The organism is Mesorhizobium sp. M1006 (assembly GCF_040318825.1).
Taxonomy (GTDB): Bacteria; Pseudomonadota; Alphaproteobacteria; order Rhizobiales; family Rhizobiaceae; genus Mesorhizobium.
In genome coordinates this window covers 169,823-283,010 of sequence record NZ_JAMYMZ010000004.1, presented here as the reverse complement: position 1 = coordinate 283,010, position 113,188 = coordinate 169,823, and the positions used below count along the sequence as shown (strand labels likewise).

General features: G+C 63.3%; 102 protein-coding genes, 3 tRNA genes and 3 pseudogenes (1 of these 108 only partly in view). 53 read left to right on the top strand and 55 right to left on the bottom strand.

The features are described from left to right. On the top strand, window positions 1-461 hold a 461-nt coding region (locus tag NKH60_RS06010; protein WP_352871443.1), incomplete at its 5' end, for an integrase core domain-containing protein. 44 nt (window positions 462-505) lie between these two features. Here the strand turns inward: NKH60_RS06010 and NKH60_RS06005 are convergent. Then, a tRNA-Ser gene (locus NKH60_RS06005) sits at window positions 506-595 on the bottom strand. 430 nt (window positions 596-1,025) lie between these two features. Between NKH60_RS06005 and NKH60_RS06000 the strand changes: the two genes are divergently transcribed. The 3 genes from NKH60_RS06000 to NKH60_RS05990 all read left to right on the top strand — a co-directional run bounded on the left by NKH60_RS06000 (window position 1,026) and on the right by NKH60_RS05990 (window position 3,283). Continuing rightward, window positions 1,026-1,349, top strand: a complete 324-nt coding sequence (locus NKH60_RS06000) for a hypothetical protein (RefSeq protein WP_352469464.1) — start codon at window positions 1,026-1,028, stop codon at window positions 1,347-1,349. Window positions 1,350-1,415: 66 nt separating this feature from the next. After that, entirely contained in the window at window positions 1,416-2,078 is a 663-nt protein-coding gene (gene msrA, locus NKH60_RS05995; protein WP_352469465.1) for a peptide-methionine (S)-S-oxide reductase MsrA, read from the top strand. 215 nt (window positions 2,079-2,293) lie between these two features. Beyond that, window positions 2,294-3,283, top strand: coding sequence for a BMP family lipoprotein (locus NKH60_RS05990; RefSeq protein ID WP_352469466.1), 990 nt, complete (start codon window positions 2,294-2,296; stop codon window positions 3,281-3,283). Between the two features lie 84 nt (window positions 3,284-3,367). Here the strand turns inward: NKH60_RS05990 and NKH60_RS05985 are convergent, their stop codons facing one another. Further along, window positions 3,368-3,577, bottom strand: a complete 210-nt coding sequence (locus NKH60_RS05985; RefSeq protein ID WP_352469468.1) for a SlyX family protein — start codon at window positions 3,575-3,577, stop codon at window positions 3,368-3,370. A 181-nt stretch (window positions 3,578-3,758) separates the two neighbouring features. On the opposite strand from NKH60_RS05985, the gene NKH60_RS05980 reads away from it, so the two are divergent. From NKH60_RS05980 to deoA, 6 genes are read left to right on the top strand one after another with little or no spacing between them, the layout of a single operon-like run. After that, on the top strand, window positions 3,759-5,291 hold the full coding sequence (locus tag NKH60_RS05980) for an ABC transporter ATP-binding protein (protein WP_352469469.1): 1,533 nt from the start codon (window positions 3,759-3,761) through the stop codon (window positions 5,289-5,291). Further along, complete coding sequence (locus NKH60_RS05975; protein WP_352469470.1) at window positions 5,288-6,427, top strand: ABC transporter permease; 1,140 nt, start codon at window positions 5,288-5,290, stop codon at window positions 6,425-6,427. Before NKH60_RS05980 ends, NKH60_RS05975 begins: the two co-directional genes overlap by 4 nt. A gap of 1 nt (window position 6,428) precedes the next feature. After that, complete coding sequence (locus NKH60_RS05970) at window positions 6,429-7,400, top strand: ABC transporter permease (protein WP_352469471.1); 972 nt, start codon at window positions 6,429-6,431, stop codon at window positions 7,398-7,400. Between the two features lie 6 nt (window positions 7,401-7,406). Then, window positions 7,407-7,799, top strand: a complete 393-nt coding sequence (gene cdd / locus NKH60_RS05965; protein ID WP_352488680.1) for a cytidine deaminase — start codon at window positions 7,407-7,409, stop codon at window positions 7,797-7,799. Then, window positions 7,796-8,614, top strand: coding sequence for a purine-nucleoside phosphorylase (locus NKH60_RS05960; RefSeq protein WP_352448279.1), 819 nt, complete (start codon window positions 7,796-7,798; stop codon window positions 8,612-8,614). The genes cdd and NKH60_RS05960 overlap by 4 nt, the downstream gene beginning before the upstream one ends. Next, window positions 8,614-9,933 carry a thymidine phosphorylase gene (deoA, locus tag NKH60_RS05955; protein WP_352818252.1) on the top strand — a complete coding sequence of 440 codons (1,320 nt, stop codon included), beginning with the start codon at window positions 8,614-8,616 and terminating at the stop codon, window positions 9,931-9,933. The genes NKH60_RS05960 and deoA overlap by 1 nt, the downstream gene beginning before the upstream one ends. Here deoA and NKH60_RS05950 read toward each other — a convergent pair whose 3' ends face one another. From NKH60_RS05950 to NKH60_RS05940, 3 genes are all read right to left on the bottom strand, one after another. After that, window positions 9,934-10,494: a TIGR02281 family clan AA aspartic protease gene (locus NKH60_RS05950; RefSeq protein WP_352818250.1), complete on the bottom strand. Its 561-nt coding sequence runs from the start codon at window positions 10,492-10,494 to the stop codon at window positions 9,934-9,936. It abuts the gene before it with no gap. A 100-nt stretch (window positions 10,495-10,594) separates the two neighbouring features. Further along, window positions 10,595-11,224, bottom strand: coding sequence for a uracil phosphoribosyltransferase (gene upp / locus NKH60_RS05945; protein WP_023675320.1), 630 nt, complete (start codon window positions 11,222-11,224; stop codon window positions 10,595-10,597). Between the two features lie 128 nt (window positions 11,225-11,352). Further along, a complete protein-coding gene (locus NKH60_RS05940) occupies window positions 11,353-12,327 on the bottom strand; it encodes an adenosine deaminase (protein WP_352871437.1) in 975 nt (324 codons plus the stop codon). Between the two features lie 167 nt (window positions 12,328-12,494). On the opposite strand from NKH60_RS05940, the gene ubiE reads away from it, so the two are divergent. The 3 genes from ubiE (at window position 12,495) to coaBC (ending at window position 16,433) form a co-directional block, all read left to right on the top strand. Beyond that, window positions 12,495-13,271 (top strand): bifunctional demethylmenaquinone methyltransferase/2-methoxy-6-polyprenyl-1,4-benzoquinol methylase UbiE, encoded by a 777-nt coding sequence (gene ubiE, locus NKH60_RS05935; RefSeq protein WP_352818247.1) that lies wholly within the window; start codon window positions 12,495-12,497, stop codon window positions 13,269-13,271. Between the two features lie 64 nt (window positions 13,272-13,335). After that, window positions 13,336-14,910: a 2-polyprenylphenol 6-hydroxylase gene (gene ubiB / locus NKH60_RS05930; protein ID WP_352832516.1), complete on the top strand. Its 1,575-nt coding sequence runs from the start codon at window positions 13,336-13,338 to the stop codon at window positions 14,908-14,910. A 65-nt stretch (window positions 14,911-14,975) separates the two neighbouring features. Beyond that, window positions 14,976-16,433, top strand: coding sequence for a bifunctional phosphopantothenoylcysteine decarboxylase/phosphopantothenate--cysteine ligase CoaBC (coaBC, locus tag NKH60_RS05925; RefSeq protein ID WP_352832513.1), 1,458 nt, complete (start codon window positions 14,976-14,978; stop codon window positions 16,431-16,433). Here the strand turns inward: coaBC and NKH60_RS05920 are convergent. The 6 genes and pseudogenes from NKH60_RS05920 to NKH60_RS05895 form a co-directional block, all read right to left on the bottom strand. Beyond that, a pseudogene (locus tag NKH60_RS05920) lies at window positions 16,430-17,886 on the bottom strand (MFS transporter). The gene coaBC and the pseudogene NKH60_RS05920 sit on opposite strands and share 4 nt — an antisense overlap. A 410-nt stretch (window positions 17,887-18,296) precedes the next feature. Then, window positions 18,297-18,770, bottom strand: a complete 474-nt coding sequence (locus NKH60_RS05915) for a DUF992 domain-containing protein (RefSeq protein ID WP_352469481.1) — start codon at window positions 18,768-18,770, stop codon at window positions 18,297-18,299. Window positions 18,771-18,906: 136 nt separating this feature from the next. Beyond that, complete coding sequence (locus NKH60_RS05910; protein WP_352832508.1) at window positions 18,907-19,752, bottom strand: tetratricopeptide repeat protein; 846 nt, start codon at window positions 19,750-19,752, stop codon at window positions 18,907-18,909. 161 nt (window positions 19,753-19,913) lie between these two features. Further along, on the bottom strand, window positions 19,914-20,186 hold the full coding sequence (gene rpsU / locus NKH60_RS05905) for a 30S ribosomal protein S21 (RefSeq protein WP_023675331.1): 273 nt from the start codon (window positions 20,184-20,186) through the stop codon (window positions 19,914-19,916). 266 nt (window positions 20,187-20,452) lie between these two features. Further along, window positions 20,453-20,839, bottom strand: a complete 387-nt coding sequence (locus tag NKH60_RS05900; protein ID WP_352454023.1) for an SET domain-containing protein — start codon at window positions 20,837-20,839, stop codon at window positions 20,453-20,455. 129 nt (window positions 20,840-20,968) lie between these two features. After that, window positions 20,969-21,727 carry an SDR family oxidoreductase gene (locus NKH60_RS05895; protein WP_352832506.1) on the bottom strand — a complete coding sequence of 253 codons (759 nt, stop codon included), beginning with the start codon at window positions 21,725-21,727 and terminating at the stop codon, window positions 20,969-20,971. Between the two features lie 192 nt (window positions 21,728-21,919). Here NKH60_RS05895 and NKH60_RS05890 point away from each other — a divergent pair, with 192 nt between their 5' ends. Continuing rightward, window positions 21,920-22,663 (top strand): hypothetical protein, encoded by a 744-nt coding sequence (locus tag NKH60_RS05890; protein ID WP_352850073.1) that lies wholly within the window; start codon window positions 21,920-21,922, stop codon window positions 22,661-22,663. A 47-nt stretch (window positions 22,664-22,710) separates the two neighbouring features. Here the strand turns inward: NKH60_RS05890 and NKH60_RS05885 are convergent, their stop codons facing one another. Further along, window positions 22,711-23,085 carry a YrdB family protein gene (locus NKH60_RS05885; RefSeq protein ID WP_352832500.1) on the bottom strand — a complete coding sequence of 125 codons (375 nt, stop codon included), beginning with the start codon at window positions 23,083-23,085 and terminating at the stop codon, window positions 22,711-22,713. Between the two features lie 199 nt (window positions 23,086-23,284). On the opposite strand from NKH60_RS05885, the gene NKH60_RS05880 reads away from it, so the two are divergent. From NKH60_RS05880 to NKH60_RS05855, 6 genes are read left to right on the top strand one after another with little or no spacing between them, the layout of a single operon-like run. Next, entirely contained in the window at window positions 23,285-24,538 is a 1,254-nt protein-coding gene (locus NKH60_RS05880) for a sarcosine oxidase subunit beta (RefSeq protein WP_352469485.1), read from the top strand. Window positions 24,539-24,545: 7 nt separating this feature from the next. Further along, the gene (locus tag NKH60_RS05875; protein WP_352469486.1) at window positions 24,546-24,956 is read left to right on the top strand and encodes a hypothetical protein; all 411 of its coding nucleotides are present in this window, start codon (window positions 24,546-24,548) and stop codon (window positions 24,954-24,956) included. Next, window positions 24,956-25,252 carry a sarcosine oxidase subunit delta gene (locus NKH60_RS05870; RefSeq protein ID WP_023675338.1) on the top strand — a complete coding sequence of 99 codons (297 nt, stop codon included), beginning with the start codon at window positions 24,956-24,958 and terminating at the stop codon, window positions 25,250-25,252. Before NKH60_RS05875 ends, NKH60_RS05870 begins: the two co-directional genes overlap by 1 nt. Further along, window positions 25,249-28,242, top strand: a complete 2,994-nt coding sequence (locus NKH60_RS05865) for a sarcosine oxidase subunit alpha (protein ID WP_352832498.1) — start codon at window positions 25,249-25,251, stop codon at window positions 28,240-28,242. Before NKH60_RS05870 ends, NKH60_RS05865 begins: the two co-directional genes overlap by 4 nt. After that, window positions 28,235-28,813: a sarcosine oxidase subunit gamma gene (locus NKH60_RS05860; RefSeq protein WP_352539384.1), complete on the top strand. Its 579-nt coding sequence runs from the start codon at window positions 28,235-28,237 to the stop codon at window positions 28,811-28,813. Before NKH60_RS05865 ends, NKH60_RS05860 begins: the two co-directional genes overlap by 8 nt. A 53-nt stretch (window positions 28,814-28,866) precedes the next feature. After that, window positions 28,867-29,091 carry a hypothetical protein gene (locus NKH60_RS05855; RefSeq protein ID WP_023675341.1) on the top strand — a complete coding sequence of 75 codons (225 nt, stop codon included), beginning with the start codon at window positions 28,867-28,869 and terminating at the stop codon, window positions 29,089-29,091. A 101-nt stretch (window positions 29,092-29,192) separates the two neighbouring features. Here NKH60_RS05855 and NKH60_RS05850 read toward each other — a convergent pair whose 3' ends face one another. Both NKH60_RS05850 and NKH60_RS05845 read right to left on the bottom strand, forming a co-directional pair. After that, window positions 29,193-29,432, bottom strand: coding sequence for a DUF680 domain-containing protein (locus NKH60_RS05850; protein WP_352469490.1), 240 nt, complete (start codon window positions 29,430-29,432; stop codon window positions 29,193-29,195). A gap of 177 nt (window positions 29,433-29,609) precedes the next feature. Next, on the bottom strand, window positions 29,610-30,251 hold the full coding sequence (locus tag NKH60_RS05845) for a TetR/AcrR family transcriptional regulator (protein ID WP_352850072.1): 642 nt from the start codon (window positions 30,249-30,251) through the stop codon (window positions 29,610-29,612). Between the two features lie 189 nt (window positions 30,252-30,440). On the opposite strand from NKH60_RS05845, the gene NKH60_RS05840 reads away from it, so the two are divergent. Then, window positions 30,441-31,142 carry a hypothetical protein gene (locus NKH60_RS05840; protein WP_352469493.1) on the top strand — a complete coding sequence of 234 codons (702 nt, stop codon included), beginning with the start codon at window positions 30,441-30,443 and terminating at the stop codon, window positions 31,140-31,142. 41 nt (window positions 31,143-31,183) lie between these two features. On the opposite strand, the gene NKH60_RS05835 is transcribed toward NKH60_RS05840, so the two are convergent. The 3 genes from NKH60_RS05835 to NKH60_RS05825 form a co-directional block, all read right to left on the bottom strand. Beyond that, window positions 31,184-31,678: a MaoC family dehydratase gene (locus NKH60_RS05835; protein WP_031211357.1), complete on the bottom strand. Its 495-nt coding sequence runs from the start codon at window positions 31,676-31,678 to the stop codon at window positions 31,184-31,186. 38 nt (window positions 31,679-31,716) lie between these two features. Next, the gene (locus NKH60_RS05830) at window positions 31,717-32,532 is read right to left on the bottom strand and encodes an SDR family oxidoreductase (protein WP_352832493.1); all 816 of its coding nucleotides are present in this window, start codon (window positions 32,530-32,532) and stop codon (window positions 31,717-31,719) included. A gap of 505 nt (window positions 32,533-33,037) precedes the next feature. Further along, window positions 33,038-33,865 (bottom strand): MurR/RpiR family transcriptional regulator, encoded by an 828-nt coding sequence (locus tag NKH60_RS05825; protein WP_352832490.1) that lies wholly within the window; start codon window positions 33,863-33,865, stop codon window positions 33,038-33,040. Between the two features lie 146 nt (window positions 33,866-34,011). Between NKH60_RS05825 and NKH60_RS05820 the strand changes: the two genes are divergently transcribed. From NKH60_RS05820 to NKH60_RS05760, 13 genes are all read left to right on the top strand, one after another. Then, window positions 34,012-34,836, top strand: a complete 825-nt coding sequence (locus tag NKH60_RS05820) for an N-formylglutamate amidohydrolase (protein ID WP_352818212.1) — start codon at window positions 34,012-34,014, stop codon at window positions 34,834-34,836. 22 nt (window positions 34,837-34,858) lie between these two features. After that, window positions 34,859-36,421: an amino acid permease gene (locus NKH60_RS05815; protein ID WP_352612946.1), complete on the top strand. Its 1,563-nt coding sequence runs from the start codon at window positions 34,859-34,861 to the stop codon at window positions 36,419-36,421. A gap of 100 nt (window positions 36,422-36,521) precedes the next feature. Then, the gene (locus tag NKH60_RS05810; RefSeq protein WP_352612944.1) at window positions 36,522-37,892 is read left to right on the top strand and encodes a glutamine synthetase family protein; all 1,371 of its coding nucleotides are present in this window, start codon (window positions 36,522-36,524) and stop codon (window positions 37,890-37,892) included. Window positions 37,893-38,072: 180 nt separating this feature from the next. Continuing rightward, window positions 38,073-39,461 (top strand): aldehyde dehydrogenase family protein, encoded by a 1,389-nt coding sequence (locus NKH60_RS05805; protein WP_352612942.1) that lies wholly within the window; start codon window positions 38,073-38,075, stop codon window positions 39,459-39,461. Between the two features lie 42 nt (window positions 39,462-39,503). Beyond that, a complete protein-coding gene (locus tag NKH60_RS05800; RefSeq protein ID WP_352767095.1) occupies window positions 39,504-39,989 on the top strand; it encodes a DUF2569 domain-containing protein in 486 nt (161 codons plus the stop codon). A gap of 38 nt (window positions 39,990-40,027) precedes the next feature. Further along, window positions 40,028-41,200 carry an iron-containing alcohol dehydrogenase gene (locus tag NKH60_RS05795; protein WP_352612939.1) on the top strand — a complete coding sequence of 391 codons (1,173 nt, stop codon included), beginning with the start codon at window positions 40,028-40,030 and terminating at the stop codon, window positions 41,198-41,200. Window positions 41,201-41,442: 242 nt separating this feature from the next. Further along, window positions 41,443-42,549 carry an ABC transporter substrate-binding protein gene (locus NKH60_RS05790; protein ID WP_352539376.1) on the top strand — a complete coding sequence of 369 codons (1,107 nt, stop codon included), beginning with the start codon at window positions 41,443-41,445 and terminating at the stop codon, window positions 42,547-42,549. A gap of 64 nt (window positions 42,550-42,613) precedes the next feature. Then, window positions 42,614-43,528 (top strand): ABC transporter permease, encoded by a 915-nt coding sequence (locus NKH60_RS05785; RefSeq protein WP_023675356.1) that lies wholly within the window; start codon window positions 42,614-42,616, stop codon window positions 43,526-43,528. After that, window positions 43,525-44,316 carry an ABC transporter permease gene (locus tag NKH60_RS05780; protein ID WP_352539375.1) on the top strand — a complete coding sequence of 264 codons (792 nt, stop codon included), beginning with the start codon at window positions 43,525-43,527 and terminating at the stop codon, window positions 44,314-44,316. Before NKH60_RS05785 ends, NKH60_RS05780 begins: the two co-directional genes overlap by 4 nt. A gap of 23 nt (window positions 44,317-44,339) precedes the next feature. After that, complete coding sequence (locus NKH60_RS05775) at window positions 44,340-45,404, top strand: ABC transporter ATP-binding protein (protein WP_352612935.1); 1,065 nt, start codon at window positions 44,340-44,342, stop codon at window positions 45,402-45,404. A gap of 176 nt (window positions 45,405-45,580) precedes the next feature. Beyond that, a complete protein-coding gene (locus tag NKH60_RS05770; protein WP_352539373.1) occupies window positions 45,581-47,131 on the top strand; it encodes a cation:proton antiporter in 1,551 nt (516 codons plus the stop codon). Between the two features lie 89 nt (window positions 47,132-47,220). Then, on the top strand, window positions 47,221-48,135 hold the full coding sequence (locus NKH60_RS05765) for an endonuclease/exonuclease/phosphatase family protein (protein ID WP_352871425.1): 915 nt from the start codon (window positions 47,221-47,223) through the stop codon (window positions 48,133-48,135). Window positions 48,136-48,142: 7 nt separating this feature from the next. Then, window positions 48,143-48,988: an EamA family transporter gene (locus NKH60_RS05760; protein WP_352539371.1), complete on the top strand. Its 846-nt coding sequence runs from the start codon at window positions 48,143-48,145 to the stop codon at window positions 48,986-48,988. Here NKH60_RS05760 and NKH60_RS05755 read toward each other — a convergent pair whose 3' ends face one another. The 13 genes from NKH60_RS05755 to NKH60_RS05695 all read right to left on the bottom strand — a co-directional run bounded on the left by NKH60_RS05755 (window position 48,989) and on the right by NKH60_RS05695 (window position 63,676). Next, complete coding sequence (locus NKH60_RS05755; RefSeq protein WP_352612930.1) at window positions 48,989-49,300, bottom strand: Dabb family protein; 312 nt, start codon at window positions 49,298-49,300, stop codon at window positions 48,989-48,991. A gap of 10 nt (window positions 49,301-49,310) precedes the next feature. Next, a complete protein-coding gene (locus NKH60_RS05750; protein WP_352832482.1) occupies window positions 49,311-50,939 on the bottom strand; it encodes a GMC family oxidoreductase in 1,629 nt (542 codons plus the stop codon). 12 nt (window positions 50,940-50,951) lie between these two features. After that, window positions 50,952-51,713 carry a 3-ketoacyl-ACP reductase gene (locus tag NKH60_RS05745; RefSeq protein WP_352612926.1) on the bottom strand — a complete coding sequence of 254 codons (762 nt, stop codon included), beginning with the start codon at window positions 51,711-51,713 and terminating at the stop codon, window positions 50,952-50,954. Beyond that, on the bottom strand, window positions 51,710-53,230 hold the full coding sequence (locus NKH60_RS05740; protein ID WP_352612924.1) for a GMC oxidoreductase: 1,521 nt from the start codon (window positions 53,228-53,230) through the stop codon (window positions 51,710-51,712). Before NKH60_RS05740 ends, NKH60_RS05745 begins: the two co-directional genes overlap by 4 nt. A gap of 5 nt (window positions 53,231-53,235) precedes the next feature. Next, window positions 53,236-54,351: an ABC transporter ATP-binding protein gene (locus tag NKH60_RS05735; RefSeq protein WP_023675366.1), complete on the bottom strand. Its 1,116-nt coding sequence runs from the start codon at window positions 54,349-54,351 to the stop codon at window positions 53,236-53,238. Between the two features lie 4 nt (window positions 54,352-54,355). Continuing rightward, a complete protein-coding gene (locus NKH60_RS05730; protein WP_023675367.1) occupies window positions 54,356-55,300 on the bottom strand; it encodes a carbohydrate ABC transporter permease in 945 nt (314 codons plus the stop codon). After that, window positions 55,297-56,256: a carbohydrate ABC transporter permease gene (locus NKH60_RS05725; RefSeq protein WP_352469510.1), complete on the bottom strand. Its 960-nt coding sequence runs from the start codon at window positions 56,254-56,256 to the stop codon at window positions 55,297-55,299. The genes NKH60_RS05730 and NKH60_RS05725 overlap by 4 nt, the downstream gene beginning before the upstream one ends. 144 nt (window positions 56,257-56,400) lie before the next feature. Beyond that, a complete protein-coding gene (locus tag NKH60_RS05720) occupies window positions 56,401-57,654 on the bottom strand; it encodes an ABC transporter substrate-binding protein (RefSeq protein WP_031194023.1) in 1,254 nt (417 codons plus the stop codon). A 59-nt stretch (window positions 57,655-57,713) separates the two neighbouring features. Continuing rightward, window positions 57,714-59,225 carry an aldehyde dehydrogenase family protein gene (locus tag NKH60_RS05715; RefSeq protein ID WP_352832477.1) on the bottom strand — a complete coding sequence of 504 codons (1,512 nt, stop codon included), beginning with the start codon at window positions 59,223-59,225 and terminating at the stop codon, window positions 57,714-57,716. 15 nt (window positions 59,226-59,240) lie between these two features. After that, entirely contained in the window at window positions 59,241-60,017 is a 777-nt protein-coding gene (locus NKH60_RS05710; protein WP_352832474.1) for an enoyl-CoA hydratase/isomerase family protein, read from the bottom strand. After that, window positions 60,010-61,611 (bottom strand): acyl CoA:acetate/3-ketoacid CoA transferase, encoded by a 1,602-nt coding sequence (locus NKH60_RS05705; protein WP_352832471.1) that lies wholly within the window; start codon window positions 61,609-61,611, stop codon window positions 60,010-60,012. The genes NKH60_RS05710 and NKH60_RS05705 overlap by 8 nt, the downstream gene beginning before the upstream one ends. Continuing rightward, window positions 61,608-62,624: a Gfo/Idh/MocA family protein gene (locus NKH60_RS05700; protein WP_352832469.1), complete on the bottom strand. Its 1,017-nt coding sequence runs from the start codon at window positions 62,622-62,624 to the stop codon at window positions 61,608-61,610. The genes NKH60_RS05705 and NKH60_RS05700 overlap by 4 nt, the downstream gene beginning before the upstream one ends. Continuing rightward, window positions 62,621-63,676, bottom strand: a complete 1,056-nt coding sequence (locus NKH60_RS05695; RefSeq protein ID WP_352832466.1) for a LacI family DNA-binding transcriptional regulator — start codon at window positions 63,674-63,676, stop codon at window positions 62,621-62,623. Before NKH60_RS05695 ends, NKH60_RS05700 begins: the two co-directional genes overlap by 4 nt. Before the next feature lie 244 nt (window positions 63,677-63,920). On the opposite strand from NKH60_RS05695, the gene NKH60_RS05690 reads away from it, so the two are divergent. Then, window positions 63,921-65,075, top strand: a complete 1,155-nt coding sequence (locus tag NKH60_RS05690; RefSeq protein WP_352832464.1) for a dihydrodipicolinate synthase family protein — start codon at window positions 63,921-63,923, stop codon at window positions 65,073-65,075. 162 nt (window positions 65,076-65,237) lie between these two features. Further along, complete coding sequence (gene fcl / locus NKH60_RS05685) at window positions 65,238-66,200, top strand: GDP-L-fucose synthase (protein WP_352814368.1); 963 nt, start codon at window positions 65,238-65,240, stop codon at window positions 66,198-66,200. 66 nt (window positions 66,201-66,266) lie between these two features. On the opposite strand, the gene NKH60_RS05680 is transcribed toward fcl, so the two are convergent. Together NKH60_RS05680 and cpdR are read right to left on the bottom strand one after the other, a co-directional pair. Continuing rightward, window positions 66,267-66,341 (bottom strand) — tRNA-Val (locus tag NKH60_RS05680). A gap of 104 nt (window positions 66,342-66,445) precedes the next feature. Continuing rightward, window positions 66,446-66,808 carry a cell cycle two-component system response regulator CpdR gene (gene cpdR, locus NKH60_RS05675; RefSeq protein WP_006199474.1) on the bottom strand — a complete coding sequence of 121 codons (363 nt, stop codon included), beginning with the start codon at window positions 66,806-66,808 and terminating at the stop codon, window positions 66,446-66,448. 153 nt (window positions 66,809-66,961) lie between these two features. On the opposite strand from cpdR, the gene NKH60_RS05670 reads away from it, so the two are divergent. Next, window positions 66,962-67,903, top strand: coding sequence for an N-formylglutamate amidohydrolase (locus NKH60_RS05670; RefSeq protein ID WP_352539364.1), 942 nt, complete (start codon window positions 66,962-66,964; stop codon window positions 67,901-67,903). A gap of 327 nt (window positions 67,904-68,230) precedes the next feature. After that, window positions 68,231-69,004, top strand: a complete 774-nt coding sequence (hisN, locus tag NKH60_RS05665; RefSeq protein WP_352448234.1) for a histidinol-phosphatase — start codon at window positions 68,231-68,233, stop codon at window positions 69,002-69,004. Window positions 69,005-69,149: 145 nt separating this feature from the next. Here hisN and NKH60_RS05660 read toward each other — a convergent pair whose 3' ends face one another. Both NKH60_RS05660 and NKH60_RS05655 read right to left on the bottom strand, forming a co-directional pair. Continuing rightward, on the bottom strand, window positions 69,150-69,608 hold the full coding sequence (locus tag NKH60_RS05660; protein ID WP_352469520.1) for a styrene oxide isomerase: 459 nt from the start codon (window positions 69,606-69,608) through the stop codon (window positions 69,150-69,152). A 133-nt stretch (window positions 69,609-69,741) separates the two neighbouring features. After that, on the bottom strand, window positions 69,742-70,716 hold the full coding sequence (locus NKH60_RS05655; RefSeq protein WP_352818154.1) for an alpha/beta fold hydrolase: 975 nt from the start codon (window positions 70,714-70,716) through the stop codon (window positions 69,742-69,744). A gap of 475 nt (window positions 70,717-71,191) precedes the next feature. Between NKH60_RS05655 and NKH60_RS05650 the strand changes: the two genes are divergently transcribed. Next, window positions 71,192-71,656, top strand: coding sequence for an Hsp20 family protein (locus NKH60_RS05650; protein WP_023675381.1), 465 nt, complete (start codon window positions 71,192-71,194; stop codon window positions 71,654-71,656). 90 nt (window positions 71,657-71,746) lie between these two features. On the opposite strand, the gene NKH60_RS05645 is transcribed toward NKH60_RS05650, so the two are convergent. Further along, window positions 71,747-72,799 (bottom strand): threonine aldolase family protein, encoded by a 1,053-nt coding sequence (locus tag NKH60_RS05645; protein WP_352501928.1) that lies wholly within the window; start codon window positions 72,797-72,799, stop codon window positions 71,747-71,749. 475 nt (window positions 72,800-73,274) lie between these two features. Here NKH60_RS05645 and gltB point away from each other — a divergent pair, with 475 nt between their 5' ends. Together gltB and NKH60_RS05635 are read left to right on the top strand one after the other, a co-directional pair. Continuing rightward, window positions 73,275-78,005 (top strand): glutamate synthase large subunit, encoded by a 4,731-nt coding sequence (gene gltB / locus NKH60_RS05640; RefSeq protein ID WP_352832460.1) that lies wholly within the window; start codon window positions 73,275-73,277, stop codon window positions 78,003-78,005. Window positions 78,006-78,148: 143 nt separating this feature from the next. Beyond that, window positions 78,149-79,603, top strand: a complete 1,455-nt coding sequence (locus tag NKH60_RS05635; RefSeq protein ID WP_352818148.1) for a glutamate synthase subunit beta — start codon at window positions 78,149-78,151, stop codon at window positions 79,601-79,603. Between the two features lie 22 nt (window positions 79,604-79,625). On the opposite strand, the gene NKH60_RS05630 is transcribed toward NKH60_RS05635, so the two are convergent. Further along, window positions 79,626-80,873, bottom strand: a complete 1,248-nt coding sequence (locus tag NKH60_RS05630; protein WP_352818145.1) for an SGNH/GDSL hydrolase family protein — start codon at window positions 80,871-80,873, stop codon at window positions 79,626-79,628. A 26-nt stretch (window positions 80,874-80,899) separates the two neighbouring features. After that, window positions 80,900-82,126 (bottom strand): lytic murein transglycosylase, encoded by a 1,227-nt coding sequence (locus NKH60_RS05625; RefSeq protein WP_352564889.1) that lies wholly within the window; start codon window positions 82,124-82,126, stop codon window positions 80,900-80,902. A 207-nt stretch (window positions 82,127-82,333) separates the two neighbouring features. On the opposite strand from NKH60_RS05625, the gene galU reads away from it, so the two are divergent. Continuing rightward, complete coding sequence (gene galU / locus NKH60_RS05620) at window positions 82,334-83,239, top strand: UTP--glucose-1-phosphate uridylyltransferase GalU (protein ID WP_352469528.1); 906 nt, start codon at window positions 82,334-82,336, stop codon at window positions 83,237-83,239. A 132-nt stretch (window positions 83,240-83,371) separates the two neighbouring features. On the opposite strand, the gene NKH60_RS05615 is transcribed toward galU, so the two are convergent. Beyond that, window positions 83,372-85,111 (bottom strand): outer membrane beta-barrel protein, encoded by a 1,740-nt coding sequence (locus NKH60_RS05615; RefSeq protein ID WP_502896416.1) that lies wholly within the window; start codon window positions 85,109-85,111, stop codon window positions 83,372-83,374. A gap of 177 nt (window positions 85,112-85,288) precedes the next feature. Between NKH60_RS05615 and NKH60_RS05610 the strand changes: the two genes are divergently transcribed. Next, the gene (locus tag NKH60_RS05610) at window positions 85,289-86,290 is read left to right on the top strand and encodes a KpsF/GutQ family sugar-phosphate isomerase (protein WP_352832537.1); all 1,002 of its coding nucleotides are present in this window, start codon (window positions 85,289-85,291) and stop codon (window positions 86,288-86,290) included. Between the two features lie 7 nt (window positions 86,291-86,297). Here NKH60_RS05610 and NKH60_RS05605 read toward each other — a convergent pair whose 3' ends face one another. The 13 genes from NKH60_RS05605 to NKH60_RS05545 form a co-directional block, all read right to left on the bottom strand. Beyond that, window positions 86,298-86,762 carry an NfeD family protein gene (locus NKH60_RS05605; RefSeq protein ID WP_352539358.1) on the bottom strand — a complete coding sequence of 155 codons (465 nt, stop codon included), beginning with the start codon at window positions 86,760-86,762 and terminating at the stop codon, window positions 86,298-86,300. Window positions 86,763-86,772: 10 nt separating this feature from the next. Continuing rightward, entirely contained in the window at window positions 86,773-87,723 is a 951-nt protein-coding gene (locus NKH60_RS05600; RefSeq protein ID WP_352539357.1) for an SPFH domain-containing protein, read from the bottom strand. 130 nt (window positions 87,724-87,853) lie between these two features. Next, window positions 87,854-88,918 carry a ferrochelatase gene (hemH, locus tag NKH60_RS05595; RefSeq protein WP_352871416.1) on the bottom strand — a complete coding sequence of 355 codons (1,065 nt, stop codon included), beginning with the start codon at window positions 88,916-88,918 and terminating at the stop codon, window positions 87,854-87,856. 150 nt (window positions 88,919-89,068) lie between these two features. After that, window positions 89,069-91,096 carry a 5'-nucleotidase C-terminal domain-containing protein gene (locus NKH60_RS05590; RefSeq protein WP_352850066.1) on the bottom strand — a complete coding sequence of 676 codons (2,028 nt, stop codon included), beginning with the start codon at window positions 91,094-91,096 and terminating at the stop codon, window positions 89,069-89,071. A 175-nt stretch (window positions 91,097-91,271) separates the two neighbouring features. Continuing rightward, window positions 91,272-91,646, bottom strand: a complete 375-nt coding sequence (gene omp10 / locus NKH60_RS05585) for an outer membrane lipoprotein Omp10 (RefSeq protein WP_023720183.1) — start codon at window positions 91,644-91,646, stop codon at window positions 91,272-91,274. A gap of 187 nt (window positions 91,647-91,833) precedes the next feature. Beyond that, a complete protein-coding gene (locus NKH60_RS05580) occupies window positions 91,834-93,279 on the bottom strand; it encodes a homospermidine synthase (RefSeq protein WP_352742062.1) in 1,446 nt (481 codons plus the stop codon). Window positions 93,280-93,401: 122 nt separating this feature from the next. Then, window positions 93,402-94,640, bottom strand: coding sequence for a hypothetical protein (locus NKH60_RS05575; protein ID WP_352832451.1), 1,239 nt, complete (start codon window positions 94,638-94,640; stop codon window positions 93,402-93,404). After that, on the bottom strand, window positions 94,624-95,580 hold the full coding sequence (locus NKH60_RS05570) for a heme-dependent oxidative N-demethylase family protein (protein WP_352832449.1): 957 nt from the start codon (window positions 95,578-95,580) through the stop codon (window positions 94,624-94,626). The genes NKH60_RS05575 and NKH60_RS05570 overlap by 17 nt, the downstream gene beginning before the upstream one ends. Further along, on the bottom strand, window positions 95,577-95,864 hold the full coding sequence (locus NKH60_RS05565) for a YciI family protein (RefSeq protein ID WP_352469536.1): 288 nt from the start codon (window positions 95,862-95,864) through the stop codon (window positions 95,577-95,579). The genes NKH60_RS05570 and NKH60_RS05565 overlap by 4 nt, the downstream gene beginning before the upstream one ends. Window positions 95,865-95,881: 17 nt before the next feature. Then, window positions 95,882-96,544: an aminotransferase class IV family protein gene (locus NKH60_RS05560; protein WP_352469537.1), complete on the bottom strand. Its 663-nt coding sequence runs from the start codon at window positions 96,542-96,544 to the stop codon at window positions 95,882-95,884. Continuing rightward, a complete protein-coding gene (locus NKH60_RS05555; protein ID WP_352539351.1) occupies window positions 96,493-97,644 on the bottom strand; it encodes an aminodeoxychorismate synthase component I in 1,152 nt (383 codons plus the stop codon). The genes NKH60_RS05560 and NKH60_RS05555 overlap by 52 nt, the downstream gene beginning before the upstream one ends. A 157-nt stretch (window positions 97,645-97,801) precedes the next feature. Next, window positions 97,802-98,599, bottom strand: a complete 798-nt coding sequence (locus NKH60_RS05550) for a helix-hairpin-helix domain-containing protein (RefSeq protein ID WP_352871411.1) — start codon at window positions 98,597-98,599, stop codon at window positions 97,802-97,804. Between the two features lie 390 nt (window positions 98,600-98,989). Next, window positions 98,990-100,825, bottom strand: a complete 1,836-nt coding sequence (locus NKH60_RS05545; protein ID WP_352832444.1) for a M3 family oligoendopeptidase — start codon at window positions 100,823-100,825, stop codon at window positions 98,990-98,992. 152 nt (window positions 100,826-100,977) lie between these two features. On the opposite strand from NKH60_RS05545, the gene NKH60_RS05540 reads away from it, so the two are divergent. The 3 genes from NKH60_RS05540 to NKH60_RS05530 all read left to right on the top strand — a co-directional run bounded on the left by NKH60_RS05540 (window position 100,978) and on the right by NKH60_RS05530 (window position 104,908). Continuing rightward, on the top strand, window positions 100,978-102,540 hold the full coding sequence (locus tag NKH60_RS05540; RefSeq protein ID WP_352832442.1) for a sigma-54-dependent transcriptional regulator: 1,563 nt from the start codon (window positions 100,978-100,980) through the stop codon (window positions 102,538-102,540). Between the two features lie 359 nt (window positions 102,541-102,899). Then, window positions 102,900-104,753 (top strand): peptidoglycan L,D-endopeptidase MepK, encoded by a 1,854-nt coding sequence (gene mepK / locus NKH60_RS05535; RefSeq protein WP_352832439.1) that lies wholly within the window; start codon window positions 102,900-102,902, stop codon window positions 104,751-104,753. Window positions 104,754-104,834: 81 nt separating this feature from the next. Next, window positions 104,835-104,908 (top strand) — tRNA-Gln (locus NKH60_RS05530). A gap of 43 nt (window positions 104,909-104,951) precedes the next feature. On the opposite strand, the gene NKH60_RS05525 is transcribed toward NKH60_RS05530, so the two are convergent. Beyond that, window positions 104,952-105,590 (bottom strand): 2-dehydro-3-deoxy-phosphogluconate aldolase, encoded by a 639-nt coding sequence (locus NKH60_RS05525; protein WP_352469543.1) that lies wholly within the window; start codon window positions 105,588-105,590, stop codon window positions 104,952-104,954. Window positions 105,591-105,759: 169 nt separating this feature from the next. Between NKH60_RS05525 and trhO the strand changes: the two are divergent. Beyond that, window positions 105,760-106,679: pseudogene (trhO, locus tag NKH60_RS05520) on the top strand (oxygen-dependent tRNA uridine(34) hydroxylase TrhO). 22 nt (window positions 106,680-106,701) lie between these two features. On the opposite strand, the gene NKH60_RS05515 reads toward trhO, so the two are convergent. Then, complete coding sequence (locus NKH60_RS05515; protein ID WP_352539344.1) at window positions 106,702-107,061, bottom strand: YybH family protein; 360 nt, start codon at window positions 107,059-107,061, stop codon at window positions 106,702-106,704. Window positions 107,062-107,337: 276 nt separating this feature from the next. On the opposite strand from NKH60_RS05515, the gene NKH60_RS05510 reads away from it, so the two are divergent. From NKH60_RS05510 to NKH60_RS05495, 4 genes and pseudogenes are all read left to right on the top strand, one after another. Further along, window positions 107,338-108,084, top strand: coding sequence for a tellurite resistance TerB family protein (locus NKH60_RS05510; RefSeq protein WP_352488764.1), 747 nt, complete (start codon window positions 107,338-107,340; stop codon window positions 108,082-108,084). Window positions 108,085-108,305: 221 nt separating this feature from the next. Then, window positions 108,306-109,061, top strand: a complete 756-nt coding sequence (locus tag NKH60_RS05505) for an SDR family oxidoreductase (protein ID WP_352469547.1) — start codon at window positions 108,306-108,308, stop codon at window positions 109,059-109,061. A gap of 191 nt (window positions 109,062-109,252) precedes the next feature. After that, complete coding sequence (locus tag NKH60_RS05500) at window positions 109,253-109,705, top strand: hypothetical protein (protein WP_352448203.1); 453 nt, start codon at window positions 109,253-109,255, stop codon at window positions 109,703-109,705. Between the two features lie 25 nt (window positions 109,706-109,730). After that, window positions 109,731-110,038, top strand: a pseudogene (locus tag NKH60_RS05495) (transposase); the annotation flags it as partial. On the opposite strand, the gene NKH60_RS05490 reads toward NKH60_RS05495, so the two are convergent. Beyond that, on the bottom strand, window positions 110,035-110,415 hold the full coding sequence (locus tag NKH60_RS05490) for a YciI family protein (RefSeq protein ID WP_352837050.1): 381 nt from the start codon (window positions 110,413-110,415) through the stop codon (window positions 110,035-110,037). The pseudogene NKH60_RS05495 and the gene NKH60_RS05490 overlap by 4 nt on opposite strands. A gap of 22 nt (window positions 110,416-110,437) precedes the next feature. Then, entirely contained in the window at window positions 110,438-111,622 is a 1,185-nt protein-coding gene (locus NKH60_RS05485; protein WP_352568120.1) for a pyridoxal phosphate-dependent aminotransferase, read from the bottom strand. Window positions 111,623-111,705: 83 nt separating this feature from the next. On the opposite strand from NKH60_RS05485, the gene NKH60_RS05480 reads away from it, so the two are divergent. Both NKH60_RS05480 and NKH60_RS05475 read left to right on the top strand, forming a co-directional pair. Beyond that, window positions 111,706-112,392, top strand: coding sequence for a GNAT family N-acetyltransferase (locus tag NKH60_RS05480; RefSeq protein WP_352469551.1), 687 nt, complete (start codon window positions 111,706-111,708; stop codon window positions 112,390-112,392). Between the two features lie 113 nt (window positions 112,393-112,505). Beyond that, window positions 112,506-113,188: the 5' portion of a cation diffusion facilitator family transporter gene (locus tag NKH60_RS05475; RefSeq protein ID WP_352682539.1), read on the top strand. Its footprint extends 301 nt past the window's final position; the window shows 683 of its 984 coding nt (coding positions 1-683); its start codon is at window positions 112,506-112,508; the stop codon falls past the right edge of the window.

The following is a 113,188-nucleotide window of genomic DNA, read 5'->3' as shown; positions in this document are numbered from 1 at the left end:
CGGGCAACCCGCAACAGAACGGCCGCCACGAGCGCATGCATCTGACCTTAAAGAAAGAGACGACCAGGCCGCCCGGCATGAACATTCTCCAGCAGCAGGCGAGGTTCGACGCTTTCATCAGCGAATTCAATGAGGAAAGGCCACACGAGGCGCTCGCCATGCGCACCCCGGCCGAGCTCTACACGCCGTCCTCAAGAGCCTATGACGGCCTGCCGGAACTGGAATACCCCTTCCACGACCGCGACATCCTGGTTACCGCTTGCGGCCGCATCTGCATGCACAGGAAGAAGATCAGCGTCTCGACCGTGCTCGCCGGTCAGAGGCTGGGAATCAAGGAGATCGACGACGGCATTTGGCTCGTCAGCTTCATGCATTACGATCTCGGGTATATCGACTTGGAACAGAGGACCTTGCAGACCATCGACAACCCGTTCGGCACGAGGTTGTCACCCATGTCTTAAGTACAATCTGTTACCCATGTCTCCGGGTTGGACAGAGATTTAACTGGCGGAGAGAGCGGGATTCGAACCCGCGTTACGGTTTCCCGTAAACACACTTTCCAGGCGTGCGCCTTCAACCACTCGGCCACCTCTCCGTCTTTTTAGCATTTTCGACGCGGCCGGTTTCGCCGCGCGGGTTGGGGAGATGCATCTCCTTTGGGATTCCGGTGCCGGAATTCCGGCCGTGGGCGCCGTCAACCAGCGGATACCCTTTCCCCGCACCTGAGCCGTCAAAGCAACAGGCGCGGGGCTCATCTAGTCGATCCGGTGCCGAATGCCAAGACATAACGGCAGTCTATTCGCTTTGCCGGATACGGATGCTCAGCCCATGCCGCTGGGGCACCCGTTGGGAGCCTATCGAAAGGAGCGGCGGAGGTGTGCTTGCCGTCCCCGGCGCGCCACCGGTCCCGGCGAACCGGCGGCCGCAGGTTCAACTTCGCGTGTCGCGATTGCGGATAAAGCACGCAGATCCTATTTAACAGTCCACACGACATTCTGATAAACTCCTGGGGAGGAAGGGTCCGGATGTTCCGCTTTATCTTCCGTCTTGCCGCAATGATCGCGCTTTCGGTTTCGGTCATCATGGCCGTGCTCGATGCGACCCGCTCGGTGGCGGCTTCGGCGCTGGTGATGACTCCGCTCAACACCAGCTGGCTCGCGGTTTCGCCGGATACGCGCAGCGCCTTCGAAAGCTTCGTCCGCGACAAGGTCAACCCGCTGCTGTGGGACGGTGCCATCGCCTGGGTGCTCAGCCAGCCCGGCTTTGCCGTGTTCGCGGTGCTGGCGTTCATTCTTTATGCAATCGGTTACAGGCGGCAGCGCCCCAGCGGGCGGTTCGCCGCAACCTGACATTTCCAGCCTGACCCGGTGATCCCGTACCCGGAAGGCTCAACCAAGAAGAAAAGGAAGCCACACATGTTTCTCAGCGACATGCTGAACAAGAAGCTCAACCTGCCGAAACCCTCCGAGGCGTTGCCCGGCCGCGACCGGCCGATCCCGACGGCATCGAAGCACTTTGTCTCGAACAGGCCGCTCAAGGGTCCTTATCCCGAAGGGATGGAAACGGCGATGTTCGGGCTGGGCTGCTTCTGGGGCGCCGAGCGCCTGTTCTGGCAAGTCGAGGGCGTATGGGTCACGGCGGCCGGCTATGCCGGCGGCGTCACGCCCAACCCGACCTATCAGGAAACCTGCACGGGCCTGACAGGCCATGCCGAAGTCGTGCTCGTCGTCTACGATCCCAAGATCGTGTCCTATGCCGAGCTCTTGAAGCTGTTCTGGGAAAGCCACGACCCGACGCAAGGCATGCGCCAGGGCAATGATGTCGGCACCACCTACCGTTCGGCGATCTATACGTTCAACGACGCGCAGTACCAGGCGGCGCTCGCCTCGCGCGATGCCTACGAGGCTTCGCTGCGCGGTGCCGGACGCGGCAAGATCACCACCGAGATCGCGCCGGCGCCGGAATTCTACTTCGCCGAGGAAGACCACCAGCAATATCTGGCGAAGAACCCTTACGGCTATTGCGGCCTGCAGGGAACCGGCGTCACCTGCGCCATTCCGGCCGCCGTCTCCGCCTGATTTTATGCCCCTGACGCAAGGAATATGCTGTGGCGCCGCGATGCGGCGCCATGCTTTTCCAAAGGGTCAAAATTCCACGTGAATTTTGTTTCGGGCCGTGCCAGATTGACCCGAAGCGGGAGGAAGACACTCCTGCCCGACACCGTATGCCTGCCGGAGAACCGGGCCGGCATGCGGTGCATAATGGACAAATAACCGACAGGGGTGTGGATCACATGAAACGTATCGTTCTCGGCCTCATGGCCGCAGCTGCAATGGTTCTTCCGGCCTTCGCCGCGGACATTCAACCCGCGATCCTCTATGATCTCGGCGGCAAGTTTGACAAGTCGTTCAACGAGGCATCCTTCCACGGCGCTGAAAAGTTCAAGACCGAGACCGGCATCCCCTATGTGGAATTCGAGGTCAGCAACGCCACCCAGCGCGAGCAGGCGCTGCGCCGTTTCGCCGAGGACGGCCGCAACCCGATCGTCATGGCGGGCTTCTCGTGGGCTGACGCGCTTGACAAGATCGCAACCGAGTTCCCCGACACCAAATTCGCCATCATCGACATGGTCGTCGACAAGCCCAATGTCCGCTCCCTGGTCTATAAGGAGCAGGAAGGCTCGTACCTCGTCGGCGTGATGGCGGCGATGGCTTCCAAGACCAAGAAGGTCGGCTTCGTCGGCGGCATGGATATTCCGCTGATCCGCAGGTTCGGCTGCGGCTATGTCGGCGGCGCCAAGGCGGCCGGGGCCACCGACGTCATCCAGAACATGACCGGCGATACGCCGGCAGCCTGGAACGATCCGGCCAAGGGCGGCGAGATCGCCAAGACGCAAATCGACCAGGGCGCCGACGTAATCTACGCAGCGGCGGGCGGCACCGGTGTCGGTGTGCTGCAGGCAGCGGCCGACGCCGGCAAGCTCGGCATCGGCGTTGATTCCAACCAGAACGGCCTGCAGCCCGGCAAGGTGCTGACCTCGATGGTCAAGCGCGTCGACGTTGCCGTCTACAACACCTTCATGGATGCCAAGAACGACAAGTTCACGGCGGGCGTCAACGATCTCGGCCTCAAGGAAGGCGGGGTCGACTACGCCATGGACGACAACAACAAGGCGCTTGTCGACGATGCGATGAAGGCGGCGGTCGAAAAAGCCAAGGCCGACATCATAGCCGGCACCATCAAGGTGCACGACTACATGTCGGACAATGCCTGCCCGTATTGATCGATTGCTGTTATTGATCGACTGGCACTGCTGAAGTGACGAGCCGCCGGGTGAAAGCCCGGCGGTTTTGTCTTGTCGGCCCGCTCACCAGTGCGGCGGCTTGGTCACCGGCACGTCGGGCGCGGCCTGTTCCTCCAGCGCCAGGAAGCGCTCGGCCAGCGCGTCCAGCTTGCGCTGCATGCGCTCGATCACCTTCCACTGCTCGGCGATCTGGCCGGACAGTTCCTCGATGATCTTCTCCTGCTCGGCGGCGCGGATTTCCAGCGTCGTCAGCCGGTCCTCGGGCATGGTCATTTGAAATCCTCGATCAGGCGATTGTGCAGGGTGCGGCCACGTTGGAAATTGACAAGCATGGCGGGATTTGTCGAGAGTGAACCCTGCTCCGGCCAATTGGTAGGGACCCAATTGGCACAGACTGGGCGTCATGCTAGGCGTTTGACCAAGCGGTAAAAAAATAACAGTGGGAACAGGCTGCATGGCGCAAGCCGCAATCGAGCTGATCGGCATCGACAAGAGCTTTGGCGCCGTGCGCGCCAACCGCGACATCAATCTGGAGATTATGCGCGGCACTATCCATGGCATCGTCGGCGAAAACGGCGCCGGCAAGTCGACGCTGATGTCGATCCTCTATGGTTTCTACCAGGCCGATTCCGGCGAGATCCGTGTCGGCGGCCAGCCGGCATCGATCAAGACGCCAAACGATGCGATCGCGCTCGGCATCGGCATGGTGCATCAGCATTTCATGCTGGTCGACAATTTCTCGGTGCTGGAAAACGTCATTCTCGGCGCCGAAAGCGATGCGCTGCTGAAGAAGAGCATTGCCAAGGCGCGTTCCGAGCTGGAGCGGCTCGAGCGCGAATACGGGCTCGAAGTCGATCCCGACGCCATCATCGAGGAGTTGCCGGTCGGCCTGCAGCAACGCGTCGAAATCCTCAAGGCGCTCTATCGCGGCGCCGAGATCCTGATCCTCGACGAGCCGACAGGCGTGCTGACGCCGGCCGAGGCCGACCATCTGTTCCGCATCCTCAGGCAGCTGAAGGAGCAGGGCAAGACGATCGTGCTGATCACCCACAAGCTGCGCGAGATCATGGCGATCACCGACACGGTCTCGGTGATGCGCCAGGGCACCATGGTGGCGACACGCGAAACCAGGAAGACCACGGTCGAGGAGCTGGCCGAGCTGATGGTCGGCCGGCGCGTGCTGCTGCGCGTCGAAAAGGGCGAGGCGAAGGCCGGCGGCGTCAAGCTCGCGGTCAAGAACCTGACGGTCAAGGATTCCCGCGGCGTCACCATGGTCGACGACGTCTCCTTCGACGTCCATGCCGGCGAGATCGTCGGCATTGCCGGCGTCGCCGGCAACGGGCAGTCCGAATTGCTCGAGGCGATTTCCGGCATCAGGCATGCCGTTTCGGGCTCGGTCATGCTCGACGGCAAGCCGATCGACCTCACCGGCGCCGCCGACCCTGGCGAGCTGCGCGAGCGCGGCCTCGCCCATGTGCCGGAGGACCGCCATCATGTCGGGCTCGTGCTGGCCTTCGAGGAAAACGAGAATTCGATCCTCGGCTACCAGGACGACGCGCGCTATCTGAAGGGGCCGTTTCTCGACATCGACGCCATCCGTAACGATGCCAGGGACAAGATCGTCAAATATGACATCCGCCCGGCGGACTGCCGCCTCAAGACCGCCAATTTCTCCGGCGGCAACCAGCAGAAGATCGTGCTGGCGCGGGAAATGGAACAAGATCCCGGCGTGTTGATCGTCGGCCAGCCGACACGCGGCGTCGATGTCGGCGCCATCGAATTCATCCACAAGCGCCTCATCGCCATGCGCGACCAAGGCAAGGCGGTGCTGGTGGTTTCGGTCGAGCTCGACGAGATCCGCTCGCTGTCCGACCGCATCCTGGTGATGTTTGCCGGCCGCATCGTCGGCGAACGCGGCCCCGACGCGACCGAGGGCGAGCTCGGCCTGCTGATGGCCGGCGTCGAGCAGCGCGAGGCGGCGGAATGAGCACTCCCTATGCCAAGCTGCCGGCCTGGGCCGACTACGTGCTGATCCCGCTGATCAACCTGTTCGTCGCCTTCGTCGTTGCCGGCTTCGTCGTCATATTGGTTGGCGAGAACCCACTGCGCGCAGCCGTCGTCCTGGTCGAGGGTGCCTTCGGCCGCGGCCAAGGCATCGCGTTCACGCTTTTCTATGCCACCACCTTCATCTTCAGCGGGCTTTCGGTGGCGGTTGCGGCGCATTGCGGCCTGTTCAACATCGGTGGCGAGGGCCAGGGCTATATCGCCGGTCTCGGCATCGGCATTGTTTGTCTGGCCTTCGACAGCTTCCTGCCTTGGTGGCTGACCTTCCCGATCGCCATTATCGCCGCCGCGGCGATGGGCGCGCTGTGGGCGCTGATCCCGGCCTATCTGCAGGCCAAGCGCGGCTCGCATATCGTCATCACCACCATCATGTTCAACTTCATCGCTGCCAGCGTCATGGTCTATGCGCTGGTGGGGATGCTGAAGCCGCCCGGCTCGATGGCGCCGCAGACGCGCACCTTCCTCGAAGGCGCGCAATTGCCGAAGCTCAACTGGGTCATCGAATTGTTCGGCGCCAAAATCCGTTCGGCGCCATTCAACGTCAGTTCCCTGCTGGCGCTAGCCATGGCCTTTCTGGTGTGGGTGCTGATCTGGCGCACGAAGCTCGGCTACGAGATGCGCACCTATGGCCACAGCCCGAAAGCGGCGCGTTATGCCGGCATTTCGGAGATCCGCATCATCATCATTGCGATGATGATCTCGGGCGCGCTGGCCGGCATGATGGCGCTCAACCCGACGATGGGCGACCAGCACAATGTCGCGCTCGAATTCGTTTCGGGCGCCGGTTTCGTCGGCATCGCGGTGGCACTGATGGGACGCCTGCACCCGGTCGGCATCGTGCTGGCGGCGATCCTGTTCGGCATGCTCTACCAGGGCGGCGCCGAGCTCGCCTTCGAGATGCCGGTGATCAGCCGCGACATGATCGTCATCATCCAGGGCCTCGTGATCCTGTTCGCCGGCGCGCTCGAGCATATGTTCCGGCCCTACGTCCAGGCGTTGTTCGCCTCGCTCAGCCCGAAATCGGTCGGCATGGAAGCGGTCAAGGGGAAGGGCGCCTGAGATGGATTTCTTCAACGCTATCGTGCAGGTCCTGGACTCGACCATCCGCCTGTCTGTGCCCTTGCTGCTCGCCTGTCTCGCCGGCCTCTATTCGGAGCGGGCCGGCGTCTTCGACATCGGGCTCGAGGGCAAGATGCTTGTCGGCGCCTTCGCCGGTGCGGCCGCCGCCTCGGTCTTCCACTCGGCCTATCTCGGCCTCGGCATGGCCATCCTCATCTCGGTTGCCTTCGCGCTGATCCACGGCTTTGCCTCGATCACCCATCGCGGCAACCAGATCGTTTCCGGCGTCGCGATCAATTTCATTGCCGCCGGATCGACGATCATGCTCGGCCAGGCCTGGTTCCAGCAAGGCGGGCGCACGCCGGCGCTGGCCGCCGGCGAGCGCTTCGAGGCAATCATCTGGCCGGGCGCAGAGGCGCTCAGGAGCGTTCCGATTCTCGGGCCGATCTATTCGGAACTCATCTCCGGCCATTCCGTGCTGGTCTATCTCGCCTTCCTGGCCGTGCCGTTCACCTGGTGGGTGCTGTTTCGCACCCGCTTCGGCTTGCGCCTGCGCGCCGTCGGCGAGAACCCGGCCGCGGTCGACACCGCCGGCATATCAGTCGCCTGGCTGCGCTATCGGGCGCTGATCTGCACCGGCGTGCTCACCGGCATTGCCGGAGCCTATCTGTCGATGGTGCAGAATGGCGGCTTCGTGAAGGACATGACCGCCGGCAAGGGCTATATCGCGCTGGCCGCGCTGATCTTCGCCAAATGGAAACCGGTCAACGCCATGTTCGCCTGCCTGCTGTTCGGCTTCCTCGACGCCGCGTCGATCCGCCTGCAAGGCACGCCGCTGCCGCTGATCGGCAAGGTGCCGGTGCAATTCATGCAGGCGCTGCCCTATGTGCTGACCGTCATCCTGCTTGCCGGCTTCATCGGCAAGGCAATCCCGCCGCGCGCCGGCGGCGTGCCTTATGTCAAGGAACGCTGATCTATTATGGCTCATGATCTGTTCGAAGCGGCGAAAGCCGCCATGGCCAAGGCCTATGCGCCCTATTCGAAATTTCCGGTCGGCGCGGCGTTGCGCACCGAGGACGGCCGTGTCTTCACCGGCGCCAATGTCGAGATCGCGTCCTATCCGGAGGGCTGGTGCGCCGAAACCACCGCACTTGCCAACTACATCATGGGCGGCGGCGGCAAAATCACGGAAATCGCCGTGATCGCCGAACGCGTGGCAAAATGCTCGCCCTGCGGCGGCTGCCGGCAGCGGCTGGCGGAATTCTGCCGGCCGGAGACGAAGTTCTATCTCTGCGATGATAGCGGCGTGGTCGAAACCGTGACCATGGGCGAGTTGCTGCCATACGGGTTTGAAGGCGATGTGCTGAAATGAAGGAAGCGCTCGATCACCTCGTCGAAAGGCTGGACGGGCTGGCGCCGACTACCGCCTTGGTGCTGGGGTCAGGGCTTGGCGGGCTTGTCGACCAAGTCGAGGATGCGGTGCGCATCTCCTACGCCGACTTGCCGGGGTTTCCCCGAAGCGGAGTCAGCGGCCATGCCGGCGAGGTGGTGGCGGGGCTCTTTGCCGGCACGCCGGTGCTGATGCTGTCCGGCCGGGCGCATTATTACGAGCACGGCAACGCGGCGGCGATGCGGCCGGCACTCGAGGTGCTCGCCGGCCTCGGCATCTCCAGGCTGATCCTCACCAACGCCGCCGGTTCGGTCGATCCCGGGATGGGCCCGGGCTCGGTGATGCTGATCACCGACCACATCAATTTCTCGGGCTCCAACCCGCTGATCGGCGAACCGAGCGACCGCCGTTTCGTCGGCCTGACCGAAGCCTATGACGCCGGTCTCCGCTCCGCCATCGAGCAGGCGGCGAAGGCCACCGGTACCACGCTGCACAAGGGCGTCTATATGTGGTTCTCCGGCCCATGCTTCGAGACGCCCGCCGAGATCCGCATGGCGCGCGTCATGGGCGCCAACGCGGTCGGCATGTCGACGGTGCCGGAGGTCATTCTCGCCCGCTTCCTTGGGCTGCGCGTCGCCGCCTGTTCGGTCGTGACCAACCTTGCTGCCGGCATGACCGGAGCCGAGCTGTCGCACCAGGAGACCAAGGACATGGCGCCGGTTGGCGGTGCGCGGCTGGCGACCATTCTGCAGCGTGTTTTTCAGGACGGGCTTCCGGAGCACAGGGTCGACGCCTGATGCTTCCCCAGGAAATCATCCGCCGCAAGCGCGACGGCCAGAAGCTCTCGGCTGAGGAGACAGCGTTCTTCATCGAGGGTCTGACCGCCGGCACAGTCACCGACGCGCAGGTCGGCGCCTTTGCCATGGCGGTGTTCTTCAACGGCATGAGCCGCGACGAGGCGGTGGCGCTGACTATGGCGATGCGCGATTCCGGCGATGTGCTCGACTGGTCGGATCTGCCCGGCCCGGTCACCGACAAGCATTCGACCGGCGGCGTCGGCGACAATGTCTCCTTGATGCTGGCGCCGATCGTCGCTGCCTGCGGCGCCTATGTGCCGATGATTTCCGGCAGGGGTCTGGGCCATACCGGCGGCACGCTGGACAAGATGGATGCCATCCCCGGCTATATCAGCCAGCCGGATGTTGCGCGCTTCCGCAAGACGGTGCTCGAAACCGGCTGCGCCATCATCGGCCAGACCGCCGATCTCGCACCCGCCGACGCCAGGCTCTACGCCATCCGCGATGTGACGGGAACGGTCGAATCGGTGCCGCTGATCACTGCTTCGATCCTGTCGAAGAAGCTGGCCGCCGGCCTCAATTCGCTGGTGCTTGACGTCAAGGTCGGCAACGGGGCCTTCATGGAGAAATCGCGCGACGCAACCGCACTGGCCAACAGCCTGGTCGACGTCGCCAATGGCGCCGGCCTTAAGGCCTCGGCGCTGGTCACCGGCATGAACGAGCCCCTGGCGTCCGCCGCCGGCAATGCGGTCGAGGTGCGCAACGCCGTCGATTTTCTCACCGGCCGCTTTCGCGACCGGCGGCTGGAGGACGTGACGCTGGCGCTGGCCGCCGAGATGCTGCAATCGGCAGGCCTGGTGTCGTCCAACCAGGGCGGCCTGCGCCGCGCCGCCGAAACGCTGGCCGGCGGCCGCGCCGCTTCCATCTTCGCGCGCATGGTGGCGGCACTGGGTGGTCCCGTCGACTTTGTCGACAATCCGGAAAAATATCTGCCGAAAGCGGCAACGGAATTCGCGGTCAAGGCGAGCGCGAACGGCTTTGTCACCGGCATCGCGACCCGCGAGATCGGGCTTGCCGTGGTCGGGCTTGGCGGCGGGCGGACGCGGCCCGACGACAGGATCGATCACGCCGTCGGCATCACCAGGCTGTTGCCGGTCGGCGCTGAAGTGCGGGCCGGCGAAGCGCTGGCGCTGGTCCATGCCCGCAATACCGGGGATGCCGAAGCGGCCGCGGCCGCGGTGCTTTCGGCCTATACCATCGGCACTTCCAAACCGGCCACGGAGAAAACCGTCATCCGGCGGATCCTGCCGCGCGGGTAATCACTGAACCAGCAGCAGCTTGCCGTCTTCGACCTGGTATTTGTCGAGCCGCTGCAGAAAGCTCATGCCGATCAGGTTGGTGTGCAGCGCCCTGTCGTCGAGCACGACGGCCTCGACGCCCTCGACGGTGATCTTGCCGATCTGCAGGCGGTCAATCGTCACCACGGCGGCCTTGATCGCACCATTGGCGGTGTTGACCTGATGGCTGAAGTCCGTCGAATTGAGCGAGATGCCGATCCTGCGCGCGGTCGAGGTGTTGATGGCGACGAGCGTCGCACCGGTATCGATCATGCCGTCGACCTGGCGACCGTTCAACTTGAAGACCGACATGAAATGCCCGCGCGCGTCCGCGGTGACGACGACCTTGCGGCCGAGCGGCTGCGGCGTTGCCGGCCTGTCCGGGACGGCGGCGAGATTCAGGTTGGTTTGAGTGTCGGCCGGCCTGGCTCCGATGGCGGATTTCAACAGCCGCTCGATTACCTGTGAATTGGACTGATACACGATCGGCAGCGATGCCGACGTTCCGGCAAACACGCCAAGGATGAGGAGCTTGCGCAGCATGGACCGGCCTTTGTGGTTGCCGATCCTTAGTCCGACATGGTGATTGCCGCTTTAACGAGTGCGGAAACCAGCCGTTTGCGTAAACAATCGGTAAACGGATCTATTTGGTGCCGTACATGCGGTCGCCGGCATCGCCGAGACCCGGCATGATGTAGCCCTTTTCGTTGAGTTGGCGGTCGATGGAAGCGGTGAAGACCGGAACATCGGGATGCGCCTGGGTAAAACGCTCGAGGCCCTCTGGTGCCGCCAGCAGGCAGAGGAAGCGGATGTTGGTGGCACCGCGGCCTTTCAGCTTGTCGATCGCCGCGATCGCCGAATTGGCGGTCGCCAGCATCGGGTCGACGACGATCACCAGTCGGTCGGCGAGGTCGCCCGGCGCCTTGAAGAAATACTCGACCGCTTCCAGCGTCTCATGGTCGCGATAGAGGCCGATATGGGCGACACGCGCCGCCGGCACCAGATCGAGCAGGCCTTCGAGCAAGCCGTTGCCGGCGCGCAGCACCGAGGCGAAGACCAGTTTCTTGCCCTCCAGCGTCGGCGCCTCCATCGTTTCGATCGGCGTCTCGATGGTCGTCGTCGTCAGTTCCAGGTTGCGGGTGACCTCGTAGCCGAGCAGCAGCGAGATCTCGCGCAGCAGCCGCCGGAAGCCGGCCGTCGAGGTTTCCTTCTTGCGCATGATGGTCAGCTTGTGCTGGACAAGCGGATGGTCGACGACGGTGACGCCCTTCATGGTGTTCTCCAACTGCGCAAGTGAATGGTGAATGGTGAATAGTGAATAGTGAACTGGTTTGCGAGTCCTTGGTTGCGCGGAAAAACTCGCGGCTGACGGACCGAAGCGCCGGGTGAACCATTCACCATTCACCTGCCCTTGGCGCCGAGCCTGCCCAGCAGCACCGCCCTGGTCTTCCTGTCGACGAAGGCTGCCTCGATGGCCGTCCTGGTGACGGCGGTGAGCGCCTTGTCGTCCATCGCAAAATGCTCGGCAGCGATGTCGTATTCGCGTTTCAGCGAGGTCCAGAAGTAGGGCGGGTCATCGGAGTTGAGCGTCACCTTGCAGCCCGCTGCCCGCAAGGCGGGGAAGGGATGGTCGGCGAAGCTGTCGAAGATTTTCAGGGCGATGTTGGAGCCAGGGCAGCATTCGAGCACGACGCCTTCGTCGGCGATGCGCCGCACAAGCTCGGGGTTCTCGATGGCGCGCACGCCATGGCCGATGCGAGACGGGCGGATGTGGTCGAGTGCCGCCTCGACGCTCTCCCAGCCCATCAATTCGCCGGCATGGACGGTGATGCCGAGGTCGGCCTCGCGGGCGATCTCGAAGGCCCTAACATAATCTTCCAGGTCGCCTATCCGCTCGTCGCCGGCGACGCCGAAACCGGTGACCAGCGGATGCCCGCAGCGCGCGGCGAAACGCGCCGCCCGCTCGATCGATTCGACACCGAAATTGCGCACGCCGGTGACGATCATGCGGCCTTCGATGCCGGTCTTCGCCTTGGCGCGGGCCATGCCTTCGCCGAGCGCGTCGGTATAGGCCTTCGGCGACAGCCCGGCCTTGCTGGCATGGTCGGGCGAGGTGAAAACCTCGGAATAGATGGCGCCGTCGCGGGCGAGGCTGGTCAGGTAATGATCGGCCAGCCGCGCATAGTCTTCTTCGGTGCGGAACAGGTCCGACGAGAAGTCGTAGGCGGCGAGGAAAGAGGTGAAGTCGCGCCAGACGAAGGAGCCGTCCTGGATGTAGGGCGAGGCATCCTTGCCGTATTTCTCAGCTTGGCGGAGGACGAGTTCAGGCGCCGCTGCCCCTTCGATGTGGCAGTGCAGTTCTGCTTTCAAAGGCATTCAATTATCCCGTCAGGCTTTTTCTTATGACGCAAGTTCCTGTCGGAAAACCGTGTGACACTTTTCCGGAACCTGCTTCGAAGCGCGGCCGAACACCGCGCCTTAAACAATAGCGCCCGCACCATCGATCGGCTATGGTCCCGCCGATTTTATGGCGGATCAAAACGATGTCGGTTGAAAGAACCACTGCTGCGGGCGGCATGGAAACCTCTTATGGTTTCAAGCGGGTAGGGCCAGGCGACAAGCAGTCCCTGGTCAATGATGTTTTCCACAAGGTGGCGAACCGCTACGACCTGATGAACGACCTGATGTCGGCCGGCTTGCATCGATTGTGGAAGGACGCCATGGTCGCCTGGCTCAATCCACCGAAGCGGCCGGGCTGGAGCGTTCTCGACGTTGCCGGCGGCACCGGCGATGTCGCCTTCCGCATCGTCGAGGCGAGCGGCAGGCACGCTCATGCAACGGTTCTCGATATCAACGGCTCGATGCTCGCCGTCGGCCGCGACCGGGCCGAGAAAAAAGGCCTGTCGGCAAATACCGATTTCGTCGAAGCCAATGCCGAGGAACTGCCTTTTGCCGACGCTACTTTCGACGCCTACACCATCGCTTTCGGCATCCGCAACGTGCCGCGCATCGATGTGGCGCTTGCCGAAGCCTATCGCGTGCTGAAGCCTGGCGGGCGCTTTCTCTGCCTTGAATTCTCCGAGGTCGAGATGCCGCTGCTCGACAAGGTCTATAAAGCATGGTCGTTCAACGCCATTCCGCGGATCGGCAAGGTGGTGACCGGCGATGACGAGCCCTATTCCTATCTGGTCGAATCGATCCGCAAGTTTCCCAATCAGCAGAATTTCGCGGCGATGATTTCGCGCGCGGGCTTCGAGCGCGCCTCGTTCCGCAATTATTCCGGCGGCATTGCCGCGCTTCATTCGGGCTGGAAGCTTTGAGGCTGGCCCGCATTTTCCGACCTGCCTTGCGCCAGTTCAGGAAACCGGCAGGGCAAAGCCAGCCATGAGCAGCATCGGCGCTGGTTTCAGGCTCGTGCGGGCCGGCTGGGTGCTTGTGCGCGAGGGCGTCATCGCGGCTTTGCCCGGTGACGAGCTCTTCGGCTTGCCGAAATTCGGCTGGCGCATGGCCCGGCTATTCACCCGCCGTCGGGCGCTTGCCTATGAGCGCGGCGACAGGTTGGCCAAGGCGGTCGTGCGGCTCGGCCCATCCTACGTCAAGCTCGGCCAGTTCCTGGCGACACGGCCGGATGTCGTCGGCAACGATATCGCGCTTGATCTTGCCATGCTGCAGGACAAGATGCAGACCTTTCCCAAGGCCGAGGCCATAGCGGCGATAGAAGCATCGCTCGGACGCAAGGTCGGTGAGCTCTATGCCAGTTTTGGCGAGGCCGTCGCCGCCGCCTCGATCGCCCAGGTCCATACCGCTGAAACCCTGCAGGACGGCGTCGTTAGGCGAGTGGCGGTGAAGGTCATCCGGCCGGGCGTGCGCCGCCGCTTCTTTCGCGATCTCGAAAGCTATTTCCTCGCCGCCCGGCTGCAGGAAAAGTACATCCCGTCGTCGCGCCGGCTGCGGCCGGTCGAGGTGACGGAGACGCTGGCCCAGACTACCAAGATCGAAATGGATTTGAGGCTGGAGGCAGCGGCTTTTTCGGAGCTCGGCGAGAATACCAAGGACGATCCCGGCTTCCGTGTGCCGTCGGTCGACTGGGAGCGCACCGGTCGTGACGTGCTGACCATGGAATGGGTCGACGGCATCAAGATGAACGATATTGCCGGCCTGACCGCCGCCGGCCACGACCTGAAGGCGATTGCCGCCAACCTCGTTCAGTCGTTTCTGCGCCATACGCTGCGTGACGGTTTCTTCCACGCCGACATGCACCCGGGCAACCTGTTTATAGAAGCCGATGGCACCATCGTCGCCGTCGATCTCGGCATTGCCGGCCGGCTCGGCAAAAAGGAGCGCCGCTTCCTCGCCGAAATCCTCTACGGGTTCATCACGCGCGATTACCAGCGCGTCGCCGAGGTGCATTTCGAGGCCGGCTACGTGCCGCGCCAGCACAATGTCGCCGCCTTCGCCCAGGCGATCCGGGCGATCGGCGAACCGATCCACGGCCAGCCTGCCGAGACCATCTCGATGGCCAAGCTGCTGACGCTGCTGTTCGAAGTGACCGACCTCTTCGACATGGCGACGCGGTCCGAGCTGGTGCTGCTGCAGAAGACCATGGTCGTCGTCGAAGGCGTCGCCCGCACCCTCGACCCGGCCTTCAACATGTGGAAGACGTCGGAGCCGGTGGTGAGCGGCTGGATTGCCCGCAACCTCGGCCCGCGCGCCCTGCTGGCCGATGCGCGCGACGGTGCCAACGCGCTGCTGGCGCTGGCCCGCCAGGCACCGGACCTCGCCGCCCGCACCGAGCGGCTGTCGCGTGAGATCGACCTGATGGCCGAACACGGCCTGCGCTTCGACGAAAGGACCGCACGCGCGATCGGCAAGGCCGAGGCGCGCTACACCCGCTCCGGCCGGCTGGCGCTGTGGGTGATCGCATTGACGCTCGTGTATATCGCCGGGCGTATTTTCTAGCGCTTGTTGCAAAGTGATTGCATTGCTATCATTGCACTCAGCAATTCCGGGCAAGGTGCAATCAGATGGCCAGCATCACGATCCGCAACCTTGATGACGAGGTCAAGGACCTGCTGCGCCGACTGGCGGCGGAGAATGGCCGGTCGATGGAAGACCAGGCGCGGGTGATGATCCGCGCAGCGGTCGAAGGTCAGTTCGGTTCGGCCGGTCGCATCGACCAGATCGAGAAAACACTGCGCGAACTGACGAGTTCGCAGAGTCCAGCAGCGCCGGTGGTCGCCGTCTCCAGCCCGCGAGGCATCCTCTCCGGCAAGCGCATCCTGCTGATCATCGGCGGCGGCATCGCCGCCTACAAGGCGCTCGACCTGATCCGCCGGCTGCGCGAGCGCGGCGCGGCAGTGCGGGTGGTGATGACCGCGGCGGCGCAGGAGTTCGTCACTACGCTGTCGGCCGGGGCGCTGTCGGCCGACCATGTTTTCACCGAATTGTTCGACCGGCAGGACGAGCACGACATCGGCCATATCAGGCTGTCGCGCGAGGCCGACCTTTTGGTCGTGGCGCCGGCCACCGCCGACCTGATGGCAAAGCTCGCCAATGGCCATGCCAACGACCTTGCCTCGACCGTGCTCATCGCCACCGACAAGCGAGTTTTGATGGCGCCGGCGATGAACCCGAAAATGTGGGCGCATCCGGCGGCCCGCCGCAACCGCGCGACGCTGAGCAAGGACGGCGTCGCATTCGTCGGCCCGGCGAAGGGCGAGATGGCCGAGAGCAACGAGGTGGGCGAGGGCCGCATGGCCGAGCCGCTGGAGATCGTCGCCGCGATCGAGGCGCTGCTCGACAGCCGGCCAAAGCCGCTGGCGGGCAGGAAGATCATTGTCACCTCCGGGCCGACGCATGAACCGATCGACCCGGTCCGCTACATCGCCAACCGGTCGTCGGGCAAGCAGGGCCACGCCATTGCGGCGGCGCTGGCCAGGCTCGGTGCCGACGTGCGTCTCGTCTCCGGCCCGGTCGGCATTGCCGATCCGGCCGGCGTCGCCACGCTGCACGTCGAAACGGCCGTCGAGATGAAGGACGCCGTCGAGCAGCTGCTGCCGGCCGACGCGGCAGTGTTCGTCGCGGCTGTCGCCGACTGGCGCACTCAAAGTTCGGCCGGGGAAAAGATCAAGAAGGTGGCGGGCGAGGGGCCACCGGCGCTGCAGATGGTGGAAAATCCCGATATTCTCGCCGGTGTCGGGCATCACAAAAAGCGGCCGATGCTGGTGGTCGGTTTCGCCGCGGAGACGCAGGACCTGGTCAGGAATGCCGAGGCCAAGCTTGCAAAAAAGGGTGCCGATCTTATCGTTGCCAATGATGTCTCCCATGAAGATGGTTCCCCGGGCGTGATGGGCGGCGACCGCAACAAGGTGCGGATCGTCTCGAAGGCCGGCGTCGAGGAATGGCCGGAGATGAGCAAGGACGAGGTGGCGACGCGGCTCGCGGCGCTGATCGCCGACCGGATGAAGACGGTCGTTGTCTAGTCAATCTCCCCCACGGAGATTGACAGCTTCGCCGGCTCCGTGTCGGTCGCCCCCGAAATCCGCAAGGCGGCAAGGCATCCCAGGATTCCGAGCGGGATAAACGCCAGGAACAGCCAGGCGGCGACACTTGCCGCGGCCTCACGGTTCAGGCCTTCGGAAAAGCCGCTGGCGTTGGCGACGATGCCGGTCAGTGCCGCACCCACGGCATAACCGATGCGCTGCATGGTCGGCACAGCGGCCGAGGCGATCGTCTGCTCGCCTTCCTTGGCCGATGCCACGATGACACGCGTGACGAACGGCCAGGCGATGCCGAAACCGCCGCCTTGCAGCAAGGCACAAAGCAGGATCAACGGGATAGAGCCGGCCGGCACCGTATAGGCGAAACCGGCGACGCCCGTGGCGATCATCAGCGCCCCGCCGACGATGATCAGCCGCTCGCGTTCCGGCGGCGCATTGGCGACGAGGATCGACAGGATCGACCAGGCGATCGATTCGGCGGCGATGATGTAGCCGGTGGTCAGGATCGGAATGCCGTGCAGGCTGGTCAGAAGCAGCGGACCGTAGACGGTAAAGGAGCAGGTCGCCACCGAGAACGCGGCGACCATGGTCATGCCCGCGCCAACCGGCGAGCGCCATGAGAACAGCCGTGACGGGAACAGGCGCGAGCGCGGCTTCAGTGCGTCGATATAGATAAACACGCCAGGCCGACCAGGCCGAGGGTGAGCAGCAGCGACGAGCGCAGCAGGGCAATGTCGACGCCGTCGGTGGCAATCAGCACGACGCTGACGGCGAGGCAGCCAAGTGCCGCAAAGGGAAAGGGCGGCGCCGAGCCGCCCGTCGCCTGCGGCCTTGTTGCTTCCGGTGTGTCGAGCACGATGAAGCTTGCCAGCGCCATCGCCGTGCCGCCGAGGGTAAAGACACCGAAGGCCCAGCGCCAGGACGAGAATTCGGTCATGACCGCGCCGAGCACGGGGCCGCTGAAGGCGGCGACGCCCCAGATCGCCGACATGACGCCGAAAAGCTGCGGCCAGATCGCGCGGGCAAACAGCCGCTCGACCGAGACGAAGGCCAGCGACACCAGCGCGCCGCCACCGAGCCCCTCGATCAGGCGGCCGCAGAGGAACAGCGGCATCGAAGGCGCGGTGGCGCAGACCAGCGCGCCGGCGGCATAGAGCATTGCGGCGACCATCATGTTGGTACGCAGCGCGACATAGCTCACCAGCCGTCCGGCGGCCGCACCGGCAACGATGGCGCCGAGCTCGTAGATCGCCAGCGACCAGCCGACCAGTTGCACGCCGGCGAGTTCGCCGACCATGGCCGGCATGACCGTTGCCACCATGGTTTCGTTGGTGGCGTGCAGCAGGATGCCGAGGCTGATGAAGCAGAAGCGCGCCAGGTCGCCGCTCGCCCACAGCGCGCGCCAGTCGACCCTGTTTGTGCTTGTCTTGGTCATCCGGTCCCCCAGGCTTTCTCAGACGCTGGTCTGAAGTATTGGAGCGTTCTTCACGTCCAAATGAGTACATGCCGCAGTATGGGAGGACTTCTAGAACCTCAACCGTAGTTGAGATCAAGCGGTCTTGATCGCCGTTGACGTGGCGGATTTCAAAATTGTGCGATGGGGGACGATCACGAGGCGTTGAGATTCTGGTCAGACCGAAGACAAGCAATATTGGATCGCCGCAATCTTCGGTGACGGTAACGGCATGAACACAATTGCCATGCCGTGATCTTCGAGCGCCGCAACTTTGAACATCAGGGCGGCCCGTCCTCTGCGGAGTGGGCCTGCCGGAATCTATGAGCCTTCGGCAGCTATTCGCAGGCCGACACCTACGCTCCTCGCCGCTCGGGAGCCATGCTGCGCCGTTATTTGAACGAGTGGATCAGGTCGAGCGAGGTGACGGCGACCGCCAGGTTGACGCCGGTCTGTGCCTGGACACTGAGCGGCTGCAGCGAAAAGGCGCTGTCGAGGCCGCCGACCAGGAGATTGGCGCCGCCACCGGTGACCACGCTGGCCTCGGCGTTCACGCCATAGTAGCTGCCGGCAAGGTCGCCTTCATCGTGGTTGCGGGTCGCCGCCAGAACCGCCCATACCAGCTGGCCCTGATGCGTCCGGCCGACATCGACGCCGAGCTTGGAAATCACCCCGGTATAGACTTCAGAGGGGCCGCCACGATGCGGACGAAAGACACAGGAAACACCCTTGTTGGAAGTGACGAGATAGGCCGTGCCGCCGTCGATGGTGCAGTCGAGCACGCCGAGCTGGAGTTTGCTGGCGCTGGCGGGAGCGGCAACGACGGTCGTGGCGAGAACAGCGGCACAAGCGAGTTTCTTGATCATGGCAGGGTCCTTTCGAAATTGCCTTGTACAAACGGCTGAGCACGCCGAGCGTTCCGCCGAAAACTTGGCGCCAGCAAGGCGAAGCTAAACGCAGGGTTGTCGGAGTGCGGAAACGGAGGCCCGATTAACCGGCCGCTCAGCCAGCACTGGTGCGGGCCAGGCCGTCCTTGGCCGGCTGGTAGGTCGGATTGAGGTGCACGGCCTCGCGGTAGGATTTCGCGGCCCTGACCTTGTCGCCGCGCCGCTCGTAGATCAACGCCTGGTTGGACCAGGCCTCAGCATTCTTGCCGTCGAGCTTGATGGCCATGTTGAAGTCGGCGAAGGCATTGTCCTCGTCGTTCATGGCAAGGTAGGAGAGGCCGCGCCCGTTGTAAGGCTCGGAGGCGTCCGGCGCCAACGAAATGGCGGTCGAGAAATCCTCGATGGCAAAGGCGTGCTGGCCCTGGCTCTGGTAGATCAGGCCGCGATTGTGATAGGCGCGCGCATCGGTCGTGTCGAGCTGGATGGCTTTCTGGAAATCGTTGAAGGCTTCCTGGACCCGGCCCGCCCTGCGGTAGAGATTGCCGCGGCCGATATAGGCGGCGTCATAGTTGGAATTGATCTGGATCGAGCGATTGTAGTCGGCGAGCGCGCTCGCCTGATCGCCGAGGAAGCGCTGGATGAGCGCACGGTTCGAATAGGCCTGGTAAAAATTCGGATTGAGCTGGATGGCAGTGTTGAAGTCCTTCAGCGCCGCCTGGTACTGGCCGCCGCGGCCATAGGCCGAGCCGCGCACATTGTAGGCTTCCGGATCCTGGGGGTTGCGCTGGATCACCGCCGACAGCGAGGAGATGTTCTCGCTCGAGCCTTGCGCCTTGTCGATGTTGTTGAACTCGCCGGTCGGAACGCTCTGGCAGCTGGCAAGCACCATCCCGGAAAGCAGGGCTGCCGTCAGGGCGAGGCCGCGCCACGCGGTTCTGCGCTCTACGGTGATTGCGTCCATATCTGCCCTGTCCTTACTGCGCCGTCTGGTCCGTTCCCCCTCCGAACCGGCATCTCTCCCAACCGGTCCTCTCGGACCGGGTCGAACTCACAACAAAAAGGTGGCGGCGATTCCGCATCGCGCCACCTTGGATATCCTTGGAAAAGGACGAAAAATTGACGTCAGAACCGCGGCGGACGCGGAGCACCGGCACCGGCAGCACCGGCCGCGACCGGACGCGGCGTCATCGGCAGCAGGCCTTCGCGCTGGGCGCGCTTGCGGGCCAGCTTGCGGGCACGACGCACGGCTTCCGCCTTTTCACGGGCGCGCTTCTCGGAGGGCTTTTCGTAATGTCCGCGCATCTTCATTTCGCGGAAGATGCCTTCGCGCTGCATCTTTTTCTTGAGCGCGCGAAGCGCCTGATCAACATTGTTGTCGCGGACGAGTACCTGCACGTGCAATCCTGTCTTTCGGGTTTGAAATCAACAGGCAAGCGGCCATAGCCGCAAGCCTCCGCGGCGCGTTACACCACGAATTGGGGCGGCTGATAGCAGAATCAAGGGGCTCTGTCCACAGCCGATTGAGAGGCGGTGCCGATCCCGAAACGAAAAACCCGCCTCGGGGGCGGGTCCTTGGTGTGAATCAGCACCATATCAAGATTAGTAGCATAGCTGACGGCACAAAGCAAGAACAAAATTCGCCTTGGGCCAGATAGGCGCCGCTACGCCGTGGCCAGGTGGAGCTGCTCGAAACCCTCGAAGAACTCGCCGTAGTCGCAGGTTATTTCCTCGCCGGCGGCGATGTCGCGGGTCGCGGTGGCCCCGCCATATTGCGAAAAGTCGGTGTTCGGCTTGTCGGCGTGGTTCATGAAGCGGCCATTGTCGACCTCATAGACCATGAAGCCCGGCCGGTCCGGACTCGGATAGGCATATCTGTCGAGCAATTCCTTGAGGTGCGGCGGCGCCGTCTCGTATCTTTCCATCGGGATCAGCCGGTCGAAGTCCGGATCGAGCCGCCAGATCTGCGCCCCTTTCCGGATCGGCTCGGCGGCGAACACGCCGACGCCTTCGATTGCGCTTGCAGCGATATAGGTCCTGATCAGCAGCATGTTTCCAACCCGTTTTCGAGGAGAAGACGGAATCGTCAAATCGCCGGGAAAAGCAAGACCGGTTTTTCCGGCATTGCGGCTGGCGGGCCGACATTGCGGCTGGCGGGCCGACGCCAACCGCGAAACGCTTTACGTGCGGGTGATCGAGACACCGCCGTCGGCGAACAGTGCCGTGCCGGTGGTGAAGCTCGATGCATCGGAAGCCAGGTAAAGCGCCGAGCGGGCGATCTCCTCTGGCTCGGCGACGCGCTTCAAGGCATGCAGGTTTTCGACGAACGCCCGCGATTCAGGTGTGTTGAATGTCGCCGAAGGCGTGTCGGTGCCGCCCGGCAGCAGCGCGTTGACTCGAATCCCCTTGGCGCCAAATTCGGCGGCCAGCACCTGCGTCAATCCGATCAGTCCGGCCTTGCTCGCGGCATAGCTGGTCATGCCGGGCATGCCGACCGTGTAGCCGACGAAGGTTGAGGTGAAGATCAACGAGCCGCCGCCGCGTTCGACCATCGCCGGCACCTGGTATTTCGCGCCGAGAAAGGCGCTGGTCAGATTGGTATCGAGCGTCTCGCGCCAGCCCTCCAGCGACAGCTCAGAGACCGGCCCCATCCTGCCGACCGAGCCGGCATTGTTGAAGGCGATGTCGAGCCCGCCGAATTTCTCGACCGCCAGGTCGACCAGGACTTTCGCGTAGGCCTCGTCACGGACATCGCCGGCAAGAGCGATAGCCGTGCCGTCGGCGTCTTCGATTTCGGCAACCAGCGCATCGAGTTCCGCCTGGCGGCGGGCGGCGACGACGAGCCTGGCGCCTTCCTCGGCAAAGAGCTTTGCCGTGGCGCGGCCGATGCCGGAACTGGCGCCAGTGACGATGGCGACCTTGTTGGCGAGTGCGAACATTTTCTGCATCCTTTTTTGGCGCCGGCTCTTGCCGGCAATCGGATGCTTGGTCGCAGATAGAGGCGGTGCGAGCCACCCGATACCTGCGCTGTGGCCGACAGCGCTTCTTGACGTCCGCTGGCCACCAGGCTACGGGTCGTCATCCAAACTTGCGGGTGGACGCGCCACCCATTTGCAATGACCCCCCAAGACATGATGAGCAAGTTGCTGGAGCCCGGCTACGAGGGCGACAGCGAGTTGACGTGGGCTCTTCGTTCGGAATTTGGCAAAGGCTTTCCGATCGAAAACCTCCGGCCGCTGCTGGTCTCCAGCAATGGCCAGACACAAGCTGCAGCGGTGTTCATAGCGGTCGAAATGGGTTCCAGGCTCAGCTACAAGCTAAATTGTGTTGTCGCCGAGATAGCCGATCTGCTCGATAGCAAAGCTTCTCATCTCCGCTTCGACGCAATCGAGGCGCTTCTGGGATGCACCCCGCCGGCCGATGCCGCCATTCTCGGCCGCGTGATGCTGCGGCTGGATGACGAACATGCCGGCGTTCGGTGGAGAGTCGTCCAGTTCATCTGCCTTGCACAGCGCTGGCAGCTAGGGCTTGCGGTGGAAAATGCCGCCGCGCTTCGCCCGGACTCGGCTTTCACGACACTGGTCGACGCCTATGGTCATTATGTCATGCCGAGTTCCAAGGACCTGCCACGGTTACTCGAACATCCGGATGCGGTTTTGCGGCGCTTTGCGGCGGCCGTGGCTATCAGGCCGCGCGAGGTGATCGTCGAGCGCTTCGTGGCCATGGCGGAGCAGTCGGACGATGCGGAAATTCGTCAAATCGCTGCCGATTGCCACAAAGGTTATTTGCGGGCGACCTATGCGATTGGGCCGTCCATCCTGAAGCGTGCTCCGGCTGACCCCTCAAAAGGCGAAGCTCAGAAGAGCGACCAGTGAAAGCACGGCGCAAAACGGCAAGCGCCGTCGCAAACGGTGCAAGGCGACTATTGCCTAAGCAGCCAGCCGAGCCGATCGAGCGAAAATGCGTAGCTGACGGCGATCAGCAGGGCGACGGCAATGCCGGCTGTCGTGTAACCGGCCAGGTGGAATCCGGCAGCGCCGCCGAACAGGATGACGAGCTCGAGCACCAGCCGCACACCGCCCGGCACCGGAATCGGCGCCCGCCCCGACCGGCTCGGATCGTTCGGCACCGCGAAGATTCCCCAGAGCGCGGCGGCAACGAACGGCAATGACATGGCAAGGATCCAGCGCCACATGCCCGCTGAGAGGCTCCAGCCCGCCATGCCGAGGCCGAGCAAAGCGGCGAGCTCCAGCAAGAAGCGCAATGTCAGATTCCACCAGACGTTACCCACCGCCATAATCCTCCGATCGTCAGGCGACGGATAGCGGTGGAAGGCAATTGCATCAACCTGCCGGATGCGGCTTTTTCACCACGGCGCAAAACGGCAAGCGCCGTCGCAAACAGTGCAAGGCTGGCAGCACGGTTTCGCTAGTGATACAAGCTCGCGCGCCGGGGTTCGAGTGGATGCCCGGCCGTCATTTGCGAGGCCTGCGACGTTGAAGAAATACTCGGTATTCGCCATCGCCCGCGAGGCCATGCGCGGTCACAAGGGCTGGGAGGAACAATGGTCCTCGCCGGAGCCGAAGAAGGAATACGACGTCATCATCGTCGGCGCCGGCGGCCACGGCCTGGCCACCGCCTATTATCTCGCCACCGTGCACGGCATCACCAACGTCGCGGTATTGGAAAAAGGCTGGCTGGGCGGCGGCAATACCGGGCGCAACACCACCATCATCCGCTCGAACTATCTCTACGACGAGAGCGCCGGCATCTACGACCATGCGCTGAAGCTGTGGGACGGGCTCAGCCAGGAGCTCAACTACAACGTCATGTATTCGCCGCGCGGCGTCATGATGCTCGCCCATAACATCCACGACATCCAGGTCCTGAAGCGGCACGTCCATGCCAACCGGCTGAACGGCATCGACAATGAATGGCTGACGCCGGAGCAGGCCAAGGAATTCTGCCCGCCGCTCAACATTTCGCGCAATGCGCGCTATCCGGTGATGGGCGCCTCCCTGCAGCGCCGCGGCGGCACGGCGCGGCACGATGCCGTCGCCTGGGGCTATGCGCGCGGCGCCTCGGCGCGCGGCGTCCACATCATCCAGAATTGCGAGGTCACCGGCGTCAAACGGGCGCCGAACGGCGCGGTCACCGGTGTCGAGACGACGCGCGGCTTCATCGGTGCCAGGAAGGTCGGCGTGGTTGCCGCCGGGCACTCATCGGTGATCATGAACATGGCTGGCGTGCGCATGCCGCTGGAAAGCTATCCGCTGCAGGCGCTGGTGTCGGAGCCGGTCAAGCCGGTGGTGCCTTGCGTGGTGATGTCGAACACCGTGCATGCCTATATCTCGCAGTCCGACAAGGGCGAACTGGTCATCGGCGCCGGCACCGACCAATATGTCTCCTATTCGCAGACCGGCGGGCTGCACATTTTGCAGCATACGCTGGACGCCATCTGCGAGATGTTCCCGATCTTCACGCGCATGAAGATGCTGCGCTCATGGGGCGGCATCGTCGATGTGACGCCGGACCGTTCGCCGATCCTGGCCAAGACGCCGGTGCCCGGCCTCTATGTCAATTGCGGCTGGGGCACAGGCGGCTTCAAGGCGACGCCGGGTTCGGGCCATGTCTTTGCCCATACGATCGCCAGGGACGATCCGCACCCGATCAACGCGCCCTTCACCATCGAGCGCTTCCGCACCGGCCGCCTCATCGACGAGGCGGCGGCGGCAGCGGTGGCGCACTGAAGCCGAAATGACTCGCAAGACTCACACCATGCTTTTCGGATTGGCCCTCGTGGGCGTCACGGTGCTCTTCATGCTGTTGGTGGTCAGGGAGATTTTGGTTCGAATAGTCGGGTATGAGGCTAACGGGGTCGATCCGGTCATGTTGGCCATGTTTGTAGTTGTGGGCGTACTTACTTTTTTCTGCGTGTGGGCGTTTGCCATACCGAAAATACTCAAAAACGCGTTTCTGAATATCGGTTCCCCAAGAACCTTCTCTGGACCACGAACGCAAGCTGATGTCGATCGAGCCAAAGTGAATTTGCGCGCGGTAGGATTGCTCGTCGAAGACCGCCCTGCCGAAGAAAATGTTGTGACCAATCGTGGCAGACATGACGGCTCTGCACATGATGGGTCGACCAAATCCAAGAAAGTCGATTGATGCTTCTCATCCGCTGCCCCTATTGCGAGGAAGAGCGTCCGGAGCTCGAATTCCGCAACGCCGGCGAGGCGCATATCGCGCGTTCCCCAAACATCGCCAGCGAGAGCGACGACGATTTTGAAAAGTTCTTCTTCATCCGCTCAAACCCCAAGGGGATCATCTATGAGCGCTGGCGGCACATGCATGGCTGCGCGCGGTTCTTCAACGCCGTGCGCGACACCGTCAGCGACAGGTTCCTGATGACCTACAAGGCCGGCGAGCCGAAGCCCGTAAAGCTGCCGGGAGCCGCCAAATGAGCGCCACGTTCCGCATTGCCGGCGCCGGGCGGCTCAAACAGGCAAAGATAGCTGGCTTCAGCTTCGACGGCCGCCCCTATACCGGCATCGAGGGCGATACGTTGGCCTCGGCGCTGCTTGCAAACGGCGTCCATCTCGTCGGCCGCTCGTTCAAGTACCACCGGCCGCGCGGCTTGCTGTCGGCCGGCGCCGAAGAGCCGAACGCGCTGGTCGAGATCAAGCGCGACGCGGCACGCAAGACGCCGAACGTCCGAGCTACGGTGCAGGAGCTCTATGACGGACTGACCGCACAGTCACAGAACCGCTGGCCATCGCTCGCTTTCGACATCGGTGCGGTCAGCAGCATCGCCTCGCCGATGCTTTCGGCCGGCTTCTACTACAAGACCTTCATGTGGCCGAAGGCCGCGTGGAAAAACCTCTACGAGCCCAAGATCCGCGCCGCTGCCGGTCTCGGCGTCGCTCCTGACCAGCCGGATCCCGACCACTATTCGGCGCGCTTCGCCCATTGCGAGGTGCTGGTGCTTGGCGGCGGTGCCGCGGGCATCGCCGCAGCATTGGCCGCGGCCGAGACCGGCGCGCGCGTTATCCTTGCCGACGAGCAGGCGGAATTCGGCGGCAGCCTGCGCTTCGAGAGCGGCGCGAAGATCGAAGGCCAGGACGGCTTTTCCTGGGCGCAATCGGCTCTCGCCAAGTTGAGCGCGATGGACAATGTCCGCGTGCTGCCGCGTACCACGGCCTTCGGCTATTACGCGCAGAATTTCGTCGGGCTGGTCGAGCGCGTCAGCGACCATCTGCAGAACCCCGGCCGCGACCTGCCGCGCGAGCGGCTGTGGCAGGTTCGCGCTAAACGCGTGGTACTGGCGACCGGCGCCATCGAGCGCCACATGGTGTTTGCCGACAACGACCGGCCGGGCATCATGCTGGCGTCGGCGGCGCGCACCTATCTCAACCATTACGGCGTCGCCGTCGGCAGGAATATCGGCGTCTATACGGCGAACGATTCCGCCTATGCGGCGGCGATCGACCTGAAAAAGGCCGGCATCAACGTGGCGGCGATCGTCGACCTGCGCGACAACCCGACCGGGCCGGCGATCGACGAGGCGAGGGCGCTCGGCATCGAGGTCAATTTCGGCCGCGCGGTGATCCGCGCCGGCGGCAAATTGCGGGTGTCGTCGATGACCGTGCAGCCGAAGAATGGCGGCGGCGAGCGCACCATCCCGGTTGACGCGATTCTGATGTCGGCCGGCTGGACGCCATCGGTGCATCTGTTCTCGCAATCGCGCGGCAAGGTCGCCTTCAATGACGAGACCAAGCGCTTCGTGCCCGGAATTTATGCGCAGGACTGCGTCTCGGTCGGCGCCTGCAACGGTACCGACGGGCTGTCGGCGACGATCGACGAGGCCTATGCAGCGGGCGCCAAGGCGGCCAAGGACGCCGGCAGCAGGCCGGCCAAGGGCTCCAAGCCGAAGGTCGACGCCGGCGAGAGCTGGTCGCGCGGCATGCTGGGTGCAGCACCCGGTGCCGGATCGGATACGACGGTCAAGGCCTTTGTCGACTTCCAGAACGACGTCACCGCCAAGGACATCCGCCAGGCAGTGCATGAGGGCATGCGCTCGATCGAGCACGTCAAGCGCTTCACCACCAATGGCATGGCGACCGACCAGGGCAAGACCTCCAACATGCACGGCCTGGCGATTGCCGCCGAGACGTTGGGCAAGCCGATCCCGCAGGTCGGGCTGACGACGTTCCGCGCGCCCTATACGCCGGTGACATTCGGCTCGATCGTCGGCCACGCGCGGGGTCCCCTGTTCGACCCGACCCGCAAGACGGCGATCCATCCCTGGGCCGAGCGCCAGGGCGCTGTATTCGAGGATGTCGGCCAGTGGAAGCGCGCCTGGTATTTCCCGAAGCCGGGCGAGGACATACATGCCGCCGTCGACCGCGAATGCGTGACGGTGCGCAAGACGGCCGGCCTGTTTGACGCCTCGACGCTGGGCAAGATCGAGGTGGTCGGGCCGGATGCGGCCAAATTCATGGAACTGCTCTACACCAATCCATGGGAGAAGCTCGAGCCCGGCCGCTGCCGGTACGGCATCATGCTGCGCGAGGACGGCTTCATCTATGACGACGGTGTCGTCGGCAGGCTTGCACCCGACCGTTTCCATGTGACGACGACGACGGGCGGCGCGCCGCGGGTCATGAACCATATGGAAGACTATCTCCAGACCGAGTTCCCGCATCTCAACGTCTGGCTGACCTCGATCACCGAGCAGTGGGCGGTGATTGCCGTGCAGGGACCGAAGTCTCGCGACATCATTGCGCCGCTGGTCGAGGGCATCGACATGTCGGATGAGGCGCTGCCGCATATGTCGGTGCGCGAAGGCAGGATCTGCGGCGTGCCGACAAGGCTGTTTCGCATGTCGTTCAGCGGTGAGCGCGGCTTCGAGGTCAACGTGCCGGCCGATTATGGCGAGGCGGTCTGGGAAGCGCTATGGGCCGAGGGCCAGAAGCACGGAGCCTGTGCCTACGGCACCGAGTCGATGCATGTGCTGCGCGCCGAAAAGGGCTACATCATCGTCGGCCAGGATACCGACGGGACGGTGACGCCGAACGATGCCGGGCTCGACTGGGCCGTCGGCAAGAAGAAGACCGATTTCGTCGGCATTCGCGGCATGGCGCGGCCGGACCTGGTCGCCAAGGGCCGCAAGCAGCTTGTCGGCCTGAAGACCAGGGATCCCAAGGTGGTGCTGGAGGAGGGCGCGCAGATCGTCGCGGACCCGAAGCAGGCAATCCCGATGAAGATGATTGGCCATGTCACCTCGAGCTATTGGTCGCAAAATTGCGGCCGCTCGATCGCGCTGGGGCTGGTCGCCGGCGGCCGCGATCGCACGGGCGAGACGCTCTATGTGCCGATGCCGGACGGGATGATCGAGGTGGAGGTCACCGGCATGGTGTTCTTCGACGAGAAGGGGGAGCGCCTCAATGGCTAAAGCCGCTTTGAAAACCGACGCCGCCGGACCCTCAGTCGAACGCCGTCCAGCTCTCGCCGGCCAGTCGCTTTCCGCCGCCGGCGTTACACTTGCCGTGCTGCCGCCGGCCGAGCGCATATCGCTGCGCGCGCCGGAAGCCTCGATTGCGGCACTTTCGAAAGCGCTCGGCGTCGTCCTGCCGCAAAGGCCGAAAACCTCGGCGGCAAAGGCCGGACGCACGGCCTTGTGGCTCGGGCCGGACGAATGGCTGGTCATCGACGAGAGCGGAAAAGATCCGCTCGCCGACTGCGCCAGCATTTCCGTACTGCATTCGGCGGTCGGCATCTCGCACCGCAACGTCGCCATATCGGTTACCGGTCCGGCTGCCGCGGCGACGATCAATGCCGGCTGCCCGCAGGATCTGTCGCTCGACGTCTTTCCGGTCGGGGCGGCGTCGCGTACCATTCTCGGCAAGGTCGAAATCGTGCTGTTGCGCACGGCGGCCGACGCGTTCCGCGTCGAATGCTGGCGTTCCTTTTCCGATTATGTCTTTACTTTTCTGTCGGAGGCGGCGCGCGACGCGGCAGCATAGGCATGTTCGCCGCGCCCGCCCGTTCTGCGACAGCGAGCCGAGGGAGAACGCAAATGCCGCCGAACTCCGCGCCGAAGTCGCCGGTCAAGACGCCGGCCGTGCGCTCTTTCGAAGACGAGCAGCGCACTGGGACGGATATCGAAGAGGAACTCGAGGAAGGCCTCGAGGATACATTCCCGGCCAGCGATCCGGTATCGATCACCGGAACGGCCATTCCCGGCGCACCGGCAAGACCCGGCAAGCCCAAAAGCGTGGTGGGACAGAAGCGCAAGAAGTGATCTGCGCGGGGTGACAAAAAGCAGGGCTGAGGCAGCACGATGGGCGGCCGGTAATTGCTGCCGCCCTTTCGGTTCATCACCGCGTGTTGTCGCCCGTCGGCTCAGAAGCTGCTTGGCACGATCCACGGGTCGATGCCGATGCCGAGCCTCGGGCCCTTGCTGCCGGCCTTGTGGGCCGCGGCGTCCGCCTTTTCAAGCGATCCGGTCGGCGCGCAATCGAGCTTCACATCAGCCTTGGTGTCGATGCAGGCCGCTTCTTGCTTGCCTGTCTGACTGCTGCCGGCAAATGCGGCGCTAGAGAGCGCCAGCAGGGCGGCGAGCGTGAGGATTGCCTTCTTCATCGTCGGTCTCCGGTTCAGCTATTGAATTTCTCGTACTTGTACGGTATTGCGTACAGATACGCCCTGGACTCCCGATGTTCAAGCAGAATCGTACGCGTACGGAGAATTGCCGAACGCTCGGCGCTGTGGCGCGGATCGTTCGGAGAAGATCCTGCAGATCGGGAGGAGCGCCGCTCTTCAGCAGTTGACGGGCGGCGTGAGCGGCGCAATCTCGTGCGCGGCGATGGCTTCGAGCATGATGTCGCCGATCCGTGTGATGAACGTCGTCTGGTCGCCGAACGGGTAGAACGGGAAGGTGATCAGCAGCGAGATGGCGCCGTGGCCGACCGCCCACAGCATGGTGGCGATGGCGCGTGGATCGCCTTTGAGCCTGCCGGCGGCAACGCAGGCTTCGACCCTCTCGATCAGCACTTTCATCGCCGGGTTGCCGCCTTCCATCTCGGCAAAGGTCTTGCCGGTCGGCGGCTTGACTTTTTCGGTCATGAAGACGGTGCGGTACTCGTTGGGATTTTCCAGCCCGAAGGCGGCGTATTCGACAAGCACCGCCTTGAGCGCCTCGATCGGGTCGTCGGCCGTATGATTTGCGATGCGCCTGGCCAGGGTCTCGAAGGCATCCTCGGCCAGCGCGAACAGGATGTCCTGCTTGTCGGCGAAATAGGAATAGACCGACATCGGCGCATAGCCGACGCGCTTGGCGAGCTTGCGGATGGTGAGGCCGTCATAGCCTTCTTCCTGGACAAGCTTGCGCGCGGCGTCGACAAGTTCGGAACGCAGTTCGGCCTTTTGTTTTTCGCGGCGCTCCTGGACGCTTAGCTGCAACTTTCTACTGCCTTATGACTGATGCTGGATGCAGCATATATACGCTGTACGGCGTCGGGCAAGGGCGGTGTGAAGCAGAGGCTTGACCTCACAAAACGATGTAACCAGGCAATAAAGCCGGCAACATCGGACTGTTAGAGACAAAGACTAATTCGCGGCTCTGCAAAAATTTCGTTTCGGGAGGCCGTTATGACCGGAACTGAGCTTTCGTCCGGCGTGCCGGACGTGGACCCGCTTTCTCATCGCGCCAGGATGGCGCTCAGGCGCGTCGTCATGGTCGCATGGCTGGCGATCGCGCTCGGCTTCGCCATGGAAGCTCTCATTCTGACCGTCAGATTTGCGGCAGGTGCCTACCCGGCGACGACGCAGGTTCTGATCGAACTGGCGCAAGGCGTGACCTGGTCGTTCTTCGTCTGCGCGGGCGTCAGCCTCGGCACGGCGCTCACCAAGGTGCGAGCCTCGCTCGGTGGCCTGATCGGTGCGATTTCGGCGCCACTGGCGATGGGCATCGCCAAAGGGACGCAAAAGGTTATGGTCAGCGCGCTGGACGCGGCGGCAAAGCCGGCCATCCTGTCGCTCACGACGCTCGGTGTGCTGCGGGCGATCGAATACGGGCTGCTCGGCTGGGCACTGGCGTCGCTGGCATCGAAGGAAGAACCGCGTCCGCTCCATTTCGCGCTGGCAGGCGCCCTGATAGGCGCGGTATTCGGCGGCGGCATCACGGTGCTGACCATCGAGACGGCCGCGGCGAACGACGCTGCTCTCGCAATGCCGCAGGCGATCGCAACCGGCCTCAACGAGATCGTGTTCCCAATCGGTTGTTCACTGGTCGTCTACATTGCGCTGCAGGTCAGCCGCCACATGAAGTACGTCGCGGCCGAAGCCAAATAGATTTGGCACAGATAGATTCGGGCTTCTCAGCCCGACGAGAGTCAGACCGCTTCCGGCTGGCGTTCGATCAGCGTCAGCGTCAGCCAGCGCGCGGTCAGCGCCGGTTTCTTCGAGCCCTCGATCTCGATCGTCACGTCGTGCGCCGTCTGCACCCACCCCGACGGCCTGACCTTGACGTCGGCCAGCACGAAACGGGTGCGGATGCGCGAGCCGGTCTTCACCGGCGCCAGGAAGCGCAGCGAATCGAAGCCATGATTGACGCCCATCTTGCTGTTTTCCAGCGGCGGCATGGTTTCGAAGGTCATCGCCGACAACAGCGAAAGCGACAGGAAGCCATGCGCGATGGTGCCGCCGAACGGTGTTTCGCGGCTGGCGCGTTCCGGATCGCAATGGATGAACTGATGGTCGTCGGTGGCATCGGCGAACTGGTCGATCATGCGCTGGGTGACGACCCGCCATGGCGACACGCCGACTTCCTTGCCGACGTTGGCCAGAAGCACATCGAGACTGATCGGTTCCACGCTGATGTCCTCCATCTTCACCCCCGGCATTTCGTTGCCGGATGGCGTGCGTCTCATTCCTTGAACAATGTCAGCCCGTGTTGCACCGACTGCCCGCCATCGATCGGCAGGATGGCGCCGGTGACATAGCTGCCGGCCCGGCTGCACAAATAGAGCGTTGCGCCGGCAATGTCATCCGGTGCGCCGATGCGGCCGATCGGAACGTGGTTGCCGATGTGTCTTGCCTGGTCCTCGGTGCCGGTGGCGAAGGCCGTCATCCGGCTCTGGAAAGGGCCAGGCGCAAAGGCGTTGACGGTGATGCGGCGGGCGGCGAACTCGATTGCCAGGATGCGCGTCAGGTGGTGAACCGCGGCCTTCGAGGCCGAGTAGGAGTAGGCATCTTCGGCCAACGGCTGCGTGCCCATCACCGATCCGAGGTTGATCACCCGGGCCGGGTCGGCATCGCCGGCGGCCGCCTCGAGCAGAGGCAGCAATTCGCGCGTCAGGTGGAAGACCGCGCTGACGTTGACGCCGAACACCTTGGCCCAGGCATGGTAGGGAAAGCTTTCCAGCGGCGCGCCCCAGGAGATGCCGGCATTGTTGACCAGGATATGCAGCCGCTCGGTCCGCGCCCTGACCTCGGCCACAAGCGCCGCAATGCCGGCCTCGCTGGAGACGTCGCCGGCAAAACCTTCCGCCCGGCCGGATGCGCCAAGTCCGTTCAACTCGCCGGCAACCTTGGCGCAGTCCTCGCCCTTGCGCGAGGCAATCATCACCGAGGCGCCGGCCATGACCAGAGCGGTCGCCGCCATGCGGCCGATGCCGGTCGCGGCGCCGGTGACCAGCGCCGTCTTGCCGGCGACTGAGAACAGCTCGTCCAGATAGCTCATCGAATTCCTCCGCGCAGTTCACCGCGCTTTGGTTCAAGGAAGCGGCTTCACGTCGACAAGGTTAGCCGGACTTCGATCATGCTTGCCATGGGTAAAGTAGCTGGAGTGGGGCACGCTTAGCGGCTGAATGGTTAAGCCCGAAATGCAAGGTGGTCATTCGGCCGTGACATGGGTCGGATGAATGATGCGGCCGTGCCCGTTAGCGAGCACCTTGGTAAGCGGTTCATTTCGCACGTGAACCAGTCGTCATTACTCCTCCGCCCAAGCCGCAGGCGGGTCTTGAGGAGTTGGGAGGTGGCCGAGCAGTGGGGCGGGACTGATATTCGCAGTCGTGGACGGGGACTATGCTGTCGGGGGGAAGCCATGGGTAAGAAACAACGCACCGTCCTGCTGGCAGCGGTGGTTGCGACTGTCTTTGGCGTCCTTTTGCTGATCCTGATCCTGCAGATGATCAGTTTTCTAGTGGACTAGACCGAAGCGAAAGGCGTGCCTTTCCGGAGGAGCTCTACCGCAGGCTTTCCAGTTCGCGGATGCGTTTGGCGCCGTCGGCTTCGAGCTGCCTTGTGACCGCGCCGATCAGGGCTTCGGCAACGACGAAAAGCGCGGCGGATGAGTCCCAGGCCGAAGGCACGGCGGTGCGCCCGGCGATGACATGGCGGGCGAAGCGGGCGATCGGCGACAGCCACTGGTCGGTAAACAGCACGATCTGCACGCCGCGCTGGTTGGCCGTCTCGGCGAAACGGACCAAGCTGTCCTGGTAGCGCCTGATGTCGAAGATCACCAGCACGTCGCGCTTGCCCATGTCGATCAGTCGGTCGCGCCAGACGCTTTCCTGCCCGCCGAGGTGAAAAACGTTGGGCTGGATGATGGCGAGGTGGGCGGCCATGTAGCGCGCCAGCGGGTCGGTGAAGCGGCCGCCGATCAGGAATGTCTTGCCGCGCCGGTCGGCTAGCTTGGCGACGATGTCGGCAAGCTGTTTGTCCGAGAGATGCCGGAATGTCTCGCGCATGTTGTCGAGCGTCGCCTCCAGCATTGGCGAGACGGCGCTGGCGCCCTGCGATGGCGGATTGAGGGTGCGCGAAGCCGGCGACTGCAATTGCGCCGCCAGTTCGTCTTGCAGCGCCGACTGGAATTCCGGATAGTTCTGGAAGCCGAGCCGGGCGACGAAACGCAGGATCGTCGGCGATGATACGCCGGCCGTAGCCGAGAATTCGGCGACTGTCTTCAGCCCGATCAGCGGATAGCTGGCGATCAGCGCTTGCGCTGCGCGCCGCTCGCCGGCCGGCATGGTGCCGATACGGTCGGAGATCAGTTCGGCAATGCTCGAAACCATGCTTTTTCCCCACCCTGGCCGTGCCGTTAGCGCATTATCGAAATCGCGTTTGACAAAGCCGGCCAAACTGTATGAAATCATCCGCAGGGACGCAATGAGGCAAAATACGTAACATACGATACAGCGCTCCCCGGGGACAGCAGACAATGGAGACAGCACGGCCCGCCAGCCTTGCATCGCCTGAAACCGTAAGGGTGACGAACCCCGGCGGATCAAGCCCTTTCGTGCTGACCTGCGACCACGCCTCCAATTTCCTTCCACCGGAATTCGGAACGCTCGGCCTTGCCGCCGAGGAACTTTCCCGCCACATCGCCTGGGATCCCGGCGCCTTGCCGGTGGCGCGCCGCATGGCCGAGGCGCTCGATGCGACGCTGGTCGAGACCTGCATCTCGCGGCTCGTCATCGACTGCAACCGGCCGCTCGACGCGCCGGACCTGATAGTGACGGTCAGCGCCAGCGAAAAAACCGTGGTCCCGGCCAACCAGGGACTTTCGGCCGACCAGCGGGAGGCGCGCATCGCGCTGGCGTGGCGACCGTTTCACGAGCGGATCGCAACGGTCATCGACGAGCGCCTGGCGGCCGGGCGGGAGACCAGGCTGGTCTCGATCCATTCCTTCACGCCGCTCTACAAAGGCAAAAGCCGGCCCTGGCACATCGGCATCATCCACGACGAGGATCGCCGGCTGGCGGCGCCGCTGATCGCGACACTGAAGCGGCTTGCCGGCGTCAGCGTCGGCGTCAACGAACCCTATTCGCCGGCCGACCGGGTCTATTTCACGCTGGAACGCCATGCGCGCTCGCGCGGGCTGCCCTGCGCAATGATTGAAATCCGCAACGACGAGATCGCCGGCGCGGCCGGGCAGCGGAAATGGGCGGATCTGCTCACCGGTATTTTTCTCAATCTGGAGCCCGAAGCGGCCAAGGACTCCAGACCAAGCGCAGTCGGAAAGTCAGTTCAATCGGCCAGCTAAGAAACCAAAAGGGGACTTTAAAATGGTAGCACCGGGTTACAGCGAAGTTGACAAGAAGGAGGACCTGAAAGTTCTCCACGGAATGGGCTATGCTCAGGAACTGTCGCGAAGCATGAGCCGCTTCTCGAATTTCGCGATCTCGTTCTCGATCATCTGCATCCTCTCAGGCGGCATCAATTCCTTCGCGCAAGCGACGTCGTCCATCGGTGGCGCCGGCGCTGGCATCGGCTGGATCGTCGGGTGCATGGTTTCGGGATTTTTCGCGCTCGCCATGGCCCAGATCGCCTCTGCATTTCCGACCGCCGGCGGCCTCTATCACTGGGCATCCATCCTAGGGAACCGTTTCACTGGCTGGCTCACCGCATGGCTCAATCTGCTCGGCCTGATCACCGTGCTCGGCGCCATCAACATCGGTACTGCTTTCTTCTTCGTCGGCACTTTCGGCGGAGCCTTCGGCATGACTGGCACGCCTGGTGAGATCGTCGGGTTTGTCGCCTTCATCACCGTGTTGCAGGCGCTGCTCAATCATTTCGGCATCAAATTGACGGCTATGTTGACGGACGCCTCCGGCTTCCTGATCCTGGCAACGACAGCCGTGCTGATCGTCGCCTGCCTGATGTTTGCTCCAGCGATCGACATCACGCGGCTGTGGACGTTCACGAACTATTCGGGCGACGCGGGCGGCGGTGTTTTCCCGCAGTCCGATTCCATGACGTATCTCTTCCTGCTCTGCCTGCTGCTGCCGGTTTACACCATCACTGGCTATGACGCGTCGGCGCATACTTCGGAAGAAACGTTGAGGGCGGCGCACTCGGTTCCGCGGGCAATCGTTTCGTCCGTAGTCTGGTCGTCGCTGATCGGCTGGGTGATGCTGTGCGCGATCGTACTGGCGATTCCGGATCTGGCGGCCGGCGCCAAGCAGGGCTGGAGCGTGTTCTTCGCCACGATGGACGCGATCTTGCCGGCGTGGCTGAAGACACTGCTCTATCTGGGCATCCTGATCGCGCAGTTCCTCTGCGGTCTGGCAACGGTCACCTCTGCCTCGCGCATGCTTTTCGCCTTCTCGCGTGACGGCGGCATGCCGGTCGGCTCGGCCTCGCTAGCCAAGGTCAGCCCGACCTGGCGCACGCCGGTCAATGCGATTTGGACGGCTGCTGTGCTCGAGGTAATCTATGTCTTTCTTGCCCAGTTCATCTCGGTCGGCGGCACGAACATCTATACCATCGTCGTCAATTCGACATTGGTGTTCCTGTTTCTGTCCTTCATCATTCCGATCGTGCTCGGCATGATGGCTTTCGGAACGGAAAAATGGCCGAACCCCGGCCCATGGAACCTCGGCGCCGGCCTGTTCAAGCTGTTTTGCATCCTGTCGGTCATCGGCATGGCGATCATCTTCTACATCGCCATCCAGCCGCCGAACGACAAAGTGCTCTATATCACCTTGGGCTTCATTGTGCTGACCGCCGTGCTTTGGTTCGGTTTCGAGAACCGCCGCTTCCAGGGTCCGCCCATCGGCGACCAGATCGCAAAGCGCCAGGCGGCGATCAAGGCAGCCGAGATAGCTGTCGGCGAGGCCGGCGCCTGACGCTCTCTGATGAGCATGGCCGGCATCGTGCCGGCCATGGGTTTCCGTTTCCTTTTCAAAGTGACAAGCCCGAAACGACAAGCGCTGGAGTGCCAAAGGAATGGCCGGAAATTTCTCGTTCGATCAGTTGAAGCAAGCGGTCTCCGGCGGCGAGGTCGACACGGTGCTGGCCTGCATCGTCGACATGCAGGGGCGGCTCGCGGGAAAGCGGTTCCTGGCCCGCTATTTCGTCGATTCCGCGCATGACGAGACGCATGGCTGCAACTATCTCTTGGCCGCAGACATCGATATGGAACCGGTGCCCGGCTACAAGGCGGCGAGCTGGTCGAAGGGTTATGGCGATTTCGTCATGAAGCCGGACCTTGCGACGCTGCGGCGCGTTCCGTGGCTGGAGAAGACGGCGCTGGTGATCTGCGACGTGCTCGACCACCATACCCATGATGACCTGGCGCATTCGCCGCGCGCCATGCTGAAGAAGCAGGTCAAGCGGCTGCAGGATCGCGGCTATATCGGCTATTTCGCTTCCGAGCTCGAATTCTATCTGTTCAGCGAAACCTACGATTCCGCCCGCAAGAAGCACTGGCAGGGCCTCGAGACGGCATCGCCCTATATCGGCGACTACCAGATCGGCATCACCACCAAGGAAGAAGGCGTGATGCGCCGGCTGCGCAACGAGATGGAGGCGGCCGGCATCCCGATCGAGAATTCGAAGGGCGAGTGGGGGCCAGGCCAGGAGGAGATCAATGTCCGCTACGCCGAGGCGCTCGACATGGCCGACCGCCACGTCATCCTGAAGAACGGCGCCAAGGAAATCGCCGAGTCCGAAGGCAAGGCGATCTCGTTCATGGCCAAGTACAATTACGGGCTCGCCGGCAATTCCAGCCACATCCATAATTCGCTGTGGAGCGCCGACGGGAAGACGCCGTTGTTCTACGACAAAAATGCCGAGTGGACGCTGTCGACGCTCGGCCAGCAATGGGCGGCCGGGCAGCTCAAATATGCCAAGGAATTCACCTGGTTCCTCGCGCCCTACATCAACTCTTACAAGCGCTTCCAGGCCGGCACCTTTGCGCCGACCAAGATCATGTGGAGCGAGGACAACCGCACCGCCGGTTTCCGTCTTTGCGGCGAGGGCACCAAGGGCATCCGCATGGAATGCCGCATCGGCGGCGCCGATTTGAACCCCTATCTGGCTTTCGCCGCGCTGATCGCGGCCGGGCTTGCCGGCATCGATGAAAAGCTTGAACTGCAGAAGCCCTTCGTCGGTGATGCCTACCAGGCCTCGCAGCTGCCTGAAATTCCAAAGACATTGCGCGACGCCACCGCGACGCTGGCGGAATCGAAAATGCTGAGGCAAGCGCTCGGCGACGATGTGCTGGAACATTACGTCCACACGGCACACTGGGAACAGTTCGAGTACGACCGCCGGATTACGGACTGGGAACTGCACAGGGGGTTCGAGCGGTATTGAATAATCTGGCAACGTTGGCGCCGCTCCTCACCCTCAGCCTCTCCCGTGAAGAACGGGGGAGAGGCGGCCCGGCGCTGAGCTTGTCCCTTCTCCCCGTCAGTATACGGGAAAAGGTGCCGGCAGGCGGATGAGGGGCGGCGCTAACCAACGACATTATTGTAGAATGCGAGGACCCAAGGCATGACCGAAACGGTCAAGATGAAATCCCCCGTCGACGGTTCGATCTATGCCGAACGGCCTCTTGCCACCGACCAGGCGATCGGTGCCGCGGTCGAACGTGCCAAGGCGGCGCAGGAGAAGTGGGCTGAGACGCCGGTCATCGAGCGCGGCAAATACATGCTTGCCATGCTGGAAGCGCTGGTCGCCATGACCGACGAGATCGTGCCGGAGATCGCCTGGCAGATGGGCCGGCCGGTGCGCTATGGCGGCGAGTTCGGCGGCGTCAGGGAACGCGTCAGCTACATGGTCGAGATCGCCGAGGCGGCCCTGAAGCCGGTCATGGCCTCCAATCCGAAGGACGGCTTTCGCCGCTATGTGAAGAAGGTGCCACTCGGCGTCGTCATGGTGATCGCGCCGTGGAACTATCCCTATCTCACCGCCGTCAACACCATCGTGCCGGCGCTGATGGCGGGCAGCGCTGTCATCCTCAAGCATGCGGCACAGACATTGTTGGTCGGCGAGCGGTTTCAGCAGGCGTTTGATAAGGCCGGCCTGCCCAAGGGCCTGTTCCAGAACCTCGTCCTGAACCACGCGCAGACCGAAAGGCTGCTCGGCTCCGGCAAGATCGACCATGTCAACTTCACCGGCTCGGTCGCCGGCGGCCGCGCCATCGAGAAGGCGGCGGCGGGCACCTTCATGACGCTCGGCCTCGAACTCGGCGGCAAGGATCCGGCCTATGTGCTGCCGGACGCAAAGATGGACCATGCCGTTGCCAATCTGGTCGACGGCGCTTTCTACAATTCCGGCCAGTGCTGCTGCGGCATCGAGCGCGTCTATGTGCATGAGACGGTCTACGATGAATTCGTCGAGGGCTTCATTGCCGAGACCAGGAACTACGTCGTCGGCAATCCGCTCGACCAGGCGACCACCATGGGGCCGATGGCGCAGGCGCGCTTCGCCGACCTGATCCGCGAGCAGAAGGCCGAGGCGTTGCGCAAGGGCGCCAAGGCGCACATCGATATGAAGGTGGCCAACGACAGGCAAGGTTCGCCCTATCTGGCGCCGGAAGTGCTGACCCAGGTCGACCACCAGATGAGCGTCATGCGCGAGGAAAGCTTTGGCCCGATCGTCGGCATCATGAAGGTGCGCAACGACGAGGAGGCGATCGCGCTGATGAACGACAGCCCCTATGGGCTGACGGCCTCGATCTGGACGCGCGACATTGAGCATGCGGCGGCGATCGGCGATCGTGTCGAGACCGGCACCGTGTTCATGAACCGCTGCGACTATCTCGACCCGGCGCTGGTCTGGACCGGCGTCAAGGACACCGGCAAGGGCGCGGCACTGTCGGCCATCGGCTACGACAATCTGACCAGGCCGAAATCATACCATCTGCGCGAGGTGATCTAAGGTGGCGATCGACAGGCATGCGATCGCTGTTGAGGGGGAGTAATGGCGGATACACAACAATCGGCGCTGCCAGATGGTGAGGGTCCCGAGGGTATCGGCGGATGGCTTGTCCTGCCGATGCTCGGGTTGATGCTCACGCCGATACTGGGGTTGGTACAACTGCACAATACCGACTATCTCGGCTTCGACTGGCAGGCCTTCAGTTTTTCTCAAGGTGCGCTGCTCGTTGCCGAACTGGTGACAGCAGGCGTTCTAAGCCTTACAGCCCCGGTCCTGTTATTGTTCTTCATGTTCAAGCGCTGGGAGATATTCCCGGGCTGGTACATGATTTGGGCAGTCGCGATGCCGGTATATGCCATCCTCGACCCATGGGCCGCGCATCTGGTTTTTCGCGAGAGCTTTCCAACCTTGGCTGATGCGTTCGACAGCGAAACGATGCGCGGAATTTACCGTTCCGTCTGGGCCGCAGCCATCTGGATTCCGTACATGATGCGGTCAGACCGTGTGGCCAATACCTTTGTGAATTGACGACATCCGAGAGCACGAAAGCAGTCAAGAAGGTCGAAATGACAAAACTCGTTTCCAAATGGAATTACCCGACGACCGTCCGCTTCGGCGCCGGACGCATCAAGGAGCTGCCGGAGGTGCTGGCGGCGACCGGCATCAAGCGGCCGCTGTTCGTCACCGATCCGGGACTGGCCAGGCTGCCGGTGGTGGCCTCGACGCTGAAGATCCTCGACGACGCCACGGTGCCCTATGGCGTATTTTCCGAGGTCAAGCCGAACCCGGTGGATTCCAACCTGACCGCCGGCATTGCCGTGTTCAAGAAGGGCAAGCATGACGGCGTCATTGCCTTTGGCGGCGGCTCGGCGCTCGACCTCGGCAAGCTGATCGCCTTCCAGGCCGGGCAGACACGGCCGGTCTGGGATTTCGAGGACGTCGGCGACTGGTGGACACGCGCCGATGCCGATGCGATCGCGCCGATCATCGCCGTGCCGACCACCGCCGGCACCGGCTCGGAAGTCGGCCGCGCCGGCGTCATCACCAATGAAGCGACCCATACCAAGAAGGTCATCTTCCATCCAAAGCTCTTGCCGGCGATCGTCATTGCCGATCCGGAGCTGTCGGTCGGGATGCCGGGCTTCATCACCGCCGGCACCGGCATGGATGCGCTCGCTCACTGTCTCGAAGCCTATTGCGCGCCGGGCTATCACCCAATGGCCGACGGCATCGCCGTGGAAGGCATAAGGCTGGTCTTCGAAAACCTGCCGAAAGCCTATGCCAACGGCAAGGATCTGGTCGCCCGCGCCAACATGATGAGCGCCGCTGCCATGGGAGCGGCCGCCTTCCAGAAAGGGCTTGGAGCGATTCATTCGCTGTCGCATCCGATCGGCGCGCTCTACGATAGCCACCACGGCATGACCAACGCCGTGTTCATGCCCTACGTGCTGGCCTTCAACCGCGAGGCGATCGAGCCGCGCATCGCCCGGCTTGCCGCCTATTGCGGCATCAAGGGCGGCTTCGACGGTTTTGCCAAGGCGATCATCAAGCTGCGCAAGGAGCTCAAGGTGCCGCATGCGCTGCCCGGCCTGATCAAGGGGCTCGACATGGACAAGAAGCGTAAGGGCCTGATTGCCGACATGGCGGTGGTCGATCCGACCGCCGGCGGCAACCCGGTCAAGCTGACCAAGAAGGCGGCGCTGACGCTGCTCGAAAACGCCATCGCCGGCACCGTCTGAGACAATTTTCGCATCGGAAATCGACTTGAGAAAAGAGGCAAAGGAAAGGGGGAAAGATGAAAGGCAAGATCGAAACTAGTTAGCCGGAAAAAGAATCGCGAAGCGATTGCTACAGCCGGTTAAAAAGAGTTTACTTTTTCATACTGCGGGGCATCGCTTTCACAAAGCTTTCATCTGGCTGTCACACGAAAACGATACCGCATCGCAGGCGTCCAACGGCGTCAGTTCAACGGAGAGAACACATGTTCAAATTCACGGGAAAACTGCTTTCCCTTTCGGCCGTCGCCCTGATGGCGACCTCTGCCATCTCGTCGGCCCAGTCCATGGATGAACTGGTCGCCGCAGCCAAAGCTGAAGGCCAGCTCACCACCATCGCGCTGCCGCATGACTGGTGCGGCTACGGCGCGGTCATCGACGGCTTCAAGGCAAAATATCCGGGGATCACCGTCAACGAGCTCAACCCCGATGCCGGCTCCGGCGACGAGGTCGAGGCGATCAAGGCCAACAAGGACAACAAGGGCCCGCAAGCGCCCGACGTCATCGACGTCGGCCTGAGCTTCGGCCCGACCGCCAAGAAGGATGGCCTGATCCAGGCTTATAAAGTATCAACCTGGGACTCGATCCCGGACAGCGCCAAGGATGCCGAAGGCTTTTGGACCGGCGACTATTACGGCGTGCTTTCGTTTCTGGTGAACAAGGACCTGGTCAAGGAAGCGCCGGCCGACTGGGCCGACTTGCTGAAGCCGGAATTCGCCAATACCGTGGCGCTCGCCGGCGACCCGCGTGCTTCGAACCAGGCCATCCAGGCAGTCTATGCCGCCGGGCTTTCCGGCGGTGCGGCTGCCGGCGAAGCCGCCGGCACGGCTGGTCTCGACTTCTTCAAGAAGCTCAACGCCGCCGGCAATTTCGTGCCGGTCATCGGCAAGCCCGCGACGCTTGCTCAAGGCCAGACGCCAATCCTGGTAACCTGGGATTACAACGCGCTTGCCGGCCGTGATACGCTGAAGGGCAATCCGCCGGTCGACGTCGTCGTGCCGAAGACCGGTGTCGTCGCCGGCGTCTATGTTCAGGCGATCAGCGCCTATGCGCCGCACCCGAATGCTGCCAAGCTGTGGCTGGAATATCTCTATTCCGACGAAGGCCAGGTCGGCTGGCTGAAGGGCTATTGTCACCCGATCCGCTTCAACGACCTCGCCAAGAATGGCAAGCTCCCGGCTGACGTGATGGCCAAGCTGCCGCCGGCCGAGTCCTATGCAGCCGCGGTGTTCCCGACGCTCGACGAGCAGGGCAAGGCCAAGGAAGCCATCACCAAGAACTGGGATGCCGTCGTCGGCGCCAACGTCAAGTAAGACTTGAGATCAGCCGGGCGGCTTAGATGGCCGCCCGGCATACCTCCAGGACGGTAGCCGGCGCATGACCGATATCTCGTTGTCCGATCACGCTGTTGCCGGGAAGACCGCGCCTCCTGCCGACGCCCGCAGCATGCGGCTGCCGACGCAATGGCTTGGCGTTGCGCCTTTCTTCATCTTCGCCATCATGTTCCTGATCCTGCCGACGCTCTATCTGATGCTGGGCGCATTCCGGAACGATGCCGGCGAATTCACTTTCGAAAACATAGCGGCCTTGGCGCAGCCGTCGATCGTTGCCGCCTACTGGATCTCAATCAAGGTCAGCCTCGCCTCGTCGCTGATCGGTGCTTTCGCGGGACTTGCCATTGCCATCGCCATCGTGCGCGGCGGGCTGCCGGAGTGGATACGCTCGGCGACACTGACCTTTTCCGGCGTGGCCTCCAATTTTGCCGGCGTGCCGCTGGCCTTCGCCTTTCTCGCGACGCTCGGCCGGCTCGGGCTCGCCACGGTGCTGCTCAACGTCTTGGTCGGCTTCAACATTTATGCCCATGGTTTCAACATCCTGTCGTTCTGGGGCCTGACGCTGACCTATGTCTATTTCCAGATCCCGCTGATGGTGGTGATCATCGTGCCGGCGATCGATGGGCTGAAGAAGGAATGGGGCGAAGCGGCGGCAACGCTTGGCGCGACCCAGGCGCAGTTCTGGCGCATGGTCGTCATTCCGGTGATCTGGCCAAGTTTCCTCGGCACCGTCATCCTCTTGTTCGCCAACGCCTTCGGTGCCATCGCCACCGCTTACGCTCTGACCGGCTCCTCGCTTAACATCGTCCCTATCCTGCTCTACGCGCAGATCCGCGGTGACGTGCTGCACAATGCCCATCTCGGCTACGCCATCGCCTTTGGCATGATCGTCATCACTGGGCTGGCCAATGTCTTCTACATCTGGTTCCGGACGCGCTCTGAGAGGTGGCTCAAATGAAGTCCGGCAGATTCTGGGCCTGGATCGTCTTCGCGCTGGGCGCGGCCTATTTCTTCATTCCGCTGATCGCGACCGTGGAATTCTCCATGCGCATGCGGCGCGGCGCGTATTCCTTCGATGCCTATCAGGTCGTGCTCGGCGATCCCCGCTTCCAGGCGACCTTCATCTATTCGGTGGTCGCCGCCATCTTCACCATCGTCCTTGGCGTGCTGGTGGTGGTGCCGGCGGCGTACTGGATTCGTCTGCGGCTGCCGCAGATCAGGCCCGTCGTCGAGTTCATCACGCTGCTGCCGCTGGTCATTCCGGCCATCGTTATCGTCTTCGGCTACATCAGAATGTACGGGTCGAACTCACCGCTGCCGTTCCTGGCCAGCGAGACAGGAGCCAATGCCTTGCTGGTCATCGGTTATGCGACACTGGCGCTGCCCTATATGTATCGTGCCGTCGACACCGGGCTTCGCACAATCGACGTACGGACACTGACCGAGGCGGCGCAGATCCTCGGCGCCGGCTGGGGCACGATCATCACTCGGGTCATCCTGCCCAACGTGCTGATCGCGGTGCTGTCGGGCGCCTTCCTGACCTTCGCCATCGTCATCGGCGAATTCACCATGGCCAGCCTGCTCAACCGGCCTGCTTTCGGACCCTATCTGCAGAACGTCGGCGCCAATCGCGCCTATGAGCCGGCGGCGCTTGCCATCATCGCCTTTGCCATTACCTGGGGCTGCATGTCGCTGATCCAGATCCTGTCGCGCTTCGCTCCGCGATCGGCGAACAGCCCGAACTGATCGAAAAGCCGAAAGAAAAAGCCATGGCCGAGCCATTCCTCTCAATCCAGCAGGTGCGAAAATCCTTCGGCGCCGCCATTGTGGTGCAGGATTTCAACCTCGACGTCGAGCCGGGCGAATTCGTCTCCTTCCTTGGCCCGTCGGGCTGCGGCAAGACGACGGTGCTGCGCATGGTCGCCGGTTTCGAGGAGCCATCCGCCGGCAAGATTGTCGTGGCCGGCAAGGACGTCACCCGGCTCAAGCCCAACCAGCGCAACATCGGCATGGTGTTCCAGGCCTATGCGCTGTTTCCGAACCTCACCGTGGCGCAGAATATCGGCTTCGGGCTGAAGGTCGCCGGTATGCCGAAGGCCGATGCCGACAGGCGCGTTGCCGAGATGCTCGACATCATCAAGCTGCCGCAGATGGGCGACCGCTATCCCTACCAACTGTCCGGCGGCCAGCAGCAGCGCATCGCGCTGGCGCGGGCGATTGCGCCCAAGCCGAAACTGCTGCTGCTCGACGAGCCGCTGTCGGCGCTCGATGCCAAGGTGCGCGTGTCGCTGCGCGAGGAAATCCGCTCGATCCAGAAGAAGCTCGGCATCACCACCATCTTCGTCACCCACGACCAGGAAGAGGCGCTGTCGATCTCCGACCGCATCGCCGTCATGTATGGCGGCAAGGCCGAGCAGGTCGGCACGCCGTTCGAGATCTACAACCGGCCGGCAACCAAATTCGTCGCCAATTTCGTCGGCACGCTGAACGTGCTCGAAGGCACGGTCACCGACGCCGCTTCGGGCAAGGTGCGCGTCAACTCGCAAGAGGTCTCGCTCAAGGGCAAGCTCAACGGCTCGAAATCCGGCGACACGCTGTCGCTGGCGTTGCGGCCCGAGGCGATCTCGCTCGGCCGACACCCCGGTCGCGATTCCAGCCTTTGGGGCGAAATCGCCGAGGTGCATTTCCTCGGCTCGGTCATCCGGGTTCGCGTCGGCATCGGCGGCAGCACGGTCTCGCTCGACACGTTCAACAGTCCGGCCACACCGCCGCCGGCCGTCGGCGAAAAGGCCGAGATTTCGTTCTCGTCGGGCGACATGCTGGTGCTGCATTAGGAGAAGAGTGAATAGTGAACAGTGAATAGTAAGAATGCGCTTTACGCGCCGAAATTCCTCTGCACGCAGCCATTCACCATTCACCATTCACCATTCACCATTCACCATTCACCAGCAGCCAAAGCCGTCGTCGTTTTTGCAGTGCCAATCGCCCGGCTTCACCGCTACGATAAGGCATGGCGCTTTTTGAACTCACCCTTGTCCTGCTTCTCATCGCGGTCGCCCTGACCGCGTTGTCGCGGCGTCTGCAGATTCCCTATCCGTCATTGCTGGCGCTGGCCGGCGCCGGCATCGCCTTCCTGCCGTTTGCCCCGACCATCGAGATCGACCCGGGGCTGGCGCTCGCTCTGTTCATCGCGCCGGTTCTGCTCGACGCGGCCTATGACACGTCGCTGCGCGATCTCAACCGCTACAAGGTTTCGCTCATCCTGCTGGCGCTTGGCGCCGTCATCTTCACCACCGTGACGGTCGCGCTGGTCGGCTGGACGATGGCAGGCTTGCCCATCGCCGCCGCCATAGCGCTCGGCGCGATCGTAGCGCCGCCCGATGCGGTGGCGGCGGCGGCCGTGCTCGGACAGTTCAAGGTGCCGCACCGCATCACCGCCATCCTGGAAGGCGAGAGCCTTCTCAACGACGCCACGGCGCTGCTGATCTACAGGATGTCGGTTTCCGCAGCCGCCGGCACCATCCTGTTGAGCAGTGCCGTTCCAATGATCCTGCTGTCGACGGTCGGCAGCCTTGCCGCAGGCTATGTGCTCGGCCGGTTGTCTCTCGCCATACTCGGCCGCATCGACGACCCGGCGAGCGGCACCGTGGTGCAATTCGCCTCAACCTTCGGCGTCTGGATCCTGGCCGACAGGATAGGGCTTTCCGCCATCATCACGATCGTCGTCTACGCCATGACGATCGCACGTACATCGCCGCGCCGCATGCCGGCAAGGAATCGTGTCAGTTCCTACTCGGTCTGGGAGACGGCGGTGTTCGTGCTCAACGTGCTGGCCTTCGTTCTGATGGGCCTGCAAGCGCGGTCCATCGTCGGCCGACTTGCCGAGCAAGGACAAAGCGAGGCGTTCGTCTTTGCCCTGGCTGTGCTGGCCGTCGTCATCGTATCGCGGCTCGTCTGGGTTCTGGGCTGCGGCGCGATCCTCAGAGCGCTGGCACGTCTGGGCGACGAGGACAGGCGGAAGGACGCACCGACATTCCGCGGCGGCGTGCTCATCGGCTGGTGCGGCATGCGCGGCCTGGTGACGCTTGCGGCAGCCTTCGCCTTGCCGGCCGACTTTCCGGGCCGTGATCCGATCGTGCTCGCCGCTTTCACGGTCGTGCTCGGCACATTGGTGCTGCAAGGCGTCAGCCTGAAACCGTTGCTGCTTCTGCTCAATCTCGACCTCGACCGGACGGTCGACCGGGAGGTGGCGCAGGCGCGCGTCGCCATCATGCAGGCGGCGCTGGACGTGCTCAGCGGCAAGACATCGAGCGCGGCCGGGGCGGTGCGAGAGCAATATGCCGCCCAGCGCGCCATCGCCGAAAACCCCGAGGATGCCCAGGCGGCGACCGAGTATGACAGATTGCGTCTCTACGCCATCAAGAGCCAGCGCGATGCGCTGGAGCGTTTGCGCATCGACGGAACGATCGGCGACGAAGCCTACCACCGCCTTGAGGAAGAAATCGACTGGTCGGAACTGGCAGCATCCCCGCCCGGTCGGTTCCAGCCGCTGACCACTTAGCATCTGGCCCAAGCTCCCTCCGCCCGGCTGCACATTGCAAGGCTGTCAGCGAACGGCTACTGCCAGCAGGAAACTGAGCCGGATAAGCAATGAAGCTGGTCAGCTATAACATCCAGTACGGCTTCGGCAGCGATGGCCGCTACGACCTGGCGCGTTGTGCCAAGGTCGTGGCCGGCGCCGACATCATCGCCTTGCAGGAGGTGGAACGGCACTGGTTGCGCAGCAACGAGGACGACCAGCCGGAACTTCTTTCGCAATTTCTGCCCGACTACCATTGGGTCTACGGGCCGGCCTTCGACATGGATGCCAGCCACCGGCGTGAAGGCCGCATCGTCAACCGGCGGCGGCAATTCGGCACCATGGTTCTGTCGAAGCTTCCGATCGTCTGGTCGCGGCTGCATACGCTGCCGCTCAGGCGCACGCTGCGGCCGCTCAACACCCGCAATGCCGCACTCGAATGCATGATCCGCACCCCTGCCGGTCCGGTGCGGGTGCTGTCGTTGAATCTGGCGCATATCGCGGCCGAGGAGCGGCTGGAGCAGATCGACTATTTGCTCGCCGAGCATCGCCGCGCGCCGTCCGAGGGCGGCCCATGGAGCGGCGCCGACGACGAGCCGGCGCGCAACTGGAGCAATGGCGAACAGGAGCCAGAAAACCCCGTAGCGGCGATCTGGTTGGGCGACTTCAACATGGAGCCGGATAGCGCCGAGTACCGGCGCATTGTCGGCAGCGCGCCCTATCATCGCGGTGCCGCCTATCTCGACGGTTTTGTCGATGTCGCCGCCGTCGCAATGGAACCGACAGCGGATTTCCACACCCATGTGAAGACTATCGATGGCAGGCTGGCAAAGCGCCGGCTCGACCATTGCTTCGTCGGCGGCATGTTTGCCGGGCGCGTGCGCTCGGTCAGCGCCGATATCGGCCAAATCGCTTCCGACCATTTTCCGCTCTGGGTCGATATCGACCTGGAGACGCCGATCGTCATCGGGACGGGCGGCGGATGAACCGCCGATGAGCCTGTTTGTCTTTTTCGCGGTGCTCGCCGCCGCTTCCATGCATGCGATCTGGAACGCGCTGGTCAAGGTCCACCTCGACCGTTTCCTGTCGATCACACTGATGACGCTCGGCATGGGTGCCGCTGCGCTGGTGACGTTGCCTTTCGTCGAGGTGCCGAAGCCGGAAGTGTGGCCATACATCCTCGCCTCGGTTGTCTTCCACATGGGCTACAGGACGTTCCTGATCGGCGCCTACAAGGCCGGCGATTTCGCCCAGACCTATCCGCTGGCGCGCGGCACCGCGCCATTGCTGGCCGCTTTGGGGGGCGTTGTGGTGGTTGCCGAGATGCCGGCGCCGCTCGCCATTCTCGGCATCCTCTTGTTGTCGGCGGGCACGCTGGTGCTGTCGTTTCGCGGCGGCGCGCATCTGGAGAAATTGAACCTGCGCGCCGTCGGTTTCGCGTTGGGCACATCGATCTTCATCGCCAGCTACACGCTGTCGGACGGCAGCGGCGCGCGGCTGGCCGCCACCGCGTCGAGTTATGCCGCCTGGCTGTTCGTCTGCGATGCGCTGTGGGCGCTGGTGCTATGCGTCGTCTCTCGCGGCCCACAGGCGCTGCCGGTGCTGGCGCGCGACTGGAAGGCCGGAATCTATACCGGCGTGCTCAGCGGCGGCGCCTACTGGATCGTGATGTGGGCGATGACCAAGGCGCCGATCGCCTCGGTGGCGTCGCTGCGCGAAACATCGATCCTGTTCGCCATGATGATCTCGGTGTTCGCGCTCGGCGAGAAGATGACGGCATGGCGAGGTGCCGCGGTGCTTAGCATCGTTGCCGGCGTCGTTGCGCTGAGAATGGGATAGTCACGCGATCTCCAGATCAAACACCATCAGCCCGTCGGTGCCGCCTTCGAGCGCCGCGACCAGTTTTGCGCCGGCTCGCTGATGCGCTTCATGCTCCAGATAGGCATCGCGTGCCGCAGCGTCGCGAAAGTCGATGGTGAAGCCGTGCGTGAAGCCGCGGGCGAAGGGTTCCGGGCTGGTATTGGCGCTGAATTCGACCTTGCCCATGCCGTCGATCACGGCCCGCAACACTTCGAGATCGGCATGGATTGCCGCGCGCTCGGCGTCGGCGGCATCGTTGCGAAATCTGACGAAGACACAGTGCCTGATCATTCTTTGTCCCTCATGCCGCTCGGTTGGTGGAAAACACCGCCGGCGGCAGCGGCTCGCGGCCAAGGATCAGATCGGCGCCTTTTTCGCCAACCATGATCGTCGGGGCATTGGTGTTGGAGGAGGGGATGCGCGGCATCACCGAGGCGTCGCAGACGCGCAGGCCCTCGATACCGCGCAGCCTGAGATCTGGCGTTACCACGCTCATCGCATCGTGGCCCATGCGGCAGGTGCCGACCGGGTGGTGGTCGGTCTTGGAACTGCGGCAGGCGTAGTCGAACAGCTCGTCGCCGCTCTGCAGGTCGGGTCCCGGCAGTACCTCGCGCAGTACATAGGGCTGCAGCGCCTTCTGCCGCATGATCTCGCGCGCCAGCCTCAGCCCCTTGATCGACATGTCGCGGTCATAGGGATCGGACCAATAGTTCGGATCGATCAGCGGGCGGTCGGCCGGGTCGGCACTGTTCAGCCGCACGGTGCCGCGCGAGCGCGGGCGCAGGAAGGCCGAGTTCAATGTCACGCCCGGATTGTTCAGCTTCTCGACGCCGGCCTCGATGCCGGAGCCGAGGCCGAGATGCAGCTGGATATCGGGAGAGGCGGCGGTCGGATCGGCGTACCAGAAGCCGCCGGTCTCGAACAGGCTGGAGGCTACCGGGCCTTTCTTCAGGAGCAGATACTGCAGGCCGGCCCAAGCCGTCCAGTGCAGCTTGGCGTAGTTGTCGTAGGTGTGATCGCCGGTGCATTCGGCGATGACGAACAGGTCGAGATGATCCTGGAGATTGGAGCCGACGCCGGGCAGATCGTGCACCGGTGTCACGCCGACCGCCTCCAGATGGTCGGCCGGGCCGATGCCCGACTGCAGCAAAAGCTTCGGCGAGCCGATGGCGCCGGACGAGACGATCACCTCGCGCTCGGCGCGCAGGATCGTTGGCTGGCCGCCCGGCCTGTCGACGATCTCGACGCCAACGGCGCGGCCCTTGTCGACGACGATGCGTGTCACCAGAACGCCGGTCCTGACGGTGAGATTCTTTCGCTCGCGGATCGGCCGGAGATAGGCGACAGAGGCGGAGGAGCGCTTCGCGTCCTTCTGCGTCAGCTGATAGTAACCGACGCCCTCCTGGGCTACCCCGTTGAAGTCGGGATTGAAGGGGATGCCCATCTCCTGTCCGGCACGGAAATAGGCCTCGCAGATCGGCAGCGGCGCGATCGGGTTCGACACGCCGAGCGGGCCTTGGTCGCCGTGGAAATCGTTGGCATAACGTTGATTGTTCTCGGCGCGCTTGAAATAGGGCAGTACGTCGCGATAGCCCCAGCCAGCAAGGCCTTCTTCCTTCTCCCAGGCGTCGTAGTCGCGGGCGTTGCCGCGCGTGTAGATCTGGGCGTTGATCGAAGAGCCGCCACCGATCACCTTGGCCTGAGTGTATCGGAAGACGCGGTCTTTCATATGCTTTTGCGGCACTGTCGACCAGCCCCAGGCGGCGATGCCCTTGGTCATCTTGGCAAAACCGGCCGGCATGTGGATCAGCGGATGCCAGTCCTTGCCGCCGGCTTCGAGCAGCAGCACCTGATGCGACGGATCTTCGCTCAACCGGTTGGCGAGTACGCACCCGGCCGGGCCGGCGCCGACGATTATGTAGTCGGTCATGGCGTCACCTGTTCATAGCCTCGGCACCGACAGCGCACCGTCGACATTGATGACCGAGCCGGTCGAAAAGCCGAACTTGCCGCCGGCGAGCGCCGCCACGGCGGCACCGATATCTTCGCTCTCGCCCCAGCGCATCGCCGGCACCAGCCCGCCGTCGATCAGCCCGTCATATTTGGCGGTCACACCGGCGGTCATGTTGGTGCGGATGATGCCCGGGCGCACCTCGAACACGGCGATATTTTCGGCGGCGAGCCGCAGTGCCAGGTTCTTCACCCACATCGAAAGCCCAGCCTTGGAGATGCAGTAATCGGAACGTTCCGGCGAGGCCATGGCGGCGCTGACCGAAGTGATGGTGATGATCGATCTCGCACCATCGCTTGGCAGGCCGAGCATCGCTTTGGCGACGGCCTGGCTGAGGAATACGGTGCCGCGCAGATTGATGCCGAGCACCCGGTCGAAATTTTCCGGCTTGAGCTCGAGCAGATCGCCGCGCAGGACAGTGCCGATGCCGGCATTGTTGACCAGGCAGTCGATGCGGCCGAAGGCGCTTGTCGCGGCATCAATCAGCGCTGCGTGGCCGTCGAGGTCGGCGATGTCGCAGCTGACATAGGCGAATTTCGCGCCGCGCCCGGTGATGTCGGCGGCGAGCCCGTCTGCGGCTTCGTCAGCAAGGTCGGCGACGAGGATGTCGAAGCCTGCGCCGGCCAGCGCCTCGGCACAGGCAAGGCCGATGCCGCGCGCGCCGCCGGTGACGATCGCTGCCGGGCGGCTCATGTTGCAAGCTCCGTCTTGCGGATATGATCGGCGACGCGCAGCGCCTGTGCGGCGATCGACAGCGCCGGATTGACGGCGGCCGAATTCGGCAGGAAGCCAGCATCGACGACGAACAAATTGCTGTGGTCGAAGGAGCGGCAGAACGGATCCAGCGGCGAGGTCGCTGGATCGTTGCCCATCTTCACCGTGCCGCACTGATGTGAGGGCGTGCGCTTGTCAAACGGACGTGACAGGACGATCGGATAGCCGCAGGCGCGGAAATTCTCGCGCATCACCTTGGTCAGTCCGTCGAGCGACTGCATGTTGGAGCGCCGCCACTGCATGACGATGTCCTTGCCGTCGACCATGATGCGGCTGTCGGGATCGGGCAGGTCCTCGCACATCAGATACCAGTCGACGGCGTGGCCGGCCATGAAATCCAGCGCGAATTTGGGCGCGCGCCTGACATTGGCCTTGAGGATGTTGCCGTCGACTTTGCCTAGAAGCTGGACGTTGCCGAGCGGTTTGCCGCCCTTGCCGTCGGACAGATAATAATCGTTCAGCATCAGCGTCTTCTGGTAGACGGACTTGTTCCTGCGGCGCGGATCGATCGCCAGCATGGCGCTCGAATTGTGGTTCATGAAGTTGCGGCCGACCTGGTCGGAACGGTTGGCCAGGCCTTTGCCACCTCCCTTGCCCTTGGAAGAAGGGGAAGGCGAACGCAGCAGGACGGCGGCTGAATTGACCGCGCCGGCCGACAGGATCACCAGCTTCGGCGCGACTTTCTTCAGCGCACCGTTCTGGCGGTAATGGACGGTCTCGATCGTCCTGGCGTCCGGCGATGCCTCGAGATATTCGACATGGGCGCCGGTCTCAAGCCGGATATTCTGATCGGCAAGGGCTGCTGCCAACGGCCCGGATTGCGCGTCGATCTTGCCGGTCCCGGTGTTGGGAAACGCGTCCCACGGCGTGCTGCCATCTTTCAGCCAGGCTTCGATGTCGACGCCGAGCGGCAGCGATGCCGGATGCAGGCCTAGGCTCTTCAACTCGGCGCGCGCACGCGCGATCGGCGGCTCGTCTGGTACCGGCCCGAAAGGGTAGGGCGTAGAGTGGAACGGCTCGGTCGGGTCTTCGCCGAGTGCACCGCGCACGCGAAAAAGCTGCTCGGCCCTGGAATACCAGGGTTCGAATTCCTCATAGGAAAACGGCCAGGCCGGCGAGATGCCGCCATAGTGCTCCATCTCCGAAAAGTCTTCCCTGCGGTAGCGGATCAGCACAGCGCCGTAGAATTTCGAATTGCCGCCGACATAGTAGTAATTGCCCGGGTTGAAAGGCGCTCCGCCGGCCTCGAGCCACATCTCCTTCGGCCGATAATGACCATCGACGAAGATCGCGCGGGTGTCGCGTGTGTGCGGCGTTGCCGGCAGGGCTTCGCCGCGCTCCAGCATCAGGATCGAGGCGCCACTGCCGGCAAGGCCGGAGGCGATCGTGGCGCCGCCTATGCCGGAGCCGATGATGACGATGTCGGGATTTGTCATGGCCGTTAGACGATGCGTTTCTCGGTCGCCGGATCGAAGAACACCGCCTTGGTCAGGTTGAAGGCGAGCGGCGTGACCGTGCCGGGCTGGATTTTGGCATCGGCGCGCAGCCGCGCCACCACCGCCTTGCCGCCGAGATTGGTGACCGCGAACGTATCCGAGCCGGCCGGCTCGATGACCTCGATGTGACAGTCGGCGCGGGCGATGTTCGAGGCGTTGCGTTCGGCACCCTCGGGATCGGTCAGTGCTTCCGGGCGGACGCCGAAGATGATCGGTTTTCCCTGGAATGCCGACAGGCCGGCCGGCGCATTGCCCAGCGGCAGCGAGATCGGCTGGCGCGCCTCGCGCTCCATGACGACGGAGAAGCCGCTGCCGTTGCTGCCGATCGTCGCCGGGATCAGGTTCATCGCCGGCGAGCCCATGAAGTCGGCAACAAACAGGTTGACCGGATTGTTATAGATTTCGGCTGGCGTGCCGAACTGCTGCACCTCGCCGTCGCGCATCACCGCGATCTTGGTGGCCAGCGTCATCGCCTCGATCTGGTCGTGGGTGACGTAGACGATGGTGGTGCCGGTGGTGGCGTGCAGGCGCTTGATCTCGATGCGCATGTCGACACGCAGCTTGGCGTCGAGATTGGACAAAGGCTCGTCGAACAGGAACAGCTTTGGATCGCGCACCAGCGCCCGGCCCATGGCGACGCGCTGGCGCTGGCCGCCGGAGAGCTGGCTTGGCTTGCGCTTCAGCAAATGGCCGATCTGCAGGACCTTCGCCACCTTGTCGATCGCCTTCTGGCGCTCGCCGGCCGGCACGCCGCGCATCTCCATGCCGAAGGCGATATTGCCGGCAACCGTCATGTTCGGATAGAGCGCGTAGCTCTGGAAGACCATGGCGATGTCGCGCTTGGAGGGGTGGAGATCGTTGATCGTGCGTCCGTCGACGCGGATTTCCCCTTCGGTGATGGTTTCCAGGCCGGCAATAGTGTTGAGCAGCGTGGACTTGCCGCAACCGGAAGGCCCGACCAGCACGAGGAAGCCGCCCTTTTCCAGGTCGAGGTCGATGCCTTTCAGGATCTCGACCGCTCCGAAACGCTTCTTCAGCCCGTCAATTTCCAGAAAAGCCATGCGATTATCCTTTGACGGCGCCGGCCATCAGGCCGCGCACGAAATAGCGGCCGGCGAGCACGTATACGAGGAGCGTCGGCAGCGCGGCGATCATCGCCGCCGCCATGTTGACGTTGTATTCGACGACGCCGGTCGAGGTGTTGACGACATTGTTCAGCGCCACCGTCATCGGCATCACGTCGCCTGAGCCGGCATAGGCGGAAGCGAAGAGGAAGTCGTTCCAGATGTTGGTGAACTGGTAGATCACCGTCACCACGATGATCGGCAGCGAGTTGGGCAGCATGATGCGCCGGAAGATCTGGAAGAAGCTGGCGCCGTCGATCTGCGCCGCCTTCACCAGCTCGTTCGGAAACGCTTCGTAATAATTGCGGAAGAACAGGGTGGTGAAGCCGATGCCGTAGACGACGTGAACGAACACCAGGTTCACGGTCGGATTGCCGAAGCCGAAGGTGAGGCCGGTCGCGTTCTGCAGCTTGACGCCGAACCGGCCGAGGCTGCCGAGGATCGTTGCCATCGGCAAGAGGACGGACTGGAACGGAATGAAGCAGGCAAACAGCATCAGCCCGAACACCAGCGTCGCCCCGCGAAAGCGCCACTTCGTCAGCACATAGCCGTTGAGCGCGCCGAGCAGGGTCGAGATGATGACGGCCGGAACCACCATCTTGATCGAGTTCCAGAAATAACCCTTCATGCCGACGCAGGTGAGACCCGAGCAAACCTCGCTCCACGCCCTTATCCAAGGTGCGAAGGTCGGCTCCTGCGGCAGCGCCAGCATGTTGCCGTTCTGGATTTCGTCCATGGTCTTGAACGAGGTCACAAGCATGACGAACAGCGGCATCAGATAGAACAGCGCGAACAGCGCCAGCAGCCCGTAGATGACAATACGGTTGACCGTCCTGGCGCTGATACCGCCAGTGCTCTGGCGAGCAGGAGTGGCCACGGCGCTCATCGCGGCTTCTCCCGAAGCTCGGAATAGAGATAGGGAACGATGATCGCGGTGATGGTCATCAGCATGATCACGGCGCTGGCCGAGCCGACGGCCATCTCGTTGCGCTTGAAGGTGTACTCATACATGAAGTTGGACGGCAGCCAGGCCGAACCGCCCGGCCCGCCGCTGGTCAGCGCGACCACCAGATCGTAGGATTTGATGGCGAGATGCGCGAGGACGATCAAGGCGGACAGGAAGATCGGCCGCAGCAGCGGGATGACGATGCGACGGTAGAGCTGGAAGGTGGTGGCGCCGTCGATCTGCGCCGCCTTCAGGATCTCGCCGTCGATGCCGCGCAGGCCGGCCAGGAACATCGCCATGATGAAGCCCGACGCCTGCCAGACGCCGGCGATGACCACCGTGTAGATGACGAAATCCTTGTTCTTGATCCAGTCGAAATGGAAGCTCGTCCAGCCCCATTGGTGCAGTGTCTGCTCGAGGCCGAGGCCGGGGTCCAGAAACCATTTCCAGGCAACGCCGGTGACGATGAACGACAGTGCCATCGGGTAGAGGTAGATCGGCCGCAGCACACCTTCGCCGCGGATCTTCTGGTCGAGCAGGATCGCCAGGAACAGGCCGAGCGCCAGGCAGATGGAAATGTAGAGGAAGCCGAAAATCCCCATATTGGTGATCGACGTGTACCAGGAGGACGGCGGATCGCTTTCGAAAGTCCAGCGCCATAGCCGCTGATAGGCGCGTGGCCCGGTGATCGCATAGGAGGGAAAGGTCTTGGAATTGGTGAAGGACAGATAGATCGTCCACAGGATGAAGCCGTAGACGAAGACGATTGTGGCGGCGAAGCTCGGCGCCAGCACGAGCTTCGGCAGCGCATTCTGAAGGCGCGAGCGCACCGTGGCGCCCGGACGGGCATCGTGCTCCGGCGTCAGCGTGATACTGGTTTCAGCAACTGTGCTCATCTGTCCATTCCGTATGGCGGGTCCGGAATTCTGCTGTCTCGGGCTCTGCGGCACGAAAGCGTGCCGGTCGGCGCAACCGCAAAACCTCGCCGCAGGGGATCTCCCCGGCTTGCGCCGGGGAGATCATTCACATGGGCGGGTGCCTTACTTGGCGTCTTCGATCGCGCTGACCAGTTGGGTCACGGCCTCGTCCGAGGTCTTGATCTGGCCGTGCACGAATTTCGAGACGACATCCTTGTAGGCGTTGGCAACCGCGGGAGGCGCGCCATAGCCCTGCGCCAGCGAACCGAACAGCGTGCCGCCTTCATTGGCGGCCTTCAGGTCGGCCATGCCCTTCTTGCCGCAAGCGTCGAAATCGGTGTCCGGCACGTCGGTGCGGGCCGGAACAGAGCCCTTGACGACGTTGAAGGCCGACTGGAAGCTCTTCGACAGCGTGGCGGTGGCCAGGGCGATCTGGGCGGCCTTGCGGTCCTCCGGAACGTTGAACATGCCGAACATGTCGGAGTTGTAGACGACGCTGCCGTCGGTGCCCGGGAAGCGGTAGCACAGGAAGTCGGTGCCCGGGACCTTCTTGGCGGCGTTGAATTCGCCCTTGGCCCAGTCACCCATCACCTGCACCAGCGCATCGCCCTTGATGACCATGGCGGTGGCGAGGTTCCAGTCCCGGCCCGAGAAGTTCGGGTCGACATAGGTGACGAGCTTGGCGAGATTGTCGAACGACTTCTTCATCGTGTCGGACTTCAGCGACTCCTCGTCGAGGTCGTTGAAGGCCTTCTTGTAGAACTCAGGCCCGCCGGTCGACAGCACGACTGAGTCGAACATTGTCGCTTCCTGCCAGTTCTGGCCGCCCAGCGCGAGCGGGATGACGCCCGCCGCCTTGGCTTTGTCCAGCAACGCAATGAAGTCGTCGAAGGTCTTGGGCTCGGTGCCGCCGATCTTGTCCATCACCGCCTTGTTGATCCATAGCCAGTTGACCGAGTGGACGTTGACCGGAGCCGCGACCCACTTGCCGTCATAGACGGAGAATTTCTGCAGGGCCGCGGGAACGGACTTGTCCCAGCCTTCCTTTATCGCCGTCTCGGTCAGGTCGCCCATAACGCCGGCTGCGGCGTAATCGAGCACGGTATAGCCAAGCATCTGCGAGGCGGTCGGGTAGTTGCCCGCTGCCACCATCGCCTTCAGCGCGGTCATGGCGGCGTCGCCGCCGCCGCCGGCCACCGGCACGTCCTTCCAGGCAAAGCCTTCCTTGGCCAGATCCTGCTTGAGCACGTTCAGAGCGGCAGCTTCGCCGCCCGACGTCCACCAATGCAGCATCTGGACTTCCTTGACGTCCTCGGCATGGGCCGCGAACGCAACGCCCGATGCGAGAGCCGTCCCGATAAGCAGTTTGCGCAACATGTACTTCCTCCCTTGTTGAACTTACACGACCGGCGGATGCCCGCCGGGTTCTTCCCAACTCAGCCGACCCACCATCCGGTGCGCTGGCCGCGATGAAACTGGATTGTCTTTTCCTCGGTATAATCCTCGACGGCGCGCTTGCCGAGTTCGCGTCCGAGACCGGACTGCTTGTAGCCGCCGAAAGGCAGCTCGGGGTAACCCTCCATGAACGTGTTCACCCAAACGGTTCCCGAACGCACATTCCGCGCCACCGACATGCAGGTATCGATGCTGGCGCTCCACACGCCCGCCGACAGACCATAGGGCGTGTTGTTGGCGATGTGCAACGCCCTTTCAATCGATTCAAAAGTCAGCACCGAGAGCACCGGACCGAACACTTCCTCGCGTGCAATGGCCATGTCTTCGGTGACATCGCGAACGATGGTCGGATCAAGATACTGGCCGGCGCTCGAAGCAAGCTGATTGCCGCCGCTACAGATCCGGCCGCCGCCGTTTTCCGCTGCCGTCACGTAGCCGGTGACCTTGGCCATATGGTCGGCGGAGATCATCGCGCCGACCTTGGTGCGGTCGTCGAGCGGGTCGCCGACAATCACCTTGGCGGTGAGGGCATTGACGGCGCCGAGGAACTCGTCGGCGATCGCCTCATGGACGATCAGCCGGCTGCCGGCATTGCAGCATTCGCCGGCATTGAAAAAGCCGCCGAACACCGCTGCGTCGGCGGCGGCCTCGAGGTCGGCATCGGGAAAGACGATCTGGCCGTTCTTGCCGCCGAGCTCCATCGCGAGTTTCTTCAGCGAGTTGGCGGCAGACGCCATGGTCATCTTGCCGACGCGGGTGGAGCCGGTGAACGACACCATCTCGACCAGCGGATGGCTGACCATCGGTGCGCCGACATCGGCGCCCAACCCGGCAAGGATGTTGACGACGCCATCCGGCAGGCCGGCCTGCATCAGGATCTCGCCGAGCACAAAGGTCGAGGCCGAGGTCATCTCGCTCGGCTTGACCACCGCCGTGCAGCCGGCGGCGAGCGCGAAGGGTAGTTTCTGGCTGACGATAAGGAACGGGAAATTCCACGGCGTGATGATGGAGACGACGCCGATCGGTTCGCGCAACACGACGCCGAGCATGGCATCGCCGAGATTGGCGTAGCTTTCGCCGTGAAGCGTGCGGGCAAGTGCCGCGGCATAACGCCAGATATCGACGGCGCCGCCGATCTCGCCGCGCGCCTGCGCAATCGGCTTGCCGGATTCCAGTGCGTCGAGCCGGGCAATCTCGTCCAGCCGCGCCTCGATCAGGTCAGCAGCCTTGAGCAGGATCGCGGCGCGCTCGGCGGCCTTCATGCGCGGCCACGGGCCGGTCTCGAAGGCCCTGTGCGCGGCCTGTACCGCAGCCTCCACGTCCGCCGCGCCGGCTTGTGCATAGCGCGAGACGGTGAAGCCGTGGCCAGGGCTGCTGCGCTCCAGCGTGCGGCCGTCCTGGGCGTCGACGAACCTGCCGCCGATCAGCAGCCGGTAGTTTTTCGGCGCTGCGGCTGCCTCGGCGGGCATGGCGATGTTGAGAGGTGCGTTCATGTGAGTTTCAGGTTCCTAAGATCTTGAGAAGGCCGGCTTCTGCTTGGCCTTGAAAGCCTCGACGCCGGCCCTGAGATCGTTTGTCTGCGCGATGAAGCTGCTGGCCAGCGCTTCGGTCGCGGCAGCACTCTCCTCGCTTTCCGCAATGGCAATCATCAGCTTGGCGGCCTCGGTTGCCAGTGGCCCGCGCTCGGCGATCTTGCCGGCCCAGGCCTTGGCTTCGGCGAACGCCTTGCCGGTGTCGACCACCCGGTCGACAATCCCCAGAGCAAGAGCCTCGGTCGCCAGAAACACCTCGCCGCCGAGCGCCATCCGCCGCACTGCCTGCGCGCCGAAGCGGCGCACGGCGCGCTGTGTGCCGGACCAGCCGGGAACGACGCCGATCGAGGTTTCGGGGAACCCCAACTTCACCTGCGTTTCCGCCACGCGAAAGTCGCAAGCCGCCGCCAGTTCCAGCCCGCCGCCCAGCGCATGGCCGGCAAGAACGGCGATCGTGGGCTGCCGCAGCCGCGCCAGCCGGTCGAAGACGCGGTGGCCGTAGCGCACCCATTGCACCTGGAAATCGGCAGCGCTCATTTCTGCCCAAGCCTCGACGTCGCCGCCGGCGCAAAAGCCCTTGCCTTCGCCGCAGACCAGCACGACGCGGACGCCGGTTGCTGTCTCGGCCTCGTCGAGTGCCGCTTCCAGCGCCCGCAGCATCGGAATATCGAGCGCGTTGAATTTCTCCGGCCGGCGCAGCGTGACAATGCCGATGGCGCCGTCGGTTTCAAAGGTTACCAGACGCTCAGCCATGTGCGCCTCCAAGCGACGCGCCGCCATTGAGCGACAGGCCGATCGGCCGGTCCCGGTAGAGCGCATCCGGCGTCACTTTCAGGTCGTTGGCGACGGCGAGCGGGATCTCGGCCTGCGCCAGCACATCGCGCTCGAGGTCGATGCCCGGCGCCAACTCGGTCACCATCAGCCCCGCAGGCGTCAGCTTCATCACGCAGCGCTCGGTGACATAGGTGATATCCTGTCCCTGCGCGACGGCACGCTTGCCCGAGAAGGAGATATGCTCGACCTCACCGACGACTTTCTTGACCTTGCCCTCCTGGTCGATGCGGATGCCGCCACCGGCAAGCGACAACTTGGCGCCGGCATTGAAGAAACCGGAAAAGACGATCTTCTTCGCCCGCGCGGTGATGTCGACGAAGCCGCCGGCGCCGGCGGTGACGTGGGGCCGCGCCGAAAGCTTCGAGACATTGACGGAGCCGTGCCGGTCGATCTGCAGGAAGGACAGCAGCGAGGCGTCGAAGCCGCCGGCCTGGAAATAGATGAACTGGTGCGGCGAGGGCATGAAGGCGTCGGCGTTCGACGAGCAGCCGAACTTGAAGTCGAGCAGCGGCACGCCGCCGACCGCACCCTGTTCGATGACCCAGGTGACCTTGCCGTGCTGGCCTTCCTCGAGCAGGATGCGCGGCACATTGGCCGAGATGCCGAAGCCGATATTGACCGCCATGCCGTCGGCAAGCTCCATGGCGACGCGGCGCGCAATGACCTTCTGGACGTTCATCTCGGCGTTGCGAAAGCTCGACAGCGGCCGGAAAATCTCGCCGGAGATGGCCGGATCGTAGGGCGTCAGCGTCGTCTGCAACTGGTCGGGCGCCACCACGATATGGTCGACCAGCACGCCGGGCACGCGCACATCGTGCGGCTTCAGCGTGCCGTTCTCGACGACGCGCTTGACCTGCGCGATGACGATGCCGCCATTGTTGCGGGCGGCCAGCGCCTGTTCGAGGCCGCCGAGATAGGCACCTTCATGCTCATAGGTAAGGTTGCCGCGCTCGTCGGCCGTGGTGGCGCGGATGATCGCGACCTGCGGTACGATCGAGCGGAAATAGAGCCATTCCTCGCCGTCGAACTGCTGCACCGAAACGATCGGCTCGCTGGCGGCAGCATTCATGGCGCAGCCCTGGTGGCGCGGGTCGGCAAAGGTGTCGAGCCCGACCTTGGTCAGCACGCCGGGGCGCTTGGCGGCGGCCTCACGATGCATGTCGAACAGGATACCGGACGGCACGTTGTAGGCGGCAACCGTATTGTTGCCGATCATCTTCCAGATCTGCGGCGGTTCGGAAGATGACGGGCCGGACGGATAGGAACCGCACAAAGTGCGCTTCAACAGGCCGGGCTTGGCTACATGGTCGATGCCCTTGATGCCGTACATGTCACCAGCGGCGATCGGGTGCAGCGTCGTAATGTCCCTGGGATGGCCGTCGGCGTCGAAGCGCTCGCCGATCGCGGCAAGCACCGCATCCGGGCAGCCGAGGCCGCTCGACGACGACACGGAAACGACCACGCCATCCCTAATCAGGCCGGCAGCCTCAGCCGCGGAAACGAGCTTGCTCACGCTGCGCTCCCGAGCTTCGGGTCGATGGCAACGGCCTTGCCGGACCTGGCCGATTGCAATGCCGCTTCGGCTGATGTCAGCGACCAGACGCCGTCCTCGCCGGTGGCGGACGGCTGGCCCTCGCCGCGGATCGCCGCGTGGAATTGGCGCAGCGAACGGGCATAGAGGTCTTCGCGGTCGAAGCTCAATTCCTCCTCACCCTGTGCCGTGCGAAGCAACACAGAGCCGAGCGGCTTCTGCGTCATCACGTCCTTGGCGATCAGCGAGCCTTCGCTGCCATGCACCTCGAAGCCGCTGCCGGCGAATTTGGTGGTAAAGCCCTCGTGCGACTGGGCGATGACGCCCGATGCGAAGCGCCAGAGGCACATGGCGCCGTCTTCCAGCCCGCCGGCGGCCATGCCGGCCGATTGCGTGAATGCCGAGATCTCGACCGGATCGTCGCCGAGCACGAAGCGCAGCGTGTCGGCATCGTGGACGGTGATGTCGAGCACCACGCCGCCGCCGGCGTCCGGCCTGGTGATGCGCCAGCCCTGCAGGTTTTCCGGCAGATAGACGGAGTGGAAGACGCGCGCGGCGATCGGCCTGCCGATGCGGCCGCCAGCGATCGCTTCGCGCATCGCCCGATGCGAGCCGGCATTGCGCAGATGGTGATTGGTGCCGAGCACGACGCCGGCGGCCCTGGCCGCCGCGACCATCTTGCGCGCGTCGGCGCTGGTCAGCGCCAGTGGTTTTTCGCAAAGCACATGCTTTCCCGCCTCGATCGCGGCGAGTGCCTGTTCGAGATGCAATTCGTTGGTGGTCGAGATGTAGACGGCGTCGATGTCGGAGCCGAGCAATTCATCAATCGTCGCGACCGCCGCCGGAATGCGGTTTTCCAGAGCATAGGCGGTAGCCCGCTCCGGGCTGGAGCTCATCACTGCGGCGATCTCGCCGTCCGGCTGCGCGCGGATGGCGCCGATCATGAACTGTCTTGCGATCGTGCTGGCGCCGATCAGCCCCCAACTGACGGTCATGCCGCGTCTCCCATTCCTGCGCAGCCATGCTCCTTGCGATCGGGGCCGCAGCTTTCCCTGACCACGAGGTTGACGGCGCCGATATGATCCTCGGCGCGCGTGGTGCGCGATTGGATCATCTTCAGCACGACATGGGCGGCGCGCTCGCCGAGGCCGGCGGTGTTCACCGCGACGCTGGTCAGCGCCGGCATATAGTGCTCGGCCTCGGGGACGTCGTCGAAGCCGACGACGGCAAAGTCCGCGCCGGGTTCCAGGCCGCGCTTGCGCAGCGCCAGCAAGACGCCGAAGGCGACCGCATCGTTGAAGCAAAGGGCCGCGGTCGGCGGCGCGGCCATGGCAAGTGCGGTTTCCAGGCAGGCAATACCGCCCTTGCGGCTGGTTTCGCCCTCGAAGACCAGTCTGTCGGCCGGATCGATGCCGAGCGCTTCACAGGCCTCGCGAAAGCCCCCCAGGCGTTCGTGATAGACGACAAGGTCGGACGAGCCGCCGAAGAAGGCCAGCCGGCTGTGGCCCTTGCCGATCAGATGGGCGGTGGCAAGATAAGCGCCGCGATGATTGTCGGGCGTGATCACCGGGATACGGCTTTCGGGGAGGCGGCGCATGACGAAGACGACCGGAACGCCTGCGGTCTCAAGGCGGCGGAACGCGCCAGGCGTGGTGCCGCGCGCCGGCGACACGACGAGCCCGGCGACACCCTGCTCCATCAGCGATTTCAGAACCTCTTCCTGGCGCACCGGGTTTTCGGCCGTATTGGCGATGAAAGGCACGACGCCGGCCGACTGGAAGACGCGCTCCATGCCGACCGCGAGCTCGGCGAAAAACGGATTGGTGAGATCGTTGATGACCATGCCGATGACGTTGGAATGGGCCTTGCGCAGATTGGCGGCGCCGCGGTTGTAGACATAGCCGACGTCCTCGATCGCCTTGCGCACCTTGAGCGCGGTTTCGGGCCGGATCAGCCCGCTGCCTTGCAGCACCAGCGATACCGTCGATTTGGACACGCCCGCCTCACGGGCGATGTCGAGTATCGTTGCCTTGGCCCGGCTGGCCATCCAGATCTGTCCTCCCGGTGGTTTCTTGTGCGATTTTATTGGAACGATCTAATCCATGCGGCGCATTTAAGTCAATCGCGTTTTTGCGAAGCCGGGAAAAAATGCGGCTCGGCGGCGCAATCCTCCAGCAAGCAGGGCTTTCGGCTACTGCGATGCAGCAATTTTCGCTGCACGAGGCAGGCGGCAAAATATTCTTGATTTGTTGGAACGTTCCATTTAATAGGCGTTGGTAAGGGAGAGAGCCATGGACATCACCTTGCCCGGGGAAGGCGCCGGCCGTGTCCGCTACCGGCTTGTCGGCCAGCCGGTGCAGCCTGTGGCCGGCGCTCGCTTCTCGCGCATCGCCTACGCCGCCGCCCATGTAGTTGCCGATCCCCTCGCCATGACCGATCCGTGGTCGAGGCCCGCGGTCGACTGGGACAAGACGATGGCGTTTCGCCGTCACCTCTGGCGGCTTGGCTTCCGTGTCGCCGAAGCGATGGACACCTCTCAGCGCGGCATGGGTTTCGACTGGGCGAATGCCAAGGAATTGATCCGCCGCTCGATCGCCGAGGCGCGCAGCGTCGAAGGCGCCGATCTTGCGTCGGGCGCCGGCACCGACCATCTGGCGCCGGGGGGCGCCAGCAGGCTAGACGATGTCATCGCGGCCTATGAAGAACAGCTCGGCTTCATCGAAGGGCTTGGCGGCAAGGCGATCATGATGGCCAGCCGGGCGCTGGCGGCGGTCGCCAAAGGCCCCGACGACTATATCGGCGTCTACGACCGCATCCTGTCCCAGGCCTCCGGCAAGGTCATCCTGCACTGGCTGGGCGACATGTTCGACCCGGCGCTGAAAGGCTACTGGGGCAGCAGCGACCTCGAAACTGCGCTGGAGACGGTGGTCGCGATCATCGAATGCCATGCCGGCAAGGTCGAAGGCATAAAGATATCGCTGCTCGATGCCGGCAAGGAGATTGCGCTCAGGGATCGGCTGCCCGAGGGCGTGCTGATGTTCACCGGCGACGATTTCAATTACCCCGAGCTGATCGCCGGCGACGGCGACAGACATTCGCACGCGCTGCTCGGCATTTTCGATGCCATCGCGCCGGTCGCCAATGCGGCGCTGGCAAAGCTGGCCGACGGCGACCGCGCGGGCTACGACGCGCTGATGGCCCCGACAGTGCCGCTGTCGCGCAAGATCTTCGAGGCGCCGACCGAATACTACAAGGCCGGCATCGTCTTCATGGCATGGCTGAACGGCCATCAGGAGCATTTTTCGATGGTCGGCGGCATGCAATCGGCGCGCGGCGTCCGTCACTATGCCGATGTCTTTCGCCTTGCCGACCAGGCAGGGTTGCTGGCCGACCCCGGGCTTGCCATTGCCAGAATGACAAGCCTGTGCGCGGTAGCGGGCGTCTGATCGCGAGCGCTACAGCGTCCGATCCAAAGGTTGCTTCGGGTGGCTTTGCGATTTGCCTTGTCTGGGCAAATCTGTATGCGGTATGCGTCCGGCAACAGAGAAGCCGATCCGGCGCTCCGCCGGCCAACTGGCATAGCTGCCGTTCTGCATTGGGGTAAGCTGATGACCTTCGACCTTCAGGGTAAGCGCGTTTTCGTGGCCGGACATCGCGGCATGGTCGGCTCGGCCATCCTGCGCCGATTGGCCGACGAGGATTGCGAGGTCCTGACCGCCTCGCGCGCCGAGATCGATCTTCTCGACCAGGCCGGCGTGCGGCGCTGGATGGCCGACCGCAAGCCGGATGCAGTGGTGATGGCGGCGGCCAAGGTTGGCGGTATCCTGGCCAACAACAGGCTTCCGGTCGATTTTCTGCAGGACAATCTCGTCATGCAGAACAATGTCATCGACAGCGCCTTCCGCAACGAGGTGCAGAAGCTGCTGTTTCTCGGTTCATCCTGCATCTATCCCAAATTCGCGGCGCAGCCGATCTCCGAGGACGCCTTGCTGACCGGGCCGCTCGAACCCACTAACGAATGGTATGCGATCGCCAAGATCGCCGGGCTGAAACTGTGCCAGGCCTATCGGCGCCAGTACGGCGTCGACTACATCTCGGCGATGCCGACCAATCTCTACGGTCCGGGCGACAATTTCGACCTCAATTCCAGCCATGTCGTGCCCGCTCTGATGCGCAAGGCGCACGAGGCCAGACGCGCCGGCCGCAAGAGCCTGGAGGTGTGGGGATCAGGCACGCCGATGCGCGAATTCCTGCATGTCGACGACGCCGCCGACGCGCTGGTCTGGTTGCTGAAGAATTATTCGGGCGACAGCCACATCAATGTCGGCTCGGGGGAAGACATCACCATTGCCGATCTTGCCCGCACCATCGTGTCGGTCGCCGGCGCCGATGCCGCAATAACATTCGATGCGACGAAGCCGGACGGCACGCCGCGCAAGCTGATGGACGTGTCGCGTCTGTTCGCCACCGGCTGGCGCCCGCGTTACTCGCTGCGCAGCGGGTTGGAACAGACCTATGCCTGGTTTCTGGAGCACGTCGAGACCGGCGATCTGCGCCTCGGTGCGGCCTGAGGCCGGTATTGGCCGGGAACATCAGTCGACGAAAAATACCGACGGCCAATTGAGGGATTATTTGGATGGTGGGCGTGACAGGGATTGAACCTGTGACCCCTGCAATGTCAATGCAGTGCTCTCCCGCTGAGCTACACGCCCATCCGAAGCCGCGCATACACCATTTTTGGTTCGGCACGTCAATAGCGGGAAAAGGGAAAGAACGCCTGGCTTGCGGCGTCGGTCAAGACGCGACAAAAAGCGCGTCAGGCGGCCTGCAGCATCTTTTCGACCTCGTTGACGAGGTCGCGCAGGTGGAACGGCTTCGATAGCACCTTGGCGTCTTTCGGCGCCTTGGAATCAGGGTTCAGCGCGACGGCGGCGAAGCCGGTGATGAACATCACCTTGAGGTCGGGATCGATCTCCGTGGCGCGTCGGGCGAGCTCGATGCCATCCATCTCGGGCATGACGATGTCGGTCAAAAGCAGCGAAAAAGGTTCCTCGCGCAGCCGCTCATAGGCGCTGGCGCCATTGTCGAAATCGCTGACCTGATAACCGGCGCGCTCCAGCGCCTTGACGAGGAACCGGCGCATGTCGTCGTCGTCTTCCGCCAGCAGAATGCGTGCCATGTTGTCCCGTCCGAATCACCCAACCGACAATGCCGTGCGGCAAGCCCGTTAACCATGCTGTATATGAGGAGGTGACGGTAAACATCAAGTGAACGTTGGCCGCACAATCCTGATTTGGCTGGCGCTTCGGCGGCTGGACATGCGGGCGGCGAGGTGGCACTTTCCCATCATGATGCATTGGTATTCCCGGGTTCGTCCAAATTGAAAACGGCAGCCGAGGATTTTTCGGTCGTTCCACCCTTCGAAATCCGATCGGGCGCCGAACAGCGCGTTCCCTTCCTCTTCAACTCGCCGCATAGCGGCCGCTACTATCCGGACCGGTTCATGGCTATGGCCAAGCTGGACCGCAACGCCATCCGCCGCTCCGAGGACTGCTATGTCGAGGAATTGTTCGGCGGCGCCGTCGCGCTCGGAGCGCCGATGCTGGCGGCAAACTTCCCGCGCGCCTATCTCGACGTCAATCGGGAGCCGTGGGAACTCGACCCGCGCATGTTCGCCGAACCGGTGCCGTCATTCTGCAACATCCGCTCGGCGCGGGTGGCCGGCGGGCTCGGCACCGTGCCCAAGCTGGTCGGCGAGGGGCTCGACATCTATTCCGGCCGCTTGCCGCTGGCGGAAGCCGTGGCGCGCATCGAAGCGGTCTACAAGCCCTATCACGAGACGCTGAAACGGCTTTTGACCAGAACCCATGCGCGCTTCGGCTACGCCGTGCTGATTGACTGCCACTCGATGCCGGCAAGCATAAGGGTCGGCGACAGCGGATTGCGGCCGGATTTCATCGTCGGCGACCGTTTCGGCATCTCGGCCGCGGCGGCGTTGACCGAGACGGCGATCGGCCTGCTCACCGGCATGGGCTACAGCGTCGCCCACAACAAGCCCTATGCCGGAGGCTTCATTACCGAGCACTATGGCCGCCCCGTGCGCCATCTGCATGCGCTGCAGATCGAGGTCAATCGCGGGCTCTACATGAATGAGCGGACGTTCCAGAGATCGGCTGGTTTCGACGCACTGGCCGACGATCTGGCGCGGTTTTCGGCCGAACTGATGGCGATGCCCGATCACAATTTCATGGATCTGCCGCTGGCCGCCGAATAGCCGCGGAATCGCGGTACCGCCGCTCATGCGGCAGCGTAAAAAAAGACCGCATCGTTTGCACGACACGGTCGAAGTCTAGGGAGGAAACGCCCAAGGAGGGCATGGACAGGAACCCCTGTCCGAGAACAAACGTATTGTGCGCTGCACAAATGTCAAGGCGCGTTCCGGCTTTTTTAATTCACTGTGAAGTGGAAACTGCATTTCCATGACGGCGGCGTTGCATTCGAGCAACAGTTGGCACCATGCGAAAGGCTCCGAACGCCCTTGTTTCGGCATAAATCCGTAGGCAAACGGGTATCTCCAAACATGCTGGAGCGGGAGAATCAGTTGGACATCAACATCGAGTTCATGCGGCGCATTGCGCGTGCCGCCGCAGCCGAGACCTTGCCGCGCTTCCGCAACCAGGGCGCGGTCACCAACAAGGAGCGCGGCAGCTTCGACCCGGTCACCGAGGCCGACCGCGAGGCCGAGCGCGCCATCCGGGCGCTGATATCAGCGCAATACCCCGATCACGGCATTCTCGGCGAGGAACATGGCAGCGAAAACATCTCCAGCCGGCATGTCTGGGTGATCGATCCGATCGATGGAACGCGCGCCTTCATTTCCGGCCTGCCGGTATGGGGCACGCTGGTCGGGCTGACGGTCGACGGCGATGCCGTCGCCGGCATGATGTCGCAGCCCTTCACCGGCGAGTTGTTCTACGCCAATGCCTCCGGCTCGCATTATGAAGGTCCCGGTGGCTCCCGAAAACTCGCTACGCGCAAGACGACGAATCTCGCCGAGGCGACGCTGTTCACCACCACGCCGGCGCTGTTCAAGGGAGACGCGCGCCTGCGCTACGACCTGTTCGAGCAACAGGTCCAGCTCGCCCGTTACGGCACCGACTGCTATGCCTTCGCGATGGTGGCGGCGGGCAGCGTCGATATCGTTGCCGATCCCGGATTGAAACCGTACGACATCGTCGCGCTGATCCCGATCATCGAGAAGGCAGGCGGCGTTGTCACCACCTTCGAAGGCGGGCCGGCGGAAAACGGCGGCGACATCCTGGCGGCGGCGACACCGGAGCTGCACGCAGCCGCGATGGCGGCGCTGCGCGGCTGAGCATCCGGTGCACCCACGCGTCTGTTTTGCGCAAATCCGACGGAAACCGCGGTACGGTCCTAAAGCAAAGCGCGTCGCGTTTGAGTGAACTCATGTGACGCGCTTGTTTTATGCATGTTATCGCAAAACCGCTGCGCGACATGCATTAGCTGTCGGCAGGCCAAGCGTCCGAGAGACGCAGGCCCCACAAAATGAGCACGAAAGAGATGAGGCCGGTCGGCGCGGACGAATACGCCACACCTTTGATCACAGCTTCCTGAAAGGCACTTCCGTGGAAGGCTCCGGCCGCCAACGGCATAGTCTCGTTGCCGGCCGCCCAGGCGCTGGCGATCACGTAGGCGGCCAGGATCGCCAAAGCCGAATAGATCAGCAGCCAGAAAGCAATCCGCGACGTCGCCGCGCCGAGATTGAGCCTAGACCATGTGAGGCCTAGAGCCAGCAAGAGAACGCCCTCCAGGGCGCTGAGCGTGTGCGCGGACAGTCCGAGCCGCGGTGCGGCGAGATACGGTATTGCAAACCCTTCGAATGACGAAAACAGCAGCAGCGCGACGCCAATCTGCAGTAGCCGATGCCCCTGACGTGACAGCGTATTCGATGCGTTCATGGTCGTTTTTCTCCCGGCGAATGGCCTCCATTCTCTTTGGCAGCAACCTAGCGCTCGATGCCTTAACGGGAATAAGGGGCTGCGCCGGACAAGCGACCCGTGCGGGCTTTGTTGGCGGGCGCCGGCGAAGCGGTCAAACAGCGTCGCCGGTTCCGGGGATGAAGGCATCGAATGCCGCAAACAACTGCTCGCGATAGAGGTCGGCTTCCTGGAGGATCTCATGGCGGGCGCCGTCGATCATCACTAGCGAGCCGACGCGCAGACGTCTCGCATAGGCTTCGACTGCCCTGGTCGAGACGACCTGGTCGGCGCCGGCGGCGATCATCAGCAAGGGCACCTGGATCTTGGCCATGAAATCCGGGTCGCTGACGATCAAGGATGCCTCGGTGGCCGCCTTCAGCCAGCGGATCGTCGGTCCGCCGAGCGCCAGCTGCGGATAGGTTTCGTAGATCAGCGTGTTGCGCCGATAGCGTTCCGGGTCGCTGGTCAGCTTGTTTATGGCGAAGGGCACCGATTCCTTGGGCCGCGGCCCCCATGCGGCATAGAGCCGGCCAAGGCCGAGAAGGCAGAACAGCGAACAGAGGCGGCGGACGGTTTTTACCGAAACCGGCAGGTCCGGCACGGTGAAGAACGGTGCGATCAGCACCATGCGGCGCACGCGGTTCGCCATCGAGGGCGCGGCGAGCAGCGCAATCACCGCGCCGGCCGAGTGGGCCAGTATGTAGTAGGGTCCTCGGCAATCGGGCAGCACGATCTCCTCGAAGAACTGCTCCAGATCGCCGGTGTAGTCGAAGAAGCTCCGGACGAAGCCGCGCTGTCGGTCGCCGATCAGCCGGTCGGAAGCGCCCTGTCCGCGCCAGTCGAGGGTTGCCACGCCAAAGCCCCGGTCGGCAAGGTTGCGAATGGTCTCGAAATACTTCTCGATGCACTCGTTGCGGCCGGTCAGGACGACGACGGTGCCCTTCATTGGGCGGGCAACCGCGGCAAACAGCCCATAGCGGATCTTCTTGCCGTCGCGCGTGGTGAAGAAGCCGCCGGCCGCGTTTTCCGGCAGCGGATTGCCCGGACTTTCCTGGAAGAGAGGGGGCTGGTGGAGAAGATCGGTCATGCGGTTTTTGGTTGGTGTCGGTGCCGGCGTGGGCGCAAGTCAGGCATAAACGCCCATGCGCCAAAAGCAAAGGAATTTGGGACGCCGGGGAGCTCGACCGCCAGGCAGCGAACAAAGTAAGGCCGGAAGCAGCCTTGGCGTGCTTCCGGCCTCTGTCGACCGGGAGGAAGGGACGTTACACCCGGTTCGGCCTCGTCGTGTCGCCTTTTTCGCGACCTGTTCGTTATCTCGAGAACAGTTTTAATGCCGCCTGGCTGAACGCTCGCCGAAGCCACGGTTCATCTGCCGTTCATCGGCATCGGGACGTGGGCCGGGACCGGTCCCGTTCGGACGCGGGAAAATCTTGAAATGCCGTCGCCGGCTTCCCAAATTTGTCATGCGGTCGCCAATGTCGGGGCCGCTGGCCCATCCGGAACGCCGTCACGGGTTTCGCACCGGCCATACGCAACCTTGTTGCTCAACAGGAGAACACACCATGCGTCACGTTGATTTTTCCCCGCTCTACCGTTCGACCGTCGGTTTTGACCGGTTGTTCACCATGCTCGATTCGCTTGCGCAGCCGGAAGGGCAGACGTATCCGCCTTACAACATCGAGCGCACGGGCGAGGATGCCTATCGCATCTCGATGGCTGTGGCCGGCTTCTCGGAAGATGAGATTTCGATCGAAGCTCACCGCAATGTGCTGACCGTCAAGGGTGAGCGCAAGGAGGAAGGCAATGGCGAAGGCTCCGAACTGCTCTATCGCGGTATCGCCAGCCGAGCCTTCGAGCGCCGCTTCCAGCTTGCCGATCACGTCGAGGTTGTCGGCGCCGCGCTGAAGAACGGCCTGCTCTTCGTCGACCTCAAGCGCAACATCCCCGAAGAGCTGAAGCCGCGCAAGATCGCGATCACCTCGGCTCCGGCCAAGGCCAAGCAGATCGAGGCCAAGACTGCGGCCTAAGCCAGGCAGCTAAACTCCGGGACGCCAACTCCCCGGGAAGAAAGGGCGGTGCAGCAATGCGCCGCTCTTTTTGCTGGTGGGCAAGGCTTGCTATCCGGCGAGCAGGTAGCCGAAACGGTCGACCTCGTCGGGCGTGGTCGCGAAGCTGGTGACAAAGCGATAGAGCGCTTCGTCTTCGCCGATGTAGCCGTCGTAGCCGAGCGGCCTGTGCCAGTCGTGGAAGGCCGCCCCTGCCGCTTGCATTCTTTCGGCCTCGGCCTTTTTCATGACCGCGAAGACCTCGTTCGCCTGCGGCAGCCAGGCCAGCCGGGCGGAAGGGGAATCTTCTATCGCCGCGGCAAGCCGTGCCGCCATCGCATTGGCGTGCCGTGCTGTGTCGAGCCACAGCCCACCCCTGAAATAAGCATCGAATTGCGCGGCGATGAAGCGCGATTTCGAGAACAGCTGGGCCGCGCGCTTACGCAAAAAGGCCAATTCCTTGGCTCGCTCGAGGTCGAACAGCACGATCGCCTCGGCGCACCAACAGCCATTCTTGGTGCCGCCGAAGGAGAGGATGTCAACGCCATGCTTCCAGGTCATTTCGGCCGGCGTCGTTTCCAGCGCGACGAGCGCATTGGCAAAGCGGGCCCCATCCATGTGCAGCGGCAGTCCATGCTGCTTTGCGATCGCCGAAATCCTGGCGATTTCGTTCAGCGTGTAGACGGTGCCGACTTCGGTCGACTGGGTGATCGAAACGGCAACCGGCCGCCCGGAATGGACGTTTTCGGGTGCGAAACGGTCCACCGCCCGTTCCAGATTGCCGGCATCGATCCTGCCGAGTGCGCCTTCGACTGTACAAAGCCGCGAACCGCCGGTGAAATATTCCGGTGCACCGCATTCGTCCTCGATGATGTGCGATTCGCGATGGCAGAAGGAAATGCCGCCTGGCTTGTTATAGGTAGTCAGCGACAGCGAATTGGCAGCGGTGCCGGTGGCGACGAAAAACACCGCGACCTCGCATTCGAAGATCTCATTGAAGCGCTGGTAAACGGTCTTGTCGAGGGCACCGTCGCCATAGGCGGTGGAGAAGCCGTCGGCATGGGCCGACAGGCCGGCAGCGATACGGGGATGGGCGCCTGCCCAATTGTCGGAAGCGAAAATCATGCGTCTGCCTATGCTGGGGAAATCGGTGCGAGCTTGGCCGCTTTCGCATGCCGGTCGCAAGGGGCAGATACCGAAAATCCGCTAAAGCCAGTGAAACGCATGAGCGTAGATGCAGCGACGGAAGGTTACGCTGACACGGCGTTCCGCGCAATTTTCTGTCGCGAAAGCTTCAAGAAATTTGTGAATCGGTCTTGTGTGCATCCAAAATTTCTGTCATAAAAATTTAGGACAGTAGTGCTGTCTTATTTTGTCGCACAAAACTGGCCGCATTGGCATATGATTGCGCCTCTGCGGCCATTGCCGCGAGCGACAGCTAGACAGTCTGGCTCCGGCCTGTACGAATACCATATGCGAACCATGCGGAAAGCCGCACGGTCGGCAAGAATTTCGCAAGACGTGCCGCAGATTGAAAGGGGAGCCACGCGCTTCCCGACGGAAACCAGCGCCCGAAGGGGACGGAACGGAGGACAGGACGATGACGGACATGACGCCATCTGCGACGAAGGCCGCGCAGACGACAGCGGCAGCCGTCAAAAATCCGTCCCTGACCAATATTCGGCGAACCAGCACCGGCTATGCTGCGCACGGCCTCTATGATCCGCGCAACGAGCATGATGCCTGCGGCGTCGGCTTCATCGTCAACATGAAGGGCGTGAAGTCGCACCAGATCGTCGAGGACGGCCTTGCCGTGCTCGAAAACCTGACGCATCGCGGCGCGGTCGGCGCCGATCCGCTGATGGGTGACGGCGCCGGCGTGCTGGTGCAGCTGCCGGACCGCTTCTTCCGCGAGGAGATGGCCAAGCAAGGGGTCGAACTGCCGAAGCCCGGCCACTACGCCGTCGGCCACGTGTTCATGCCGCGCGACCCGGAGCTGCAGGCGCATATCGAAGGCATCATCGCCGAGGTGGCGCAGCTCGAGGGCCAGCCGCTGCTCGGCTTTCGCGACGTGCCGGTCGACAATTCGTCGCTGTCGAAGGCGCCCGACATAGCCGCTTCCGAGCCGGTGCACCGGCAGGTGTTCCTGGGCCGCGGCGCCGAGATCGAGAACGACGACGATTACGAGCGGCGGCTCTACATCCTGCGCAAGGTCATTTCCGGCCGTATCCACGAAGAGACCAAAGGCGTCGACAACGGCTTCTATGTCGTCTCGATGTCGTCGCGGACCATCGTCTACAAGGGCATGTTCCTGGCCTATCAGGTCGGCGCCTACTACAAGGATCTCACCGACCCGCGTTTCGAGACGGCGCTGATCCTGGTTCACCAGCGCTTCTCGACCAACACGTTCCCGTCGTGGAAGCTGGCGCATCCCTACCGCATGGTCGCCCACAATGGCGAGATCAACACCCTGCGCGGCAACGTCAACTGGATGGCGGCGCGGCAGGCTTCGGTCGATTCCGAACTGTTCGGCAACGACATCTCGAAGCTGTGGCCGATCTCCTATGAAGGGCAGTCCGACACCGCCTGCTTCGACAATGCGCTCGAATTCCTGACGCAGGGCGGCTATTCGCTCGCCCACGCCATGATGATGCTGATCCCGGAAGCCTGGGCCGGCAACAAGCTGATGGGTCAGGACCGCAAGGCCTTCTACGAGTATCACGCAGCGCTGATGGAGCCGTGGGACGGGCCAGCGGCGGTTGCCTTCACCGACGGCCGCCAGATCGGTGCCACGCTCGACCGCAACGGGCTGCGGCCGGCGCGCTACATCGTCACCGATGACGACCGCGTCATCATGGCTTCGGAAGCCGGCGTGCTGCCAGTGCCGGAGGAAAGGATCGTCAAGAAGTGGCGGCTGCAGCCCGGCCGCATGCTGCTGATCGACCTGGACAAGGGCCGCATCGTTTCCGACGAGGAAATCAAGTCGGAGATCGCGACCAGGCATCCCTACAAGAGCTGGCTCGCCAACACACAGCTCATCCTCGAGGATCTGAACCCGGTCGAGCCGCGCGCCCTGCGCAGGGATGTCTCACTGCTCGACCGCCAGCAGGCGTTTGGCTACACCCAGGAGGACACCAAGCTGTTGATGTCGCCGATGGCGACCACCGGCCAGGAAGCCGTCGGGTCGATGGGTACCGACACGCCGATTTCGGCAATGTCGGACAGATCGAAGCTGCTCTACACCTATTTCAAGCAGAATTTCGCACAGGTCACCAATCCGCCGATCGACCCGATCCGCGAGGAGCTGGTGATGAGCCTGGTGTCCTTCATCGGGCCGCGGCCCAACATCTTCGATCTTGTCGGCAATTCGCGCCGCAAGCGGCTCGAAGTGCGCCAACCGATCCTGACGAACGGCGATCTGGAGAAGCTGCGCTCCGTCGGCCACACCGAAGACCGTTTCGACACCAAGACGATCGACATCACTTACGGTTCGAATGAAGGCGCGGCCGGCATGCAGGGCGCCATCGACCGGCTGTGCGAGCGCGCCGAGGCGGCGGTCGCAGGCGGCTACAACATCATCATCCTTTCGGACCGTCAGCTCGGGCCGGATCGCATTGCCATTCCGGCGCTGCTGGCAACGGCGGCCGTGCACCATCATTTGATCCGCAAGGGATTGCGCACCTCGGTTGGGCTCGTCGTGGAATCCGGCGAGCCGCGCGAGGTGCATCATTTCTGCTGTCTCGCCGGCTACGGCGCCGAGGCGATCAATCCCTATCTCGCTTTCGACACGCTGCTCGACATGCACAAGCGTGGCGAATTGCCAGCGGAGGTCGATGCCTACGAGGTCGTCTCCCGCTACATCAAGTCGATCGGCAAGGGCATCCTCAAGGTGATGTCCAAGATGGGCATCTCGACCTACCAGTCCTATTGCGGCGCGCAGATCTTCGACGCCATCGGGCTCAAGTCGGATTTCGTGCAGAAGTACTTCACCGGCACGGCGACGCTGATCGAAGGCGTCGGGCTGGACGAGATCGCCGCCGAAACGGTCAGCCGCCACACCGACGGCTTCGGCAACGACCCGGTGCTGCGCAACAGCCTCGAGGTCGGCGGCGAATACATGTTCCGCATGCGCGGCGAGGCCCATATCTGGTCGCCCGACGCAGTGGCGACCTTGCAGCACGCCGTGCGCCAAGGCTCGTGGGAGACGTTCAAGGACTATTCCGCCCAGATCGACAGCGAGACGGCGCAGGCGCAGACCATTCGCGGCCTGTTCAAGATCAAGCTTGCGCAAGAGACCGGGCGCAAGAAGGTCAAGCTCGACGAGGTGATGCCGGCGGCCGATATCGTCAAGCGCTTCTCGACCGGGGCGATGTCCTTCGGCTCGATCTCAAGGGAAGCGCACACGACGCTGGCGCGCGCCATGAACGCCATCGGCGGCAAGTCGAACACCGGCGAGGGCGGCGAAGAGGCCGATCGCTATCTGCCACTGCCGGGCGGCGGCAAGAACCCCGAACGCTCGGCGATCAAGCAGGTCGCCTCGGGACGCTTTGGCGTCACGGCGGAGTATCTTGTCAATTCCGACATGATGCAGATCAAGGTCGCGCAAGGGGCGAAGCCAGGCGAGGGCGGCCAGCTGCCGGGTCACAAGGTCGATGCGACCATAGCAAAGGTCAGGCACTCGACGCCGGGCGTCGGCCTGATCTCGCCGCCGCCGCATCACGACATCTATTCGATCGAGGATCTGGCGCAGCTCATCTACGACCTGAAGAACGTCAATCCGGCGGCCGACGTATCGGTCAAGCTGGTCTCGGAAGTCGGCGTCGGCACGGTTGCGGCCGGCGTCGCCAAGGCGCGTGCCGACCACATCACCATATCAGGCTATGACGGCGGCACCGGTGCCTCGCCGCTGACCTCGCTCAAGCATGCCGGCAGCCCGTGGGAGATGGGCCTTGCCGAGACGCACCAGACGCTGGTGCTCAACGGCCTCAGGTCGCGCGTCGCGCTGCAGGTCGATGGCGGCCTGCGCACCGGGCGTGACGTCATTATCGGCGCACTGCTCGGCGCCGACGAGTTCGGCTTTTCGACCGCGCCGTTGATCGCGGCCGGCTGCATCATGATGCGCAAGTGCCATCTCAACACCTGCCCCGTCGGCGTCGCGACACAGGACCCGGTGCTGCGCAAGCGCTTCAAGGGCACGCCCGAGCACGTCATCAACTTCTTCTTCTATGTGGCGGAAGAGGTGCGGGCGCTGCTTGCCGAGATGGGCTACACCCATCTCGACCAGATCATCGGCGACACCGACCTTCTGGAAAAGCGCGAGCTGATCCAGCACTGGAAGGCACGCGGGCTCGACTTCAGCAAGATGTTCTACAAGCCCGATGCGCCGCACGAGGCGGTGCACTGGACCGAGCGGCAGAAGCATCCGATCGACGACGTGCTCGACCGCAAGCTGATCGACCTCGCAAAGCCGGCGCTCGAAGCCAGGCAGCCGGTCAGTATCGAACTGCCGATCCGCAACGTCGACCGTTCGACCGGCGCCATGCTGTCGGGCGAGGTGGCAAAGCGCTTCAAGCACAAGGGCCTGCGCGAGGACACGATCTCGGTCAAGCTCACCGGCACGGCCGGCCAGTCCTTTGGCGCCTTCCTGGCGCGCGGTGTCTCGTTCGAACTGGTGGGCGCCGCCAACGACTATGTCGGCAAGGGCCTGTCGGGTGGCCGCATCGTCATCCGCCCGCCGGAGAACACGAAAATCGTTGCTGCCGAGTCCATTATTGTCGGCAATACCGTGCTCTACGGCGCAACCGAGGGCGAGGCCTATTTCTGCGGCGTTGCCGGCGAGCGTTTTGCCGTGCGCAATTCGGGTGTCGCCGCCGTCGTTGAAGGCGTCGGCGACCATGGTTGCGAATACATGACTGGCGGTATCGTCGTCGTCATCGGCCAGACCGGCCGCAACTTCGCCGCCGGCATGTCGGGCGGCGTCGCCTATGTGCTCGACGAGGCGGGTGATTTCGCCGAACGCTGCAACATGGCGATGGTCGAGCTGGAGCCGGTTCCGGAAGAGGACGACCTGATGGAAAAGCTGCTCCACCATGGCGGCGATCTCGACCATAAGGGCCGTGTCGACGTATCCGGCGATATGACCAGCCATGACGAGGAGCGGCTCTACCAGCTGATCTCCAACCACGTCCACTACACCGGCTCGGTACGAGGTCGCGAAATCCTCGACGACTGGGCGACTTTCCGGCCGAAATTCCGGAAGATCATGCCGGTCGAATACCGCCGCGCGCTGATCGAGATGGAGCGGATGCGCATGAACGTGGCGGCGGAATAGATTTGGAAATTGCCGGGAGGCCATGCGTCCCGGCAACCATCTTCATCAACAATCCTGACCTCGGACTGAAGGTTGCCACAGCTGCCTTATGAGGTTAACGGGTGCGTCGCCAGGCGTGCCTTCCGGACAGCAGGGACTGGACTATGGGCAAGGTAACAGGGTTTCTCGAGATCGACCGGCAGGTGCACAAGTACCAGCCGGCTTCCGACCGCATCCGGCATTTCCGCGAGTTCACGCTGCCGATGTCGGACAAGGAGGTCGAGAAACAGGCCGCGCGGTGCATGGATTGCGGCATTCCTTATTGCCATGGACCGACCGGCTGCCCGATCCACAACCAGATCCCGGACTGGAACGACCTCGTCTACAATGGCGACTGGGAAAACGCGATCCGCAACCTGCATTCGACCAACAATTTTCCGGAATTTACCGGCCGCATCTGCCCCGCACCTTGCGAGGAAGCCTGCACGCTGAACCTCGAGGATATTCCGGTCGCCATCAAGACCATCGAGCAGGCCATTGCCGACAAAGCCTATGAAACCGGCCATATCCGGCCCTATCCGCCGGAACGGAAGACCGGCAAGCGCGTCGCGATCATCGGCTCGGGGCCGGCAGGCATGGCGGCTGCCCAGCAACTCGGCCGCGCAGGCCATGACGTTCACGTCTATGAGCGCGAGAGCCGGCCGGGCGGGCTGATGCGCTACGGCATCCCCGATTTCAAGATCGAGAAGCATTATATCGACCGGCGCATCGAGCAGATGCAGGGCGAAGGTGTCAGCTTCCATTGTGGCGTCAATGTGGGCGTCGACAAGCCGGTCGCCGAACTGCTCGCCGAATATGACGCCGTGCTCTATTGCGGCGGCTCCGAAACGCCGCGTCCGGCCAACATCCCGGGCGACGATCTCGACGGCGTGCACGACGCCATGCCGTATCTGGTGCAGCAGAACAAGCGTATCGGCGGCGAGCCGATCCAGTCGGTGGCATGGCCGTCGCGCCCGATCGTCGCCGGCGGCCAGCACGTCGTCGTCGTCGGCGGCGGCGACACTGCCTCAGACTGCGTCGGCACCGCCTTCCGCCAGGGCGCGGTGCGCGTCACCCAGCTCGACATCCGGCCGCAGCCGCCGGAAAAGGAGGACAAGCTGTCGGTCTGGCCCTACTGGGCGACCAAGATGCGCACGTCGTCGTCGCAGGCCGAAGGCGCCGAGCGCGAATTCCAGGTGGCGACGCTTGAATTCATCGGCGAAGACGGCCAGCTGACCGGGGTCAAATGCTGCGAGGTCGACGAAAAGCGCAAGCCGATCGCGGGCACGGAATTCGTCATCCGCGCCGATCTCGCGTTCATCGCCATCGGCTTTGCCGGGCCAGCCGCTCGCGGGCCGATCTCGGAACTCGACGGGCAGATGAAGATCGTCATCGACAGCCGCCGTTCGAAGAATGTCGAGGCCAATGACCGGGACTACAGGACCAGCGTCGAAAGGCTCTATGCGGCGGGCGACGTGCGGCGCGGCCAGTCGCTGGTCGTCTGGGCGATCCGCGAGGGTCGCCAGGCGGCGCGCGCCATCGACGAGGCGCTGATGGGATCGAGCGTGCTGCCGCGCTGAGCCCGTTCCGAAGAGGTTCTGTTTACTGGCGGATCGCCGTCGTCGTATCGGATGCGGCCGCCGTCGCAGGCTGTGTCTTGGGCGGCCAGGAGAAATCGTCGGCGCGGCCCGGTGAGGCGTCGGGCGCCTTGCCCTCGACGATCAGCCTTTCGCCCGGCAAATTCTTGTCAGCTTTTGCCGGCGGGGCGGCGCCGAGAAGTTCCGAGCCGCCGTCCAGCGCCGGATCGCTGAGCAGCATCGGCACGGTGCGATCGACAGCTATCGGTGCCGCGGCAGGTGCCGGCGCCTCGACGGGAGCGCCGGCCGGGGCAGAAGCCGTCACCACGCTTCCTGGCGCGGCCAGCCCCAGGATCTTCATCAGCGGCTTTTCGGTATAGAAGGCGAGCTTGCGCTTGCCGGCCTTCGACATGTTGATGCCGTCGTCGGAGCGCAGGCGCACCGATTGGCCGTTGATGTCCGGTCCGCTGGTGATGAAGGCGCCGTTCTCGTCGACGAACCCGTCCCAGACGTCGACGAATTCGCCGCCGTGGCTTTCGGCGGACGAGCGGAAGATGTCGTTGAAGGCCAGCATGTCGGAGGTCATTTTCGAGACCCGGAAGGCCGGCATGCCGACCCACAGATACGGCACCTTGGTTGCGGCGATGGCCTTGCCGAACGCATCGGTCCGGCGCTCGTATTCCTTGGTCCAGTTTTCGGATCGCGGCTGCTCGCGTACATCGCCGACGCGCATCTGCTGCCGGTCGTTGGATCCGAGCATGACGACGACGGCTGCCGGTTTTTCGGCAGCGATCAGCGACTTGACCTGTTCTGGCCAGTTGTAGACATCGTCACGCACGAAGCCCGACGATCCGTTGGCACGGACGACGATCCTGACGCCGGTGTTTTCAGCAAACGCGGCGTCGAGCCCCTCAGCCAGCCCAGACGCCATGAAATCGCCGACCACCAGAACGACGCGTGCACCCGGCGCCTTCTCGGCCACTGGGGTTGTCGGCTCGGCCGGCGGCGGCCGGCTAACTGACCGGGGCTTTCTCAGCTTGGGCCTGGGCTTTGTTCTCTGGAATTCTCGCTGGTATTCGGGCGGCGGCTGCTCAAACCGCTCGCTTCTGCGCGGAAACAACAGGTCGCGCAGCGACCAGCCACGACTTTCCGGCTCCTGCGCCATGGCCGCGGTATGAAAGGCACTGGCGCCGCCGACCGCCAGAACGGCGATCGCCAGAACGAGGATCGGCACGCGACGAACGATTAACCGGATGCGCGCAGCCGAAACCAATCACCCTCTCCATCCCGCAACCGGCTCTAGTTCTGCCTGAGCCATTTCAGCACTTCCTTGCTCGGATACCCGTCCTGGGTCAAGCCAGCCTTTGCCTGGAAGGCCATGATGGCGGTTTTCGATCCGTCACCGATCTTGCCGTCGAACTTGCCGTCGTAATAGCCGTGCTCGGAAAGTCGCTTCTGAAGCTCCTGCCTTTCCTCGAAGGAGAGCTTGGTAAACGGTCGCTTCCAGTCCTGCACAAGCCCGCCATAGCCGGCAATTTCGTCGGCAAGAAGGCCCACGGCGAGCGCATATTTGTCGGCATTGTTGTAACGCTTGATGACCGAGAAATTCTTGATCATCAGGAAAGCCGGCCCGCCGCTGCCGCCGGGCAGCTTCAACGTCGCCTTGTCCGCACCGTTCTTGAACGGCTTGCCGTTGGCACGGCTGACCCCCAGCGCCTGCCATTGCGACAGCGACTTTGAGCCTCCGGGCAGCTTCTTGCCGTCCGGAAGGCTGACCTCATAACCCCAGGTCTTGCCTGCCTGCCAGCCGTTCTTCCTCAGCAAATTGGCGGCTGTCGCCAGTGCGTCGGGAATCGAATTCCAGATGTCGCGCTTGCCGTTGCCGTCCATATCGACCGCATAGGACTGGTAGCTGGTGGGGATGAACTGGGTATGGCCCATCGCGCCGGCCCATGAGCCGCTGAGATGGCTTTCGTCGATGTCGCCGGTCTGCAGGATCTTCAGCGCCGCGATCAGCTGGGTGCGGGCAAATTTCGCTCGCTTCGGATCGGCATAACCAAGCGTCGCCAGCGAGCGCACGACATTGCGCATGATATCATCGCGCTTGAGAGTTTCGCCGTAGTTCGATTCCATAGACCAGATGGCCAGCAGGATGTAGCGGTCGACGCCGTATCTTGCCTCGATCCTGTCCAGCCAAGGCTTCCATTTCCTTGCCATCTGCTGGCCGACGGCGACCGACTGGTCATGGACGCGGTTGTCGAAATAATCCCAGGCGGGTGCGGTGAATTCGGGTTGAGTACGGGCCTTTTCCAGTACCACCGGGTCAGCATCGTTGATGCCCTTGAATGCCTGGTCGTAGACGGAGCCGGAAACGCCGCTCGCCACGGCGGTAGCACGGAAGCTGGCGACCCATTGGCGGAAGCCGGCATCGGCAAAAGCCGGCCCGCTGGGCATGAGCAAAGCAAGCGAGAGGCTGGCGGCCGTCAGGACGCTGGTGAAGCGCCTTGCGGCGTTGCGAACGGACATCTTTTCCTCCTTCTTCATCTCAGGAAGACTATTCATCGCCGAACCCGGTTAGCATTTGGTTTACCATAGGTGCCGTGCGGGGTGAAAAGATGCGTCAATGCTTTACCAGCTGAGATTTATGACCCGCCGTTCAGTAATCCTCGATTTCGGCATGAAAATGTCTCGAATCGGGATTGCCGAACAGGCATGCAAATGGATAATTGGCACATGAAGAGAGTTCGCAAGGCAGTGTTCCCGGTTGCCGGTCTCGGCACGCGCTTTCTCCCTGCTACCAAGGCCATTCCCAAGGAAATGCTGACGGTCGTCGACAGGCCGGTCATCCAGTATGTGGTCGATGAGGCGCGCGATGCCGGGATCGAGCATTTCATCTTCGTGACCGGCCGCAACAAGGCGGTCATCGAGGATCACTTCGATGTCCAGTTCGAGCTCTACGACACGCTTGCGCAGCGCGGCAAGGACGACCAGCTCGCCCGCCTGCAGCGGCTGCAACCGGCGCCGGGGCAGACCAGCTTCACCCGCCAGCAGGTACCGCTCGGCCTTGGCCACGCCGTCTGGTGCGCGCGCGAGCTCGTCGGCGACGAGCCCTTTGCGCTGCTATTGCCCGACATGATCATGCAGTCGGAAAAAAGCTGCATGAAGGACATGGTCGAGCTTTACGCCGAGACCGGCAACAACATCGTCGCCGTGCAGGAATGCGATCCGGCCGAGGCGCACAAATACGGCATTGTCGGCCGCGGCGAGGACGCGCATCACGGTTTCCGCATCACCGGCATGGTGGAAAAGCCGAAGACCGGCACGGAGCCGTCGAACCTCTACATCAACGGGCGCTATATCCTGCAGCCGGAGATATTCAAGATACTCGAAGGTCAGGAAAAAGGCGCCGGCAACGAGATCCAGCTCACCGATGCAATGCTGAAGCTGCAGAAGCAACAGCCCTTCTACGGCTACCACTACCGCGGGCGGACGTTCGACTGCGGCTCGCCCGAAGGCTTCGTCGAGGCCAACGTTGCCTTCGCACTGTGGCGCAGAGACATGAATGCGAGCATGGCCGGTGTCATTCGCACGCTTCTCGACGAACTCGCGCCGTCAGAACGCCGCGGCATAGCCTTGTAGTTTCAACACCGGTTGCCGCGCTGATCGGCCAAAGCGCGCCGCGTTCGACCGGCCTCATGCGACGCGCTTTAGGTTCTTGTTTTAGGCAAGTCGTTATCGCAAAACCGCTGCACACTTTTGCGCGACATGCATTTAGCGCTGCAACTTCAAGCCGACGAAGATACTGTTGGCCGTGTAGTCGCGCCCAATCAGGTTGCTGGTCAGTTTTTCAGTCCTGGCGCGGGTGGTGAGCCCGGTGTAGCGGTTCAGCCACCACGTCAGCCCAGCCTCGGCGCTCAGCGTCAAATCATGATCGTCGGAGCCGGTATAGTCGCGCCATTCGAGGCCGAGAGCGGCATTTCCGGTCAGGTTGGCGCGGATCTGCCGCTCGCCGGTGAGGCTGCCGGAATAGAGCATGTCGCCGCTTTCGCCCGCATTCGTCGTGTTCTCGGCGGTCGTCTGTGCGGTGAGCCCGATCGTGGTGCCGCGTTCCGGCGACCATTTGAGATCGGCATTGACCGTCGCGCCCGAAATAGCCGGCAGGGCATCGTCGTCGATAGCTTCGCGCAGCCAGCCGACCGAGAACTCGCCGGTAAGCTTCTCGCGGAGATCGAGCTCGACGCCGGCCCGTGCGCCAAGCCTGGTCGAGGAGCGCTGGAAGCCGTTTGGATCGACGCGCAAATCATAAGCGCGCCGGCCGATCTCGATTTCGGTGAACGGGGTGATGGCAGGCGAGATCTCGTAACCGGTACGCAAAATGGCCGTGTAGAGCGTCGAGTCGCGGCCCTTCTGCGACAGCGATCCGCCCGACGAAAGCTTGGCGTCGCCAAAGATGTCGTGCTCGATCGCGCCGGTCAGCGCGAAGCGCATCTTGCCGGCATCCTTCTCGACGGCGAGACTGCCGTTCACGGTCTGGCGCACCGGCTGGCCAACGGCGCCGACGACCGCGTCCGGCGCCGAGGCCGATTCGGGCACGGCCTCATAGCCCAGCTTGGCGATGGCGCGCAGATCATTGTCGAGATCGATGTTGAGTGTGCCGTCGACGCGGCCTTGCGCCTCGTGAATGTCATAGCCGGACAAGGTTTCGCGGAAGATGCCATAGCCCTCAACCGTCGCCGAATTCTCCCTCCAGTCGGAGACGGCGTTGAAGCGCAGTGTCGTTTCCGACAGCAAGGCCGGCTTGCCGAGGCTGCTCGAATCGGCGTTTGTCGAAGACGTCAGGCCTTGCTCGAGCGTCGGCCGGATTACGAAAGAGCCGAGCTTGATGCCGGTGGCGGCGAACGGGTCGTCCTCGTTCTTTTTGTTCTGGCCTTCGATGGCTTCGGTGCGCTCGGCACCGGGGTCGAGCCTGAGCCTCTCGGCGGAATCGATGGTGACGGCACGGCGGTTGACCGTATCCTGCTCGTCTATAGCGGCGGTATCGGTGTCATCGGTCGCCGCCGCGGCTGCAGTCGCGGCTCTCTTGCGCTTCTGGCTGTCAGCGGTCTCGTCTTCGGCGTTGGCCGCATTGGCGGCGCGTGGCGTCGCGCTTGGCCGCCGTCGGGGTGGCGGAGCAGGGTTGTCGGGAAATGGGTCGCCGCTGGCCGCTGGTTGATCGAAAGTGCCGCCGGTTGTGGCCGCCTCGCCCGTGCCGTCGTCAGGCAACGCCCCTTGGCTGGCCGGGCGATAGGTAGGCAGCGGCGTATTGTCGTTGGCGGTTGCAGCAGCCTGCGCGGCTTGGGTTCCGGCTATGCTCGATTGCCTGATCTTGTACTGCTGTTCGTCCAGGATTGTCGATTCCGAAACCTCGCCGCGCAGCTCGGTTTCCTGGGCGCAAAGCAGTGCCGGCCGCGACAACGCAAAGACACTGGTTGCCAGCAGCAAAGCGCAGACCGCCTTGCCCTTTCGTCCCATTTTGTTTTGAGGCTGAAACCCGGACATCGGCACCACTGCTTGCGCGGCGCACGCGCGCCATACTTACGAAACCGTAAATGGGGATGGTTAACGGAGCGTTGAGGCATGGCCCATCAGGAGGTTCGGCACGGCAATTCCGTTGGACAGGCGCGCGCCGAAGCGCTAATCGCATCGTCCATGAACGTGAAATCCCCAGACAGGAAGCGGCATGACGGGCAGGCCGCGATTGCCTCGGCGCTGAGAACCGTGGCGACGGAGCAGGCCGGCGTCGCGGCACTGGCAGACGCTCTCGAAAACGGGCTGGCCGAGCCGTTCGCACGAGCCGTCGGCATGGTGTCGCAGATCGATGGCCGCGTCATCGTCACCGGGGTTGGCAAAAGCGGCCATATCGGCTCGAAGATCGCCGCAACGCTCGCCTCGACCGGCACGCCGGCCTTTTTCGTCCACCCTGCCGAAGCCAATCACGGCGACCTTGGCATGATCGCCAGAAACGACGCCATAATCGCGCTTTCGTGGTCGGGCGAAAGCCTTGAGCTCAAGGGCATCATCGCCTATTCGAGGCGCTTCTCGATCCCGCTGGTCGCGGTCACCGCGGGTGAAAAATCGGCTCTGGCGCGCGCGGCCGACGTTGTGCTTCTGCTGCCGCGAGCACCGGAAGCCTGCCCGCACGGGCTTGCGCCGACGACCTCGACACTATTGCAAATGGTGATGGGCGATGCGCTGGCCATCGCGCTGCTCGAGGCACGCGGCTTCACCCCGGACCATTTCCGCACGTTCCATCCCGGCGGCCAGCTCGGAGCCAACCTGACGCAGATCCGCGAGATCATGCATGTCGGCGACAGGCTGCCGCTGGTGTCGTCAGGTACCGGCATGCGCGAGGCAATCCTCGAATTGTCGCGCAAGGGGTTTGGCTGCGTGGCCGTGACTGCCGCGGACGGCAAGCTGATCGGCATCATCACCGATGGCGACATCAGGCGCCATATCGGCAGCGATCTCCTGGCAATGAGCGTCGATCAGGTGATGACCAGAGAGCCGAAAATGGCTTCGCCCGACACGCTTGTTGCGACGGCGCTGCAGACAATCAACGACTCGGCTATCACCAGCCTGATGGTGGTCGAAGGCAGGCAGCCGATCGGGCTCGTCCATCTGCACGACCTGCTGCGCATCGGTGCTGCCTAGCGGGTTCCTAGACCGCCTCGACCGTCAGTTCCAGGTCGGTATCAGCGGCGCCCGTCACGCGCACTTGCGTGCCGGCCGGCAGGTCAGGGCCGGAGACGCGCCACAACGTGTCGCCCAGCTTTATGCGGCCGCGCCCGTCCTTGATCGGCTCGGCAAGGGTCGCCGTCCGGCCGACCATCTGTGCGCCGCGACGGTTGAGCAGGGGCTGGTCGGTTTCATCATGGCGCCCGCCCACCAGCCGCTTTCCGACATAGGCCGAGACCAGCGACAGCGCGAGGAAGGCGAGGACCTGGATCTGCCAGGTCCAGAAACCGGCATCCCAGACGAGCAGTGAGACGACGCCGATCAACAGCGCGGCAATGCCGATCCACAGCATGAAAATGCCCGGCGCGATGACCTCCATTACCAGCAGGACGAAGCCGAGGACCATCCAGCTCCACGGGCCGAGTTCAGAAACAATGCGGCCGAGCATGGCTGTGGCCTCAGGTTTCGCTCGGACGAACGACCGGCGGGCGGGCGGCCTGTCGTGCGGCACCGGCGGTGCCTTCGCTTCGGAAAACTTCCTTGGCGATTTCGCCAATACCGCCGAGCGTGCCGATCAGCGATGAGGCCTCCATCGGCATCAGCACGAGCTTGCTGTTTGTCGCTGAGCCGATCCTGGTCAGCGCTTCGGTGTATTTCAGCGCGACGAAGTAGTTGAGCGCCTGCACGTCGCCTTTGGAAATCGCCTCCGACACCACCTGCGTGGCGCGTGCTTCAGCCTCGGCCGAGCGCTCGCGCGCCTCGGCATCGCGGAAGGCGGCTTCCTTGCGGCCTTCGGCCTCCAGGATCTGCGATTGCTTGAGGCCTTCGGCGGCGAGGATCTGCGCGCGCTTATTGCGCTCGGCCATCATCTGTCGGCCCATCGATTCGACGAGATTGGCCGGCGGGTTGATGTCCTTGATCTCGACACGAGTGATCTTGATGCCCCAGGGATGCGCCGCCTCGTCAACGACGCGCAGCAGGCGCTCGTTGATGGCGTCGCGGTTCGACAAAAGTTCGTCGAGGTCCATCGAGCCCATCACGGTGCGGATGTTGGTCATCGTGAGATTGAGAATCGCATTCTGCAGGCCGGAGACCTGGTAGGCGGCCTGCGCCGCGTTGAGCACCTGATAGAAGGCGATGCCATCGACTGCAACGGTGGCATTGTCGCGGGTGATGATCTCCTGCGTCGGTACGTCGAGCACCTGCTCCATCATGTTCATCTTGGCGCCGACACGGTCGACGAAAGGCACGATCAGGTTGAGGCCCGGGTTCAATGTCTTGGTGTAACGGCCAAAACGTTCGACGGTATAATTATAGCCTTGCGGAATTGTTCGGATGCCCTTGATAAGCACCAGCACGACAAGGGCGACAAGAACAAGAAGCGCGATATCAAAACCACTGAAACCCATTTGGCTCTCCCCTCAAAGGCCGGCCATGTTGGATATTCCACGCGACCGATTCCACCAAACACTTAAGTGTGTTTCAGCAATGTTACAATCAGGTGATCACGGATTGCGGGTGCATAGACGGGTGATCTGTTCAGGCCCAGCCGGACAGCTCGCGCCGCACCATCGCCTCGATCACCGCCATGCCCTCGGCACTGTCGTTGAGGCAAGGGATGTGTGCGAACTTTTCGCCGCCGGCATGATGGAAGGTCTCGGACGCTTCCCTGCCGATCTCGTCCAGCGTCTCGATGCAGTCGACGGAAAATCCTGGATTGACGATGGCGACCGATTTCACGCCTTCGCGCCCTAGTCTTTCGACCGTCTTGTCGGTGTAGGGCTGCAGCCACTCCTGCGCGCCGAAGCGCGACTGGAAGGTGGTAATCAGCTTGTTTTCATCCCAGCCGAGCTTTTCGCGCAGCAGTCGGGTCGTCTCGAGGCAATGGGCCTGGTAGGGGTCGCCCTTGTCGGAATAGGGTTTCGGAATGCCGTGATAGGAAGCAATGACAATTTCCGGTTCGAATCCGAGGCTCGCCAGATGCTTTTCGACCGAACGGGCGAGCGCCTCGATATAGGCCGGCTCGTTGTAATAGGGTGGCACGCCGCGAATGGCCGGGGCGCGGCGCATCTTCATCAGCGCGCGAAACAGCTGGTCGTTGGCAGTCGCAGTCGTCGTCGCCGAATATTGCGGATAGAGCGGGAAAGACAGGATGCGGTCGCAGCCTTGCTCGACCAGTCTCTCGGCCACGCTCTCGGTCGAAGGGTTGCCGTAGCGCATCGCCCAGTCGACGACGACATTGGGTAGCTCGCCGAGCGCGAGCCCGAGCTTCTCGGCCTGGGCGCGGGTGTAGGTTCGCAGCGGCGACTCGTTGCGCTCCCGGTTCCATATCCTGGCATAGTTGGCCCCTGATTTCTTCGGCCGGGTGGTGAGGACCACGCCGTAGAGGATCGGATACCAGATCGCCTTGTTGAGCTCGATGACGCGCGGATCGGACAGGAACTCCCGGAGGTAGCGCCACATCGGCTTGAAGCCGGTGCCGTCCGGGGTGCCGAGATTGATCAGCATGACACCGACCTTGCCGGTCCTGACCAGAGGGCGCCCTGCCGACGGCGAGGCGGCAGTCTTCTCGGCGTTGATTTCAGCAGGGTTGGCAAGCGTCATGAGGTTCTCCAACACCGCGAACCAACGGTGCCGCGGCGAAAGTAGCGATGCCGCGCCGGTTTTCAAATGCTGCGTCTGGGCGCACCTTATCCCAGAAATGCAACACCCGCCCGGTCTGCCGGGCGGGTGCATTGCGTTCCTGCGGCCGGATTACTTTGAGGCCGCCGGGATCGTCAAGGTTGCGCCGACCGGAAGGCGGCGTGGCTCGTAGGCTTTGTTGGCATCGGAGACTATTTTCCATTTGGTGCCGTCGCCATAAGCCTTCACCGCGAGATCCCAATAGGTATCGCCGGCGACGATTACATGGCTGCTTTCGGCCGGTGCCGGCTCAGCCGGAGCAGGGGTCGCCGGAGCCGGTGTGGCTGGAGCCGCAGGTGCCGCCGGCTGGGCCGGCTCGGCGGGTGCGGGTGCCGGCGCTGTTTCAGCCGGGACGGCCGGCGGCGTCTTGGAAATGTCGCCGGAGCCGGCCGGCATTTCGGGCATTGCCGGCTCAACGGGCTTTGCCGGCGCAGCTTCAGCAGGTTTTGGCAGTTCGGCAGGGTTGGCAGGTTCTGCGGCCGGGGCCACGGTCGCGGCGATCTCGGTGATGCGGCCGTCGAGCTTCGGCGTATAGGGCCGGTGCGCGCCTAGGTAGTCGGCGACGACCTGTTCCAGCCCCGGGCCGTAATCATAGGCGTTCTTGGCCTTCTCGGCGAACACCTTGTAGCCGTCGCCGCCCTGGCGGACATAGTTGTTGGTGGCGACCAGGTAATCCTTGTCCGGCTTAATCGGCGTCCAGGCGCCGCCTTCCATGACCTCGACCGATTTGACGCGTCCGTTAGGCGGCGCTGATTTGTCGAACGCATATTTCAGGCCGGCAACCTGCGGGAAGCGCCCGGCGCCGTCCTCGACCTGGCTGAGGCCGCTTTCGAGGCCGGCAACCAAATCCTTGCCGGAGATCTGGAAGGTCGCCAGCGTGTTCTGAAACGGCAGGACGGTGAGAACCTCGCCCATGGTGACGGTGCCCTGGTCGATGGAGGCGCGCAAGCCGCCGCCATTCGAGATGACGATCTCGACACCTTGGCCCTTGACCCGGTCGAGGACGGCGTCGGAGACCAGATTGCCCATCTCGCATTCGCGGGCGCGGCAGTTTTCGCGACTGCCGTCGATCGCCTTGGTGGTCTCGGCGACTTCCTTGTTCTTCAAGGCCTCGATCGGCGCGCCGAGTTCCTTGATGCGGGCAAGCACGGCGGGGTCGGGCGTGATCGATTTGTCGAGATGGATGGGATCGCCGCTTGCCTCCTTGACGACGCCGTTGTCGTCGAACACGACCTTGAACTCGCCGAGATATTTCGAATAGGACGCCGCCTGGACGACCGGCACTTTGTAACCGTCCGGATTGTCGACCATCGTCGGATATGGGCCTTCCGCCTTGGGGTCGGTGTTGGACAGCAGCGAATGGCTGTGGCCGCCGACCACCACGTCGATCCCGGGGATCTTGGCGATCACGTCGCGCTCGCGCTTGTAGCCGATATGGGTGACCGCGATGATCTTGTTGACGCCCTCTCGCTTCAGTTTCTCGACCTCAGCGGTGATCGACTTGACGTCGTCTTCGATGGCAATGTTCGGGCCAGGGGTGGCAAGCTCCGGCGTGTCGTTGGTGACCGCGCCGACGATGCCGATCTTCTGGCCGCCGACCTCGACCACGATCGACGGCTTGACGCGGTCGCCGAGCTTGGATTGCGCATTGGCCTTCACATTGGCGCCGAGCATCGGAAACTGGATCATGTCGAGAAACGGCGCCAGCGCCGACTCGCCATCGTCGAACTCATGGTTGCCGAGAGCCTCGGCATCGAATTTCATCTGGTTGAGGAATTCGCCTTCGGTCTTGCCTTTGTAGGTCGTGTAGAAGAGCGAGCCCTGGAAATTGTCGCCGGCGCTGAGCAGCAGCACGTTCTGGCCTTCCAGCTTCTTGCGCTCCTGCGCGATCGCGGTGACCAGGCGGGCGGCGCCGCCGACGCATTCGCCCTTGGTCTCCTCCTCGGCCGAGCAGGTCGATTCGTACTTGTTGTTGCTCTCGATGCGGCTATGCCAGTCGTTGATGTGCAGGATGTTGAGCGTATAGTCGGCAAAGGATACCCCTGCCGACAGGCCAAGCGCCGATGCCGACAGCGCGGCGATGGCAGCAATCTTCTTCATTCTCGTCTCCCGGATAACTTGACCAGAGGCGTTTAACGCTCTTGTTTGACTGGGTTGGGCTATGTTCACATCGCGTTTCAGTCGATGCAAGCGGAAATCGGCATCAGCTTTGCCGGCGTAAGAAGACGGCGGCTTGAAGCCGCCGTCTTGTGCAAAGTCAATTCGGAATCGAATTTCAGGTGCGCCTGGTCAGCACAAAATTCTGCCCGCTCGCGCTGGTGCAATTGAGCTGGCTGGTGGAGACCATCAGGCAGTTGAAGCTGATTGGCGTCTGGCGGATCAGCGAAGTGCCATGGATCTCGACCGAGGTGCCGCCGGTCATGGTGTAGCTGCCATCGGCAAGCTTCTGGCCGGTGTCGGTTGCGACGGTCGCGAAGCTGCCGCCCTTGAAGGTGGACAAGCCCGTGCCCTGCGCGTCGATCCAGGAGCCTTCAACCCCCTTGGCCGTGATCACCGGCGGCTCGCCTGGGCCGGTTGTCGTGCAGGCCGCCAACGCGACCGTAGCGGCCGCGGCAATGCCAGCCGAAAGCAGTCTTTGCGCAATCGTCATCTTCAAGATCCTCTCCTCTCGCATCGGCCCGAAAATCGATCCGATTTTCGGAAAGCACGATGCGCACATTCAAAGTGCTAGAGCGTACTTTGTGCGTCCAAATGGACGCACGTGGCTCTAGGCCGCCCCTCTTCAATCGCCCGATTTCCGGGCGATTGCAAGCTGGCCGAGTGTCGAGGCAACGCTGCTATCGAACGAGGATGTTGCGGAATTGCCACGGGTCTTTGGTATCGAGATCCTCGGGAAACAGACCAGGCCGATTGTCGAGCGGTGTCCAGTCGGTATAATAGCTCCTGACCGGCCCGAGATAGGGGCCCTGCACGTCGAGGCAGCGCTTGTAATCCATCTCGTCGGCCTCGACGATGCCGGCCTCGGGATTTTCCAGCGCCCAGACCATGCCGGCCAGCACCGCCGACGTGACCTGCATGCCGGTGGCGTTCTGATAGGGCGCCAGCTTGCGCGCCTCGGCCAGCGACAGCTGCGAGCCGTACCAGTAGGCGTTCTTGGCGTGGCCGTAGAGCAGCACGCCGAGTTCGTCGACGCCATCGACCAGTTCATTTTCGTCGAGCACGTGATGCACGGGCTGAGCCTTGCCGGCGACACCGAACATCTCGTGCAGCGACAGCACTGCGTCGTTGCAGGGATGATAGGCGTAATGGCAGGTCGGCCGGTATTGCACCTTGCCCTTCTTGCCGCGCAGCGTGAAAAAATCGGCAATCGAGATCGCTTCGTTGTGTGTCACCAGGAAACCGTATTGCGGGCCGGGCGTCGGACACCACGTGCGCACGCGTGTATTGGCGCCGGGCTGCTCCAGATAGATCGCGGCCTTCGAACCGTTCTTGTGGCTTTTGGCGTTCTTCGGCATCCACGCCTCATGCGTGCCCCAGCCGAGCTCGGCCGGCTGCAGCCCTTCCGAAATGAAGCCTTCGACCGACCAGGTGTTCCAGAACACGTTCATCGGCTTGGGCTTCTTGGTGCGCTGGGTGTCGCGCTCGGCGATATGGATGCCCTTGACGCCGGCCTTCTTCATCAGCCTGGCCCAGCCTTCGCGATCGTGCTGCGCGGGTTCCGAGAAATCGAGCCCAAGATCTGTGGCGAGATTGACCAGTGCCTGCTTGACGAACCACGAGACCATGCCCGGATTGGCGCCGCAGCACGAGATCGCCGTGGTGCCGCCCGGGTTCTTCGCGATTTCAGTACGTACGGTCTCGCGCAGCGCATAGTTGGTGCGTGAGGCGTTGTCGGCCTTCTCGTCGAAATAAAAGCCGAGCCAGGGTTCGACCACCGTGTCGATATAGAGGACGCCAAGCTTGCGGCAGAGCTTCATCAGCTCAAGCGAGGAAGTGTCGACCGACAGGTTGACGCAAAAGCCCTGGCCGCCGCCATTGGTCAAAAGTGGTGTCAGCAGCTTCTTGTAGTTGTTTTTGGTCACCGCATCCTGCATGAAAGTGATGCCGCGCTCGTCGAGCAATTTACGGTCGGTGTCGCGCGGGTCGATGACCGTCATGCGCGACTTGTCGAATTTGAAATGGCGCTCGATCAGCGGCAGCGTTCCCCGTCCGATCGAGCCGAAGCCGATCATCACTACAGGGCCGGTGATCTCACCGTAAACGGGCCAGTTTTCATTCGCCATTTATCGATTACTCCCTCAAAAAACGCTTCGGAACAGCGGCTTGGCCGCGGCGCGACAAACCATAGATCATTGTCACAATAAAGCGAAAAGCGGACGGCCGGCCTCACGCCGCGCCATCCCGGCTACGGCTCGACTAGTCTTGCGAATGCAGGCTTGAAGAGGTCACGTGCCTCGGAGACCGGCAGTTCCAGCAGATCGTCGGCGCAGGCCTGGATGGCATGCGGCAGGGTCTGGAGCCCGAAAACCAGAACCTGCTTGTCGCCCTCACGCCAGAGGCTGACCGCTAGATATTCGCCGATGAGATCGTCAATGCCGCATTCGGCTTCGTGATCGATATCGGTCTGATCGATCGGTTTCTTGCGCCGCTGCTTGACGAAGGAGGCCAGGGAAGGACCGGGCTTGCCATCCACCGTATCCGAGAAAATGTCCTGAAGGCCAAGCAGGACGCCGCGCCGCACATCCATGATGTAGGCGTCCGAATAGTTGGTCGGATGCGCTCCGCCGCAGAAGATGCTGCCGGACTCCCGCCAGCTCATCAGCCGCGGAGTCAGCGACGTCACTTCGAATGTGCTGTCCTCATAGCCGCCGAGCGTGCCGCCGTTCATACCGTCAATTGGCCCGCCTTCGTTGAAACCGGCATATTGCGCCGCCACGCAGCCCAGTGCGCCGATGTTTGCGCGCCAGTGCCTCTCTTGCAGCAGAGCATTCGCGGCCTCGATCGGAACGTCGCCGGACAGTTCGACAATGCGCGGCGTGGCAAACCTGGTGCGGGGGTCGACGACATAGCGGTAGGTTGCGTCCGGCCAACCAGTCGTCTTGCCGTTATCGAGCTGAGTGTCCATCCGCAGATAGTCATAAGGGGACGTTTCCATAGTGAGCGGCGTGTCATTGGCGAAGAACTTCATGAAGCTGAAATCGTAGAGATCGAGCGGGGTGCTGGGCTCGTTCCCGGTCACTTGCCGACTTGCGACCCGTTCCAATCTGAGCGGCAGCGCCTTCTTTCCGTTCCAGCTGCCTTCAAGGGTCTTGCCGTTACTGGATGAGGCCAGGCGCCACACGGCGGCAATCGGCGCGGCCTTTCCGTCATCGCAATTGTCGGTGCCGCATGCCTCCTCCTCGGCCAGTTCGAACTTGCTGCCCCTTTGAGACCGGGCCTGCAGCGGGATGTCAACGCCCTTCGAGCGGTAGAAATAGCGGCCGGCCAGCGGGCCGCCGGGCGCCACGGGGTCGCCGGTGAATTCGACGACGATATCGGCCTTTCCAAGCTTGCCGGCATAAGTCACCGGCTCCGCCTCGGCTGCTGTCGACAGTACCAGGATCGCGGCCATTAACGTGACCGGCCTGCTAAGATGCTGGATCATTGTTCCCCCCAGCGATCATTTTCAGTGTTCCCACCAGCCGGTCACGGTCGGCGGTCATCCCCTTGTAGTCGAGTTGTGCCTCGTCCAGCGCCAGAAGTTGTTCGGCCAAGGACGCCGCGAGCGCCGCGCGGTCGGGGTGGCGTTCCAGCACGGCGAGCGGGTCGAGATGGATGCGGATGGTGAAGAGTACGTCGCCCGAAACGGGGAGCTTTCTCAGCGTCTGCCGCTCGACGCGGATAAAGGCATGGGCGTCGATGTCGCCATCCGGGAATCTCGACGGGCGACTGCTGGCGCGGTCGATGCGTTCGAGGTTGGAGAGCGGATGGTAGAGCGCGTCGCCCGCCTGGATCGACCAGTTGTAGCGCTCGACGGCTTGGCCCTGGAGGCCGTCGAACATGCGGTTGATGAGATCGGCCGGGCGTGTGCCCGGGCCGAAACCCGGTACCGGCGCGTGGATCTGCTGCAGCGGCTTGCCGAATTTTTCGATCAGCGACCATGACGACGGGAAGCAGAGCGAGCCGGCCGCCAGACGCCAGCCGCTCTCGTCGCGACGCATCAGGATCAAATCCTCCTGGACGAGCAACGAGGCCGCGACAAGCGGCGCATCGCTGAAAGAAGCTGAGGTGCCTGAGCCCTCGAGATTGTCGATGCCGCCGATCACCTCGATCGCATTGTCGGTACGCCTGTGGGTCTCAGGAAAGTTCGCCGCCAGATGCGCACCGAGCAGATCGAGCACTTCGCGCTGAGCGTCGCGCGTTGTTTGCTCCTCGACAAAAACCTTGCCGGGAATTTCCGCATAAAGCCGGCGTTTCTCGGCAAGATAGGGCACCAGATATTCGTCGACCTCGATCCAGCTATCGAGATTGAGCGGCTTCAGCCCGATGGTGAACAGTTTCGACGAGCCGTCATAGGGTGTGTGGGTCGGCGGGCGGAAGCTCATGCCTCTTTGTAGGCTTCCAGTGCGGCGGCGGCCATTCTCGCCGTGAATTCGGTGATTTCGTAATCGGCGGCACCTGCCTTGGCGAAGGGATCGTCCGCCAGTCTGGCTTCGAGCACTTCGCGTGGACCACGCGCGATGATGATGCCGCCGGTCCTTGGCCGCTTTGGCCCGGAGGCGACAAAGATACCTTGCGCATAGCAGGCCTTCAGCCACTCGACATGCGCTTGCTGCAGGCGGTCGATCTCGGTCAGCGGCACCTTGTAGTTCAGCGAAACCACGAACATTGTTGTCTCCAGATGCTTCAGCCCAGCCGCGCCGGGATCAATCCGCGCAGCGAGTTGCCGACGAACAGCGCCTTGGCCGATTTCAGTTCGTTCCACGTGTAGACCGCTTCACCGGCGCGGCCTTGATCCAGCAGTTCGCCGCGCAGGACGCCAGGCAGCAGGCCGCAATCGAGCCGCGGCGTGGCCAGCACGCCGTCGCCGAAATCGGCAAAGACATTAGTGATCGTGCCCTCGCAGATTTCGCCGCGCTCATTGGCGAGCAGCACCTCGTCGGCGCGCCCGGCGAGATATTCGGCGCGCGCGCGCGTATAGGTTTGTCGGCGGCTGGTCTTGTGGCGCAGCAGCATATCGCTCGAATCAAGCCGCACGCGCGCCAGCTGCAGGGTCCAGACCTTGTCTGCGGCGAGCGGCTCGTAGGGCTGCACCGACACCGCCATTTCGCCCTTGCGCGACAGGACGAGGCGGGTGCGCAACGCGATCTGTTGGTGGCCGACCGCATTCATCAGCGCTTCGCCGACCCTTGTCGGATCGCAGGCGAAACCGAGTTCGCTTGCCGAGCCGTAAAGCCGCGCGAGATGGCGGTCGAAACGGAGGAAACCCGAGCCGGGTTCCCAGCGCATTGTTTCGATCAGTTCGAAATCGGCAGTGTTCCCGTCGCGAAACGGGCTTTCAGCAGACACTCCTGGTACTCCTCTTCGGCTGTCGAATCGAAGACGACGCCACCGCCGACATTGTAGACCGCCTCGCCATTGGCAAAGAGCGAGATGGTGCGGATCGCCACCGAAAAGCGCATCCGGCCGCCGGGCGCGATCCAGCCTATGGCGCCGCAATAGACATCGCGCGGGCCACTTTCCAGCTCGCGCAGGATCTCCATGGCGCGGATCTTCGGTGCGCCGGTAATCGAGCCGCAGGGGAACAGCGCGGCGAAAATCTGATGGATGGCGAGGCCGGGCAAGAGTTTCGCCCGCACGCGGCTCACCATCTGGTGGACGGTCGGGTAGCTCTCGATGCGGAAAAGCTCCGGCACATCGAGCGTGCCAACCTCGCTGATCAGTGAGATGTCGTTGCGCAGGAGATCGACGATCATCCGGTTCTCGGCCTGGTTCTTCTCGTCGTTGCGCAAGAACGCTTTCAGGCGATCGTCCTCGGCTTTTGTTGCGCCGCGCGGCGCGGTGCCCTTCATCGGATGCGTCTCGATCATGCCTTCCGCGTCCACCTCGAAGAACAGTTCGGGCGAACGCGACAAGACGATCGGATCGCCGAGCGCGACCAGCGCCCCATACTTCACCGGCTGGCGTTCGGTCAGCGCGTTGAAGGCGACCAGCGGGTCGCCCGACCACTGCGCATGGACCGGAAAGGTCAGATTGCCCTGGTAGCAGTCGCCCTTGCGGATGTGGTCATGCAGCCTGGCAAAGCGTTTGGCGTAGTCGTCCGAAGACCAGGCTGCCTTGGCGTCGAAGATTGGGCCGTTGCTGGCCGGCGGATCGCCTGGCGCGACCGTCTGCTCGACCGGCGCATCGAACACGCCGAGGCAAAAAAGCGGGGCGCGGCGGCCGGCCGGCAGCAGCGGAACGAGCTTGGGTTCGAGCAGGTAACCGGCCTCGTAGGAGAAATAACCGGCCAGCCATTTGCCGCCGTCATGTGCAGCCTGCGCGGCTTCCAGCGCCGGTAAAAAATCCGCCTCGCCATGCGCTGCGATTATCTCGGCCGGCCGGTCGAAAACGAGCTGCCGCGCGGTCTCGTCGTTCCTGAAAATTGCAAAGGGCAGGGGCAGGGACATAAGGCTCGGATGCTGCGGTCACCAGCGATCGATCTATATGGGGGCTCGACCGTGCGCAATCGAGGGAACGGCGTCTCAAGACGCAAAGGCGCGGCGGGCAAAAACAAAAGCGGCGCCCGAGAGCGCCGCCTTGTTCCCGATGCCGCCTTGCGATGGATCAGGTGTTGCTGGCTTCTCCCGCGGTCGGGAAGCGGCGCGCAAATTCCTTTTCGTCGCCGGCGGCAAGCAGTTTCGCCTGCTCGATCCAGCGTTCACGTTCGATGCGGCCGTCGAAATTCAACGTCGCCTCGATCCGCTTGACATCGTCGGGTGTCCAGGCGGCGATCTGGGCATAGGTCGTGACCCCAAGCCCTTTGAGCAGCCGCTCGTTGGTCGGGCCGATGCCGATCAGGCGACGCAGGTCGTTGGCTTTGCCTGGGGCAATAGCTGTTGCCTTGCCGGTCGCGGCTTTCTTTGCCGCCGGCGCGGCCTTGCTTGCCGCCGGCGCAGCCTTGCTTGCCGTCGGCGCGACGCTCGCTTTCGATGCAGGCGGTTTCGGCGTTGCCGTTTTCGCGGCACTTGCGCGTGGCGCGGTCGCGGCCTTCGCCGTTGCAGATTTCTTCGGCGCCGGTTTGGCTGGTGCGGATGTCGAAATCAGGGTTGACGGCGCCTGCATCGCCGCCTTGGTCGCACCGGCATTGGCGGCTGGCGCCTTGACTGTTGCCGCCTTCGCGGTTGGCGCCTGGGTGGTTTTCGCCTCGCCCAGCCGGCGTTCGAGATCGGCGCGGGCGCGGCCGCATGCATCCAACTCACCGGTCAGACGGTCGCTATCGGCCCGCAATCTGTCGCGTTCGCTGCGCGTGCGGTCTAGATCGCCGCGCAAACTGTCGAGTTCGCCACGCAGGCGTCCCCAAATGAACCAGCCAACCAACACACCTACCAGGAACGCCAGGAGCATGTAGAAAAAAGTGCCCATTGTCTTTCTCTCTCCAGTCCGATCCGTCCGCCCTGGCCTGTAGAGCCATGACCTCGGCGAAGGACCATTCGATGGTGGTTCCGCAATTTGCAGAACAGCCGGCTTCGATCGAGCTGTCGGCGACCGGTTTGCCCCTGGCCAACAACCGTTGTCGCATCCGCCGACACGCCATGGCCGGTCGGGATTTTCCGACCGGATCCATTCGTGCCCGGCTGAGCTTGAGGGCGGACGCTATCATACAGCTTACGGGAATCTAACGGAAAACTTCCATGGAAAGTTATTTAAGAACAAATAACCAAGACAAGAATAGACCATCGCCAATATGCGTTGCTGCTAAACTGTTCTGGAAAACCCGGTCATCCGGTGTTGCGCATCGCCCAGTGTTGCGCATCACTTGTCCAGTGTTTCCAGCTCGTCGATCAGTCCGCTGATCACGCCAAGCCCGATCTGCCAGAAGGCAGGGTCGGCCGCGTCGAGGCCGAACGGCGCTAGAAGCTCGGAATGATGCTTGGTGCCGCCGGCGCGCAGCATGGCAAAATATTTCTCCTGAAAGCCGCGCTCGGCGTTCTGGTAGACCGCGTAGAGCGAGTTCACCAGGCAATCGCCGAATGCGTAGGCATAGACGTAGAAAGGCGAGTGGATGAAGTGCGGGATATAGGTCCAGAAAACCTCGTACCCTTCGCGCAGCTTGATCGCCGGCCCGAGGCTTTCCGCCTGCACTTCCAACCAGAACTGGCCGAGCTTGTCGGAGGTCAGTTCGCCGCTCCTGCGCTCGGCATGCACCTTGCGCTCGAACTCGTAGAAGGCGATCTGGCGCACGACCGTGTTGATCATGTCCTCGACCTTCTGGGCGAGCATGGCCTTGCGTTCGCGCTTGTCGGTGGTCTGCTCGAGCAGCGAGCGGAAGGTCAGCATTTCGCCAAACACCGATGCGGTTTCGGCCAGCGTCAGCGGCGTCGATGCCATCAGGGCGCCCTGGCCGCCGGCCAGCACCTGGTGCACGCCGTGGCCGAGTTCGTGCGCCAGCGTCATCACATCGCGCGGCTTGCCCATGTAGTTGAGCAGCACATAGGGATGCGCCGAAGGCACGGTCGGATGGGCGAAGGCGCCAGGCGACTTGCCGGGTCTCACCGGTGCATCGATCCAGTTGCGGTCGAAGAAAGTTCTGGCGATCTCCGCCATGTCGGGCGAAAAGCGCTGGTAGGCGGAAAGCACGGTGTTCTTGGCCTCGTCCCAGCCGATGACCGCCTGTGGGGTCTCGGGCAATGGCGCATTGCGGTCCCAGTGGTTCATCACCTCCATGCCGAGCCAGCGCGCCTTCATCGCGTAATAGCGATGCGACAGGCGTGGATAGGCGTCGCGAACCGCGGCGGCGAGCGCATCCACCACGCTGCGTTCGACGCGATTGGCGAGATGGCGGGAATCGGCAATGTCCTCGAAGCCGCGCCAGCGGTCGGAGATCTCCTTGTCCTTGGCCAGCGTGTTGGTGACCAGCGTAAAGACGCGCAAATTCTTGCGGAAGGTCGTGGCCAGCGCCTCGGACGCCCGGCGGCGCACCTCGCTGTCTGCGTCCTGCAGGCGATTGAGCGCCGGCTCCAGCGTCAGCTCCTCGCCGTCGACGTCGAAGCGCAAATCGGTCATCGTCTCGTCGAACAGGCGGTTCCAGGCCCCGCGCCCGGTGATCGATTTTTCATGGAAGAGCTGCTCTATGCGGTCTTCGAGCTGATAGGGCTTATCCTTGCGCAGATCGAGCACCCAGGGCCGGTAATGGGCGAAGGCCGTATCGGCGGCGAGTGCGGTTTCGATCGCACCATCGTCGATGAGATTCAGCTCGAGCGCGAAAAACAGCAGGTGCGCGCTGGCATCGGTCATCTTTTCCTGGATGTCGCCATAGAGCTTGGCGCGCTGCGGATCCGACGTGTTGCCGGCATAGACAAGCCCGGCATAGGAGACGATGCGGCCGATCAGCTCCTCCAGCACTTCATAGACCTGAAGCGCCTCGCCAAGCCTGCCGGCGCCGCCACGCCCGGCCTCGGCGGCGAGCGTGCCTTTCCAACGGCTCTCGAAGGCGATGGCATCGGCGGCGGCCTTGGCGATGTCGCGCTTCAACTCGGGCGCCTCCATGCCCGAATAGAGATCGGCCAGATTCCATTCCGGCAGGTCGCCAAGCTCCGCCACGCCCTGACCGGGCGCCGCCGCCAGCTTTCGAGCAAAAACCATGCGCATTGCCGATCCTTCCAGACACAAAAATTCGAGGAAACGAGAAGCCGGTCAAATCCTAAGGAATTCATTCACCGGGTTTTTTGAAAGCTTATTTAGAACCCTGTGCCAAGATGATCCATAGGGCGCATTCTCGGGCGGGCACGGTCGGATCAGTCATGGCAGCTTCCATACTCATAGTCGATGACGATCCCGTGCAGCGCAGGCTGCTCGAGGCGGCGGTGACGAAATTCGGCCACACCGCGATCGTCGCCGATGGCGGCGAGGCCGGTCTCGATCTCGTCGACGGACCCAATGCGCGCGACGTGTCGGTGATCATCCTCGACCTGATGATGCCGGGCCTCGATGGCATCGGCGTGCTGAAGGCGATGCGCGAGCGTGGCATCCACATTCCCGTCATCGTGCAGACCGCGCAGGGCGGCATCGAAACCGTCGTTTCGGCAATGCGTCACGGTGCCTTCGACTTCGTCGTCAAGCCGGCCTCTCCCGACAGGCTGCAGGCGTCGATCGGCAACGCCCTCAAGGTCGAAGCGCTCGAAGGCGAAGTGAAGCGCTCGTCACGGCAGCGCGGCGGCCATCTGACGTTCAAGGACATGATCACCCACAGTCCGGCGATGGATCGGGTGATCCGGCTCGGCAGCAAGGCGGCGGCGTCCAACATTCCGATCCTGATCGAAGGTGAATCCGGCGTCGGCAAGGAACTGGTGGCGCGCGCCATCCAGGGCAGCGGCGACCGCCGCTCGAAACCCTTCGTCACCGTCAATTGCGGCGCCATCCCCGACAATCTGGTCGAATCGATCCTGTTCGGGCACGAGAAGGGCTCGTTCACCGGCGCCACCGAAAAACATACCGGCAAGTTCGTCGAAGCGCACACCGGCACGCTGTTCCTTGACGAGATCGGCGACCTGCCGCTCGACGTGCAGGTCAAGCTGTTGCGCGCCGTACAGGACGGCGAGGTCGATCGGGTTGGCGGGCGCTCGACCGTCAGGGTCGACATCAGGCTGATCTCGGCAACCCATCGCAACCTGCTGCAGCAGGTCAAGGACGGAAAGTTCCGCGAGGACCTGTTCTACCGGCTGAACGTCTATCCGATCTTCGTGCCGCCATTACGCGACCGTCGCGGCGACATCCCCTATCTGGTCGAGCACTTCATGGAGAAGGTGGCGCCCGCCGATCCGCGCCACCGCCTGCGGGGCATCTCGGCTGCGGCGCTTGCCATGCTGCAGGCCTATGACTGGCCGGGCAACATAAGGCAGCTCGAAAATGCCGTCTTCCGGGCTTCGGTGCTTGCCGACGGCGACATGCTGACTGAAGAAGAGTTCCCGCAGATCCGGGCGCAGGTCGAGGGCACGGTCAATCTCGATGCGGGTATCGCCTTGCCCAATTCAGTGGGGCCAGCTTCAGGGTGGCCAGCTTCTGGAGTGGCTTCGGGCAGCCAGCCGCGTGATAACGTCCCGGCCGCCGTCGGCGTCGCCGCGGCCGAGCCCGATGCACCGGCCAGGCCTCGTTTCGGCACGCTGCGGGCGCTCGACGAGCGCGGCAATGTGCGTGCGCTGGCCGACGTCGAACTCGAAATGATCAAGCTCGCCATCGATCACTATAACGGCCAGATGAGCGAAGTCGCCCGCCGCCTCGGCATCGGCCGGTCGACGCTCTACCGCAAGCTCAAGGAATACGGCATCGACCCGGAAACCGGCCGCGTCGAACGGCTCGCTTCCTGAGTCACAGGGCCAAGCCGGTTCTCATCCGGGCATCATCCCACGCAACTGCGCCTCGAAATGATGTGTTCGCCACAGTGTTCACGTATTAAGGCGGACGGTAACAGATCGTGTTTCGAGCTGGCGCCAAAACATGATCTAAACCAGCGGTTTACCAAGATATCCTGCGCAATATTTTTGGCGGGATATCGCCACCGTGTTACCGCATTTCGGCTTCAATAAGCGATGATTAACCATTAGGATCGATATTCGGATGCACACACCACGCATCCGTTTGGTCAAATCCGGGGACAAAACGGCAGCCTGCAAGGCCTTTTGATTTGAACAGAATCGAACGACACGAAAACGGGCGGCATTATCACATGAGCGTCTGGCCGAGATGGCTGGCAGCGGTGATTGTTGCCGTCGGGTTCCTTGCAGCGGCGGCAACCGGCGCCAGCGCCGAGACACGTTCGCTGAAGCTCTATCATCTCCACACGCATGAAAAGGCGGAGATCGTCTACAAGCGCAACGGCCGCTACGACCAGGCGGGCTTGCGAAAGATCAACATCATCCTGCGCGACTGGCGTCGCAACGAGCCGACCAAGATGGATCCGCGCCTGCTGGACCTGGTCTGGGAGGCCTATCGGGAGAGCGGCGCCACCGACTACATACAGGTCGTCTGCGGCTATCGTTCGCCGGCCACGAATTCGATGCTGCGCAGCCGCAGCAGGGGCGTCGCCGAAAAAAGCCAGCACATGCTCGGCAGGGCGATGGATTTCTATATTCCCGGCGTGCCGCTGAAGAAGCTGCGCGACGTCGGCCTCAGGATGCAGGGCGGCGGCGTCGGCTACTATCCCAGCTCCGGCTCGCCCTTCGTGCATATGGATGTCGGCAATGTACGCCACTGGCCCGGCATCAGCCGCCAGGAACTGGCGCGCGTGTTCCCCAACGGCAAGACGCTGCATGTGCCGAGCGACGGCAAGCCGCTGCCTGGCTATCAACAGGCGCTCGCCTCCTACAAAGCCCGCAAGGGGGCCGGCGCGCCGGCCATCGAACTCGCCAGCGCAAGCGGCGGTGCCAAAAAATCCCGTGGGTTCTTGGCAGCCCTCTTCGGCGGTGGCGACGACGAGGCGGACGACAGCGCCGACGTGGCGATGGCCGAGCCGGCGCCAAAGCCCCGTAACGTGAAGCCGGCGCCGTCCGCCAAGAGCAGCAACCTGCCTGGCATTGCCATCGTCGCGCCTCAGGATGCCAAGCGCGCTCAGATTCCGGAAGTCGCCGATGCTCCGGCGCCTGCGCCTGAACCGGAGAACGACACGCCGGAGACGATCATCGCGGCATTGCCTGCCCGCAGCATCCCGCTGCCGGATTTTGCTCCGCGCCCGAAGACGGACGTCGGCGGCCAGCCGCCTGAGAACGTTCCGTTCGGCGTGGCGGATGCGGCTGGATCGACTGAACAGGCGGTGGCGACCGCGCAAGCGCCGGCAAGTGTGGCGCCGGCAAATGTTCCGTTCGGCATAGCAGACCCGTCTGCTGCGGCCGGCCCGGTGCAGGTCGCTGCAAACAACATTCCCGTGCCGAGCTGGCGGCCCGATCATTCGCTGCCGGCCGATCTTTCGCCTGCTAGTCTTGCGCCGCAGGACAAGCAAGTGTTGCTGGCGCTGGCGAGTGCGGCCGAGCGGAGCAACACCGCCACCGACGCATTCTCGGTGTTGCCGTCGGCGCGGCCCGACAGTTCCCAGCCCGACGAGGTCAAGGCCGTTCTGGAAAGGGTCAGCGCGACCGACGAATACAAGGTCGCGTCGCTTTCCGAGCAAGCATCGGTGTTCGAGGAACCGGCGAGCGACGACGGGGCATCGAGCGACGGGGCATCGCCGCGCGAGGCCATCGTTGCCCGCCCGGCCGGCTCCGATCCGGCCGCCGTCATCGGTGCAGGCGTGAAGACCACACGCAAGGAACCCAGGGCCACCGCCCGCGACCTGAAGCCCGGCCCCAAGCCGGTGGTGGTCGCCGCCGCGCCGCAGGCCGCCCGGTGGGCGCTGCACAGCGGTGAGTATGTCGCAACTGTTTCAGATGCGACAACGGCGCCGCGCTACGCCTACGACTTCGTCCGTACGGCACCGAGCGAGGTCTATACGATAGGCTTCCAGCCGGGCAACGAGATGGCCGACGCAAACCGGTTCACCGGCAAAGCCGTCAAGTTCATGTCGGTTGCCCGCTTCAAGACCGAGTAGGCCGCGCTGGGCACCTCGCGCGGCCTCCACCGCCGGCACTGGCTTCCTTCATCCAGGGATGCTAACCACTGGTCGGCATTCTCCCGCTTCGTCTAATGGTAGGACAGCGCCCTTTGAAGGCGTGAATCGTGGTTCGAGCCCATGAGCGGGAACCAGCCCGGCGAACCAGATCGGCGGCGGCTTTTGATGCAGAAGATGCTAGCGCCCGAGCTTGCTTGCCGCGCGCGCCAAGGCTTCGATCTCGTCCCATTTGCCGGCCTTGACCAGATCGTCCGGCGCCACCCAGGAACCGCCGACGCAGATGACGTTGGGCAGGCTGAGGTAGTCCGCGGCATTCTTGCCGGTGATACCGCCGGTCGGGCAGAATTTCACGTCGGCAAGCGGCGAGGCGAAAGCCTTGAGCGAAGCGATGCCGCCCGACTGTTCGGCCGGGAAGAATTTCAGAAAGCGCAGGCCGGCTTCGCGGGCGGCCATGACCTCTCCCGGCGTGATGGCGCCGGGCAGCAACGGCACGTCGCTGTCCTTGGCTGCCGCGAGAAGCTCGCGGGTGATGCCGGGGCTGACGATGAACTTCGAACCGGCGGCCGCCGCCTCGCCGAACTGGCGGGCGTCCAGGATGGTGCCGGCGCCGACGACGGCGTCTTCAACCTCGCCCGCCACCCGGCGGATCGCCTCCAGCGCGTCGGCGGTGCGCAGCGTGATCTCGATCGCCGGCAGGCCGCCGCGGGCCAGCGCCCGGGCCAGCGGCACCGCGTCGGCGGGATTGGCGATCTTCAGCACCGGTATGACCGGCTGGCCGTTGAGGAGCGACAGGAGCTTTTCGGTCGTGCTGGGCATTCGTCGTCTCTCCTCTGTTGATCAAGTCGACCGGTTAGCAGAAGGAGGTTTTTCTGTCCACGAAACGCGGCGTGTCGCGATGTCACGCGTGGTGTTCGAAACCTTCCGCGATCAGACCGCTCCCGGCTCTGCCTTGATCCGGCTGTCGTGAGCGTCTAGTGGCTTGGTGATGACACTTCCCAGCCAAGCCTTCCGCGTTGCCGCGCTTTACCGCTTCGCCCGGCTCGACACCTTCGAGGCGCTGCGCGCGCCGCTCGCCGCCTTCTGCTACGCACGCGGCATCAAAGGCACGCTGCTGTTGGCGCGTGAGGGCATCAACGCCACGGTCGCCGGCAGTGAAACGGCAATCGCCGCGCTCATCGATCATCTCGAATCCATCGACGGTCTCGCCGGCCTCGAGATCAAATACAGCAGCGCCGCAACGATGCCGTTCCACCGCATGAAGGTGCGGTTGAAGCGCGAGATCGTCACCATGGGCGTGGAGAATATCGATCCGGCGGCAGGTGCAGGCACCTATGTCGCGCCGGCCGACTGGAATGCACTGATCTCGGATACGGGCACCATCGTCATCGACACGCGCAATGCCTACGAGGTGTCGCTCGGCACCTTCAAGGGCGCTGTCGATCCCGCCACCAACAGCTTCCGCGAATTCCCGGCCTGGGTCGAGCAGCATCGGCACGAGCTCGACGGGCGCAAGGTCGCCATGTTCTGCACCGGCGGCATTCGCTGCGAGAAAGCGACAGCCTATGTGAAGTCGCTCGGTTTGGAGGATGTGTTCCACCTCAAGGGCGGCATTCTGAAATATCTCGAGGACGTGCCGCCGAACAGAGCCTCTGGCAAGGCGAATGCTTCGTCTTCGACGAGCGCGTTTCGGTATCGCACGGGCTGGTCGAAGGCGAGGCCGAACTCTGCCGCGCCTGCCGGCATCCGCTAGCCGCGGAAGACCGGCTGTCGCCGCAATATGCCACCGGCGTTTCATGCCCGCATTGCTTCGATGCCCGCTCGGACGAAGATCGCGCCCGCTACGCCGAGCGCCAGCGCCAGGTCGAGCTGGCGCAAGCGCGCGGCGACCGCCACATCGGAAGTTAGCTTCACGTTAAGCAACTTTACGTTAAGCAACAGAGAAACGATCGATGACCCACAGCCATGTCCCGTCGTTCTGCCGGCGCGCGACCTCGGTGGTGATGGTGCCGTCAGGAAGCCGGGTCGAGGTCAGCGCCAGGTCGCCATTGACGACAGCCGGGCGCTGATCTCCGGACTGAAATTTTCGGCCGGTTGCGGTGATCTCCGCGAACAGCCCCCGGATGGCTTCGCGGCCGAACGTCAGCTGTCCGCCACCGCTGTCGATGACGGCATGCTGCTCGAAAAGCGCGGCCATGCCGTCAATGTCTCCGACCCATTGCCGTGAAATCAACAGGCGCTCCAGTTCCTGGGGGTCGCGTGCCGGCTGGCGGTCTGTCTCATCGGTCATGCCAGGCTCCTCTCAAGCGACATGCCGCGACATTAGTCGAAGTCGGGGGCGGTTTCGACACGTCCGATGTCCAGAGCGTCGCGCGTTTTTTGACGCGGATGGAGGCTGCAGCATTATAATTTCCGCGTGAAATCCCAGCAGATGTCGGTGCGAAGTCATGCGTGGCAGCGGGCAAAAGGATGCGCCGCGTCATTGTAATGTCAAACTGCGGGACCTAGGTCTTCGACGTGCAAACCTGCCCGCGCACCTTCGGCCGGGCCAATTCTGGAGGCATTGATGTTCGATCCCAAGAAGCTCCTCGACGATCTGCTCGGCTCGCAAGTTCCCGGCACCGGATCGACTGTCCGCGACAAGGCGGGGCAGGCGGTGCAGATGGCCAAGGACAATCCGCTTGCCGCCGGCGCGCTGGCCGCGGTGCTGCTCGGAACCGGCCCAGGCCGCCAGGTCACCGGTGCGGCGGTGAAGCTTGGTGGGTTGGCTGCGATCGGCGGCCTCGCCTACAAGGCCTACCAGAACTACAAGAACGGCAACGCGCCGGCCGAGACGCAAGCTGCAGGCGAACCGGAATTGCTGCCGCCGCCGGCCGATACCGCCTTCCATCCGTCGCAAGCGCCGCAGGGCGAAGACGAATTCACGCTGACGCTGGTCAGGGCGATGATCTCGGCGGCGAAGGCCGACGGTCACGTCGATGACGAAGAGCGGCAGAAGATCGCCGGCAAGCTCAGCCTCGCCGGCGTCGGCGCCGAAGCGGAGAAATTCCTGATGTCGGAACTGGAGGCGCCGCTCGATCTGGATGTGCTGATCGCCGGGGCCAAGACCGATGCGCAAAAGCTGGAACTCTACACCGCCTCGCGTCTTGCCATCGATCCGGACACGCGGGCCGAACGCGGCTATCTCGACCTGCTTGCCGGCCGTCTCGGCCTGCCGGATGCGCTGGTCGACCATGTCGAGGCGACGGTGACGGCGGCGAAGGTGCCGGCAGCGGGCAGCACGGCCAAGCCGGTCGCAGGCTCGCGCTGGTAGCTCGAAGAGGAAGCCTCGGAGCTCGGCGCCGTTGGCGTTAGCTTCTCGTTAATCCGGTGAGCGCATGATTTCAGTCAGTCGGATCGGTTTTCCTCCTCCCATGCCCGGTTCGGATCAGGGGCGGTCGCCAACGGCCGCCCTTTTTGTGAGCACAGGCTTTGGGCCGGCTTGCCATGGTTCCCGTCATTTGCGATGCCTCATCCCTTTCAGGGAGTACAGCCATGACCGACTATAAAACCGCCATCGTCACCGGCGCCGGCACGGGCATCGGCAAAAGCGTCGCCACGGCGCTGCTCAAGGCCGGCTGGAATACGGTCTTCTGCGGTCGCCGCAAGCCGGTGCTGGAGGATGCGATTGCCGCGGCCGGGCCGACGCAGGCCAAGGCATTGGCCTTCGCCTGCGACATCAGCAAGGCCGATCAGGTCGACGATCTGTTCGAGACGGTGGCTGCGGCTTTCGGGCGCGTCGACCTGCTCTTCAACAATGCCGGCACGAGCTACAAATCGACATTGATCGACGACATCCCGGTCGACGTGTGGAACGACATCGTCGGGGTCAATCTCACCGGCTCGTTCCTGTGTGCTCGCGCCGCGTTCGGCGCCATGCGCAGGCAGCAGCCGATGGGCGGCCGCATCATCAACAACGGCTCGGTATCGGCCTATGCGCCACGGCCGGGCTCGGTGCCCTATACGGCGACCAAGCACGCCATCACCGGGCTGACCAGGACGCTGGCGCTGGACGGCAGGCCCTTCGACATTGCTTGCGGCCAGATCGACATCGGCAACGCGCTGACCGACATGGCGCAGGCGATGACGGTCGGCGTGCCGCAAGCCAACGGCACCATTGCCGCCGAAGCGGTGATGGATGTCGAGCGCGTCGCCGATGCCGTCCTCCATATGGCCAGCCTGCCGCTCGACGCGAACGTGCTGTTCATGACCGTGATGGCGACGAAGATGCCGTTTGTCGGGCGAGGGTAGGCAACCGGTCCAGGTTGTATACATGTCGTTGTCCCAAAACCGCTGCGCACTTTGGGCGACATGCACTAGACTAGGCCGTAAACTCATAAATGCGGAATGACCGGGATAGGTGGAAAGCGGGCTTGGGATTTGTGGAAAGCGGTCATGGCACATGTCATGCTTGAATTGCAGTCATAGAGAATGGTTCATGCATGAATTGGGAACAGATAGCATCGGATTTCGCTTGGGACGGCTCCTGGCGAGACATCTACGTTCTGAACACGTCTGAGGCAGATTGGCAGGTCGTCTGGGACATCCTCCTCGAATGGACCCCGCCTGCTAGTTTCAGTGTCTCCGGCAAGATCGAGTCGATGCCATTGGGCGTCGAAGCGGCCCTGGAAAGCGAAACAGGCAGCTTACTGTCTTTTTACGTCGGGCCAATCCAGCTTGCATGTCACTTCTTCAGCGCTGTCGAAATTGAGTTCGACTTCGATCCAAGGCAAGTCAGCGGAAAAACCGAGGTTGAGAAGCTTGACCGCTTTATGCGATTGCTCGGTGACGCTACTGGGAAGCAGATAATTCTTACGCAGGAAAATGATCAAGAGGCTATCATCGCCCGCTACTCTCCCGATCTTGAGAGTGTGGTCTGGACGGCACTTTCATAGCCAAATGTCTGCCTCCGCAGCGGACTTGATCAAAGATTTGCCTGAAGGTGCGATGCTGCTCGCCGACAAGGGCTACGATGCCAACGCATTGCGCACTGCCATCACCGACCAGAACACTTGGGCCAATATCCCGCCCAAAGCCTATCGCAAGGCCCCGATCTGCTTCAGCCCTTCCTATACAAAGCCCGTAACCTGATCGAGCGCTTCTTCAACAAAGCCAAACAGTTCCGTCGCATCGCGACGCGCTACGACAAGCTGGCTGAGAACTTTCTTGCCGCCCTAAAACTGGTCGCAATCCGCATCTGGCCACGTAGCTATGAGTCTACGTCCTAGGGCCGGGTGACCGGAAGCGGCACGCCGGGAAGATAGAGCGAAATCGGGCGGATTTCGTAGACGGCTGTCGGATTGACGCGGCGAAGGTCGCGCGCAATGTCGATGGCGGCGTCACGGCTGGCGCAGTCGACGACATAGAGCCCCAGCAATTGTTCCTTGGTCTCGGCGAAAGGGCCGTCGATAACCATTCCGGTGCCTGGCCCGCGCAAGGTGCAGGCGTCTTGTGTCGCGCCGAGCCGGGCCGCCGGCCCAAGGGTGCCTTGCCGGTAGAGCCGATCGTTGATCTGGAGAAGATCGGTCATCAGCGCCGCATCCTGCTCAGGCGTCAGTGCCGTAATCGCTTCTTCCTCGTGATAGGCAAGAATGGCATAGAACATCTGGCTTCTCCTTTCGTCGTCCTCACTTCGCCAGGAACGCCTCGATCCGCTCCAGCGCGCGCAGGATGTTCTCCTCGGAATTGGCGTAGGACAGCCTGACATAGCCTTCGCCGAGAATGCCGAAATCGGGGCCGCCGATCAGCGCCACGCCGGCATCCTCGAGCAGCGCCGAGGCGAGCTTCTTGGCCTTCCAGCCGGTCTTGGAAACATTGGGGAAGGCATAGAAGGCGCCTTTCGGCGTAATGCAGGAAACGCCGGGCAAGGCATTCAACCCTTCGACCACGACCTTCCTGCGGCGGTCGAAGGCGCGCATCATCTTGTCGACATCGTCCTGCGGGCCGTCGATGGCGGCAATGCCGGCATACTGGCTCGGCGCGTTGACGCAGGACCAGCAATTGACCGCCAGCTTGCGCACCTTGTCATAGAGATGCGCGCCCTTGTCGCCGTTCGGCCAGATCGACCAGCCCATGCGCCAGCCGGTCATCGCCCAGGTCTTCGACCAGCCGTTGAGCACGATCAGCCGATCACGGATTTCGGGGAAGGCGAGCAGCGAACAGTGCGTCTCGCCGTCATAGGTCATCACGTCGTAGATCTCGTCGGAGAGGATGGCGACGTCCGGGTGCGCTTCCAGGCCCTTGACCAGCTTCTCGATCTCGGCGCGGGGGGTGACGCCGCCGGTCGGGTTGGCGGGCGAGTTGAGGATCAGCAGCCTGGTCTTCGGCGTGATCAGCGCCAGTGTTTCCGCGGCCGAAAAGGCAAAGCCGTTCTCCTCGCGCATCGGCACCGGGATGGGGGCAGCACCGGTGAACTCGATCATCGAGCGGTAGATCGGAAAGCCGGGATCGGGATAGAGGATTTCGGCGCCCGGCTCGCCGAACATCAGGATCGCCGCGAACATGGTCGGCTTGCCGCCGGGCAGGATCATCACCGCTTCCGGCGAGACTTCGACGCCGGTGGTGGCCAGCGTGCGGCGTACCACCGCTTCGCGCGTCGCCAGCAGGCCGTTGGCCGGCGTATAGCCGTGATGGCCGTCGCGCAGCGCCTTGATCGCGGCCTCGACGATGTGCTGCGGCGTCTTGAAGTCGGGCTGGCCGATGCCGAGATTGACAATGTCGCGGCCCTGATGGGCAAGTGCCGTGGCACGCGCCAGCACCGCGAACGCATTTTCCTCGCCGAGGCGGTCGAAGGCCGAAATCGTGTGGAGCATTTTTCCCGTCCGTGTGGTTCTTTCAGCGAGCGTGCGTTTTTGTGAGCGTCCGCCCGCAAAAGTCAAACGGATTGGAGTTTTCGGTGTCGGAAAATCTCAAGAATTGGCAACCGCGCCCGCGGCCCGAACGCAAGGTGCTGGAGGGGCGAACTGTCAGGCTGGAGCCGCTTAACGCCGAAAAACACGGTGACGGTTTGTTCGAGGCCTCGTCGGTGGCCGATGCCGGCGATCGCTTCGCCTGGCTGCCAGACTACCCGCCGGAGAGCCGTGCCGCCTTCCAGCCGTGGCTGGACAAGGCAGAAGCCAGCGAGGACCCGCTGTTCTTCACGGTCATCGACAAGGCCAGCGGCAAGGTTGCCGGGCGCCAGACGCTGATGCGCATCGACGCCGCCTACGGCGTCATCGAGATCGGCAACATATATTGGGGTCCGCTGATCTCGCGAAAGCCGGCGGCGACGGAAGCGCAGTTCCTGTTCATGAAGTACGTCTTCGACGAGCTTGGCTACCGCCGCTACGAATGGAAATGCAACAACCGCAACGAGCCGTCGAAGCGCGCGGCGGAACGTTTCGGCTTCAAGTTCGAGGGCATTTTCCGTCAGCATCTTGTGGTCAAGGGCGAAAACCGCGATACCGCGTGGTATTCGATCATCGACAGGGAATGGCCAGATCTGCGCAGAGCCTATGAGGCGTGGCTCGATCCGGCTAATTTCGACAGCGATGGCCAGCAAAGGCGGCGGCTCGAGGATTTTCGCGCTGAGTTCGGCGCCTGACCATGATCCCGAAAAGTGGACGCCGGTTTTCGGATAAGATCATGGTCAAACAAGAAGACAGAGCCTCCATCCCGAGTCTGCCGGGATGGATCAGGCTCTAGCAGGGGCTATAGATGGCGCATACCCACGACCACGCTTCGCAGGGCCACGACCACAGTCACGGTGCCGGGCATGTGCACGGCTCGACCGACAAGAAGCGCGTGCTGATCGCGGCCTGCCTGACCGCCGGCTTCATGGTCGTCGAAACGCTTGGCGGTCTCTTGACGGGATCGCTGGCGCTGCTGGCGGATGCCGGCCACATGCTTGCCGATTGCATTGCGCTCGGCCTTGCCTGGTATGCCTTCCATCTCGCGGGCCGGCCGGCAACCGTGCGCCTCACCTATGGTTTCGGCCGGGTCAAGACACTGGTCGCCTATACCAACGGCATCGCCATCTTCGCCATTGCGCTGTGGATCGTCTACGAGGCCTGGGGGCGTTTGCTGACGCCTGAGCCCGTGCTCGGCGGGCCGATGCTGGTCGTTGCCATCGCCGGCCTTGCGATCAATATCGGCTCTTTCTTCGTGCTGCATGGCGGCGACCGCGGCAGCCTGAACATGCGCGGCGCCATCCTGCATGTGCTCGGCGACCTGCTCGGCTCGGCCGCGGCGATCGTGGCGGCGCTGGTGATCCTGGCGACGGGCTGGACGCCCATCGATCCGATCCTGTCGGTGCTTGTCGCGCTGCTGATCCTGTCCACGGCCTGGTCGCTGATGCGCGAAGCCGCCCACGTCCTGCTCGAAGGCGTGCCGGCAAGCCT

Coding starts and splice junctions, on each gene's coding strand:
- coaBC (WP_352832513.1), top strand. CDS start 14,976: ATGGCCAGCATCACGATCCGCAACCTTGATGACGAGGTCAAGGACCTG.
- NKH60_RS05650 (WP_023675381.1), top strand. CDS start 71,192: ATGCGTCACGTTGATTTTTCCCCGCTCTACCGTTCGACCGTCGGTTTT.
- ubiB (WP_352832516.1), top strand. CDS start 13,336: ATGAGCAGCATCGGCGCTGGTTTCAGGCTCGTGCGGGCCGGCTGGGTG.
- NKH60_RS05850 (WP_352469490.1), bottom strand. CDS start 29,432: ATGAAGAAGGCAATCCTCACGCTCGCCGCCCTGCTGGCGCTCTCTAGC.
- NKH60_RS05885 (WP_352832500.1), bottom strand. CDS start 23,085: ATGGCGGTGGGTAACGTCTGGTGGAATCTGACATTGCGCTTCTTGCTG.
- NKH60_RS05865 (WP_352832498.1), top strand. CDS start 25,249: ATGAGCGCCACGTTCCGCATTGCCGGCGCCGGGCGGCTCAAACAGGCA.
- NKH60_RS05790 (WP_352539376.1), top strand. CDS start 41,443: ATGTTCAAATTCACGGGAAAACTGCTTTCCCTTTCGGCCGTCGCCCTG.
- NKH60_RS05740 (WP_352612924.1), bottom strand. CDS start 53,230: ATGACAAATCCCGACATCGTCATCATCGGCTCCGGCATAGGCGGCGCC.
- NKH60_RS05785 (WP_023675356.1), top strand. CDS start 42,614: ATGACCGATATCTCGTTGTCCGATCACGCTGTTGCCGGGAAGACCGCG.
- cdd (WP_352488680.1), top strand. CDS start 7,407: ATGGCTCATGATCTGTTCGAAGCGGCGAAAGCCGCCATGGCCAAGGCC.
- NKH60_RS05910 (WP_352832508.1), bottom strand. CDS start 19,752: ATGGACGCAATCACCGTAGAGCGCAGAACCGCGTGGCGCGGCCTCGCC.
- NKH60_RS05485 (WP_352568120.1), bottom strand. CDS start 111,622: ATGCTCCACACGATTTCGGCCTTCGACCGCCTCGGCGAGGAAAATGCG.
- NKH60_RS05765 (WP_352871425.1), top strand. CDS start 47,221: ATGAAGCTGGTCAGCTATAACATCCAGTACGGCTTCGGCAGCGATGGC.
- NKH60_RS05600 (WP_352539357.1), bottom strand. CDS start 87,723: ATGGGTTTCAGTGGTTTTGATATCGCGCTTCTTGTTCTTGTCGCCCTT.
- NKH60_RS05590 (WP_352850066.1), bottom strand. CDS start 91,096: ATGAAGAAGATTGCTGCCATCGCCGCGCTGTCGGCATCGGCGCTTGGC.
- NKH60_RS05735 (WP_023675366.1), bottom strand. CDS start 54,351: ATGGCTTTTCTGGAAATTGACGGGCTGAAGAAGCGTTTCGGAGCGGTC.
- NKH60_RS05700 (WP_352832469.1), bottom strand. CDS start 62,624: ATGACCGTCAGTTGGGGGCTGATCGGCGCCAGCACGATCGCAAGACAG.
- NKH60_RS05815 (WP_352612946.1), top strand. CDS start 34,859: ATGGTAGCACCGGGTTACAGCGAAGTTGACAAGAAGGAGGACCTGAAA.
- msrA (WP_352469465.1), top strand. CDS start 1,416: ATGTTTCTCAGCGACATGCTGAACAAGAAGCTCAACCTGCCGAAACCC.
- NKH60_RS05895 (WP_352832506.1), bottom strand. CDS start 21,727: ATGTTCGCACTCGCCAACAAGGTCGCCATCGTCACTGGCGCCAGTTCC.
- NKH60_RS05755 (WP_352612930.1), bottom strand. CDS start 49,300: ATGATCAGGCACTGTGTCTTCGTCAGATTTCGCAACGATGCCGCCGAC.
- NKH60_RS05695 (WP_352832466.1), bottom strand. CDS start 63,676: ATGGCCAGCCGGGCCAAGGCAACGATACTCGACATCGCCCGTGAGGCG.
- NKH60_RS05760 (WP_352539371.1), top strand. CDS start 48,143: ATGAGCCTGTTTGTCTTTTTCGCGGTGCTCGCCGCCGCTTCCATGCAT.
- NKH60_RS05615 (WP_502896416.1), bottom strand. CDS start 85,111: ATGGGACGAAAGGGCAAGGCGGTCTGCGCTTTGCTGCTGGCAACCAGT.
- NKH60_RS05770 (WP_352539373.1), top strand. CDS start 45,581: ATGGCGCTTTTTGAACTCACCCTTGTCCTGCTTCTCATCGCGGTCGCC.
- NKH60_RS05800 (WP_352767095.1), top strand. CDS start 39,504: ATGGCGGATACACAACAATCGGCGCTGCCAGATGGTGAGGGTCCCGAG.
- NKH60_RS05985 (WP_352469468.1), bottom strand. CDS start 3,577: ATGACCATGCCCGAGGACCGGCTGACGACGCTGGAAATCCGCGCCGCC.
- NKH60_RS05550 (WP_352871411.1), bottom strand. CDS start 98,599: ATGGGCACTTTTTTCTACATGCTCCTGGCGTTCCTGGTAGGTGTGTTG.
- NKH60_RS05555 (WP_352539351.1), bottom strand. CDS start 97,644: ATGTCCCTGCCCCTGCCCTTTGCAATTTTCAGGAACGACGAGACCGCG.
- NKH60_RS05795 (WP_352612939.1), top strand. CDS start 40,028: ATGACAAAACTCGTTTCCAAATGGAATTACCCGACGACCGTCCGCTTC.
- NKH60_RS05780 (WP_352539375.1), top strand. CDS start 43,525: ATGAAGTCCGGCAGATTCTGGGCCTGGATCGTCTTCGCGCTGGGCGCG.
- NKH60_RS05580 (WP_352742062.1), bottom strand. CDS start 93,279: ATGGCGAATGAAAACTGGCCCGTTTACGGTGAGATCACCGGCCCTGTA.
- NKH60_RS05980 (WP_352469469.1), top strand. CDS start 3,759: ATGGCGCAAGCCGCAATCGAGCTGATCGGCATCGACAAGAGCTTTGGC.
- NKH60_RS05870 (WP_023675338.1), top strand. CDS start 24,956: ATGCTTCTCATCCGCTGCCCCTATTGCGAGGAAGAGCGTCCGGAGCTC.
- NKH60_RS06000 (WP_352469464.1), top strand. CDS start 1,026: ATGTTCCGCTTTATCTTCCGTCTTGCCGCAATGATCGCGCTTTCGGTT.
- NKH60_RS05540 (WP_352832442.1), top strand. CDS start 100,978: ATGGCAGCTTCCATACTCATAGTCGATGACGATCCCGTGCAGCGCAGG.
- hemH (WP_352871416.1), bottom strand. CDS start 88,918: ATGACGCTTGCCAACCCTGCTGAAATCAACGCCGAGAAGACTGCCGCC.
- NKH60_RS05975 (WP_352469470.1), top strand. CDS start 5,288: ATGAGCACTCCCTATGCCAAGCTGCCGGCCTGGGCCGACTACGTGCTG.
- NKH60_RS05890 (WP_352850073.1), top strand. CDS start 21,920: ATGATGAGCAAGTTGCTGGAGCCCGGCTACGAGGGCGACAGCGAGTTG.
- NKH60_RS05730 (WP_023675367.1), bottom strand. CDS start 55,300: ATGAGCGCCGTGGCCACTCCTGCTCGCCAGAGCACTGGCGGTATCAGC.
- NKH60_RS05970 (WP_352469471.1), top strand. CDS start 6,429: ATGGATTTCTTCAACGCTATCGTGCAGGTCCTGGACTCGACCATCCGC.
- mepK (WP_352832439.1), top strand. CDS start 102,900: ATGAGCGTCTGGCCGAGATGGCTGGCAGCGGTGATTGTTGCCGTCGGG.
- NKH60_RS05625 (WP_352564889.1), bottom strand. CDS start 82,126: ATGTCCGTTCGCAACGCCGCAAGGCGCTTCACCAGCGTCCTGACGGCC.
- NKH60_RS05690 (WP_352832464.1), top strand. CDS start 63,921: ATGGACATCACCTTGCCCGGGGAAGGCGCCGGCCGTGTCCGCTACCGG.
- NKH60_RS05610 (WP_352832537.1), top strand. CDS start 85,289: ATGAACGTGAAATCCCCAGACAGGAAGCGGCATGACGGGCAGGCCGCG.
- NKH60_RS05810 (WP_352612944.1), top strand. CDS start 36,522: ATGGCCGGAAATTTCTCGTTCGATCAGTTGAAGCAAGCGGTCTCCGGC.
- NKH60_RS05565 (WP_352469536.1), bottom strand. CDS start 95,864: ATGTTCGTGGTTTCGCTGAACTACAAGGTGCCGCTGACCGAGATCGAC.
- NKH60_RS05525 (WP_352469543.1), bottom strand. CDS start 105,590: ATGCCCAGCACGACCGAAAAGCTCCTGTCGCTCCTCAACGGCCAGCCG.
- NKH60_RS05960 (WP_352448279.1), top strand. CDS start 7,796: ATGAAGGAAGCGCTCGATCACCTCGTCGAAAGGCTGGACGGGCTGGCG.
- NKH60_RS05840 (WP_352469493.1), top strand. CDS start 30,441: ATGACCGGAACTGAGCTTTCGTCCGGCGTGCCGGACGTGGACCCGCTT.
- NKH60_RS05505 (WP_352469547.1), top strand. CDS start 108,306: ATGACCGACTATAAAACCGCCATCGTCACCGGCGCCGGCACGGGCATC.
- NKH60_RS05500 (WP_352448203.1), top strand. CDS start 109,253: ATGAATTGGGAACAGATAGCATCGGATTTCGCTTGGGACGGCTCCTGG.
- NKH60_RS05570 (WP_352832449.1), bottom strand. CDS start 95,580: ATGAGCTTCCGCCCGCCGACCCACACACCCTATGACGGCTCGTCGAAA.
- NKH60_RS05715 (WP_352832477.1), bottom strand. CDS start 59,225: ATGAACGCACCTCTCAACATCGCCATGCCCGCCGAGGCAGCCGCAGCG.
- NKH60_RS05515 (WP_352539344.1), bottom strand. CDS start 107,061: ATGACCGATGAGACAGACCGCCAGCCGGCACGCGACCCCCAGGAACTG.
- NKH60_RS05950 (WP_352818250.1), bottom strand. CDS start 10,494: ATGCTGCGCAAGCTCCTCATCCTTGGCGTGTTTGCCGGAACGTCGGCA.
- NKH60_RS05745 (WP_352612926.1), bottom strand. CDS start 51,713: ATGAGCCGCCCGGCAGCGATCGTCACCGGCGGCGCGCGCGGCATCGGC.
- cpdR (WP_006199474.1), bottom strand. CDS start 66,808: ATGGCACGCATTCTGCTGGCGGAAGACGACGACGACATGCGCCGGTTC.
- NKH60_RS05545 (WP_352832444.1), bottom strand. CDS start 100,825: ATGCGCATGGTTTTTGCTCGAAAGCTGGCGGCGGCGCCCGGTCAGGGC.
- fcl (WP_352814368.1), top strand. CDS start 65,238: ATGACCTTCGACCTTCAGGGTAAGCGCGTTTTCGTGGCCGGACATCGC.
- NKH60_RS05820 (WP_352818212.1), top strand. CDS start 34,012: ATGGAGACAGCACGGCCCGCCAGCCTTGCATCGCCTGAAACCGTAAGG.
- NKH60_RS05655 (WP_352818154.1), bottom strand. CDS start 70,716: ATGACCGATCTTCTCCACCAGCCCCCTCTCTTCCAGGAAAGTCCGGGC.
- galU (WP_352469528.1), top strand. CDS start 82,334: ATGAAGAGAGTTCGCAAGGCAGTGTTCCCGGTTGCCGGTCTCGGCACG.
- NKH60_RS05875 (WP_352469486.1), top strand. CDS start 24,546: ATGACTCGCAAGACTCACACCATGCTTTTCGGATTGGCCCTCGTGGGC.
- NKH60_RS05645 (WP_352501928.1), bottom strand. CDS start 72,799: ATGATTTTCGCTTCCGACAATTGGGCAGGCGCCCATCCCCGTATCGCT.
- NKH60_RS05750 (WP_352832482.1), bottom strand. CDS start 50,939: ATGACCGACTACATAATCGTCGGCGCCGGCCCGGCCGGGTGCGTACTC.
- NKH60_RS05940 (WP_352871437.1), bottom strand. CDS start 12,327: ATGCCTTTGAAAGCAGAACTGCACTGCCACATCGAAGGGGCAGCGGCG.
- NKH60_RS05825 (WP_352832490.1), bottom strand. CDS start 33,865: ATGGTTTCGAGCATTGCCGAACTGATCTCCGACCGTATCGGCACCATG.
- NKH60_RS05835 (WP_031211357.1), bottom strand. CDS start 31,678: ATGGAGGACATCAGCGTGGAACCGATCAGTCTCGATGTGCTTCTGGCC.
- NKH60_RS05575 (WP_352832451.1), bottom strand. CDS start 94,640: ATGATCCAGCATCTTAGCAGGCCGGTCACGTTAATGGCCGCGATCCTG.
- NKH60_RS05860 (WP_352539384.1), top strand. CDS start 28,235: ATGGCTAAAGCCGCTTTGAAAACCGACGCCGCCGGACCCTCAGTCGAA.
- NKH60_RS05990 (WP_352469466.1), top strand. CDS start 2,294: ATGAAACGTATCGTTCTCGGCCTCATGGCCGCAGCTGCAATGGTTCTT.
- omp10 (WP_023720183.1), bottom strand. CDS start 91,646: ATGACGATTGCGCAAAGACTGCTTTCGGCTGGCATTGCCGCGGCCGCT.
- NKH60_RS05635 (WP_352818148.1), top strand. CDS start 78,149: ATGGGCAAGGTAACAGGGTTTCTCGAGATCGACCGGCAGGTGCACAAG.
- NKH60_RS05660 (WP_352469520.1), bottom strand. CDS start 69,608: ATGAACGCATCGAATACGCTGTCACGTCAGGGGCATCGGCTACTGCAG.
- NKH60_RS05855 (WP_023675341.1), top strand. CDS start 28,867: ATGCCGCCGAACTCCGCGCCGAAGTCGCCGGTCAAGACGCCGGCCGTG.
- NKH60_RS05710 (WP_352832474.1), bottom strand. CDS start 60,017: ATGGCTGAGCGTCTGGTAACCTTTGAAACCGACGGCGCCATCGGCATT.
- NKH60_RS05490 (WP_352837050.1), bottom strand. CDS start 110,415: ATGTTCTATGCCATTCTTGCCTATCACGAGGAAGAAGCGATTACGGCA.
- NKH60_RS05720 (WP_031194023.1), bottom strand. CDS start 57,654: ATGTTGCGCAAACTGCTTATCGGGACGGCTCTCGCATCGGGCGTTGCG.
- NKH60_RS05775 (WP_352612935.1), top strand. CDS start 44,340: ATGGCCGAGCCATTCCTCTCAATCCAGCAGGTGCGAAAATCCTTCGGC.
- gltB (WP_352832460.1), top strand. CDS start 73,275: ATGACGGACATGACGCCATCTGCGACGAAGGCCGCGCAGACGACAGCG.
- NKH60_RS05830 (WP_352832493.1), bottom strand. CDS start 32,532: ATGAGCTATCTGGACGAGCTGTTCTCAGTCGCCGGCAAGACGGCGCTG.
- NKH60_RS05900 (WP_352454023.1), bottom strand. CDS start 20,839: ATGCTGCTGATCAGGACCTATATCGCTGCAAGCGCAATCGAAGGCGTC.
- NKH60_RS05915 (WP_352469481.1), bottom strand. CDS start 18,770: ATGATCAAGAAACTCGCTTGTGCCGCTGTTCTCGCCACGACCGTCGTT.
- deoA (WP_352818252.1), top strand. CDS start 8,614: ATGCTTCCCCAGGAAATCATCCGCCGCAAGCGCGACGGCCAGAAGCTC.
- upp (WP_023675320.1), bottom strand. CDS start 11,224: ATGAAGGGCGTCACCGTCGTCGACCATCCGCTTGTCCAGCACAAGCTG.
- NKH60_RS05805 (WP_352612942.1), top strand. CDS start 38,073: ATGACCGAAACGGTCAAGATGAAATCCCCCGTCGACGGTTCGATCTAT.
- NKH60_RS05605 (WP_352539358.1), bottom strand. CDS start 86,762: ATGCTCGGCCGCATTGTTTCTGAACTCGGCCCGTGGAGCTGGATGGTC.
- ubiE (WP_352818247.1), top strand. CDS start 12,495: ATGTCGGTTGAAAGAACCACTGCTGCGGGCGGCATGGAAACCTCTTAT.
- NKH60_RS05725 (WP_352469510.1), bottom strand. CDS start 56,256: ATGAGCACAGTTGCTGAAACCAGTATCACGCTGACGCCGGAGCACGAT.
- NKH60_RS05510 (WP_352488764.1), top strand. CDS start 107,338: ATGTTCGATCCCAAGAAGCTCCTCGACGATCTGCTCGGCTCGCAAGTT.